Origin of the sequence: Streptomyces sp. NPDC057963 (assembly GCF_042887155.1) — a bacterium.
Taxonomy (GTDB): Bacteria; Actinomycetota; Actinomycetes; order Streptomycetales; family Streptomycetaceae; genus Streptomyces.
Genome location: NZ_JBHVPX010000005.1, coordinates 225,463 through 338,689 on the forward strand (window position 1 = coordinate 225,463; position 113,227 = coordinate 338,689).

Consider the following 113,227-nt stretch of genomic DNA (forward strand, 5'->3'; position numbering starts at 1 on the left):
ACAGCGTCAGCGCCGTCTTGGTGACGGTGGCGCCCGCCTTGGTGGCGGTCACCGCGGTGACCCGGCCCGCCCGGTCGTAGGTGCGGTTCTCCGTCTCGGTGTTGGGCAGGGCCGACGTGAGCAGATTTCCCGCCGGGTCCCAGGTGTACGTGGTGGTCTTGCCGTCGGCCGCCGTCGTCGCGGTGCGGCCGTCGGCGTCGTACGTGTACGTGATCGTGTTGCCGTCGGAGTACTTGCGGGTGAGTATCTGCCCGGCGGCGTCATACGTGTAGGCGAAGCCACGCGTCTTGGTCGGATTGCCGACCGCGTCGTAGACGAAGTCCTCGGAGATCTTGGAGTTCGCGCGGGCGGTCAGCTGCCCGGCGTCGTCGTAGCCGAAGGTCGCGTCGGGGGTGGCGTCCGAGTAGTCGATCTTGGTGAGCAGACCGCGCGGGTCGTACGTGTACCCGGTGGTGCCACGGGGGGTGGTCTTCCCGGTGACGTTGCCCTCCCCGTCGTACGCGTAGGCCGTCTTCCGCTCCAGCGGGTCGGTGACCGAGGTGAGGCGGTGCACCGCGTCGTAGCCGTATGCGGTGACGTGGCCGTTGGCATCGGTGCGCTCGGTGAGGTTGCCGAGCTTGTCGTGCCCGTAGGCGGTGACTGCGCCGCCGGGAGCGGTGACCTTGGCCGGTTGGTCCAGGTCGTCGTAGCCGTAGGAAGTGGTGCGTCCGTCGGCGTCCTTGCGCTCGACGACCTTGCCGACGGCGTCGTAGGCGGTGGTGGTCACCCCGGCGAGCGGGTCGGTGACCTTGGTGGGATGGCCCGCAGGGTCGTAGCCGTACGTCGTCGTGTACTGGGCGGGGTCGGCGCCGGTGGCGTTGCCGCGCGGATCGACCGCGGTGGCCTGGCGGCCGTCGCCGTCGTAGGTCCAGCTCGACTTGTGGCCGAGCGGGGAGGTGCGGCTGAGCAGGTTGCCGTCGGTGTCGTAGGCGTACGTCGTGGTCTTGCTCAGCTGGTCGGTGCTGCTGCCGAGGCGGTTGTTCTTGTCGTAGACGGCGGTGGTCGTCCTGCCTGAGGCGTCGGTGGTCTTGGTGACGTTGTTGCCGGCGTCGTAGGTGTAGCCGGTGGTGTGACCCAGCGGGTCGGTGACGACGAGCGGCCGGTTGATCGCGTCATAGGTCGTCTTGGTCGTCGCGCCGGTGGGACCGGTGGTCTCGGTGAGGTTGCCGGCCGCGTCGTACACGTAGGACGTGGTGTAGGCGGCCGGGTCGGCACCGGAGACGTTCCCGCGCGGCGAGACGCTGCTGAGCAGCCGGCCGACCTTGTCGTACGTGTAGGTGGTTCGGCCGCCGGCCGCGTCGGTCTCGGAGGCGAGTCGTCCGCTCGCGTCGTAGGTGCGGGTGAGGGACTTGCCTGCCTGGTCGGTGGTCCGGGTCAGGTTCCCCGCGTCGTCGTAGCCGAGCGTGGCGGTGTCGCCCGCCGGGTTGCGCACCGACGACAACTGCTCGGCGCCGTTGTACTCGTAGGTCGTCGTACGGCCCAGGGCGTCCGTGGCCGAGCCGAGCAGACCGCGGCCGTCGTAGGTGTACTTCGTGGTGTACGCGGCCGGGTCGGCACCGGAGGCGTTCCCACGCGGGTCCGTCCTGGTCAGGACGCGGCCCGCCTTGTCGTACGTGAACGTCGTCTTCTCACCCAGCGGCGTGGTGACCGATGTCCGGTTGCCCGCGGTGTCGTACCCGTACGTGGCGACCTTGCCGCGCGGACTCGTCACGGTCTCCAGCGAGCCGAGTGCGGTGTACGTGTAGACGGTCTTGCCACCCGTCGGGTCCGTCGCCGACGTCAGCCGGTTCGCGGTATACGCGTACGTCGTCTTGTTGCCGCGGCCGTCGGTGTGGCTGGTGAGGTTGCCCGCACTGTCGTAGCCCCAGCTCTCCTTGTAGCCCAGCGCGGACGGCGAGGCGCGGGTGAGCATCCGCCCCTCGGTGTCGTACGTCATCTCCGTGGTGTTGCCCCGCTGGTCGGTGATGGCGGCGGGGCGCAGCCGACGGTCGTAGTCGTAGGTGATGCTCTTGCCGTACGGGTCGATCGTCTCCATCAGGACGTTGCCTGCGTAGACGTCGGTCCACACGCCGCCGTCGGGCGCGGTGGTGTGCGACTCGCTCTTGCCGTCCCAGGTGAACGTGGTGGTCTTGCCGTTCTGGTCGGTCTGGGACTTGATTCGGCCCGCGGTGTCGTAGACGTTGCCGACCTTGCCGCCCGCCGGGTCGGTGTAGGACGACAGCCGCTTGTTCGTGTCGTACGCGTACGAGGACGTCCTGTCGGCCGGGTCCGTGACCGAGGTCAGCAAGCCGCCGGTGAAGCCGTACGAGACCGAAGTGCCGTCCGGCAGGCCCACCTTGGACAGCAGTCCGTCCGCGCCCACGGTGAACGCGGTGGCGCGGCCGGCGGCGTCCTTGACGGAGGCGAGCTTGCCCGAGGCGTATGTCAGGCTCAGCCCCTTGCCCGCCGCGCCGACCACGGAGGCCAGCAGACCGGCGCTGTCGAAGGTCCGCACAGTGTGGTCCGGAGTGGTGACCGTGTACGTGTTCGTCCCCTTGACCAGCTTGGCCGTCGTGCCCGCCGGGGCGGTGTAGGTGCCGTCGCTCGCCTGCGTGAACACGAACGACGCACCGTCGCCCGTCCGGTACGTCGCCTTCCCCGTCGCGAGGGTCAGCCGGGCGTCGAACGGTGTCGCCCAGCCGCTCCCCAGTAGACCGGTGGCGGTCGAGTCCGACCGATAGGTGCGCTCCAGGGTCATCGGCACACCCGGGCCCGTCAGGGAAGCGTCGGTGAGCTGCTCGTAGAACATGCCGGTCGCCGTGTTGACCGGGTCGGCGCGGTGGGCCTGGGCGTAACAGGTGCAGATGCCCGCCGCCGCGCCGGGGATGCCGGGCGTGTAGAAAGCCTCCACCAGCGGCGAGGTGGTGCCGCCCGGGCTCGACGAGCCGTCGGCGCTGTTCAGGAAGACCCAGGCGTAGTACTTCTTGCCGTCCGCCAGGATTCCGCCCAGCTCACTGCCGGCCCACCAGAAGCACTGGTCGGTGGGGTAGGAGTTGCTCGGCCACCAGTCGTAGCACCAGGCACCGGTGTCCGGGGTGTCCCCGCTGGGGTCGTCGGTGGACTTCTTGATCTCCTGCTGGACGACGGGGGAGCCCGCCTCGTCCAGGACGTACAGCCACACCCCGGTGTACGTCGATCCCCGCTTCGGCAGCTTCACCTGCCCGCCGATCGAAAGCATGCCGGGGTACGCGGTCGCCCAGGACGACACCGAGGTCGGGTTCTCGGGCGCCGCGGCGAGGCGCTGCGCGGCCGCGCCCGTCTCGGCGGCGGGACCGCGCTCGATGCGCTCCGTGTCCGGCCGGCCGTGCGGCGTGCCCTTGGCTTTCCGCTCCGGCGCGTTCATGTAGCCCCGCATGGGCGACAGTTCGTGCCGGTCCTTCGCGACCTGCTTGCGGCGCTCGGCCAGCGTCATCGCCTTGGGTGGTTCGGGCAGGTCCTCGGCCGTACGGGCCTTGACCTGGGCGATGCCCGCCGCGGCACCGCCCGGCCGGTCCCGGGGCGCCGCCCAGGACGGGGCGGCGGCCGCTGCCGCAACGAGAATGAAGGCCAGGAAGGCCATGACGAGTCTTCGCGCTTGTATGCGCATGGTGAATCACCTGTGAAGCAGCAGTGAGCAGAGACTCGGTGATGTTGATCCACAAAGCATCCGCAGTAACGCGCGGTACGAAATACGGCTGGATTGCGATGGCAGGGCTGAAGTGACGAGAGGTGAAGCGTCCTGGTCACAGGAACGAGCGAGGGCGGGCGGGTGCTCAAGTTGGCGTGGACGCGTCGATGCGTGCGAACCGGTGTACGTGAACGCGCCATGGCCGGCGGAGGACTGGGCGGAGGACAACCCTTTGACGGACGTGGCGGCCCTCGGGCGCGAGGCCGCCACGGATGACGCTGCGAGGCCGGCCCGGGGTCGGACACAGGCAGGTCGAGCGCGCACCGGACGGCCTCGAAGCGACCCGTCCGATGAACGCGGAACAGCGGACTGAGCCACCCCGTCCCCCAGGGCACAAACGGGCAGAACTTCCCGTCTCCCCCTGAGACGGCTGCCGCATGGTTCGCAGTAGGTCGTTCAGCCGCTTCCAACGGGTGCCCATGAGACAGGAGGGGAACTGAGACATGCGAAGGGTTCCAAGGGCGGCAACAGGGACTACGGGACAGCCCTCAGGACAAGACAAACCTGAGCGTGGCTGCCAAGCGGCCGGCCTCCGACTCACTTCCTTCGGGACGAAGAGGTCGCGGCTTCAAATCCCGCCACCACGACAGAGTGAGCCAGGTCAAGGGCCTGATCCTCAATGAGGATCAGGCCCTTGACCGCGTCTCGCTGATCGTTCGAGAGAAATCCGGGAGAAGAACGCCCGCCGCGGCGCCCCGCACGGCTCCGGCCCGGGCAAGACCTGCCGGATCGTCGAGCACACCGCGACCCGGCTTCACCAGTTCACAGGTCTGTGCATCCGCTACGAGATACGCACCGATCTCCACCAGGGACTCCTCGAACTCGCCCGCACCATCATCTACTTGAGGCGGCTACCCACCGTGTCCTGAAACGATCAGTGGCCCACCCCTCACAGCGCACAGTCGCCAACGTTTGGCAAGCACTCCGGCAACTATGGCTCAATACATCGCTCAATGATCTTTCACACGTTTTCCCGCAGTTATGGGCAACAAGTAGTAGGACTGAAAGGGCAAGTTCCCTAGTCGAGGAGTCATCGATGGCCAAGGTTCCCGCAGCACCCAAGAGCGAGTCCCACTCGGCCCGCCGGCCGAAGAGGATCGGATTCTCCGTGGAGACGGTGAAGACGGCCCAGGTCAAGAGCGTGCCGAACCTCGAAGTCGACCAGAAGGACGTGTAAGGACAGGGGGCAAGTCACTGTCCTGACCCGCCCGGTGGCTCCTGGAGCCACCGGGCACTCCCCTTAGACCTGTGAGGAATGGCGTGTTCGATCTGGAATCCCTGCTTGACCCAATGCCTCTCGATCAATTCCTTCGCGAGAACTGGACAATCCGGGGCGTCGTCTTACGCGGGCAGGATCGGGACCGTTTCCGTCCGCTCTTCTCATGGGATCAGCTCAACCACCTTCTCAATTTCCATCGTCTCCGGTTCGGCGAAGAAATCCGCCTGGCAGCAATAGGCAGAAAGATCTTCGACAAGCCCGAGACCCCCGAAGAGTGGATCAAGCACTGCCAGGACGGCTACACCCTCATCATCAACCAGTTGCAGGCGCGGCTGCCCGCTGTCGCCGAACTGGCAACGGGGATCGAGCGTGCGACCGGCCACCGGAGCCAGGTCAACATGTACTGCTCCTGGCCTGAGCAGCAGGGGTTCGACCAACACCACGACGACCATGAGGTCTTCATCCTGCAGATCGAGGGGACGAAGCGCTGGGTCGTCTCCGAGGAGACGTACAAATACCCGCTCGACAAATACAACAACGTCTCCGCCGACACGGGCCAACCCAAGGGGCCCCCGTACATCGAGACCGAACTCTGTCCGGGGGATGTGCTCTACATTCCACGGGGCCACTGGCACTACGCGGTGGCCGGTGACGAACCCTCCTTGCACCTGACGCTGGGGGTGACGTGCCGCACCGGCGTCTACTGGCTGAAGTGGCTTGCGGACGAGCTGATGGACGAGGAGGAGTGGCGGCGCAATCTCCCGCCCGTCGTCGGAGGCGATACGGCCCAGCTCGCCGACCACGTCCGCGGACTGATGGGCAGGCTCGCCGCGCGGGCCGACGACGAGCAGTTGGTGAAGGCGTACCTCGCCCATCATCTGACAACCCAGGACAGCCGTCACCGGGAGGTCAGCCTCCCGAGCCAGTCCGGGTTCCATCCCCTCTCCACGAATGGCGACACACGTCTGCGGCAAGCACAATTCAACCCTGTCAAGGTTGATTACGATGCCGAGGCCGAACAGCACCGTATCCAGTTCGGGGCGAGGAAGATCACGCTCGACGGCGCTCCCGCAGAGCTCATCGACAATCTTTTCCGCCGCACGTCGTTCACTCTTGCGGAAGCCGGCGGCTGGGCCCCCGAATTCGACCTGGCCGAAGACATCGCTCCACTGCTACGGCTGCTGGTCGAGGAAGGAATCCTTCTGGAGGAGAATCCTCCGCCGGCGTGAGCGCCGCCAGGAATCCCGACCCGGCCTGCGGCATGACGGGCAGGCGGTCCATGTCCGACGGGCCTGTACCACGGGGTCGGTTCCTCTCAAAGGTGCAGACCCCGCAGAGCGCTCATCACTGACGGAGACAACTCGATGAAGATCGGCCTGATCGAGCTCAGCGCACACAGCGAGGTCCTCGACAGTCTCATACGGCAAGCCGTCGATATCGGGGCGAGCCCTACCGTCTACACCAATTCGTTCTGTGCCGAATCCTCGGAGGCCGCCGAATCCGCGGAAGTCGAGTGGAAGGTGTGTCCCCGGGATCTGCCGTACACGGAATTCCTGGAGAAGCACACGTCCTCGATCGCCTCTCAGGACCACCTGTTCATCATCACCCCGGTCGATTCCCTGTGCGGCCTGCTCTCCGATGCGAGCGCGAGGACACCCGCCTGGCACTGCCTGGTGCACAACCTCAACACGTTCACCTCGTCAGACGGCAACCGGCCGAGCGCTGCCGTCGCGAAGCTCGTTCTCGACGGCGCGGCGGATGTCCTTCTCCCGGATCTCCGGCTCAGGAGGACCGGCGATCCTCTGCGGAGCCACGCCATCAACATCGCCTACCCGCAGCATCCGCCTACGGAGTTCGTGAGGGACGAGGTGCGGTGCTGTATTCCGGGGAGAATCTATTCTGGCAGGGACCACGCCGAGGTTCTGTCCGCACTGGAAATCGCCTCCCCTCGGCTGACGAAGCGGCTGCGAGTCGATTTTCTGGGAGAGCACTCCGCTGAGGACACCGATGCTGCCGTGGAAGCCGCGAGGAAGGCGGTCGCTCCCTCGGTCGAACTGCGAGATCACCCGGGTTACGTCCCTCAGGAGGAGTTCGACCGGACCCTGGCAGGGGCGGACTTCCTCATTCTTCCGGTCTCCGAGCACCTCACGCGCAACGGCATCATCGAGACGCGCGGCCAGACCTGTGTCACGGGCAACATCAACGACATGGTCCGGTTCGGCCTTCCCTCGCTCATGCCCGCCTTCTATCCGCTGAGCGGTCATGCCGAAGGGATGACGGCGCGGTACGGCGGCATTCCATCCCTGGCGGACCTGATCGTCACCTGGGTGAACACCGGCGAGTTCAACCGCAGGAAGCGGGCGGCGGCACCGGGACTGGAGGCCTACCGGGCCGAGTGCCTGTCGGCCATGCGCGAGCAACTGGGTTGCCGTTACTGACCTGGAACCTGTCCCGGAGAAGCAGGCATCCGAACCCGATTCGAAGGAAAGCGACACGTGCCACCAGGAGAGCAACAGCGCCCCCCAGAGGCGCATATGACGACCGATGTGTTTCGTGGCCCGGTACGTTTCCTGACGATCGCCAGTTTCGTCACCACCGTCGGCAGCGGGCTCTATCTTGCCGGAAGCATGCTGTTCTTCACCCGCGTCGTCGGGCTGAGTGTGTCGGGCGTGGGCACCGGCCTTGCCATCGCGACGGTCGTCGGCATCCTGTCGGGCCTCCCCCTCGGTGCTGTGGCCGATCGCGTCGGGCCCCGGGGACTGTACGTCGCCACCCAGGGTGTCCAGGCGACGGCGATGTTCCTGTTCCCGATGACACACTCCTTCGCCGTCTTCCTCGTGCTGGTCACCGTCGCCGCCATCGGCCAACGCGGTGCCCAGGCCGTCGGCGGCGCCCTGATCGCACGGATCAGCGAGCCCGGCGAACGTACCCGCGTCCGAAGCCATCTCCGAGCGGTGACCAACCTCGGGATGGGCATCGGCGCCGCTGCGGCCGGCGTCGCGCTCCAGCTCGACTCGACGGCGGGCTACACCCTGCTGATCCTGGCGAACGGACTGAGCTTCCTCGCAGCGGCAGGACTGCTGCTCAAGATCCCGTCCGTGGAGCCGGTGCCACGCCCGCCGGGCGCGCGGCGCATGGAGGCCATGCGGGACGGACCGTACCTCGCCCTGGCGCTGCTGTGCGGGGTCATCGCGTTCCAGTACGACGTGGTGTCCCTGGTCCTGCCGCTCTGGCTGGTGTCGCACACCGCGGCGCCCCGATGGTGGCTTTCCACACTTCTTGTGGTGAATACGGCAGTGGTCGTGCTGTTCCAGGTCAAGGCAACCCGGTGGGTGAGGGGCCCGCTGCCCGCTTCCACCGCTCTCCGCGGAGCAGGGTTTCTGTCCCTCGCGGGCTGTACTGTGCTCGCCCTCGCCTCAGGGGTTTCCGCCCCCATTGCCGCGGCCCTGCTGCTCGTCGGCGTGCTCCTGCTGTCATCGGGTGAACTCGGCCTGGCCGCAGGGGCATTCGAAATCAGCTTCGTACTGGCCCCGGAACACGCCCAAGGCCAGTACCAGGGGGCCTTCAACCTGGCCGATGGCGTGGTACGCGCAGCGTCACCGGTCGTGCTCACCGCTCTCTGCCTCCAATGGGGCAGGCCCGGCTGGGTGGTGCTGGGCGTCGTCCTCGCGCTCTGCGGGCTGGCCACCCGGCCGCTCACCCGATGGGCACTGCGCACCCGGACGCTTCCGGCGACGAAAGGACCCGTCCCCGTTGGCTGAGGTCTCCAGCGTTGCGACAACTCCGATATCAGCGATATGTGCGATACCAGCGGCATCAGGAGCGGAGTGCTCCTCGGCCCGGGACTTCGTCGGCCGCCACGTCGACAGAAGCGCGACCGGTGGACTACGGCGTGGCGTTTCGGGCGGACGTTGGTCGGCTGTGCCGTCAAGGACCTGGGCGAGGTCGACTTGCTCTCGAGTGTTCCTGTGCGCCGCTTCACTTGGCGTACCTGTCAGTGGCATCGTCCCGGCCTTGGATATCTGGTCAGTACCGACCGTCGCCATGGCTTCGAGAGCTTCGAGGAGGAACTCCTCCCTCTGGCCGCAGACCGATGAAGAACACGATCAAGGGGTGGGCCTCGCACGCCTCTGCGCGCGGGAGAGGCGACACGCCGACGCCGCAGAGGAGCACCGGCACGTCGGCCTGCTGTACCGACGTGATCGGCTGCCGTGGTTGCTCACCTCAGTCGTGAGGAACGACGGCGACGGGGCAGCGCGCGTGATGAATGGCGGCTTGGGCCACGGGGCCCAGGTGAGGCGCCAGGGCGGGGCGGTGCTTGCGTCGGCCGACAACCAGCAGCCCGGTGCCATGGGCGGCCCCTACGACAGCCTTGGCGGGGCTTTCGAGAGCGATGCCTTCGCTCACCTCCACGAGCGGGAACTTGTCACGCCAGGGGCGGAGGATCTGGTTGAGGTGCTTCTGCGCGTCCTTGGTGATTTCTTCCGTCACGTCGTGATCCACGCCCCAGGGCGCGTATGCGCTCAGCGGCAGGCTTTGGCCATGGACGGCTCTAAGGGGCACGCCTCGCGCCGCGGCGGTAGCGAAAGCGAATTCGAGTAGGTCGTCGCAGGGGCCGTGCAGTTTCAGTGCTACCACGACGCCGCCTTCCACAGCTGGAGCGGGTTGTGGCCCTTGTCCGCTCGTTTCGGCGCGTACCAGGACCACCGGCCCGTCGGCCCGTGCCACGACGGGCATGCTGATGTCTCCGAGGAAATAGCTCTCGACGGGCACCAGCCCGCGCGAACCGAGCACGGTCATCTCGGACTCCGATGCCGCCCGCAGCAGCGCGTGCTGGGCGTCGTCGGCCACCAGGTTGCCGACAATGGGAAGGCCCGGGTGGTGTGCCTGGAGCTCCGCCCGCACCTTGTGCACGATCCGCCTCGCCCAGTAGTTCTGATCCATCTCCGCAGGGACGTGGGTCGGTTCCGGCACCAGCAGAGGCCACGCGTGCAGCAGACGTAGCGTGAGCTTGCGCCGCTCGGCTTCGTCGGCGGCCCAATGGGCAGCGGCAAGGCTCTCGGGTGAGCCGTCGAGGCCCACGGTGACGACTGGCTCCATGGCGACTGCCTCCGTCTCGTAAAGGTTGGATGACGGCGGGCGAGTCCGCCTGCCCAGCCTTCTGCCGTCCCAATGCCCTTTGTCTGTACCAGCCAGACGAGGGTGAGAGGCAATCGATGGTGTGAATATCCGCGCCGACGCACCGAACGCGGTTTCTCCTCATTTGAGAAGTACCGCAAATCTCCTGGTGACGCATGCGGACCCTGATGCGGCGGGACTCGTAGGGGCACAGAATCCGCACAAGGAGGGAAAGCGATGGTCATTCCCCCTGGTAGTTGGGCATCGGCGGGTTGCGGGGCGCTCACTGGAAGGGCGGAACGGGCTGCTGGCAAGGCAATCCGGCACGAAGAGGTGCTCCTCCTCGCGGGCCTGCTCCGGGCTCGGTCAGCCTTGCCGTGGGCCCGTGCAGACTGCCCTGCCGTTGCCGTGCCCGGTGAGGCGGGTTACAAGGGCCCGAATGTCTCACGTGCCGGCGCGGGAAGTCTGGATGTCGTCGGTCCGGTAGGCGACACGCTCAGCGACGGAGACCACACCGTCAACACTCCGGCACAGCCGTTCGATGATGGGGATCAGGCTCTTGAACTCGACGGATCCGTCGAGGGCGACCTGTCCCTCGCGTACTTCGACCGTCACCTCCGAGGGGGCCAGACCCATCGTCCGCTGTAGGACGTCCCGGTTGATTTCCTCGTAGATGGCGTCGTCACGACGCAGGAAGACCCGCAGCAGGTCACTACGGCTGACGATGCCCAGCAACTTGTCCGTCTCGTCCACGACGGGCAGTCGTTTGACGTTCTGCACTTCCATGAGGCGGGCCGCCTCGACCACGGTCCACTCCGGACGCGCACACACCGCGGGAGCCGACATCAGTTCCTCGGCCCTGGCCCCCTCGGCCTTGGCCCGTTCCCACGCCTCCAGATGCGGAATCGGCGTCAGGCCGGACGGATCGGCCTGGTCGGAAGACTTGCGCAGCAGGTCGGCCTCGGACACGACACCCATGGGGCGATCCAGTTCATCGACCACGGGTACCGCTGTGACATCGTTCTCCGCCAGGAGCTTGACAATCTCTTTAAACGGCAGGTCACGCCGTGCCCGGACGACGTCTCTGGTCATGAGCTCTGCGACCGATCGGTGATGCATGCGGCTTCTCCTTCGAGGTGTGACGGTCAGTAATGTTTAGTCGTCGCGCGTCTTGAGGACCACCGCCCGCGAGTCGCGCGGTGAGTCGGCCAGGCTCGCCGATGGACCAAGTGGGCCCGGTACCAGCCCGCTCGACCCCGTGGAATCACTGTTTCTCATCCCGTGCGGCGACATGCCACGCGTGGCACATTGGGTACAGCAACATGATGAGGAATTGGCGGCGATCATGCGAGCTCACCTCGGCGATCAACTTGTTGTCGAAAGCCCGGCCGCCGGCGCCAGCAGGCGCGCCGGCGAGATTGTCGGACTGCACCACGAGGACGGAACCCCTCCCTACGACGTGCACTGGTCGGATACCGGCCAGGTGACGCTCGTGTTCCCCGGGCCCGACGCCCATATCCGTCACCTTGAGCACAGGCCCGACAGATCCCGCGAGCCAGCCCGGCCGGGCATGGCCGAGGCCGGTGGCGAGTCCGCCAGGGTCAGGCTCGATGGCGCGCCCAACCCCGGCGACATCGGCCGACGCGTGGCCATGGAGCGCGAGCGGCAGGGGCTCAGCCGCGCGGAAACAGCCCGCCGCGCCAGAATGGCGCCGGACTACCTGGCATACCTCGAACAACAGCCGGCCGACCCGAGTCTGGCCAGTCTCATCAGCCTGGCCGACGCACTGGGCACCACCGTCGCAGCCCTGCGCGGAGGCGGCATCGATCTGCCACCCGGCCAGGGCCAGGCGCTCCTGCACCCCCAGCTGCAGGACCTCAACCCCGACGAATGCCGCACCCGGCTCTCCACACACGGCGTAGGACGCATCGCGGTGTCAACACCCGATGGCCCGGCAATCCTTCCGGTGAACTACGAGGTCATCGATGACACGATTGCTTTCCGGACCGCACCTGACTCAGTGCCCGCGATGGCCGGGGGAACGGATGTCGCTTTCGAGGTCGACCACGTGGACGAGGCCATGAGCCAGGGCTGGAGCGTGCTTGCCGTGGGCCCTGCGCGGATTGTTACAGAGCCCGACGCACTGCGGCGGCTTGCCGATCGCGCCCATACCACGCCCTGGGCAGGAGGCGAACGCGAGACGTGGGTATCGATCCGACCCACGCGCCTCACAGGGCGGCGCATCAGTCCGGCCGATCAGTGACCGACAGCGGACTGCCGCGACGCCCGGCGGGCATTCCACGACCACGATCCAGCCCTGACCGCACAGCGACCGCGACCAATGGGTCCGCCGACTCGCACAGGGAGGCTTTGGCGATCCAGGACCCTGCTCGCCGACGAACACAACGCTGGCCTATGGCGCGTAGCCGTGGCTCTTTGTCTGCCTCCAGGGCAGCCTTGACTTTCATGTGCTGCTGATTTCGACCGAGTCAGGCCGTACGCCGAACTCGACACCCGTTCCGGCGGTCTCAGGGGCACGCTCACCCGGTGCACGGCCGCGCTGAGCGCCGCCGCCGTACGCGGGGTGATGTCGTCCACCGCGGCACCGGTCGCTTCGGCGAGCGCCTCCGCGAGGGCCTCTTCGCGCCGGTCGTGCGGTACTGAAGGACGATCCGTGCCGGCCTGCCCTCTGGCCCGCCCATCCGCAGGGACGGCTGGAAGCCCAGGGTCCGTGCGGCCTGCTCGACCACGGTCGCCGTCCAACTACGCAGCCCCTGGCCGACTCGGCCCGAGTCACGGACATGGAGGCCGAAGACGGTGGACCGAATGATCTTGCTGGTCTCGTCCAGATCATCCACCGCACGCAGCAGCCGCTCGCTCGCCTTCAGCTGCTCCGCGAGCCGCACCACGCTCTTGCAGCGCCGTCCCCATGGCGAACAGCCGCTGAAGAAACCAGGTCGTGCAGATCTCATTGACCGGTCGGACACCCACCCGATGCGCTGCGAAGAGACCGCTGTACATCAATGCGGGCCGAGCGGCCCAGTCCAGAGCGACAGCGGTGTTGCCGCCGTGGACACTGATATGGGGATACACCTCAAGGAGCTTTCGTGGCTGCGTTCAGGGACTTCCTGATGCGGTTCCGTCCGGCCGGCTCGCCGGGTCGGGCAGCGCCTATGGGCGTGCCCGCAGATCGTTCGGCTGACCTCTCAGCCGAACTGGTCCCAGTGCTCTCTCGCCTGGAGCAGGCCGAGACCGAGGCACAGCGGATCCGCGAGGAGGCCGCTCAACAGGCGGAACAGAACCGACGGGCCACTGCCGACAAGGCCGAGAAGATGGTGCGTCGAGCACGCCGTACCGGGTCCGCGCAGCGAAGCCCGTTCGGCGCTGACGCTTGACATCGAGCATCGTCTCCCCCATAACGTCATCCCCATGTGGGACGGGAAAGGCTCGGGCGAGCCCGGAAAGCTGCCGCGCTCGCTGTACGAGCGGGAGCTGTACCGGCTCCAGACCGAGCTCGTGAAGCTCCAGGAGTGGGTACGCGCCGAAGGCGCACGGCTCGTCGTGGTGTTCGAGGGACGTGACGCGGCGGGCAAGGGGAGCACGATCAAACGCGTCACCGAACACCTCAATCCTCGGGTAGCACGCATCGTCGCTCTGCCGCGGCCCACCGAGCGCGAGCGCGGCCAGTGGTATTTCCAGCGCTACGCCGAGCACCTTCCAACCGCAGGGGAAGTGGTTCTGTTCGACCGGAGCTGGTACAACCGCGCAGGCGTCGAACGCGTCATGGGGTATTGCACCGCGGAGGAAAACCAGCGATTCCTTCGCCAGTGCCCGATCTTCGAGCGGATGCTGGTGGAGGACGGCATTCTGTTGCGAAAGTACTGGTTCTCGGTGAGTGACGCGGTGCAGGAGGAGCGGTTCCGGCGCCGACTGCAGGACCCCACCCGCCGGTGGAAGCTCTCGCCGATGGACCTGGAATCGATCACCCGCTGGGAGGCCTATTCGCGGGCGAAGGACGAGATGTTCGTCCATACCGACATCTCGGAGGCTCCGTGGTACGTCGTCGAGAGCGACGACAAGCGCCGGGCTCGGCTGAACATGATCGCCCATCTGCTGTCGACCGTGCCGTACGAGGCAGTCGCTCCGCCGGTGATCGAACTGCCTCGGCGGCCTCCGGCCACCGGGTACCAACGGCCGCCGAGGGGCCTTCAGACGTACGTCCCCGACCACGCGTCGCAACTCAGGAAGTGAGGCGAGGGGTCTCACTCGACATGACCGCCAGAGGTACAACGGCCACCGGGCAATCGGCGTGGTGGAGCAGGGTATGGGCAACTCGACCGAGTTGGAGTCCGAGGTGGCCGCGGCGGCGATGCGCTCCGACAACGATCAGGTCCACAGCAGCCGAGCGCTGGACCAGCACTTGTGCGGCCGTTCCCTCGACCGCCGTCGAGTGCAGCCGGACCGTCGGGTGATCGCGTACGGACTCGGCCACCGCTTCATCGATCAGGGTTGCCGCACGTTCCTTGTGGTAAAGGTGCTCACTGGCAGTACGCCGGGGGTCGGCACGGTTGTGCGCGGGACAGCGCCAGGCATGTACGGCATCCAGGTCGCAGCCCCTTGCCCCAGCTTCTTGGAAGGCGAACCGGACCGCCGCCGCTCCCCTCTCCGGCTCCCCGACACAGACGAGGATCCGCCCGTGCACGCCTTCGATCCCGGCCCTGTCACCGCGCACGACGATGACGGGACACGGGGCCCGCGCGGCCACGGCCAGGCTGACCGAGCCGAGCAGAAGTCCGGTGAGCCCCCCACGGCCACGCGCCCCGGTGATCAGCGCCTGGGCATTGCGCCCCTCGCGCAGAAGGGCAATCACCGCGTCCTCGGGCGTCATCTCGACTGAGACGTCGACGTCCGGATGGCGGCGGCGGGCACGCTCAGCGGCAGTTCCGACGATGCTGTCGGCGAGCGCCTGCTCCGAAGGGCGGCCCAGGCTGAGCGCCAGCGCGGCGCCCTCGTACTGTTCCCACCTTGACGCGTACACCAGCCGTAGCGGCCACTCATGGAGAGCCGCCTCATCGACGGCCCAGTCGACCGCCCTCAGGCCGGTTTCCGATCCGTCCACACCCGAGACCAGGGGCACCTTCATCATTTCCACCGCCTTCCACTCGACCGGGCAAGAAGTACCCGCCCTCACAGTTGCACCGGAGCGGGCCGTTCGTGAAGACCGGTTCGGCCCGCATACGGAACGTCCGGCCCCCCTTCGTGGTCCGGCCGGCCCGCACGCACGACGTGCTCTTTGGCAGCGGCAGGAGCGACTCGGCAGTGCTGGTTGCCGCCCTGGCGTCTGGCTGGCCCACGAGACGCAGGCGGCCGATAGTGGAGAGAGGAGTGCAGGGTAGTGCGGCGCGCGGGGGCGAGCGGCGGTCCCGGACGGGATGACGCGACGGGGAGGAAGGTACCGCCGATGTCGAATGCCACGAGCACCGACCTCTACGAGGTCACGATGGCTCAGTCGTATCTGAGCGAAGGCACGACACGTTCGGCGACGTTCAGTCTGTTCGTGCGCGATCTGCCACCGAACCGAGGCTTCCTTGTCTGTGCCGGGTTGGGTTCGGTCCTCGATTTCCTCTCCGCCTATCGTGTCGACGCAGATGACGTGGACGTCTTCGCCTCCGTCGCTGGGACGACGGCCCGAGGAACTGGCACCGCTGCTTGGCCTGGAATTCCAAGGTGAGGTCCGGGCAGTACCCGAAGGGCGCATCGTGCAGGCCGGAGAACCCCTACTGGAAGTCATCGCACCCCTCCCGCAGGCCCAGCTCGTTGAAACCTACGTACTCAACCAGCTCAACCACCAGACCTCCGTCGCCTCCAAATGCGCCCGGTGTGTCCTGGCCGCCGCCGGACATCCGGTCGTGGACTTCTCCCCGCGCCGCACCCATGGCATCGAAGCCGGACACCAGGCCGCCCGGCTGGGCGCCCTGGTCGGCTTCGCCGGAACCAGCAATGTGGCGGCGGCCCACTCCGAGGGCCTGACCGGAGTCGGCACGATGGCCCACTCATATGTCGAGGCCTTCGGTACCGAGGAGGACGCGTTCCGGGCATTCGCCGGTTGGGTCCCTCGCGGACGATGCTGGTCTGCGCGGACATGTAGAACACCCGTCGCAGGCGGCGGCTGTAGCGCTTGGGCCGGTGGAGGTTGCCGGTGCGGCGGCCCGAGTCGCGTGGCACGGGCACGAGCCCGGCCGCCGAGGCCAGGTGGCCGGCGTCGGCGTAGGCCGACAGGTCGCCGGCGGCGACGAACTCGGCGCCGAGTATCGGCCCGATGCCGGGCATGGAATCGATGATCTCCGCCTGCGGATGGCTGCGGAAGGTGTCGCGGATCTGCCTGTCGACCTGCTTCAGCCGGTCGTCCAGGGCCAGGATCTGCACGGCCGGGTCCGCCACGATCTGGCCCGCGGCGTCCTCGCCGGGCAGCGCGGTCTGCTGGGCCTCGGCGGCCTGCAGCGCGGTGGCGGCGACCGTGTCGGCGCCCCGGACGCCGCGGTTGGAAAGCCAGGCCGTCAGCCTCGCCCGGCCGCGGCGCCGGATGGCGGCCGGGATCTGATAGCCGGTCGGCAACACCAACGCACCTTTGTGGGCCGAGTAGTCGAAGGCCCGCTCCAGCGCAGGGAAGACGCCGGTGAGTACGTCTCCCAACCGGTTGATCATCCGTACCCGGTCGGCGACGAGGTCGGATCGGTGGGCGGTCAGCAGCGCGAGGTCGGCGGCCGGCTGCGCGGGCACGTCGATGGTGGTGAAGTCCTGCCGCTGCCTGGACGTTTCGGCGATGACGTAGGCGTCGCGGGCGTCGGTCTTGGCCTCGCCGCGGTAGGCACCGGACATGCGGTTGACCGTCCGCCCCGGGACGTAGACAGCCTTCTGGCCGTGGGCGGCAAGCAGGGCCGGCAGCAGCGCGGAGGACGTCCCCGAGATGTCCACCGCCCAGCTGACCCTGTCCGCCAGGCCCAGGATCTCGCCGAGTGCGGTCAGGATCGCCGCCTCGTCGTTCTCGATCTTCTTCGACCACAGGGTGGCACCGGTCTCGTCGACCACGGCGGCCCAGTGATGACCCTTGCCCGCGCCGATGCCGGCCCAGAGCCGGGCTCGTCGCTCGTTCATCTGCCCCTCCTCGTTCCGCACGGCTTGCCGTCGGCCCGAGGGACACCCCGCTGTCATCTCCGTAATCAGCGACCGCAAGAAGCGCGCGCATCTCAATCAGCAGCCAGGGCGCCCAAGAGAGCCGGGCGGCCACTCCTGGCAAGCCACTGAAGGCAAGACCCCATCAGCCGCACCCGGCCCTCCCGGGCCGACTAACTGATCGTTTCAGAATGAGGTTCGGAGTCGTCTCAAGCAGATGATGCTGCAGGCGAGTTGGAGGAGTCCCAGATGGAGATCGGCTCGTATCTCGTAGCGGATCCGGAGCCGTTTGAACTGGTGGAGCCATGCGAAGGTCCGCTCGACGACCCAGCGGGTCCTGCCCAGGCCGGAGCCATGGGCTGTGCCCTTGCGGGCGATCTTCGGTGTGATGCCGCGGGCCCGGAGGAGGCGGCGGTACTTGTCGTAGTCGTAGCCGCGGTCGGCGAACAGCCGGCCCGGCCGGTGCCTCGGCCGCCCGCGCGTCCCGCGGATGCGGGGTATCGCGTCCAGCAGTGGCATCAGCTGAGTGACGTCGTGGCGGTTTCCGCTGGTCAGCGAGACGGACAAGGGGGTGCCGTGCCGGTCGACGATCAGGTGGTGCTTGCTGCCCGGACGCGCGCGGCCGACCGGCGAAGGTCCGGTGTGAGCCCCCCTTTGAGGGCCCGGACATGAGAGCCGTCCACTGCCGCGTCGTTCATGTCCAACAGTCCCGCGGCCCGCAGCTCGGCCAGCAGTACCTCGTGCAGCTGCGGCCAGACACCGGCCTCGGTCCAGTCCCGCAGACGGCGCCAGGCCGTCACACCGCTGCAGCCGATCTGTTCCGCCGGAACACCCCAACAGCTCACGCTCTTGCACAGCACGTAAACGATGCCCCGCAACGCAGCCCGGTCATCCGCCGGCAACCGCCCGGGATACCGATGCCGCCAAGGCGGACGAGCAGGCAGCAGCGGGGCCACACGCTCCCACAGGCCATCGGGCACAAGATCAGCAGACACCCAACAAATCTTGCCGACACAACCAACAACTGCCAAGCCCCACAACGAGATTCATTCTGAAACGATCAGTTACTCGGCCTGGTCATGGTCGCAACCGATCTGGTTCGATCTTCACGTCGCGGACCAGATCATTGGAGAATGGGCGGGCGACATGGCGCAAGGTGAATGGGCATCAAAGTCATAGCACCCTGCGGTGCTTCTCCTTGCCATAGTAGGGCTGCCCCCGGGCGCGCGGCTTCATATCCGCCGCACGGGAACGCTCCGCCCCGTGGCCGATCACCTACCGGGCGTCCAGTTCGAGGGTCCAGAGAACCAACCCATCCCGACGGTAGACGGCGACCTTCGATGGCGGCTGCTTCCCGGCGGTGACGAAGTGGTCCCTGATCTTGGCGGCCGTGTCGGGTAGTCCCGCCTCGGTACTGTCCGGGATCGGCCCCGTCGGCTGCCAGTACATGGTCAGCTCCCAGTGACGGCCCCTGCCGCTGCCGCGTGGTGCAGTGGGCTCGGCCTCAAGGTTCAGCCCGTCGAGGAGGTCGAGGATGACGTTCATGTCGCGGCCGTCTATACGCGCGAAGTTCTCTTCCACCAGGATCTCATTCATGCATGCTCCCTACCCCCATGCGCGAACCGACCAACCCGTGACAGGTACGGTCGCAACGCGGTGGGGCGGGGCGCTCATATCCGCTGCTACCGGACCAGATCATCTGAGATAGCTGGAGGGAACTATCCCAACGGACCGGATCGATTGAGAACAGCGTCAAGTAGTGGTCTCAATCCATCTGGTCGCCCCAGCTCACAGTCCAGTGGCCGGACCAGATCAATTGCGACGGGACAGCAGACCGGGCATCACTCCTGGGCGGAGGCGGTCAACTCCATCATCGCCTGGGCGTAGGTTGCGCCGTCAATCTCCTCGTCGTCGTACTGGCGCATCAGCTCGTCGATCTTGGCCTGTAGCTCTGTCCGGTCCATCGTTATCTCCCAACATGTCAGTGCTGCAAGGTGGGGACAGTAGCGCGACACGTACCGCACGGACGGCGCTTTCCCCAGATCGAGGGCACCTTGCCCTTCCACTTTCGAACTGGTCGCGCGCCTGCTGTCCACCTTCGATGAGACGGACCAGCATCTGTCCATCCTCAGTGAGACACGACCCAACTCCGATGAGACAGGTCAGTCGGCGATCGCTCTGCCCGGACATGGCGCGGGACTGCAACGCGCGGCGCAACACCGGCTCCGCGGACCTCTATCCGGTGCATCACCGCAGGTCGGGGGCGAAACGCGCGGCGGTGTTGCACTGGCTGCGTTGCAGCGCCTGGAGCCATCTGCCTCAGAAGTACGGCAACTGGCGAGGGGTCTACAACCGGCTGCGGATGTGGGCCGTCGACGGCACTTGGGAGCGGGTGTTCACCGCGTTGATGGCCCAGGCGGAAGCCGATGAGGACCTGGGCTGGGCGGTCTCGGTGGACTCCACGATCGTGCGCGCGCACCAGCACGCGGCCGGGGCCCGCAAAAAGGGGCCCCGGCCGACGAACCGGACCACCATGCCATCGGCCGGTCCCGGGGCGGACTGACCACAAAGATCCACCTCCCTGCGGACGGCAACTGCCGGCCTCTGGCGTTCGTGCTGACCGCCGGCCAAGCCGGCGACGCTCCTGCCTTCACCGACGTCATGGCTCACCTGCGGGTCCCCCGCCCCCGAGGACGGCCAGGCACCAGACCGGACGTGGTCCTGGCGGACAAGGCGTACTTCTCCCGCGTGATCCGCGAGCACCTGCGCAAGCGCGGCATCCGGGCAGTGATCCCCGTTCCGGCGGACCAGCGCGGACACCGGCTGCGACGGGGCGGCCAGGGTGGCCGGCCACCGGCCTTCGACCGGGAGGCATACAAGCAGCGCAACACCGTCGAGCGGTGCATCAACCGCCTGAAGCAGTGGCGCGGCATCGCGACCCGCTACGAAAAGACCGCCACCATCTATCTGGCCGGACTCCACATCGCAGGCATCTTCCTCTGGTCCGCCCGATGATCCAAACGAAACTGCCTAGCGCGGGACGCGGACGCTGTTGCCGAACTCGAAGACGCCATCTTTGCCTGGCGCAACCGTGCCCTCGGGGTAGCCGCTGCAGTCGGAGGAGCCGTAAACGGTAACGGTGACGTTGGTCTGGTTGTTGACGAAGAGCGGGATGAACTTCCCGGTGTAGCAACCTGCCGGAGGATTCTTGAACGTGTTGCCACTGACCCCGAGCGTGCCGGTGGCGGCACTCGCGTTGGTGGCGGTGGTCAGGCACAGCGATGTCGCGGCAACGGCGATGCCGACGGCGTGAAGCAGACGCTTCAAGGGATTCTCCTTCGGTGAGCTGGACCCCTTGAGCATCTATTCCCATGGGCTCTGGCCGCTTAGCGACCTGTTCGAGTGGTGCGGTCGAGGTTGTTGCGGCACTGTCGGCTCACGGCAGGGACCATCGTCCCCTTCAAGCTGGACTTACAACTTACGGAGCACCCCATGGCTGCATTCCAATACACCGTCAGCGACGTCATGACCCACACCGCTGTGGCCATCGGCCGCGATGCCTCGTACAAGGAGATCGTCGAGCTGATGCATCAGTGGAAGGTCAGCGCCGTGCCGGTCCTCGAAGGCGAGGGCCGCGTCGTCGGGGTCGTCTCCGAGGCGGACCTGCTGCCAAAGGAGGAGTTCCGGCAGGACGACCCGAAGCTGCCCGGCCAACTGGAGGAGGCGTCCAAGGCCGACGCTGTGGTGGCCGAGGGGCTGATGTCGAGTCCGGCCGTCACCGTCCACCCCGATGCCACGCTCGCCGAGGCCGCCCGCATCATGGCGCGCAAGGGAGTGAAACGACTGCCCGTCGTGAACGGTCTCGGCATGCTGGAGGGCGTCGTGAGCCGCAGCGACCTGTTGAAGGTGTTCCTGCGCCCGGACGAGGAGATCGCCGAGGAGATCCGATCCGCTGTTGTTGCGGAACTCTCTCCCCCGGACCGGGTGGAATTCTCTGTGCTGGATGGTGTCGTCACCCTGCGGGGGCCTTTCCCTCACCGTTCCCTTGTCCCGCTTCTGGCTCGGGCCATTCGCGCGGTCGAGGGAGTCGTGGACGTGCGCATGGAACTTGGCTGAAGGTCCCTTCAGGCACTGCGTCCCACAGCAGCAGGTGCGGGTCCGCCATTCGGGCGGTCGCGACCCGGCAGGAATCGACCGGGTGAAGTTCCTCCGGCGAAGTGGACACTCCTCTTCTACGCTACGGGGCCGTGTCGTGACTGGGCTGCTGCTGAAACCCGGCCGGGCCGCACCAGTCTCCTTGATCAAGCCGACTGTCGCCGCAGTCGTAAGCCATGCTCCGTGAACGCCGCAACGTGGAGAACCGGGCGAGCTGAAACGCGGCGACTGCGCGAAGGGCTTGGCCCGCGACATTCCGAGTGGCTCGTCCCCCTTGTGTCGGAAACACTGGGACGGTTTCTAGGAGTGCAGCCGATGGGGGGCCGTGTCCAGGAGGACTCAGATGGCCACAAGGCGACAATTCATCAAGGCCGGCCTCGTCGGCGGAACCTGCCTCTTCATCCCGGCAGGATCGGCCTCCGCGCGGACCTGGCAGGGGATCCCCAGCCGCGTCCTGGACGCGACGCGTATCGACAAGTACGTCACCGAGCTCGCTGTCCCGCCGGTCATGCCCTGGGCGGAGAAGGACGAGGCAGGGCGCGTCGACCACTACACGATCGGTGTTCGGCAGTTGCGGCAGCAGATCCTGCCAGCCGGTATGCCCGCCACAACGGTGTGGGGGTACGGATCGACCCGGCATCCGGGAAGCTTCTCCTATCCGTCATGCACCGTCGAGGCGACCTTCGGCCGGGCCATACGGGTCACATGGGTGAACCAGCTGCTCGACCGCCACGGCAACCATCTGCCGCACCTGCTGCCGGTGGACCCCACACTGCACTGGGCCAACCCCCAAGGCGGCATTTCACGCCGTGATGCACGGTCGGCCTTCACCTCGACACCCGGCCCCTATACCGGACCCGTGCCGATCGTGACCCACCTGCACGGGGGACACAACACGCAGGAGAGCGACGGCTACCCCGAGGCGTGGTATCTGCCCCGCGCTTCCGACATTCCCGGCGGATACGCACGGGTGGGCACCTTCTACGAACGGTTCAGGACGCTGTTCGAGAACCAGTTCGATGCCGTTTGGGAGCCTGGAGCCGCCGTATTCCAGTACGCCAACCAGGAGCGTGCCGCCACCTCCTGGTTCCATGACCATGCCCTGGGGGTCACTCGGCTGAACGTCTATGCAGGGTTGGCGGGCTTCTACCTCCTGCGTGGCGGGCCGGCCGACCTCCCGGACGGTGTGCTTCCGGGGCCGGCGCCGAAACTGGGTGACCCCCCGGGAAGGCACTACTACGAGATCCCGGTCGTCATCCAGGACCGTTCGTTCTCGACCGACGGCAGCCTGTTCTACCCGGCGAGCCGCGCATCCTTCGACCACTTCACCGGACCCTACATCCCCGGCAGTGACATCTCCCCGATCTGGAACCCGGAGTTCTTCGGCAACACGATGGTGACCAACGGCCGTACCTGGCCTGCTCTCTCCGTCGAGCCGCGCCGCTACCGCCTGCGGTTTCTGAACGGCTGCAACGCGCGCTTCCTGATCCTGAAGATCGTCACCGATCCGATGGCCCCTCGTCCCGCGAACCCGGTGCTCCCCTTCTGGCAGATCGGTTCGGAGGGAGGCTTCCTGCCCGCCCCCGTGCAGCGCGACCAGCTGCTCACCGCCCCCGCCGAACGCGCCGACGTCGTCGTCGACTTCACCTCGATCCCGGTCGGCACTGATCTGTACCTCATCAACGAGGGCCCCGACGAGCCGTTCAGGGGCGGGAGGGCGGGCACGGACTTCCGGCCGGCGGCCCCCGGGACCACTGGACAGGTCATGAAATTCACGGTTGCACGACCGCTCGCCACGCCGGACAGGACCGTACCCCCAGCCCACCTCACCCTTCCGCCGTTCGAACCGCTGGGTCCAGCGAGCCACACGCGGCAGGTCTCCCTGCAGGAGCAGAACTCCGCGGTCCTGCGGGGCGTGGGCCCCCGCGTGGTGATGCTCGGCACCGTGGACCGGCACGGAAACCCGACCCCCATGGGATGGGGCGATCCCCTCACGGAGAACCCGGCACTCGGGGCGACCGAGATCTGGGAAATACACAACTCCACCAAAGATGCCCACCCGATCCACATCCACGAGGTTCAGTTCCAGGTCGTCGACCGGCAGAGCGCCGGGCACAGCGCAAGACCTCCAGAGCCCGGGGAGAGTGGTTTCAAGGACACGGTGATCGCCTATCCGCACGCCATCACCCGGGTCAAGGCCACCTTCGACCGGGCGGGACAGTACGTGTGGCACTGCCACATGCTGGAACACGAGGACAACGAGATGATGCGGCCATACCGTGTCGGCCCTCGCTGAACACCAAGGCACCTCGCTCCACGCTCCCGCCCAACGCGGAGCGGGTGAAGATCCTGCGTGCCCTGGTCAAGGAGACCCTGAGCCGTGAGCAGATCGAGCGCCTGACCCAGGACATCGCCGACGCGTGTGGCACCTTGGACCACAAAGGTGCGACCACCGACGCCGAGCGGGCCCAAGTCAAGCGCGGCACCGGCTACTGACGCCCCCAACCGGCATGTGACGGAGCATTGATTTTCAGGCCGGTTGGCCGTTCTGGTCTGACCTCCTGTCTTTTCGTTGGGATTTTGGAGCCAGGGGTGCGGTCTGGTTCGGGGGTGATGGGCGTGGTTTTCTGGCGTGTTTGGTTTGGTTGTTCGGGTGGTTGGCCTGCGGTCCGGTAGTTGTGTGGGAATGATCTTGGGTTTCCCGTTGATGTAGTGGTGCGTCTATAGGCGGCTGCGCTCTCTCCGGGCTTTGGAGTCGGGTTTGTGCTGGTCAGTGGCGTGTGTGGGTGAGGAAGACGTGGAGCGGGTCGTGCGCGCGGGGGGGCAGGCGGGCGAGGTTCAACCGGTGGGCGATGAGGCTGAGGGCGTCGTCGGTGGTGTGGTGTGGTGTGGCCGGTTCGAGAGGGTGGTGAGTGTGATGGGGATCTCTGAATTCGGCCAAGACTGCTCTTCGCTCCACTCGGTGCGCCGTTCAACGGAGTGAGGAGTTTCAGCGAGCACCGCGCGTGTTTCCGGCCGGGGTCATGTGCTCGGGGCAGCCGTCTACGCTCTCGGCATGCAGCACAGTGATGTCATGCGGGACGACGGCACGTGGATAGGCCTGTCCCTGGATGTACAGGACCGCCAAAAGCCGGGGCTGTGCGTGTTCAGTGCCGGGCCGCAACTGCTGGTCTCCCAGCTGTCGCGACCTGTGCTGCTCGCCGTCGTCGACGAGCATCTTCAGGGTCTGGACTTCTGGCGCACCAACGAGTACCGCTCGTTCGTCCCGCCATTGCGCGCCGATGTGGGGCGCGCCCTGGCGGGAAGCCCGGAACGATGGGCTCACCGTTTCGCGCAGTACCTCATCGACTCGCCGGACAGCCCGCTGCACGAGGGCCGATGGCTGCTCTCGTGCGACAGTCTGCTCCGGCGCTGGCGCCCCGCTGACGCTTCGCATGCCGAGTACTGGGGCTCGATGATCGTCGACGGCCATCCGGCCGGATACCTCGACTGGTTCTTCCACTCCCATTCGTGGGAGGTCCTACCGCTACGGCCGATGCCCGATGCCGACGACAGCCGGGTCAAGGCGTACCGCAAGCAGGCCCGGGAAGGGACGCTCCCACCCGTCCTGTTGTGGTGGGTCAGCGGCCTGGACAGCCATCTGATCCTGGACGGTCACGCGCGGCTCGCCGCGGCGATCGCCGAGTCCATCGACCCTCCGCTGCTGCAATTGCACCGCGCGGTGCCGCGAGACGACCTGGTCGCGCGAACCGATGAGGCCGTGGGCTTCTACGAGGACGAACTGGCACGCTTCGCCGAACTCCGCGCCGCCCACGGCCCCACCATCCCGGACGGTACCGCCACCGCCGGCCCGCAGCTCGTCCGCATCCTCCACGACCTGAACACCACCCAACAACCCACCTGGGCCTGGCCCCTGCCCGGCGGGGAGGCCCAATGGCGTCGCATCGCACTCGAGGTGACCGCCGACCAGGACTGGCCCCGCACCTGAACCCTGCCGAACCCCTCCCGTTAGCGGTCACGTCCAGTACCGCCAGTTGTGGACCCCGCCGGGTCAGGGGTGGGGTGGGGTGGGGTGGGGTGGGGGGCGTTGTCAGGTTGAGTGGTGGCCTTCTCGGGCGGCGTGATCATCCGTCTGGTCGAATCGCTGGAGGGGCTGTCCGTGGTGACGCCGTCGTACCGGGGTTTCCGCTTCCGTCCGGAGGTCATCTCCCACTGCGTGTGGCTGTATCACCGCTTCAACCTGAGCCTGCGCGACATCGAGGAGCTGATGCTCGAGCGCGGCATCGAGGTCAGCCACGAGACAGTCCACCGGTGGACGCGCCGGTTCGGCCCGGCTTATGCCGCTGCTCTACGTCGGCGCCGTCCGGGGCCTGGTGACAAGTGGCACTTGGACGAGGTGTTCGTCAAAATCAACGGCGTGCAGCGGTACCTGTGGCGGGCCGTGGACCAGTACGGGAACGTGTTCGACATCCTGCTGCAGAACCGGCGGGACGCGGCCGCGGCCAGGCGTTTCTTCCGGAAGCTGATGAAGAAGACCCGGTCGGTGCCCCGGGTGATCGTCACCGACAAGCTCCCCTCCTACCGCGCCGCCCACCGCCACGAGATGCCGTCGGTCGAACACCGCTCGCACAAGGGCCTGAACAACCGGGCCGAGAACTCCCACCAGCCGGGGTCCCAGTAGTTCTCGCCGAAAAAACAACGCTAAGGATTGAGCCCCAGGTCAGGCTGTGGGCTCCAGAGTGGCTGTGACTGTCTGCTAGTCGTGTTCGCGCAGCATGCGCATGACGGTGGCCGGGGCTGGGTGCTGGCCGCGCTTCTTGCCGGTGCGGATGACGAGGCGGGAGGCGATCTCGCGCAGGGACAGGTGTTCCTGGTCGCGCAGTCGGAGGGCGGTGGCAAGCATGTCGTCGTCGGAGACCTTGACGCCACCGATGGCCTTGCCGTTCTTGCGGGCGGTCTCCTGCCCCTCGAGGGTCTTGTCGCGGATGTAGTCGCGTTCAGACTCGGCCATGGCGGCGAAGAAGGCGAACAGGGCGGCCCCGTGGCCGGACGGGTCGTGCTTCCCGGCGAGGGGGCCGGTGAGGAACTCCAGCTCGATCTCCGCGTCCCGCAGTTCCTCGGCGACCTTCAGCAGTTCCAGGGCGCCACGGCCCAGGCGCTTCATCTCGTGCACCACGAGGGTGACCTTCGCTCCCAGCGAGCGGTACTCGCGGGCCGCCGCCAGGGCTGCCTTCATTTCGGGGCGCTCACGGACCCGAGTGCTGATCTGTTCCTGGAACAGCCGGTGTACGCCGGAGGCTTCGAGGGCGTCGACCTGGGACTGGATTTCCTGCGTCCGGGTCGAGATGCGGGCGTACGCGAGCCGGACTTCCATCGGCACGGCCGGCGCCGCGAGCTTCTGCACCGGCAGGGCCGTCCAGACGGAGCCGGGATGGCGTACAGCCGGGGTGGCGACGTGCAGCTCGGAGCAGAGCGCGGGGACGAGCTGGAAGCGCGCGGTGTGGTACTTGAGCGCGACCTTGCCGGAGGTGGTGCGGCAGGGCGAGCCCACCGGAGCCTGGCAGGTGGACATCGGACAGGCGTGCGACTCGACGAGCCGGTACGGATCGGTGATCACGCCGGGATCGTTTCAGGAATGCGTTTCACCGGTCAAGAGGAAGGAAACGACCGGTGAAACAAATCGACCTGCGGCGATGCCGTCGGCGCCCGGTGTCGAAACGGGGACCACCTATGAAGCGCCGCCGCATCTCACCGGGCACCGGATGCAGTCCCTGCGGCCCACTCCCTGGTGAATGCGGCCAGGCCCCCGTCCGCCGGCGCCCGGTCTCCGGACTGCCCCCGAGCCGCCGCACTGCCCGATCAGCGCTGCGGCCCGGGCAGGCCGACCGTCAGGATTCCTCGCCCTGCGCAGGGCGGGTGAACGCTCCGGCGGCGGCGGCCAGGGTTGCTGTGGTGGCGGCGTGAGCGGGCAGCTGCGGATCAGGAGCGGTCCGCAGGAGTACTAGCTGGTGGTAGAGCGGTGCGGTGGCGGCGATCAGCAGACGCCGCGCGTCCGTGTGCGGCGGGAGTTCACCGCGTTCGACGGCGCGCTCGACGAGGACCTCGCAGCGCGCGTACCGGTCCTCCCACAGCTGCTGCTGGGCGTGGGCGGCTTGCGCGGAGCGGAACGAGGCGGCCATCAGGGCTTCGGGGATCGACGGTTGTGCGACCAATGACTCCTGGATCTCGTCGTTGAGGGCTGTCAGATCGCCGTGCAGGGAGCCGGTGTTCGGGGGCTGCCAGTCGTCCTCGCCGGCGGCGTCGAGGACGTCGGCGAGCAAGCCACCGACGTCCTGCCAGCGCCGGTAGACCGTGGCGCGGTGCACGCCGGCGCGGGCCGCGACGCCCTCCATCGTGAGCCCCTCGTAACCGTTTTCACCGAGTTCGGCGCGCACCGCGTCGAGTACTTGGGCGCGGATGCGGGCGGTGCGGCCGCCCGGTCGGCGGTCGGGCGGTGCGGTGGGGCGGGCGCGTTCCGGCGGGTTGTCCGGTGGGTCTGTCATCGGGAATCCGGTTGCTTAGCGGGACGGGACCATGGCAGCATCTTAAAGTAACAGTTGTCGCACTAGTGGAGTTGTCGATGCTCTTCCGAAGCGTTCTTCCGGCCTTGCGGTCCCAGGCGACCGTTCCGTCCCCGACAGCTTCGGAGTTGCTCGTATGTCCACACAGATCACCGCGCTCGCAGTCAGCAAGTCCTTCGACGGCAGGTCCGTTCTCGACTCGGTGACCTTTTCGCTCGCGAAGGGTGAGTGCACCGGGATCGTCGGCGAGAACGGGTCCGGCAAGACCACCCTGCTGCGGCTGCTCGCCAAGCGGGAGCGCCCCGACCAGGGGGAGATCATCCTGCAGGCCGACGGTGGCGTCGGCTACCTCGCCCAGGACGGGGGTCTGCCAGCGGATGTGACGGCCCAGCAGGTCATCGACCGGGCACTGGGCGATCTTCGTGCGATCGAAGCGCGGATGCGCCGCCTGGAGGCAGCGATGGCCGACGGTGACGAGTCGGCGCTCGACGCGTACGGCGAGGCCGTCTCGGCCTTCGAGCTGCGCGGTGGCTACGACGCCGATGCCCGGCTGGAACGCGCCCTGCACGGCCTCGGCCTGAGACAGGTGGGCCGTGACGCGACCATGGGCAGTCTCTCCGGCGGCGAACAGGTCCGGCTGCGTCTGGCGGCGGTGCTGGCAGCTGCCCCGGAGGTGCTGCTGCTGGACGAGCCGACCAACCATCTGGACGAGGCCGCCCTGGCATGGCTGGAGGAGCACCTGCGCAGCCGACGGGGCACCACAGTGGTTGTCTCCCACGATCGCGGCTTCCTCGAACACGTCGCGACAAGCCTGCTGGAGGTGGACGGGGACCGACGCAGCGTCGTCCGGTACGGCAACGGCTACGCCGGCTACCTCGCGGAGAAGGCGGCGGCGCGGCGGCGCTGGGCCCAGCACCACGACCGGTGGCGTGCCGAGGTCGACCGGGTGCGCGACTCGGCTTCGGGTACCGCCCGCCGGGTGGCCCCCGGTCGGGCGATGAAGGACGGCAACAAACTCGCCTACAACCAGGCCGGCGCCCGCGTGCAGCAGTCCCTGGCCAGCCGCGTCCGCAACGCCGAGGAACGGCTGCGCCGCCTGCTGGCCGACCCGGTCCCGGCCCCGCCGGAGCCTCTGAACTTCTCGCCTGTGCTGCGCGCCGGACAGCTGCACGGCGCCGTCCTCGACGCCGTCGGGGTCGCCGTCGCAGGCAGACTCGACCCGATCGATCTGACAGTCCGGGCGGGCGAGCACCTGCTGATCACGGGCGAGAACGGCGCGGGCAAGAGCACCCTGCTGCACGTCCTGGCCGGCGACCTGGCCCCCGACCGCGGCAACGTCAACAGGCGCGGCCGGATCGGGTACCTCCCGCAGGACCCGGACCCTGGTTCGGCGGACGAGACCCTCCTGGCCGCCTACGCCCGTGGGCGGGCGGGGGAAGCCGACGACCACGCCGAACGGCTCCTGGCCCTCGGGCTGTTCGACCGTGCCCGGCTGGCGGTGCCGGTCACGCGGCTCTCCACCGGCCAGCGGCAGCGGCTTGCCCTGGCGCGGCTGGTCAGCCGGCCGGCGGACGTCCTGCTGCTCGACGAGCCCACCAACCACCTGTCTCCAGCCCTTGCCGAGGAACTGGAGACCGCCTTGGCCGGTTTCGCCGGCACCGTCGTCCTCGTCAGCCACGACCGGATGCTTCGGCGGCGCTGGAGAGGAACCCACCTGGCTCTGCGCGCCGCCCGAGTGCCCGCGATCAGAGGCTGAGGTTCCTGTCCGACCCCTACGCCCGTTCCAGAGAGGAATCGACTCATGATGCCGACTGCTCCCGCCGACCCCACCGTCCTGCACCCGATGCCCGAACAACAGCGGGTGGTGCTGCTCAAGCCGCTGGTGAAGTCCCCGCTGATCGAAGTCGGCGAGTACTCCTACTACGACGACCCGAACGACCCGACTGCGTTCGAGACGCGCAACGTCCTCTACCACTACGGCCCCGAGAAGCTTGTCATCGGTAAATTCTGCGCGCTGGGCACCGGAACACGGTTCATCATGAACGGCGCCAACCACCGTATGGACGGCCCCTCGACCTTCCCCTTCCCCACCATGGGCGGCTCCTGGGCCGACCACTTCGACCTGCTCACCAACCTGCCCGGCCGGGGCGACACCGTCGTCGGCAACGACGTCTGGTTCGGCCACAGCGCGACGGTCATGCCCGGCGTTCGGATCGGCCACGGCGCGATCATCGCCTCCGGCGCCGTGGTCACAGGCGACGTACCCGACTACGGCATCGTCGGCGGCAACCCTGCCCGGCTCATCCGCACCCGCTACGACGCCAAGGACGTCGCCCGCCTCCTCACCGTCGCCTGGTGGGATTGGCCCGCGGACCACATCACCGAGCACGTACGGACGATCATGTCGGGATCGGTCGCCGAGCTGGCGGCAGCCGCCCCGCGCACGCGTCATCCGTGACACCGACGGATGCACCTCTATCCCGCCCATACCCACCCCACACCCGAAACGAGCGATCGCCCATGTCCCCTCGCCGTGCCCACATCGCGATGGTCGGCATCCCCGCCATCAGCCACGTCCTGCCAAGCCTTGAAATCATTCGCGAGCTGGTGGCCCGCGGCCACCGGGTCACCTACGCCAACGACCCAGCCGTGGCCGACCGGATCGCGGCAACCGGAGCCGAACTCGTCCCCTGCACCTCCGTGCTGCCGGTTGCCGACAACAACTGGCCCGACGACCCCATCGCCGCGGCGAACCTTTTCCTCGACGACGCCGTCCAGGCACTCCCTCAGCTGCGCGCCGCCTACGACCACGACCCGGCGGACCTGTATCTGTACGACATCGGTGCCTACGCCGCGCGGGCCCTCGCCGAATCGCAGGGCCGGCCCCTCATGCAGCTGTCCCCGACGTTCGTAGCCTGGGACGGCTATGAAGAGGAGATCGCGGCGCACCTGCGGAAGTTGCCGGGTGCCGACGCGTACCGGGCGAGGTTCGCACACTGGCTCGCCGACTGCGGGGCAACCACCACAGACGTGGACGCCTTCTCCGGTCCCCCCACACGTGCCCTGGCCCTGATCCCCAGGGCGATGCAGCCGTACGCCGATAAGGTCGACACCGACTCGGTGACCTTTGTCGGGCCGTGCTTTGACGCACGTGCGGACGCGGACGCGGACAGTTGGACACGGCCGGCGGACGCGGAGAACGTACTGTTGATCTCCCTGGGCTCGGCGTACACACGCCAACCGGAGTTCTACCGACAGTGCGTCGCGGCGTACGGAAACCTGCCCAACTGGCACATCGTGCTCCAGATCGGCAAGTACACCAACCTGCACGAAATCGGCGACATCCCACCCAACGTCGAGGTGCATTCCTGGGTCCCGCAGAGGGCGATCCTGGAGCAGGCGGACGCCTTCGTCACCCACGCCGGAATGGGCGGCTGCGGCGAAGGACTCCTTGCGGGCGTCCCAATGATCGCCGTGCCGCAGGGCGCCGAACAGTTCATGAACGCGGACCGGCTCGTGGAGCTGGGCGTTGCCCGCCGGATCGACACCCAGGACGCCACTGCCGAGACCCTGGGAGCGGCCCTGAACGAACTGGTCACCGACACGGACGTCGCCCGCCGATCGGCACAGTTGCGCGCCGACGCACGGGCCGAGGGCGGCACCCCGCGCGCCGCCAACCTCATCGAGAACATGCTGGCCATCGCTGACGGACCGGCGGGCTGACGGGTGCTGTAGCTGCGAGCAGGGGCCGACTGCTGTTCTACAGCCCGGCTCCGGGGTCGTCCGTGTCCACGGTCCGCAGCGGCCGGTGTCCCCGGTCGTCGAGCTGGGCGAGTTCGCGCTCGTAGTCGACGGTGATCGAGCCGTAGTAGTTGACCACCGAGCTACGGGCCGGGGAAATGTGCGCCAGCACCTCGGCGTCCACCTCGCGGCCGGCAGTACGGAGTTCATCGACGGCCAGGCCCATGTACTCGGTGTGCCAGCAGACCACGCTGTTGGTCACGACGGTCAGGCACCACGCCTGCTCGTTCTGCTGCTCGGGCTGGCGCCGAGCGACCTTGCCCTCGCGGGCGTAGTGGAGCTGACGGCGCAGGGCGTGCAGGGACTCGCCCTTGTTGAGCTGGCGCGCGATCTTGCGGCGGTAGCCCTCGTCCGACAGGTACTTCGCCGCATAGATCGTTCTGCGGATCGCCCCGTACTCCTTCAACGCGGCGGCCAGCACGTTCTGCCGGGAGGACGCGGACAGCTTGCCGACGATCAGGGAGGCGGTGGCGTGCCCGTACTTCAGCGAGCCCGCCAGACGGAGCAGGTCGTCCCAGTGGTCGGCGACCAGGTCCAGGTTGGCCTTCTTGGTCAGCAGCGGCCCGGCGGTCGGGAAGCGGTCCTCGTAGTCGGCCTTCGCGCCCAACCGGTACAGGGTGATCTCGCCCAGGTCGCGGATGCGGGGCGAGAGCTGCTTGCCGACCAGGTCGAAGAGCCCGAAGTTGACCAGGGTCACGCCGTGCGTATCGGTCGCGTGCTCGCTGATCGGCAGGTCGGTGGCGTTGCCCAGGATCTCGTCCAGCACGTAATGGGCCTCACGGTGAGTGGCCACGATGACCTTCGTGCCGAAGGTGGAGTGCTGGTCGGAGACGTGGGTGTAGGTGGAGATGCCCTCCGAGACGAAGTACTTGTTCAGATGCCGGGCGCTGATCGACTTGCCCCGTGTCGGGAACCGCTGCCCGTCGGAGGACGACAGCGTGCCGGACCCGAACATGGTCGTCATCGGCAGCCTGTGGTGGTAGTTGACCAGGCAGATGTTCGCCTCACGCAGCGTCTCCTCCCGGATGTACCACTCCGCGGTCCACGCCAGCACGTCGTACGGGATGCCGCAGGACGCGACCATCCCGTGCAGTCCGAGGTTGGTGGAGAGCCCGATCAGGCAGGCGATCAGGTTCCGTTTCAACTGCGGGGAACGGGCCTGCTTGCCGCCAGCGTGGGTGAAGCAGTCCAGGAACCCGGTGTGCCGGTCCATCTCCACCAGTAGCGAGGCGATCGGCACGTTCGGCAGCATCTTCTCCAGCTCGCCGTGCAGTTCCTCGGCCTCGGACGGGATGTCCTCAGCCGTCAGCGGCGAGATGACCAGCTCACCGGCGTCGTTGAGCCGCACTGGCCCGTCTCCGCGTCTGAGGACTCCCTCCAGGTCGGTGAGGGCCTCGTCCAGCTCGTCCATCACCAGGGGCAGGGCCTCGGAGAAGTCGGGGCTCTTGCCGACCAGGCGGCAGAACTCGGCCCGGTGCGTCTCCCACTGGGCGGGCTTGAAACAGGTAGGCGGCCGGGTTGTCGTAGCGGCGGGAGCCCGGCACGTACACGTCCCCGCTCCGCAGGCCGTCGCGCAGTGCAAGCAGCGTGCACAGCTCCCAGTAGTGCCGGTAGGCGGTCGCATCGCCCTTCGCTGCGGCCTCGTCGAGGTAGCCCTGCCACCGGGTCGGCACGAACAGCGTGGGGGCGCTGTCGGGGACGTTGCGGGCGCCGGTGGCGTTCAGCTCCCGCAGGATCTCCAGGGCCTCGATCAGCGGCTTCGCCTCGGTGCCGCCCTTGAACCGCACCGTTTCCAGGACCTTCGGGGCGAACTGTCGGATGTAGGTGTAGGAGCCGTCCAGCAGCGCCAGGTGCCCGTGGTCGCGCGGCAGCCGCACGGTGGCCCCGGCGTGCGCGGCCCGCAACCGGCTCATACCGATCTTCCCGCGCAGCAGCGTCCCGACCTCCTCGTCCGGGATATCCGTGTCCGCGAGGACGGGCAGGATCTCGTCCAGCAGGGCGAGCCGGTCCTCTGACAGCTTGGCCCGCTCGGCGAGCACCTCGCGCAGCTTGATTTTCGCCCGCGACTCCGAGCCCGACAGGGTCTGGTCGAAGAGCTGCACCACCGAGTCCAGGACATCGACCGCGGACTGCGCCAGCAGCGTGAGCAGGATCGGGTGACGCCGGTTGGGCTCGCGCCGCACCAGGGCCTGCGCCGTCAGACGGCGGCCGATCTGGGCCAGGTAGCGGCGGCGTTCGGCGGGCAGCGCGGACAGATCCAGTGCGTCGGCGCCCAGTCCCCGCAGGAACGTCAGCTTCTCGACCTCGCCCTTCACGCTCGTCGGCGACCCCTGCACCGGTCCCGTCACCATCCAGTGCAGCCGCATCGAGCCCAGCGTCGGCTCGACCACCAGCAACCCGTCCAGCCCCCGCACCTGCTCGCCGGTGAGCAGGTGGGCCACCCGGCCGTGGGTCTCCTTCTCCGCGGCCTGGCGCGCGGTGGCGACCTTCTCCAGCAGCGAGACGACACCCGGCCGGATCACCTTCGCCGAGCGCAGGTACTCACACCCCAGCCGGAACAGCAGGCTCGGGGAGTCGTGTTCCATCGCGCGGGCCAGCAGGAACTCGTCCAGCTCTTTGAACTCGATTGCTTTCGCGGGCTTCCACGACAGGTACTCGGCAATCTCCCGCAAGTGATCCGTGCGGGCCTGCCCGCGCTCTCCGTAACCCGCCAAGTCGGCGACGGCGACCCCGAGCTGCCTTGCCAGACGCCCCACTGCGGCAGGCGGCGCGGAAGGGACGTTGTCGGGAACGAACCCCAGCCAGGGCAGAGCCGAGAGCTGGACGGCGGCGCCGAGTACGTTCTGGGCCCGGCGGAACTTGCCGAGGAACGCTTGATCGGCCGAGGTGAGCGTGAAGTAGCGGATCAGCTCGTCCTTGCCGATCGCGGGGAAGGACCGTAAGCCCTCCAGCTCCTCATCAGAAAACACCCGCGTGGCCATCGGCTTCTCCCGCCCCATTCGATCAGCACAGTCGGGCACCACCGATACCCGGCCGGGAGGCGCGGGCAGACGAAAACCCCCGAACTGGTGGCGCCAGGGCGGGGGTTGCTCTAATCTCCCGCGCTCGTGACACGAACTGGTCCCTCATCGCACAGGTTCACCATGGTCGGGTCGGCCTGATCTGGCTTCGAGCTCCGCACCGCACCGAGCACCGCGGCCAGCAGCTCATCCGGCTACTCTGCGGACTCCAATCAGGCCAGATCAGGAGCCGCTGCACGGCATAGCGTTGTTTTTTCGGCGAGAACTACTGGGACCCCCAGACCTCCGCGAGTTCATGGAAACTGAAGGGTTCTTAGGAGGAACACGCGGGTCCGTCCTCGTGCTTCTCGGGGACGGGCCCGTGGGTTCGGTGCTGACTCGCGGTGTTGCTGGTGGTTGGCTCGCTGCCCCAAGCGAGTTCTTCTTCGGTCACCTCGTCGAGGAACCGCCGGAGGAGGGGAAGGGGCACTTCACCTTCGGAGAAGGTCATTTGACTGGGAGAGACGGGTCTTCGTCGGGGACGGTGGCGGTGATCACATGGCGGGCCGTGTCGGCGGCCTATGTCAGTTCGAGGCGAATAAACCCAGGCCCTGAAAGGCGGTCCATGCGCCAGGATGGCCGAATGACCTGGTACCTCGCGATCCGCTCGGACTCCCGTTACAGCGAGAGCATCCCCACTTCCGCTCTGACCGAGTACCTGGACTCCATACCTGAGCTTTGCCGGACGGACTTGTCCAGCTATACGGCGGAGGGCGGGCTGCTCGGCTGGGTCCATCTGGTCATCGCCTCCTGCGGTCCGACCGGTAACTACGCCACTCATCCGAGCCGGCTGCCGCAGGACATCAACCAGGTACAGCTGATCTGTTCGTCGTCCCTCGGAAGTAACTACGAGGCCCAGAAGGCTCTCGCGAGACGGATCGCAGTCCGACTCGGCTGGGAGATGGTGGACGACGAGACCGACGAGATCCTGCACGCGAGAGGCGAAGCCGACTGGATGATCGATTCCAAGGGATACCCGCGGACATGAAGCGAGGGAGGCCAATGTCGTTGTGTGAACACTGACTTGGACTCTCTCGACTCGGTCGGCATCATGAGATCAAGGCATCCAGCGGTGGTCAGGACCTGGGGTTTTCCCGGTGCTCGGCGGCAGTCTCCAGGAGTTGGCGGGCGGAGTTCGCGTAGCGGATCGCGGTCTTCTCGTCCAGGCCGAAGACCGCGGCGAGGTGGAGCGGGTCCGGGCCGTGGACGAGGGCTTCTTCGAGCTGCCGGTCGACGCGGAGCTGTTCCAGGGTGGCGGCCTGGCCGCGAAGCGGTGCGGTGAGGGAGACCTGGCTGACCGGTCCGGTTCCCAGGGCGGTGATCTTGTTGATCAGCAGGTGCGGGTTGGCGGTGTCGGGCCAGCGGCGCCGCCGGAACTCCAGCCACTCGCGGGCGACATGCAGTGTGAGGTCGTCCAGCTGTCGGGAACGGCCGTCGATGGTGAGCTTCCGGTTGCCGATGTCGAGGTCGTCGAGCTGGAGGCGGCGGATGGCGCCGGACCGTGCCGCGTGCACCGCGGCGAGGGCGAGGACCAGGCGGTCTGCCGGCTTGGTGACCGCCGCGACCGAGTTGTCGATGTGCTCGGGATCCAAGGGCTGGATGATGCTGCTCTCGCGCTGGCCGACGCGGATGCGGCCGGTCGGGTTCTTGAAGATGGTGCCGCTCTTCTTGGCCCGACCGAACAAGGACCGCAGCACGATGAGGGTGTGCTGACGCTGACTGCCGTGCAGGGCGTCGAGCTGGGCGAGGACATCGTCTCGGGTCACCTCGCGCAAGTGGTCGTAGCGGCTGGACCAGTCGATCAGCACGGGCCGGATGCGGTTGAGGTAGTTCCAGACCGTGGCCTCGTCCCGGGGTTGGGATCGAGGGCTGCCGTCGTGCAGGAGCCGGATCCAGTGCTCGACGTCGCGGCGGATGCCGGGGGCGATGCCGTCGAGCTTGCGCTGGAGCCAGTACTCGAACGACGGTGTCCGGTCGTCGAGGAAGACGCCGACGTGATTGAGGACCTCGATGGTCAGCTCCATGTTCAGCCGACGTGGCCGCAGGGCTGGATAGAGCTCGGAATGGCGCACGACATCGCCGCCGATGTGCCGGGACATCAGGATGATCAGGGCTCGGTCGACGCTGAAGCGGACCTTGCGGGGCCAGCCGCGGACCTCGCCGAGGCGGTGGGCGGTGTGCCTCGCCCAGGCGAGCCACGGGTTATCCGGGCCCGTGTGCTGGTCGGGTTCGATGCGGGTGAAGTCGCGACAGACATCGAACAGAGCGGGCTGGAGCCAGCCGCCGGGCGGTGACGCCGGAGGGGGATCAGGCCTGCGGGGGCGTCCCCGCCGCTCGTACTTCGGCTGCCGGGGCCGCGGGACCCGCTCCCACAACGGGGCCATGTGCGCGAAGAACAGCTGGTGATGCCGCAGTTCCGGCAGCAACGACTCCGCCCTGGCCCCGGCGGCCGCGGCATCCGTACGCGCCTGGCACCAGCACAGCCAGCAGTACCCCTTCCGCAGCGGGCCATATCCAGTGCAACCGACGCACCGGCCATCCGAACCGGGACGGGCGAAGGAGGAGCACCCTCCGCAGCGCCGCATGAACAGCAGTCCCCAGCCCAGACAGTGCGGACAACTCTTCGGCTCCAGCATGGAGTTACCGCCCTCGCACCAACCACATCGTCACTGCGGCGGCAACGACCGGCCGTCCCGCCGCCGCGGGACCACCGCCGGGGCGGGGGCGCCGACAGCGGCAGCCTGCTGGCCGGCCTCCTCGCCAGGGCGGGCAACCTTGCCCGGCTCGGGGATCAACAGGTCGCCGATCTCGCAGCCGAGGACGACACAGATGACGTCCAGGTCCTCCAGCTTGAGGGAGACCGGCTGGCCGGACCACAGCCCGGACATCTTCCCCGCCGAGATCACCAACCCGTGCTCAGCCAGGCCGCGTTGGAGCTCAGACGCCTTCCAGATACCCCTGTTCGCGGCGGTCAGCCGCAGGTTCCACCTCATCGGATCAGCCCTTCCAGCCGCTTCGCGGCCCGCTCGGTCCCGGCGGCCCAGGCGTCCTCGGCCCGGGTCTGCTGGACGTGGACGTACCGCATCGTCGTGGCGATCCAGGAATGTCCCAAAACCTCCTGAATTGCCAGTAGGTCCAGCCCGTTCTCATAGAGCTGGGACGCGCAAAAGTGCCGCAGGACATGCGGCGCCAGCCGCTCGCCCCAGCCCGGCAGATGTGCCTTGGCCGCGTTCTTGAGCCCGCTCCGCAGGGCATCGTCGCCCACTCGGTGGGCCGTTCCGTCTGTGTTCCTGCGCTCAGAAGGGAACAGCGGGGCGCCGGGCCGTGTGTGGTCGTCGCCGAACTGGCCCCACACGTCCTCGATGAACCACCGCAGGGTCCGGTCGGCACCGTTGATCAGCGGCACCATCCGCTCGCGCGGCCCCGAGCCGCGGGCGCCCTTGCCGTGGCGGACGTGGAGCTTGCCGAAACGGCCCAGGTCCCACTTGATGTCGTCCGGCGGTGTAGTTCCGGGCGGTCGGGGCGAACTTCCGGCAGGTCGCCAGCTCGCCGCCCCAGCCCGTGAACAGCGCCCTGACCTCCGGCTCGGTCGGCGGGATCCGCAACTGAGCGTCCTTGGCCCCGCGCGGCCGGTTCATCTCGTCGATCGGGCACTCGACCACCCGGCCGGTCATCCGGTGGATCTCGACCTTGTGCCGCAGCTCCAGGAACATGAAGTACGTGCTCAGGGCCTGCGACCGGCCCAGCCGAGTCCCGCTGGGCGAGTGCCGCAGCACCTTCCCGAAGTACACGTCAGCGTCGGCGGGCTCCATGTCCCACAGCGGCCGGCCGAACCAGGTCCTGATCTGATCCAGGTGACCGACGTCCCCGCGGATAGTGCCGTCCGCCAGCCCTGCCGAGGCCCGGGCCAGGACGAATCCGGACAGCACGTCGGTCTCGAACTGCTCCAGCTCCTCCGCCGACGCGGGCGCCCAGTGCTCACGCAGGTCTCGTACGACTGCCAGCGCCGTCAACCCGAGCCTCCTCACCTTCGACCCGACTGCGAACCGGTCGGACGAGATGAGAACGCTTCAAGAATCCCGAAGTTACGTCACAAGCCAGCAGAGCACACGAAGGAGGAAGAACCCCCTGGCCACGGGCCCAGGGACTCAGCGGAGCTCAGGGGAACTCACGGGATGTCGCACAGCCGACGAGGCAACGCGAGCGCGCGATGAAAGGCTTCCGATCGGTGGGTGCCGCACAACGGTTCCTGGCCGCGTTCAGCGGCATCTCACCCCACTTCCGACCCCGCCGTCACCTCCTCACCGCCCCGAACTACCGCGCCGAGATGATCACCCGCTTCGCGATCTGGGACCAGAACACCGGCACGTCGCCAGCCTGCCCGCCGTAGCCTGAGCGGCTGTCACCACCGAAGCCGAAACGCGTCGAACCGGCTCACGCCCTCAAGCACTCGCTCAACCTGACAAAGCCCTATACGACATTGGGATGCTGAACCACATCTTCACACCCACGAGCTGTGTTGATCATGGTGCCAACTATGCCCCTTTTGTGCCAACTAAAAATCCTCGTCACATGCGCTCAGCGCCGTACCCGCGGCATCCCCAGGCCGATCCACGAGATGATCTCCCGTTGGATCTCGTTGTTGCCGCCGCCGAAGGTGAAGATGACGGCGGACCGGTATCCGCGTTCGAGTTCGCCGTGCAGCACGGCGCCCGCCGACCCTTCCTTGAGCGGTCCGGCCGAGCCGACGACCTCCATCAGCCAGGCGTAGGCGTCGCGGCGCGCCTCGGAGCCGTAGACCTTGACGGCGGAAGCGTCCTGCGGGGTGAGGGTTGCGTTCTGGACCGCGGACACCATCTGCCAGTTGAGGAGCTTCATGGCATCGAGCCTGGCGTGGGTGCGGGCGAGGAGGGCGCGTACCCAGCCGAGGTCGATGACGCGGCGGCCGTCGGCGAGCCGGGTGTCCGCCGCCCAGCGCTGGACGTCGTGGAGGGCGCGGACGGCCATGGTGCCGTGGGCGGCGAGGGTGACGCGTTCGTGGTTGAGCTGATTGGTGATCAGCCGCCAGCCCTTGTTCTCGTCGCCGACGCGGTGGGAGACCGGGACGCGGACGTTCTCGTAGTAGCTGGCGGTGGTGTCGTGGGAGGCGAGGGTGTTGATGACGGTGCAGGAGTAGCCGGGGTCGCTCGTGGGGACGAGCAGCATGGTGATGCCCTTGTGCGGGGGCGCGTCCGGGTCGGTGCGGACGGCGAGCCAGACCCAGTCCGCGGTGTCGCCGTTGGTGGTCCAGATCTTCTGCCCGTTGACGAGGTAGGCGTCGCCGTCGCGGACGGCACGGGTCTTGAGCGCGGCGAGGTCCGTGCCCGCGTCGGGTTCGCTGTAGCCGATCGCGAAGTCGATCTCACCGGCGAGGATCTTCGGCAGGAAGAAGGCCTTCTGTTCGTCGGTGCCGAACTGCATGATCGTCGGGCCGACGGTGTTGAGGGCCATCAGCGGCAGCGGCACACCCGCCTGGGCGGCCTCGTCGAAGAAGATGAACTGCTCCATCGGCGACAGGCCGCGTCCGCCGTACTGCGTCGGCCAGCCGACACCCAGCCACCCGTCGGTGCCCAGGCGCCGGATCGTCTCCCGGTAGAAGGCCTTCTGCGCGGCCGGGGCCGCATAGCGCGCGTAGGCGTTGTCGGGGACCAGTCCGGCGAAGTACGTACGCAGCTCGGCGCGCAACTGCTGCTGTTCAGGCGTGTATTCGAGGTGCACGGCCCCTCCAGGAGTCTCGCGGTCGCGTCGCCCGTGTGCGGCGGCGCACACAGTAGAACGTGTTGCAAGAATCCGGAAGGGCCGCGGCGCCCCGGCGGTGTCAGCGCTTGACGGCGCGCAGGACGACGAACTTCGGGTCGCCCGCGACCGTGGTGCAGTTGCCGAAGGTCCGGCGCAGCTGCGTGTGGTAGCCGAGGTGCCGGTTTCCGACGACCCACAGCTCACCTCCCGGCCGCAGCGCGGTGCGCGCCCCGTGGAACATCGCGCGGGCCGTCGCGTCGGTGGTGGCCTGGTGGGAGTGGAACGGCGGGTTGTTGAGGACCAGGTCCGCACTGGCGGGCGCCAGCCCTGCCGGCCCGTCGCCGACCACGAACTCGGCCGTGACGTCCGGGCCGGTGTTGGCCCGGAAGGTCTCCTCGGCAGAGGCGACCGCCTGGTAGGACTCGTCGATGAACGTGACCGTCGCTTCGGGGTTGGCGAGCGCGGCGGAGAGTCCGACCACACCGTTTCCGCAGCCGAGGTCGACGACCCGGTCCGGGCCGCTGCGCTCGGGGAGATGGCCGAGGAAGAAGCGGGTACCGATGTCGAGGCGCTCGGCACAGAAGATCCCGGCGTGGTTGGTGACGGTCCGGCCGGAGACCGGACCGACGTCCTCGGGCAGCTCGTAGCGGTACGGCCAGGGGCTGGGCGTACGGGGCAGCGCCGGGTCCGGGGTGCAGAAGATGAGCCGGGCCTTCTTGACCGCGAGCGAGGTACGGGTCGGGCCGATGATCCGCTCGAAGAGCTTGAGAGTGGAGGTGTGGATCTCCTTGACCATGCCGGTGCCGATGACGACGGTGCCCGCGTGGACGGCCGGCGCGAGCCGGTGCAGCTGGTCCTCCAGGAGCGCGAGGCTCTTGGGGACGCGTACCAGCAGGACGTCGATCCGGTCCGGCGGTGTGTCCCTGGCCGACAGAAGGCGCACGGCGTCCGCGGCCGCGCCGTTGCGCTCCAGGTTCGCCAGGGTGGCGCGCTGCGCCAGGTAGGAGTCGGTGATCTGTACGGGGCGGTGCCCGGCCAGCACCGTACTCAAGGCACCCCAGCGGTCGCCCACCACGACCACGGCGCCCGACAGGTCGACCGGCTCCGCCTCCTCGGTCCCCTCCAGCCGCCGCAGCAGGTACTCATCGGCAGCGTCCCATGCGCGGAACGGGTCGCGCGGATCCTCGGGGAAGCGGGCGAGGTCGCACCCGGCCCCTGACGTCGTCAAACGGTTCATTGTGCACCCAGGCTAGCCGAGCCGCGGGGAGTGCCCACACACTCCCCGCACCACCCGGGCCGCCGGGCTGCGGACCCACGGATTACGACGGACTACGGCAGCGTCTTGTCGATCGCCGACCGGCCCTCCCGGGCGAGCCTGCGCTCCGCCCACTGAAGATTCTTCGGGGTCAGGTCCCGCCCGGAGGCGAGCACCAGGTCCTCTGCCGACGGATTGTCGCTCCCGCCGGTGTGCAAGAGGCTGTCGGGAGTCACGCCCCGCAGTGCGGGAGTGACCACCGGGGCTGCGGATACGGATTCGGGCTCGTCACTCATGCCGCCTCCTCGTCCTTTCGGTCATTCTCGCCCCGCGCCCGGCCCGCCGCATCCGATGCCTTCACGGCCCCCTCCCGACCCCGCAGAAGCACCCTCACTTGACCTGCACATGATAGGTACGCAGCGTTCACACCAGGGTCACGGTGCGTGTGGAAGGCTCCCGCTGACCACATACCACACGACCACCGCGGCGCCGCCCCCCACCATGTGACGGTTTCGTGGTGCCCGCTTCTTTTCGGAGAGGACACCCCCACATGTCCCGTCGTCACCTGCCCTGCCGGCGCCCCCTGCTGGCGACCCTCGCCGCGTTCGCGGTACTCGCCGGCACCGCGGCCGCCGCCCCGGCCGCCACCCCCCGGGCCACCGCCCCCGCGGCTGCGCCGATCGCCACGACGCCGCTCGGCGTCCTCGACGACACGTACTACGCGGACGCACTCGGCAAGTCGGGAACCGCGCTCAAGAGCGCGCTGCACACGATCATCAGCAACCAGACCAAGATCTCCTACAGCCAGGTCTGGAACGCCCTCAAGGACACGGACGAGGACCCCGCCAACCCCTCGAACGTGATCCTCCTCTACTCCGGACGCTCCGAGCCCAAGAGCGACAACGGCGGCTCGGTCGGCCAGTGGAACCGCGAGCACGTCTGGGCCAAGTCCCACGGAGACTTCGGCACCGCCACCGGTCCCGGCACCGACATCCACCACCTGCGCCCGGAGGACGTCACCGTCAACTCCATCCGCGGCAACAAGGACTTCGACAACGGTGGCAGCGCGGTCAGCGGCGCCCCGGGCAACTTCACCGACAGCGACTCCTTCGAACCGCGCGACGCGGTCAAGGGCGACGTGGCCCGCATGATCCTCTACATGGCGGTGCGCTACGAGGGCGACGACGCCTTCCCCGACCTCGAACCCAACGACAAGGTGTCCAACGGTTCCGCTCCGAACATCGGCCGCCTCTCGGTGCTGAAGGCATGGAGCCAGGAGGACCCGCCGGACAACTTCGAGAAGCGGCGCAACGACGTCATATTCGATCAGTACCAGCACAACCGGAACCCGTTCATCGACCACCCGGAATGGGTCGAGTCCATCTGGTAGACGGGCCCGGCCACGAGCGGGTCCCTCCCCCGGTTCAGCCGGCCGGGCCGCTCGCGCACCAGGCCGCGGCCTCCTCGCGGGAGGCGAACGGCCGGACCGCCGGGTGTCCGCCCTGCTCCGCCGTGCCGGGGAGCAGGGCGAGACGGTCCGCCGGGTCGGCCACGGCGGTGCGCACACCGTCCGCCGCGAGCCGGCCGAGCCCGCTGCGCAGCATCGCACGGGCCACCGTGTCGACTGCGGTGACCCGCCGCAGGTCCAGCACCACGGCCCCGGTCTCCCGCGGCCGCGCCTCGTCCAGCGCGTACAGCACCCGCTCGGCCGCCGTGAAGTCGAGGGCGCCCTGGGCGGCGACGGCGGCGACCCGTTCGCGCCCGGCGCTCCCCCGGGCCCCCGCCGGGGCTGCGGACGGCTCGTCGGCGGTGGCGACCAGGGTGACGGTGGAACCGGCCAGCGCCGGATTGTGCATCAGGTGCAGACCGAGCCGTTCCGACAGGGCGCCGAGCGCGGCGCGCCCGCGTACGGAGGTGCCGGTCGGGTCCAGCAGCGGGCTGTACGTCGCCAGACCGAACCTGGCGGGGCCGGCGGCGATCAGCCCGCCCGACACCCCGCTCTTCGCCGGCAGCCCGACCCGTAGCAGCCAGTCGCCCGAGGTGTCGTACATGCCGCAGGTCGCCATCACGGCCAGCACCTGGGCGGCGACCGGCTCGGGGACCACCGCGTCGCCGGTGAGCGGATGGACGCCGCCGTGCGCGAGGGTCGCGGCCATCGCGGCGAGGTCCAGTGTGGTGACCCGTACCGCGCACTGCCTGAAGTAGGTCTCCACCGCGGCCACCGGGTCGACGGGGAGCGGGCCGGCGCTGCGGATCAGATAGGCGAGGGCCCGGTTGCGGTCGCCGGTGAGGGCCTCGGAGGCGTACACCTGCTCGTCGACGTCCAGCCGCCGTCCGGCGGAGCGGCTCAGGCAGTCGAGGATGCGGCCGAACCGGGGGGCGTCCGGGGTGTCCGGGATCAGCGCGGTGGTGACGATGGCGCCCGCGTTGACCATGGCGTTGTCGGGCCGCCCCGTGACCGGTTCGAGGCTGATGGCGTTGAACGCCTCGCCGCTGGGCTCGGCGTTCACCCAGCGGCCCACCTCGTCGAGCCCGAGCACCGACAGGGCGAGGGCGTAGACGAACGGTTTCGACACGGACTGCAGGGTGAACAGCGCGTCGGCGTCGCCGGCGCTGTAGCGGTGGCCGTCCATGCTGATCAGCGCCAGTCCGAACGCACCCGGATCGGCCAGCGCCAACGGCGGGATGTAGTCGGCCAGTTGACCGTCCCGCAGCCCGGCGAACCGCCTGTGCAGTTCGCGCAGGGCATCGGTGACGGCTTCGGCGGCGCCCACCGGAACCGGCCGTCAGCCGCGCTCGGCCTGGGCGATCCGGGGGAACGTCTTGACTCCGGCCGCCTTGCGGCTGTTGGCGTGCTGGCTGACGGTCCGGCCGGGCGGGACGTCCGCGAAGCCGAGCACCACGGAGTCGAGCACCTTCCCGGCGGAGTCGGCGAACTCCACCTTCACGGCGTAGAAGGCGGACTTGTCCGTACGGTTGGTGACCCGCACGAGGGCACTGCGGAACTGCTCGGACTTCGCGACCGCCAGCCCCGTCACCGAGACGTCCTTGACCGCGTTGCCGCGGCCCTGGACACCTTCGAGCTGCTTGACGGCCCGCTGCCGGTCGCGTTCGGCGGCAGCCGCGGCCGAGGCGGCGAACTCCTGCTGGGTACGCGGGGTGGGGCTCGGGGACCGCGTCATGGCCGGTTCCGGGGACACCGTACGGGTGCTCCTGGCCGTGCCCGGCGAAGTGGTGCCGGAGCCGCCGCAGGCGGCGGTTCCGGCGACGATCACCGCGGCGAGCACGGCGAGGGCCGGGTTGCGGGCTGCGCGGCCGCCGAAGGCGTGACGCGAGGGACTGGTCGGTTTCACGGACGCTCCGTCTGCTCGGAAGGACGTATCGGAAGGGCGCAAGGGGGACAGGGGGCGGAACGAGGAGCCGCCGCACCCCTGCCAGGACCACTAACCAACAACTCGCCCATATTAGGATCAAACGGTATGAATTAACTCGTTGAATTCGCCCGCTTCACTCAGGAGCGGATACCAGCCCCTGGGAGTGATCGATGGACACGGACGCCCTGACCGCCGGCCTGTTGAGGGAGCTGCGGGCGGCCAAGCCCTATCCGGCCCTGTCCCTGACCATGCCGACCCACCGCCGCGCTCCGGACAATGCCCAGGACGCCGTACGGCTGCGCAACCTGGTGGCCGAGGCCGTCAGCCGGCTGGAAGCGGACCCTGCCGTCACCCGCGAGTCCGGAAACGCCCTGAAGGAGCAGCTCGACCGGGCGGTCACCGAGGTGGACCCGCGCCGGGCCCTGGACGCCCTGATCGTCCTCGTCACCGCCGACGAGCACCAGATCTGGCAGCTTCCCCGCACCGCGCCCGAACGGGTGGTGCTCAGCGACACGTATCTGACCCGCAACCTGGTCGCCGCCAAGGCCCAGGCCCAGCCGTTCTGGGCGCTCACCGTGTCGGCCGGGCACGCCGCCCTGTGGAGCGGCACCCAGGACGTCCTGAACGAGGAGCGGGCCGACGGGTTCCCGCTGGCGGCGCCGCAGGAGGCGCCCGACCCGCAGCGCGAGGAGCAGATCGGCGACACCCCGAGCACCTTCACCGACGAGGAGACGCGCAACTTCCTGCGCACCGTCGACGAGAAGCTGCGCGCGGTACTGGCCGCGGACCCGCGCCCGCTGTATCTGGTCGGCCTCGCTCCCGCGCTCGCCCTTCTCGACGAGGTCGGGGAGGGCGCCGGGGCGGCGGTGGGCCGGATCACCAAGGGGGCACCGGCCGGCATGACGCCGGGCGACCTGCTCAAGGATCTCCGGCCCGCGCTCGACGACCGGCGGCGGCGGATCGCCGCGGAGATCGACGGCAAGCTGGACGAGGCGCGCGGCCGGCGCGCCTTCGCCGGTGGTCTCGACGAGGTCTGGGCCGCCGTACGGGAGGGACGCGCCGGACTGGTGGCGGTGGAGGAGAACTTCCAGGAGACGGTACGGGTGACGGACGAGCACCTCGAACCGGTGAGCGGTGAAGCCGCGGACCTGACGGACGGCACGGTCCGTGAGGACATCGTCGACGAGCTCGTCGAAGCGGCCCTGGACAACGGAGCCGACGTGGTCTTCCTCGCCGACGACTCGCTCGCGGAGCACGGACGGATCGCCGCGGCCCTGCGCTACTGAGCGTGCCCGGGACACCGTGCGCCGCCCCGGGCACGCGGCAGGCGTGCGGGTCCCCGGGGCCGCTGGGACACTGGAGAGAACGCCCGACCGGGCCCCGGGCCGAGACCCGGGGCAGGTCCCTGGGAAGGGAGTGACAGCACCATGCCCATGCCACGCGGATCCAATGCCAAACGGGAACGGCAGTACGAACACATCAAGGAAAGCGCCCAGGAGCGCGGGGTCGGTGAGGACCGGGCCGAGGAGATCGCGGCCCGTACGGTCAACAAGGCACGCGCCCGCGCCGGTGAGTCGAGGATCGCGAGCCGTACGTCCATCGAGGACATGTCGTCCCGCCGCGGCGGGCTGCGCTCCCACAGCGGCGCCGGGGGGCCGACTCGCGAACAGCTCTACGAAGAGGCGAAGAAGAAGAACGTCCACGGACGTTCGCACATGACGAAGGCCGAGCTGGAGCGGGCGCTCGGCCGCTGAGCCCGGCGTCGCCGGAACAGGACGGACGTCGCGCCACCCCGGACGGCCGCCGGCACCGGGCGGTGCCGGCGGCCGTCCAGCTGTTGTCCGCCGCCCCGGCGTTGTCCGCCGCTCCGGATTCAGCCGCTCCAGGTCCAGTCGGCCACCTCGGGAAGGTCCGTGCCGTGTTCACGGATCCAGTCGTGGTGGCGGGTGCGGACATCCGCCATCGCCTGGCGTACCGCGACGGCGCGGACGCCCAGGCCGGGCACCCGGTCGATGACGTCCATGACGAGCCGGTAGCGGTCCAGGTCGTTGCGGACCACCATGTCGAAGGGTGTGGTGGTGGTGCCCTCCTCCTTGTAGCCCCGCACATGCAACTGGGCGTGGCCGGCCCGCCGGTAGGCCAGCCGGTGGATCAGCCACGGGTAGCCGTGGTAGGCGAAGATCACCGGGGCGTTGCAGGTGAACAGCGCGTCGTACTCGGAGTCCGGCATTCCGTGCGGGTGCTCCTCACGGGTCAGCAGCCTCGCCATGTCGACCACGTTGACCACCCGCACGGCCAGTTCCGGCAGATGCCTGCGCAGCAGATCGGCTGCCGCGACGGTCTCCAGCGTGGGTACGTCACCGGCGCAGGCGAGTACCACGTCGGGTTCACGGCTGCCGTCCTCCGTGCCGGCCCACTCCCAGACGCCGGCTCCGCGGGCGCAGTGCGTGCGGGCCTGGTCCAGGGTGAGCCAGTCGAAGCCCGGCTGCTTTCCGGCCACGATCACATTGACGTAGTCGCGGCTGCGGAGCGCGTGGTCGGCGACGGAGAGCAGGGTGTTGGTGTCCGGCGGCAGATAGACCCGTACGACTTCGGGGCTCTTGTTGAGGACGTGGTCGACGAAGCCGGGGTCCTGGTGGGAGAACCCGTTGTGGTCCTGGCGCCAGACGTGCGAGGTGAGCAGGTAGTTGAGCGAGGCGATGGGGCGGCGCCAGGCCAGCCGACGGGATGTCCTGAGCCATTTGATGTGCTGGTTGACCATCGAGTCGACGATGTGGGCGAACGCCTCGTAGCAGGAGAAGAGACCGTGCCGGCCCGTGAGGAGGTATCCCTCCAGCCAGCCCTGGCACAGATGCTCCGAGAGCACCTCCATGACGCGTCCGTCGCGGGAGAGGTGCTCGTCGGTCGGCAGGATCCGCTCCTGCCATGCCTTGCCGGTGGCCCCGTAGAGGGCGTCGAGCCGGTTCGACGTGGTTTCGTCGGGGCCCATGACCCGGAAGTCGCGGCGCTCGGCGGTGGCGGCCATGACGGCCTCCAGCAGTCCGCCGAGGACCCGGGTCGGTTCGTGCAGGACGGTGCCGGGCTTGTCGACCGCGACGGCGTGGTCGTCCAGCGGCGGGATGGGCAGGTCGCGCAGGAACAGGCCGCCGTTGGCGTACGGGGTCGCGCCGAGCCGGTCGGTGCCCCCGGGCACGCAGTCGAGCACCCGGGCGGTGGGGCGCCCCGCCGTGTCGAAGAGTTCCTCCGGCCGGTAGGAGCGCATCCACGCCTCCAGTTGCCGCAGGTGCTCCGGGTTCTCCCGGACACCGGGCAGCGGCACCTGGTGGGCGCGCCAGGTGCCTTCGACGGGCACGCCGTCGACCTCGGCCGGGCCGGTCCAGCCCTTGGGGGTGCGCAGCACGATCATCGGCCAGTGCGGACGCTCGGTGGTACCGCCGGTGCGGGCGGCGGCCTGGAGTTCCCGGATCCGGTCGACGGCCCGGTCCGTCGCGGCGGCCATCGCCCGGTGGACGGTGAGGGGGTCGTCGCCGCCGACGTACAGGGGGTCGTGTCCGTAGCCGCGCAGCAGGGCGTCGAGTTCCGTCTCCGGCAGGCGGGCGAGCACCGTCGGGTTGGCGATCTTGTAGCCGTTGAGGTGGAGGATCGGGAGGACGGCCCCGTCGTGCACGGGGTCGAGGAATTTGTTGGAGTGCCAGGACGCGGCGAGCGGTCCGGTCTCCGCCTCGCCGTCCCCGATGACACAGGTGACGAGCAGGTCCGGGTGGTCGAGGGCGGCACCGTAGGCGTGGGTGAGGGCGTAGCCGAGTTCGCCGCCCTCGTGGATGGAGCCGGGGGTCTCCGGTGCCACATGGCTGGGTACCCCGCCGGGGAAGGAGAACTGCCTGAACAGCAGTTCCATCCCCTGGGCGTCCCGGCTGACGTCGGGGTACGTCTCCGAGTAGCTGCCCTCCAGCCAGGAGTTGGCGAGGACGGCGGGTCCGCCGTGACCGGGGCCCCAGACGCACAGGGCCTGGACGGAGCGGGACTTGATGACGCGGTTGAGATGGGTGTGGACCAGGTTCAGTCCGGGTGACGTGCCCCAGTGGCCGAGCAGGCGCGGCTTGATGTGGTCCGGGGTGAGCGGCTGGGTCAGGAGCGGGTTGGCCATGAGGTAGATCTGGCCGACGGTCAGGTAGTTGGCGGCCCGCCAGTGCGCGTCGAGCGCGGCGATCTCCTCGTCGGAGGGGCCGGGTGTCGCTGCCGGGTGGGCGGCGTGACTCATCCGTGCCTGCCTTTCAGGGCTCCTGGGACGTGGCGCCGACGGGCTCGGGGCCGTACCAGACCGTCGTCGCGTTGCAGAATTCGCGGATGCCGTGGCCGGCGAGTTCGCGTCCGTAGCCGGAGCGCTTCACGCCGCCGAAGGGCAGCGCGGGATGGGACGCCGTCATGCCGTTGAAGAAGACGCCGCCCGCCTCCAGATCGCGCACACAGCGGCGGGCCTCGTCGGCGTCACGGGTCCATACGTTGGAGCTGAGGCCGAAGGGGCTGTCGTTGGCGAGTTCCACGGCTTCGTCGAGTCCGTCGACGCGGTAGAGCGTGGCGACGGGGCCGAAGGTCTCCTCGCGGTGGATGCGCATGGCGGGGGTGATCCCGGTGAGGACGGTCGGGGCGTAGAACCAGCCCCGCTCCAGCTCCGGTCCCAGGCCGTCGGGGCGGCCTCCGCCGCACAGCGCGGTCGCACCCTGCCGTACCGCGTCGTCCACCAGCTCCTCCAGGTCCGTGCGGCCCTGTTCGCTGGAGAGGGGCCCGACGTCGGTGGACTCCTGGAGCGGGTCGCCGACCGTAAGGTCGCGCATGCCCACGGTGAACCGCTCGGCGAACTCGTCGTACACCTCCGTGTGCACGATGAACCGTTTGGCGGCGATGCAGGACTGGCCGTTGTTCTGCACCCGGGCGGTCACGGCCGTACGGGCGGCCCTGGCGACGTCCGCCGACGGCAGGACGAGGAACGGGTCGCTGCCGCCCAGTTCCATGACGGTGTGCTTCACCTCGTCGCCGGCGATCGACGCAACCGAGCGTCCGGCCGGTTCGCTGCCGGTGAGGGTGGCGGCGGCGACCCGGCGGTCGCGCAGGACCGACTCGACCGCCCCGGCTCCGACCAGCAGGGTCTGGAAGCAGCCCGCCGGGTATCCGGCCCGGCGGAACAGGCCCTCCAGGTACATGGCCGTCTGCGGGACGTTGGAGGCGTGCTTGAGCAGCCCGACGTTCCCGGCCATCAGCGCGGGGGCGGCGAACCGTACGACCTGCCAGAGCGGGAAGTTCCACGGCATCACGGCGAGCACAACGCCCAGCGGGCGGTAGTGGACGAAGGCCCGCGACGCGCCGGAGTCCCGCACATCGGCCGCCGACGGGTGCTCGTCGGCGAGGAGTTCCTCGGCGTGGGCCGCGTACCAGCGCATCGCCTTCACGCACTTGGCGGCCTCCGCGCGGGCCGCCGTGACGGGTTTGCCCATCTCGGTGGTCATGGTGCGGGCGATGTCGTGCCGGTCCTCTTCGAGGAGGCCGGCGGCGGCGTCGAGCAGACGGGCCCGTTCGTCGAACCCGGTGGTGCGGTACTGCCGGAACGCGGTGTCGGCGGCGTCGAGCCTCTGCTCGATCTCCGCCTCTCCGAGCGCGTCGAACGTTCTCAGGGTCTCGCCGTTCGCGGGGTTGACCGTCGCGATGGGCATGACTGTGCTCTCCTTGCCTCGGTACTTCGACCGTGCCGCGCCATGCGCCGTACCGCAACGCGGGCCCTGCCTGAGGACACCCTCCCGGCGCGGACCATGCGTGCGGTGTGCACGCCGTCCGCGCCGGGAGGGTGAGGCGTTCAGCGGGTACGGGGGCCGGCAGTACCGGGCCCGGTGGCCCGCCTCAGACGAGAGCGGGGGTGATGCCGGAGGCCGCGGTGGTTTCGGGCACGGGCTCCGGAACGGCGGCCGGCGGGCGGCGGAACTCGCGCACACCGGGCAGCGGCGCCGACGGCACCAGTTCGACGGTGTGCGGCTCCTTCGCGTACCGGGTGAACCAGACCACTTTGCCTTCGGCCGTACGGCAGGTGCCCCAGCTGTCGCTCAGGGCCATGACACGGCTGAGACCACCGCCGCCGTTGCTGAGCAGCCGCGGCATCTCGGCGCCGTTGTCGGCGACGGAGACCGTGAGATGCCGCCCCGACCAGCGGAGTTCGACGACGCAGTTGTTGTCGTCACCGACATGCCGGTGGACATTGGTCAGCAGCTCCTCCACACCCCGGCACACGGGCCGGATGTGGAGTTCGAGACTCCAGTGACGCAGATGCGCGGCGATTATTCGCCGCAGCTGGTACACACGCTCTGCCGAAACCTGGAGTTCGACCGAGTAGTGCCGGTCGAGTTGAACGGTCATCGTCGAGGCTCCTCACATCGAGGCCCACTGACTTCGCCCCGTTGAACCAACGACTCCCGAATGCGAAGAGTGAGCAGATGCCACTTCTGGGTCACTCCACAGGGTGACCCGGCAGAGCCGGGTGCGCAACACAAGGAACGCCCGATCGGCCGTATGGAGGAGGTCCGCCCAGGTCAGAGCAGGTATGGCAGCAGTGTGTCCGGGGTGATCGGAAGGCTGCGCACCCGGACGCCGGTGGCGTGCCGTACCGCGTTGCCGACGGCCGCCGCAGCGCCGACGATGCCGATCTCACCAATGCCCTTGCTGCCCATCGGGTTGAGATGCGGGTCTTCCTCCTCGATCCAGTGCACCTCGATGTCCGGCACGTCGGCGCAGACCGGCACATGGTAGGAAGCGAGATCGCTCTCGGTGAAGTCACCGAAGAAGGGGTCCATGGTGCTGGACTCGGTCAGGGCCATGCCGATCCCCATCGTCATGCCGCCGATGAACTGGGAGCGCGCGGTACGGGAGTTGAGGATGTGTCCGGCGGCGAAGACGCCGAGCATCCGGCGCACCCGCACCTCTCCGGTACGGGAGTCGACGGCGACCTCGGCGAAATGCGCACCGAACGCGTGCCGGGCGTAGGGGGATTCCGCGGACGTCTCCTGCTCGGTGTCCGCGAAGGCCGTCATCCCCTCGGCGGGCAGCGGGCCGCTCCGCTCGCGCAGTTGCCGCAGGAGGGCGGTGGACGCCTTGTGCACGGACCAGCCCCAGGAGGCCGTGCCCGAGGAACCGCCGGCCAGCGGGGCGTCGGGCAGGTCACTGTTGCCGATGTCGATCCGGACGTTCTCCACCGGGGTCCCCAGTACCGAGGCGGCGATCTGCGCGAGTACGGTGCGGGTGCCGGTGCCGATGTCGGTGGCGTTGACCCGGATGTGGTACGAGCCGTCGGGTGCCGCGTGCGCCGTGGCGCTGGAGGCGGCGATGTACACGGGGTACGTGGCGGAGGCGACGCCCGTCCCGAGCAGCAGCGGCCCCTCTTCGCGGGCCGCGGGGCGCGGATCGCGCTCGTACCAGCCGAAGCGCGCGGCGCCCGTCTCCAGGCAGGCGGCGAGGCCGCGGCTGCTGAACGGGCGGCCGGAGTCGGGCTCGTTCGCCGGGTCGTTGCGCAGGCGCAGCTCGACAGGGTCCATGCCGAGGGCGGCGGCGAGTTCGTCCATGGCGGACTCCAGTGCGTACAGTCCCGGGGCCTCGCCCGGTGCGCGCATCCAGGACGGGCTCGGTACGTCCAGGGCAGCCACACGATGGGCGGTACGGCTGTGTTCGGATCCGTACATGACACGGGTCGGTACGGCTGCCTGCTCCACGAACTCCTTGACGGTGGAGGTGTGGGTGATGACCTCGTGGGCGACCGAGGTGAGGGTGCCGTCGAGTGCGGCGCCGAGCCGGACGCGCTGCACGGTGGGGGCGCGGTGGCCGACCACGGCGGGCATCTGGCGCCGGGGCAGAACGACCTTGACGGGTCGCCCGGTGTGGCGTGCGGCCATGGCGGCCAGGACGGTCTGCGGGCGCGGGGTGCCCTTGGAGCCGAAGCCGCCGCCGACGTGTTCGGAGACCACGGTGATCTGCTGCGGGCGCAGCCCGAACGCGGTGGCGAGGCTGTCGCGGACCCTGGTGGAGCCCTGGCTGGAGTCGTGGACGGTCAGCCGGCCGTCCTCGGTCCATCGTGCGGTGGAGGCGTGCGGCTCCATGGGGTGGTTGTGCAGGGCGCCGACGGTGTAGGTGGCGTCGACCTGTACGGGCGCGTCGGCGAGGGCCCGGTCGGTGTCGCCGCGTTCACGGACGGCCGGGAATTCGCCGTTGACGGTCTCCGGGGTGTACAGCCCGGGGTGGTCCTCGGTCAGCAGGACGTCGTGCCGGGTCTCCTCGTAGGCGATCCGCAGCGCCCCGGCCCCGGCGCGGGCCTGTTCGAACGTGTCGGCAACGACGACCGCGACGTGCCAGCCCCGGTGCGGGACCCGGTCGTCCTGCAGGACGGCGAGGATCGGGTCGTCGGGCTGCTTCAGCGTCGGGGCGTTGTCGTGGGTGAGGACGGCGCGCACGCCCGGCAGGGCCAGTGCCTCGTCGGTGTGGATGGCGCTGACGCGGCCGCGGGCGATGGTGGCGGGGACGGGCCAGCCGTACAGGCAGCCCGGCGGGGTGTGTTCGGCGGCGTAGCGGGCGGTGCCCGTGACCTTGTCCCGGCCCTCGCGGCGGACGACGGGACTGCCCAGTGGTGGAGGGGCCTGGCTCATGACGGGATCCTCACGTCTGCGGGTCTGCTTGTCTGCGGTTGCTCAGCTGTCGGCGGCGAGTTCGGCCAGTGCTTCGACGGCCAGACTGCGGGCGAGACCCACCTTGAACGCGTTGTCGCGCAGCGGCCGGGCCGCGGCGAGTTCGGCGTCCGCGGCCCGTGCGAAGGTCTCGTCGGTGGCCGGGGCGCCCCGGAGCACGTCTTCCGCGGCGTGTGCCCGCCAGGGCCGGTGGGCGAGCCCGCCGAAGGCCAGTGCCGCATGCGCGATCCGGCCGTCGCGGACGCTCAGCACCGCGGCGACGGACGCGAGGGCGAAGGCGAACGAGGCGCGGTCGCGGGCCTTGCGGTAGAGGGAGCCGGCACCGTCCGGGCGCGGCGGGAGCACCACCGCGGTGATGAGTTCGCCCGCCCGGATCTCGGTGTCCCGGTGGGGGGTGTCGCCCGGCAGGCGGTGGAATGCGCAGGCGGGTACGGTCCGTTCGCCGTCGGGTCCGTGCAGGTGGACGGTGGCGTCGAGGGCGGACAGGGCGACGGCCATGTCGGACGGCTGGGTGGCGACGCAGTGCTCGGAGTGGCCGAGTACGGCGAGGTCGCGGTGGGCGCCTTCGCGGGCGGGGCAGCCGGTGCCGGGTTCCCGCTTGTTGCAGGGTTTGGAAGTGTCCTGGAAGTACGGACAACGGGTGCGCTGCAGCAGGTTGCCGCCGGTCGTGGCGGTGTTGCGGAGCTGTCCGGAGGCTCCGGACAGCAGCGCCTGCGACAGGACGGGGTAGCGGGTGCGCACGGCGGGATGGGCGGCCAGGTCGCTGTTGCGTACGGTCGCGCCGATGCGCAGCCCGCCGTCGTCGGTGTCGGCCACCCGGTCCAGCGGCAGCCGGCTGATGTCGATGAGCAGGTCGGGGGTTTCCACCCCGAGCTTCATCAGGTCGACGAGGTTGGTGCCGCCGCCGAGGAATCCGGCGCCGGGGTGGGCGGAGCTCGCGCGGACCGCTTCGTCGGTGGACCGGGCGCGGAGGTAGGCGAAGGGTTTCACGGCGCCACGTCCTCGATCGCCTCGACGATACGGGGGTAGGCGCCGCAGCGGCACAGGTTGCCGCTCATCCGCTCGCGGATCTCGGGGACGTCGAGTGGAGCCGGTGCGGACACGGCCGCGGCGCGTGCGGTGACATGGGACGGGAAGCCGTCCGCCGCCTCGCCGAGCATGCCGATGACCGAGCAGATCTGGCCGGGTGTGCAGTAGCCGCACTGCAGGGCGTCGCGGTCCAGGAAGGCTTCCTGGACGGGGTGGAGCCGGTCGCCGTCGGCGAGGCCCTCGACGGTGGTGATGCGGGCGCCGTCGTGGGCCACGGCGAACAGCAGGCAGCTGTTGGCACGCCGCCCGTCGACGAGGACGGTGCACGCCCCGCACTGCCCGTGGTCGCAGCCCTTCTTCGCACCGGTGAGGTCGAGGTGTTCGCGCAGGGCGTCCAGGACCGTGGTGCGGTGATCGAGCGTCAGGGTCCGCTCGGTTCCGTTGATGTGCAGTGTCAGGGTGGAACGGTCGCCGGTTGCTTCCGGCTGTCGCGCACCGTCGTCCCGCCCGCGAGAGGGGTCCACTCACTCGCACCTTTCAGGGGTGGCCTTTTGTTCGCTTTCTACCAGAAACACCCTGCCTTCCCGCTTCATTGCTCCGTCGCCGGGCGGCGGCCTGTCGGCCTACCGGCCCGGGTGGCTCCGGTGGGTCTCCAGGCGCAGGCGCACCTCTTCCTCCTGGTCCCCGGAGACCGTCCCGACGACGCGTACGTCGAAGGCGTGCGCCAGGCTCCGCCGGAGCCGTTCGACCGCCCAGTAGCCGCCCTGCACATCGATCTTCACGGGCGCGCCGAGAGCGACCGGTCCCGAGATCACCCTCTCCTCGGTGACGTCCACGGTCGCCACCCATGCGGTGGGCCGCCTCTCCGCGAGTTTCCTGGGTACGTCGACCGAGGCCCGGTCGGTGGTGAAAGCGGCCCGCAGCGCGTCGAAGACCATCCGCGCGTCACCCGTGTCGCACCCGCTGATGACGACCGAGACCTCCTGGCCGTGCACGCTCTCGTCCGGCTGTCGCTCCTTGATGCTGTTCACCGCGATTCCTTCCGCTCGGCGCCGTGTGGTGCGTCCCCGCGCCGGAGACCGGGGGCCTGGACGGGGCCGGGTGGGTCCGGCACTTCCCTCGCCCACCCCCGGCGGTTCGAGGATCCCCTCCAGGCTCACCCCGCTGCCGGACGACGGCGACACGAGGCCGCCGGCAGACGGACGGCGCAAGGCACCGCCCCTGGCCTCCTGGGCACCCCGACCCCGACCCCGAAACACTTTTAGGTTCATATCCACTTAAAACATGAATTCAGCGCTATTGACCGAGTGACGCCTGCCCCTCGGGGTATCCGGGAGGCATGGACGTATCGAACGGAGACCTCAGGTCGCTGGCCCTCACTCTCGCCGACGGGCGCGGCGCGGTCGGCGCGGTGATGGGCATTGTCGGAGTGGCGCTGGTGGCCATGCTGATCGGCGGCTTCTGGCTGGGCAAGCGGCGCCGGGCCCAGGAGCCGCCTCCGCCCCGGCCCGAGGACCAGCCGCCCCGGCCGGACCACCGGACCCACATCGAACGACCCGATGCCCAGCTCGACGAGAGCTTCCCGCCCAACGGCCGGGGACTGTCCCCCTACGAGCTCGGCGACCGCGGGAACGAGCCCATCCGCCACGACAGCGACGAGCAGCGTGACTGACCTCCCGGAGGCCGGAAGGACAGCTGTCGTACCGCGCCGCGGAGGACCGCGCCGCGTCGCCGCGTGTTGCGGGAGGGACCGCCCGCGGTGAGGCTGGTGAGGCTCCGACGGCCGTCGGCACGCGCAGGCCGCAGAACCGATGAAGGCAGGAGGACCATGACCGGAAGCCCTCCCGGGGCGGCGTCGATGCCCGCGCCGCTGACCGGGTCCGCAGCACCCTGCTGGGTCAACCTCATGACCCGCGACCTTGCATCGGCGCAGGAGTTCTACGGAGCGGTGCTGGGCTGGAGCTTCCGGTCGGCCAAGCTGGGGCAGGAGTTCTCCGTCGCACGCCGCAGGGACGTGCCGGTCGCCGGCATCGGCGCGGTGGCGACCGCCTACCGGGTGGCGGTGGCCTGGACGCCCTACTTCGCCGTCCCCGACGCCGACGCGGCGGCCTCACGCATCCGCGAGCGCAGCGGCACGGTCGCGGTGGGGCCGCTCGCGCTCGGCAAGGGACGCGGGGCACTGGCGGCCGATCTCGACGGCGCGGTGTTCGGCATCTGGGAACGGACCGAGCCCGCGACCTCGCCCCCCGTGCCGGACGACCACTCGCACGCCTGGCTGCGACTGCACACCAGGAACGCGTTCGATGCGGCGATCTTCTACGGCGGAGTGCTCGACTGGGCGAGCGGGCGCCCCGGAAGCTGCGAGGTGTCGTACGAGAAGGACGAGGTCATCGTCGACTGCAACGGGCGCCGGCTCGCCCGGATCAGCTCCGGCGCGGTGGAGGCGGCGCCCGATCCGCTGGTCCGCCCGCACTGGCAGGTCCTCTTCCCCGTCACCGACGTGGCGGCCACCGTCGAGGCGGCGCGGCAAAATGGCGGCAGCCTGGTCGAGCGGCGTCCACTGGGGCCGGGCGAGGAGGCGACTCTGCTGGACCCGGACGGTGGGCTCTTCACGGTCACGGACGTCCGGGACCCCACGGCAGGCGACGCAAACTGATCCGGCCGCTCCGTTCGGCGGTCATTTCCCCCGCTCGCGCGAGGAGCGGGCCAGCGCCCGGACCGGGACCACGAACCAGCAGCCCAGGAACCACAGCGCCATGCCGCCCACCAGCCACAGGGCGAGGGAGTTGTGCAGGGCCACCCGCAGAATGAGCAGCAGTGCGCAACACATGGTGCACAGCAGCAGGACCAGTCCGAGCACGGTCAGCCGTGACGCCCAGGTGACCGTCTGCGGCTTGAGCCGCCTTCCGCTGACCAGACGGTGGTACGACACGGGCCCGATCAGGGCGGCGGCGGTGGCGGAACCCAGCATCACGGTGACCACGTAGATGGCGCGGTCGGTGTCCGACAACTCGGCGAAGCGCGGCTGGAAGACGACGGCGAGCAGGAAGCCGAACAGGATCTGCACGCCGGTCTGGGCGACCCGCAGTTCCTGGAGCAGTTCCCCCCACCGCCGGTCCGCCCGCTCCTCGGGCGTCTCGTGACGGCCGGTCTTCGGCCCCCGGCTGCCTGCGCCGCGGGGTTTCGAGGTCACCGTGAGCCTCCGTCCGGATGCGCGGCGTACATCAGCCACCGCTCCTCCCCACCGTAGACCTCTCAACGATCACACCGGGCCCTCGACGAGCCGCCCGGCCGCGTCTAGGCTTTTGAGTACGGCATCGCGCGCCGGTCACCGGCCGGGTGAGGCGTGGAGGTGCCCGTGAGATGCCTGTTGGAGGCATTCCACAGTGTCAGTCGAGTTGAATCACACCATCATTCACGCCCGGGACAACCAGGAGTCCGCCGAGTTCCTCGCGGACATACTGGGCCTGGAAGTCGGCGCGGAATGGGGCCCGTTCGTCCCGGTCGCCACCGCAAACGGCGTCACCCTGGACTTCGCGACCGTTCCCGAGGCGTCGATCACCCTGCAGCACTACGCCTTCCTCGTCTCGGAACCGGAGTTCGACAGGGCGTACACCCGCATCAAGGAGCTCGGGCTCACGTACTACGCGGATCCGCATCGGAAGCATCCTGGCGAGATCAACCACAACGACGGCGGCCGAGGTGTGTACTTCCTCGATCCCGCCGGTCACGCCATGGAGATCATCACGCGTCCGTACGGGGGCTTCCCCTCCTGACACGGCGCACGGCCAAGGGGCCGGCCGGAAACCGCGTACGGGTTCCGGCCGGCCCCTTCCGTACCGGGTCAGGCGACCGGCAACTCCAGTTCGGGCCGGTCCCACATCACGGCGGGCGGATTGGCCGCCAGGGTGCCGGTGCGCCGGGCACCCACACTCAGGTAGAAGCCCTCGGCGGGCGGATGCGAGACGATACGGACACCGGTCAGACCGGCCGCCCGCGCCTCGTCGCGCAGATGCGCGACGAGCAACCGCCCGATGCCGAGGCCCTGCACATCATCGGCGACGAACATGAGGTCGAGCTCCGGCGGAACGAGGATCAGTGCGTAGAAGCCGAGGATCCGGTCGGTGGCGGCCTCGACGGCCGCGAAGACCCGGTGGGCCTCGATGTAGTCGGGGCCCACCTGATAGTCGGCGACCATCGCGGCGTAGTGGCCCTCGTACGCGCGGGAGGACCTGACCAGCCGGGTGAGCCGCCGGCCGTCCCGCGCGGTAGCGCGCCTGATCCGTACGTCCTCGCGGCGCGCACCCTCGTTCGGATGCGTAATGCTCGATGTCATGGTGAGAGTATTACGCATCCGGTTGCGTGCCCGCGGGGCGCCCGCTTCCGGGCGCTCGGGTCCCGGGCTACGACGGACGCCGGGCCGCGCGCCACTCCTCGACGACGGCGTCGATGTCGAACGGCTTGCGGTTCAGCAGCGGCCCGGGCGGCGGCCGCCGAATGACCGCCCGGATCTTCTCGTTGACCTCGGCCAGCATCCGCCGCACCTCGGCCTCCGTCGGCGCCTCGGACACGGCTTCGCGCACATCCTCGGCCTCTTTGCGCAGCGCCAGTACCGGCGGGAGCACCGACACCCCCTCCCGCTGCATCTTCTGCTTGATCCACCAGGTCTCGTCGTAGGGGGCGTCGAGAGCGTCGAGGGGTTTGCCGTAGCCCGGCAACTGCGAGAAATCGCCGCGCTGCTCCGACTCGCGTATCTGCTTGTCGACAAATGATTCGAAGCTGACGCCTGCGGGTTTACGTTCGGTCAACGTACGCCCCTCTCGGAGGATTCGTATTCCGGACCGTCCACTATACCCGGGACCACGAAGGCGCCCGCTGCGCCCATGGGTCCACGCCACCGCCAATTGCCCGCCACCCGCGCCCTGTTCAGGGTGTGCGCCCGGTTCGGTGCGCGTGCCCGGCGGGTGCCCCGGACCCGTTCTCCCGGGGACCGGGGGCATCCTGCCCCGATGCCGGCACGCGGACGGTGAAGGCCGCCGTGCGGACCTTCCCGTCGTGCCGGAAGTCGAGGAAGAGCCGGTACGTACCCGCGCTGGGCGCCGTCGCCGTGAAGGACACCACGGGTCCGGGACCGCCCTCGTTCGGGTGGACGTGCAGATAGGCCAGGTCGCCCGAGCGGAGGGCGACCAGATGCCCGTACGCGCCGAGGTAGGGCTGCAGATCGGTCACGGGGCGGCCGCTCCTGCTCACGGTCAGCCTCAGCTCGCCGCTCCGGCCGGCGCGGAGTTCGCCGTCGAGGGCAACGCGGTAGCCGTCCGTCTCGGCAGTGGCGCGCGGGGCCGGCAGAGGAGCGGGACGGTAGGCGCCGGAGACGGCCAGATCCGCGCCCAGCGTGAGGTTCTCGGCGCCCTCGACCGCGGGGGTGAAGTCGGCGAACGCCCGGTACCCGCCGGCCCTGGGCAGGTCGACCGGGGTCGACCAGGTTCCGTCGGCCGCGCGGACCGGGTGCAGGTGCCGGAATTCGGTGAGGTCGGTCGAGGCAAGGATGAAATGCAGTTCCTTGCCGTGCTCCCGTCGATAGGCGGTGATCTTGCGGCCGGTGCCGTCCTTGACGGCAAACCTGATTTCGGCCCGGGACCCGGCTCGTATCGTGGGCGTTTCGAGGGCCAGCGTGTAACCGCGGTCGGAGACCTGCAGCCCGCCTGCCGCTCCGGCCGCCGCCTTCGCCCCGCCCCCCTTCCCCTCGCCATGACCGGTGTGCGGCTGCGCGGGGCGGCCTTCCGCGGCCACCAGCGGGTCGACGCCCCTTCCCACGCCGTACGCGGTCCCGAAGGTCGCGGCGAGCGCGGCCGCGAAGACGGTGATCCTCAGCGCGTTGTTCATGACGGTTCCCCTCCATCGGATCAACCGGAAGGCGGCGCCTTCCGACGGTTCACAACATACCCCCTGGGGGTATCAAGTCAACCTGGGGGTACGCCAACGTCCGCCACGGTCATGACGATCCGGCCGACGGCGCCGGAGAGGAGCGGCGCCTCGGCGCGCGACTCAGGCGGACACCACGAGCCCAGTGCGCAGCCGGTCCACCGCCGCCTGCGGAATCCTCAGCCCGTCGCGCACGTACCCGTCGAGCCCGCCCCACCGCTCGTCCATCGCGTCCAGCGCCATGTCGAGATAGCGGGGACGGACCTCGATGATCGCGGACGCGATCTCCGGGTCACCGCCCGCGTCCAGGAAGCCCTGTACGTACGGGGCGTAGGCAGCCCGAACGACCGGATTCACCGCGAGGACCTCGTCCCGCACCACGTCCCGTGAGGCACCGAGCAGCATCAGGAGCAGCGCCGTGGCCCATCCGGTGCGGTCCTTGCCGGCCGTGCAGTGGAAGAGCACCGGGCGGGCGCGGTCGTCGGCGGCCGTCTCGACGAAGGCCCGGTAGGCGGCCGCGGCCCCCGGCAGGAGCACCATCTGACGGTAGGTCTCGGCGAACATCTCCTCGGCCTTCCCACTGCCCAGCAACTGCTCCGCCTCGACCGGGTCGGCGAGCAGCGCACGCAGCCGGGCAGGGGCCACACCCGGGTTGTCGCCGAGCACATCGGCGACGAAGAGCCGCGCGCCCGGGGGCAGCCGGTCGGGCGCCGCCGCGCGCTCGTCGGCGGTCCGCAGATCGACGACGGTCCGGATGCCGAGCGCCGCCACCGCCGCGTCCCGCGCGGTGTCCAGCTCGCTGAGCTGACCGGAGCGCAGCACGGCACCCGGTCGGACCCGATGGCCGGAACCCAGAGCGATGCCGCCCAGATCGCGCAGATTGACGACGGTGGAGGCCGGGACGGCCCTGGCGGTCTGCACGATGAACTTCCCCTTTTCCCGGCATGTATCCGAATTGTTCCGATCTGCCGGATCAAACGTCGCACGCGGCCGGGAATTCGACAAAGTAAAACGCCGTACGGGAGCCGTCGGAGGACAGCGAAAGAGATAAAGGAAATGTGAAATCGGCATCGCTTCCCTCCAGGTCGGAAGCGCGGGCCATTCGACCTGTCGCGTTTCCCCGGCATACCGTGCGACCGGAAACGATTGGCGGCACGTCATGGGGCGGCGGCCCTCGGGGTCCCGGCTGCGTGATTCCCGGCGATTCGGCCACCGGGCGACGACAGGCGGCCCGGCCGCCTTCGCGCCGGTCCGCACGGCCGCCCCCTCGGCGAGACCCCACCCGGTCGCCGCTCGGCCGTCGCTTCGGGGGCGACCTCGGCCACCAGGCCCGGAACCTCCCCGCACCGGAGCACGCGGCCCTCGTCGAGCACGCGTATCCGATCGCCCGTATCAATCCTCGCAATTGCTACCCTTCCGGTTGATCCGTGGAGCACATACCGAACCTGCCGGAGGGAGTGCCAACCCCTGGATCCACGCCGGTTACGCGACCGTGCGTGAAGGATCAAGCGCGTTCGGAGAGTGCAAGGTCACAGGCGGAGCCTCTGCTGCCCGTCCGGGACCTGACCTAGCATCTGGGCATGACGGTCCTGCCTGCCGACGGGCTTTCGTTGGCCGCCGAATTCCCTCACCCCACCCATGAGCAGTGGCAGAGCCTGGTCGAAGGCGTGCTGCGCAAGTCGGGCAAGGATGTTGCGGGTCCGGCCGCCGAGGAAGCGCTGTCCACCACGGTGGAGGACGGGCTCATCACCCGTCCCCTCTACACCACGCGCGACAGCGCGCCCGATGCCGGATACCCGGGATTCGCCCCTTTCACCCGCGGCGGCAAGGCCGAGGGCAACGCGGCGGGCGGCTGGGACGTACGGCAGCGGCACGCCCTGCCGGATGCCGCCAGGCTGAACGAGGCGGTGCTCGCCGATCTGGAGAACGGCGTCACCTCTCTGTGGCTGACCGTGGGCGGCCCCGGTGGCGTTCCGGTGGCCGCTCTGGCGGCGGCGCTGGACGGCGTCTATCTGGATCTGGCCCCTGTGGTGCTCGACGCCGGCGGTGAACTCGATTCCGCAGCAGCCGAGTTGCTCCGTCTGTACGCGGAGCGGGGGGTCGACGCGCAGGCCGCCCGCGGCAATCTCGGCGCCGACCCGCTCGGGCAGGCCGCCCGCAGCGGCGCCACATCCGATCCGGCGGCGGCGGTCCACTGGGCCGAACGGTGCACCCGTGAGTATCCGGGGCTGCGGGCGCTGACCGTCGACGCCTTGCCGTACCACGAGGCCGGCGGCTCGGCCGCCGAGGAGCTGGGCGCTTCGCTGGCCACCGGAGTCGCCTATCTGCGGGCGCTGACGGAGGCCGGACTCACGGTCGAAGAGGCGTGCGGGCAGCTGGAGTTCCGGTACGCGGCGACGGCCGATCAGTTCCTGACCATCGCGAAGCTGCGCGCCGCGCGGCGGCTGTGGGCCCGGGTCGCCGAGGTGTGCGGGGCCGCCGGAGCCGGGGCGCAGCGACAGCACGCGGTGACGTCCTCGGTGATGATGACGCGGCGCGACCCCTGGGTGAACATGCTGCGGACGACACTGGCGTGTCTGGGCGCGGGTGTCGGCGGGGCCGACTCCGTCACCGTGCTGCCGTTCGATCACGCCCTGGGGCTGCCGGACGCATTCGCCCGGCGCATCGCCCGCAATACGTCGACGATCCTGTTGGAGGAGTCGCATCTGGCCCGGGTGATCGACCCGGCGGGCGGTTCCTGGTACGTGGAGCGCCTCACCGCCGAACTGGCCGGCTCCGCCTGGGCGTTCTTCCAGGAGATCGAGCGGTCGGGCGGTCAGGCGGCCGCCCTGCGCTCGGGAATGATCGGTGAGCGTCTCGCGGCCACCTGGGCGGCGCGCGGCAAGGATCTGGCGCGGCGCAAGGAGCCGGTCACCGGGGTCAGCGAGTTCCCGCAGCTGGCGGAGCGCCCCGTGGAGCGCGAGGCGGCCCCCGCAGAGGTTTCCGGCGCGGCATCGGGCGGTCTGCCCAGGGTCCGTCGTGACGAGGCGTTCGAGGAGCTGCGCGCCCGGTCGGACGCCCATCTCGCGGCGACCGGGCAGCGGCCGCGGGTGTTCCTGGCCGCGCTGGGCCCGGCCTCGGCCCACACCGCGCGGGCGTCGTTCGCGTCGAACCTGTTCCAGGCGGGCGGCATCGAACCGGTCCACGACCCGGTCGCGGTCGACGCAACAACGGCCGCCGGTGCGTTCGCGTCCAGCGGGGCCGCGGTGGCGTGCCTCTGCTCCAGCGACACGCTCTACGCCGAGCAGGCCGGGGCGGTCGCCGAGGCACTGGGCTCGGCCGGAGCGCAGCGGGTGTTCCTCGCGGGCCGACCCGGCGAGTACACCGGTGTCGACGAGTACGTCTTCGCGGGCTCCGATGTGGTGGCCGTGCTCTCTTCCCTTCTCGACCGTATGGGTGTGGCGTAATGCGTATCCCTGACTTCTCCGGCATCGAGCTCGGACCGGGCGGCGCCGCCGAGGTGTCCGAGGACCAGTGGCGCGCCTCGGTGAAGGAGTCCTCCGGCAGTTCCGACGGCGATCTGCTGTGGGAGACACCGGAAGGCATCACCGTCAAGCCGCTGTACACCGGGCGTGACCTGGAGGAGCTCGACTTCCTCGGTACGTATCCGGGCATCGCCCCGTATCTGCGGGGCCCGTATCCGACGATGTACGTCAACCAGCCCTGGACGATCCGGCAGTACGCCGGGTTCTCCACCGCGGAGGAGTCCAACGCCTTCTACCGCCGCAACCTCGCGGCCGGGCAGAAGGGCCTCTCCGTCGCCTTCGACCTGCCGACCCACCGCGGCTACGACAGCGACCACCCGCGGGTGACCGGCGACGTCGGCATGGCGGGGGTGGCGATCGACTCCATCTACGACATGCGCCGGCTCTTCGACGGCATCCCGCTGGACCGGATGTCGGTGTCGATGACGATGAACGGCGCGGTGCTCCCCGTGCTCGCGCTGTACATCGTGGCCGCCGAGGAACAGGGCGTCGGGCCCGAGAAGCTGGCCGGGACCATCCAGAACGACATTCTGAAGGAGTTCATGGTCCGCAACACGTACATCTATCCGCCGAAGCCCTCGATGCGGATCATCTCCGACATCTTCGCGTACACCTCGCAGAAGATGCCGCGCTACAACTCGATCTCCATCTCCGGCTATCACATCCAGGAGGCGGGTGCGACCGCCGATCTGGAACTGGCGTACACCCTGGCGGACGGAGTGGAGTACCTGCGGGCGGGGCGGGCGGCCGGGCTCGACGTCGACGCGTTCGCACCGCGGCTGTCGTTCTTCTGGGCGATCGGCATGAACTTCTTCATGGAGATCGCGAAGTTGCGTGCGGCCCGGCTGCTGTGGGCCAAACTGGTCGGGGAGTTCGAGCCGAAGAACGCCAAGTCGCTTTCCCTGCGCACCCATTCGCAGACGTCGGGGTGGTCGCTGACCGCGCAGGACGTGTTCAACAACGTCACCCGGACCTGCGTGGAGGCGATGGCCGCCACCCAGGGGCACACCCAGTCGCTGCACACCAACGCGCTCGACGAGGCCCTCGCCCTGCCGACGGACTTCTCGGCGCGGATCGCCCGGAACACCCAGCTGCTGCTCCAGCAGGAGTCGGGCACCGGCCGGGTGATCGACCCGTGGGGCGGCAGCGCGTACGTGGAACGGCTGACGTACGACCTGGCGGACCGGGCCTGGCAGCACATCCAGGAGGTCGAAGCGGCGGGCGGCATGGCGCAGGCCATCGACGCGGGCATCCCCAAGCTCCGGGTGGAGGAGGCCGCGGCCCGTACCCAGGCGCGGATCGACTCCGGGCGCCAGCCGGTGATCGGGGTCAACAAGTACCGGGTGGAGACCGACGAGCAGATCGATGTGCTCAAGGTCGACAACTCCTCGGTGCGCACCCAGCAGGTCGAGAAGCTGCGCCGGCTGCGCGAGGAGCGCGACGAGCCGGTGTGCCAGGCGGCTCTGCGCGCGCTGACCGCGGCGGCCGGGCGGGCCCCCGGACCCGGCCTCGAAGGCAATCTGCTGGCACTCGCCGTCGATGCGGCACGCGCGATGGCGACCGTGGGCGAGATCTCGGACGCCCTGGAGAAGGTGTACGGGAGGCATGCGGGCCAGATCCGTACGATCTCCGGTGTGTACCGCAACGAAGCAGGTGAATCCCCTTCCGTGGACCGTACCCGGGCGCTGGTGGACCGGTTCGGGAAGGCCGAGGGGCGCCGTCCGCGCATCCTGGTCGCCAAGATGGGGCAGGACGGCCACGACCGGGGCCAGAAGGTGATCTCGACGGCCTTCGCCGACCTGGGCTTCGACGTCGACGTCGGCCCGCTGTTCCAGACGCCGGCCGAGGTGGCGCGGCAGGCGGTGGAGGCGGACGTGCACATCGTGGGCGTCTCCTCGCTGGCCGCGGGGCACCTCACCCTCGTCCCGGCGCTCCGCGAGGAGCTGGCCGCCGAGGGCCGCGACGACATCATGATCGTGGTGGGCGGGGTGATTCCGCCGCAGGACGTCGAGGCGCTGCACGAGGCGGGGGCAGCAGCCGTGTTCCCGCCCGGCACGGTGATTCCGGATGCCGCGTACGACCTGGTGGCGCGGCTCGGTGCCGCGCTCGGCCACGAGCTGTGAGCCGCTGACCCGATGGCTCCGACGATCGACATCGACAGCTACGCGAAGGGCGTGCTCGACGGAAGGCGGGCGTACATCGCGCGCGCCATCACTCTCGTCGAGTCCACCCGCCCCGATCACCGGGCGCTGGCCCAGCAGTTGCTGCGCGAGCTGCTCCCGCACTCCGGAAACGCCCGGCGCATCGGCATCAGCGGCGTGCCGGGGGTCGGGAAGTCCACGTTCATCGACGCGCTCGGCACGATGCTCACCGGGCTGGGCCACCGGGTCGCGGTGCTGGCCGTCGACCCCTCCTCCAGCCGTACCGGCGGCTCCATCCTGGGCGACAAGACCCGGATGGAGCGCCTCGCGGTGGACCCCGCGGCGTTCGTGCGCCCCTCCCCCACCGCCGGGACGCTCGGCGGGGTGGCCAAGGCGACCCGGGAGTCCATTGTGGTGATGGAGGCCGCGGGCTACGACGTGGTGCTGGTGGAGACGGTCGGGGTCGGCCAGTCGGAGACGGCGGTGGCCAATATGGTCGACACGTTCCTGCTGCTGACGCTGGCCCGTACCGGCGATCAGCTCCAGGGCATCAAGAAGGGCGTCCTGGAGCTGGCGGACGCCATCGCGGTCAACAAGGCGGACGGCCCGCACGAGCGTGACGCCCGCGCGGCCGCGCGCGAACTGGCGGGCGCACTGCGGCTGATGCATCCCGTGGACGCGGCCTGGACGCCCCCGGTCCTCACCTGCAGCGCCCGTGAGTCGAGCGGCCTCGACACGCTGTGGGAGCGTCTGGAGCAGCACCGTACGCTGCTCGAATCGTCCGGGCGGCTCGCGGCGAAGCGGCGTGACCAGCAGGTCGACTGGACCTGGACGATGGTGCGGGACGAACTGCTGGAGCGTCTGCGCGCCCATCCGGAGGTACGCGCGCTCACTCCGGCGCTGGAACAGCTCGTAAGAGACGGCGAGTTGACCGCTACGCTGGCGGCCGAGCAGATCCTGGAGGCGTTCCGGGGCACGCACCCGGTGGCGGGTCGCGCCGACGGGTGAGGCAGCGGTGCCGTCCGGTGGACCGGGCCCCGCCCCGGTCCACCAGGGACTGCGGGACAACCCTCAGAGGTCGAGCTGGTACTGGAGCGACTTGTGCGTCGGCTCGTATCCCAGCGCGTCATTGACGCCGCGCATGTGCGTATTGCTGTCCGCGGTGTCCGTCAGCAGCCCGCCGAGGCCCGGATGGAGCTCGCGTGCCCGCAGAATGGACCGCGCCTTCATCCACCGCGCGAGGCCGTGCCCCCGGTGTTCGGGGAGGACCCCGGTGCCGTAGTGCAGGCCGTCGCCCTTCCCGTCGCCCGGGACGACCAGTTCGGTGAAGCCCACGATCGTGGACCCGGACGCGTCGACCGCGGCGACGGTGTGGAGCAGCTCGCCGCGTGCCGCGACGGCCGCCGCCGCGGCCCGGACCCGGTCCACGTCCCAGACGACCGTGCCGTAGTCGGTGTCGTCCATCGGCATGTCGTCCATGGCGCGGCGCGACGCGGCGAACGTCGCGGCGAGGTCTTCGGGGACGGTGCCGTCCCAGGACAGCAGGCGGTAGCCCTGGTGCGGCCGCCCGGCGATTCCGCGGAGGGCGTCGGTGTCGGCCTTCTCCAGCGGGAGGCGGGCGTACGTCAGGGTCAGGACCTTGCGCAGCCCCTTGGCCCGCAGGAAGTGATCACCGGAGGATCCGGCCTCGGCCTGCGCGACGACGCTGCGTCGGCCCTCCTCACGGGCGGCCGCGACCGCCGCGTCGAGCAGCTGTGAACCGATGCCGCCCCGGCGCTCCGCCGGGTGGACGCGGAGGTCCAGTTCGGCCAGGTGGTTCTGGCCCTCGCGGGTGAAGACGCGCAGGAACGCGGAGCCCACGGGGTTGCCCTCGGGGTCGGACGCCAGCCACACCAGCCGGTGACTCGTGCCGGAACGGTCGGGGTCGGTCAGTGCGGTGATGCGTATGGACACTCTGTCTCCTCCGCGCCGAGGGCGCCGGTCAGGACGGGTGAGCGGGCCGACGGGCCCGGAGTACCACATCACTCCGCGAACGCCACGGCAACCGGATATTCCGTCCGTTGCCGCCCCGGTGGGCACGCACCGTGGTACGGTGCACCTGGTACATGTGTCCGCCCCGGTTCGGGGTGCCGGTACCGATTCACTCTCACAGAGCTGCCGCCCCCGTCCTTTCGCGACCGGCGATCCAGCTTTTCCGCACTCCTTTCCAGTCCGGTTCGGGCTTTCTCCGTCCGGGCTTTCCCGCCCGTCGTCCGGGGCGTGATGTCTTCCGCCCCCGTGCCGTCCGGGCCCCTTCGTTCGCCATGTCCGCGAAAGGACCACTCACATGACCAGCACTCTCGAACACCCCCTCGCCCAGCGGGAATTGCCCGCCGAGACCGCAGCCGGTCTCCTCGACATCACACACCAGGGGCACGGCACACTGCGCATCCGGGCCGACCACCCCTCCCCCGACGACGTGCGGGTCCCCGCCGCGCTGATCCGCCGCCACGACCTGCGCAAGGGCGATGTCGTCGAGGGCTCCTGCGACCGGCCCCGCGCCCTGTCCGAGGTCGTACGGGTCAACGGCCGCTCCCCGCAGGCGCTGCGCGGCCGGCCCCACTTCCGTGACCTGACCCCGCTCCACCCCCGGCAGCGGCTGCGCCTGGAAACGCCCTCCGGCGGCCCGGCGACCCGCCTCGTCGACCTGGTCGCCCCGATCGGCAAGGGGCAACGCGGACTCGTCGTCGCACCTCCCAGGACGGGCAAGACGGTGCTGTTGCAGCAGATCGCCGCGGCGATCGCCGTCAACCACCCCGAGTGCCGTCTGATGGTGGTGCTGCTCGACGAACGCCCCGAGGAGGTCACGGACATGCGCCGGTCCGTGCGGGGCGAGGTGCTCGCCTCGACGTTCGACCGGCCCGCGAAGGAACACATCGCGCTCGCCGAACTCGCGGTCGAACGCGCCAAGCGCCTGGTCGAACAGGGCCAGGACGTCGTCGTCCTGCTGGACTCCCTCACCCGGCTGTGCCGCGCCCACAACAACGCGTCCGCCGCGGGCGGACGCACCCTGAGCGGCGGCGTCGACGCAACCGCCCTGCTCGGCCCCAAGCGGCTCTTCGGTGCCGCACGCCTCGCCGAGGAGGGCGGCTCCCTCACCATCCTGGCCACCGCACTGGTGGAGACCGGCTCACGCGCCGACGACTACTTCTTCGAAGAGCTGAAGAGCACCGGCAACATGGAACTACGGCTCGATCGCACGCTGGCCGACAGGCGCACCTACCCGGCCGTCAACATCCCGGCGTCGGGCACCCGGCGCGATGAACTCCTGCTTCCGGAGGAAGAGTTGCGTACGGTTCGCGGGCTGCGCCGCGTGCTGCACCCGCGGGATCCGCAGACGGCTCTCGAAACGCTGCTGGACCGGATCCGGCGCACTCCCGACAACGCGGCCTTCCTCCGTACGGTCCACCGCACCGTTCCGGATGCCTGAGCCTGTCCGAGGGCAGCCGGACGGAGCAATAGCATGGGTCGCCCCCGCACGATCCGTCCCTCACGAGCACAGGGAGAGCAGGCCCATGGAGTTCCGCCGTCTCGGCCGCAGCGGTCTGACCATCAGTGAGATCGCTTACGGAAATTGGCTCACCCACGGCTCCCAGGTGGAGGAGGACGCGGCCGTCGCCTGCATCCGGGCCGCGCTCGATGCCGGGATCACCACCTTCGACACGGCGGACGTCTATGCGGAGACGCGGGCCGAAGCCGTCCTGGGCCGGGCGCTCAGGAACGAGCGCCGCGAAGGCCTAGAGGTGTTCACCAAGGTGTACTTCCCGACCGGTCCGGGGCACAACGACCGGGGCCTCGGCCGCAAGCACATCATGGAGTCCATCGACAACTCGCTGCGCCGTCTGCAGACGGACTACGTGGACCTGTACCAGGCGCACCGCTACGACCACTCGACTCCGCTGGAAGAGACCATGGAGGCATTCGCCGACGTCGTCCGCTCCGGCAAGGCCCTGTACATCGGCGTCTCGGAATGGACTGCCGACCAGCTCCGCGCCGGACACGGACTGGCCCGCGAACTGCACGTCCCGCTGATCTCCAACCAGCCTCAGTACTCGGCGCTGTGGCGGGTCATCGAGACCGAGGTGGTACCCGCGTCGGAGGAGCTGGGCATCGGTCAGATCGTCTGGTCACCGGTGGCCCAGGGCGCCCTGACGGGCAAGTACAAGCCCGGTGCGCCGCTCCCGGCGGGCTCCCGGGCGACGGACGACAAGGGCGGTGCGAGCATGGTCGCCGGCTGGCTCCGCGACGACGTGCTGGAGCGCGTCCAGCAGTTGCGGCCGCTCGCCGACCAGGCCGGTCTGAGTCTCGCCCGGCTCGCGGTCGCCTGGGTGCTGCAGAACCCCAACGTCTCCGCCGCGATCATCGGCGCCTCCCGGCCCGAACAAGTGACGGAGAACGCCGGGGCGGCGGGTGTGACCCTCGACGCGGAGCTGCTGAAGAGCATCGACGACATCCTGGAACCGGTGATGGAACGCGACCCGGGCCTGACCGCCGGGCACGAGGGCAACAGCTGATCCCGACCGGCCGCGAAGTGCGGGCGCGCAACGGCCCGGATTCACCGGCGTTCCCCCGGCACGTCGCGGTGGACAGGGTCTTCCTCCAGGCCGTACGCCGCATCCCTGTCCGGGCGGAACGCGGTCAGGTGCCGGTGTGCAGCGAGGTGGTGTGCTCGCGGACCTGTGCCGGGGTGAGATAGGAGTCCGTGTGCTCGAAGTCGCGCAGCTTGGCCGGATAGCGGTCCTGGAATCCGGTGCGTACGAAGTCGTCGCCCGCGATGGCGTTGAGCATCCAGTTGGTCATGACCCGTGCCTTGGCCACATTGGTGCGCAGCGCCGACCAGTGGTAGCCGCGGGCGACGGCCTGCGCGGCGATTCCGTGCATCTCGATGCCGATCGGCTTGGAGACCGCGTCCTTCCCGCCGAGGTCCACGACGAGGCCGAGGTCCTTGTGGACGTACGGCTTCAGCGGCTGGTGGCGCAGTGTGGCGATGAGGTTGGCGGCGAGCCTGCGCCCCTGGCGCATGGCGTGCTGCGCGGTGGGCGGGCAGACCGCCCCGCCTCCCTTGCTCAGGTCCGGTACGGCCGCCGCGTCCCCGAGGGCGAAGATGCCGTCGAAGCCGGGCAGGACCATCTCGGGCGTCACCGCCAGCCGGCCGCGCACCGTCTCCGCGTCGAAGGTGGCGACCAGGGGACTCGCGGTGACTCCCGCCGTCCAGATCAGAGTGCGGCAGGGCACCACCCGGCCGTCGGTGAAGGTGACCTTCTCCGGTCCGGCCTCGGCGACGGAGACGCCGAGCGACACCTCGATACCTCGTGCGCGCAGCACCTCCAGGGCGCTCCGGCCGAGCTTGTCCCCCAGTTCGGGCATCAGCTTCGGGGCGATGTCGATGAGATGCCACTTGATCAGCCTGGGGTCGAGCCGCGGGTAGTGCCTGAGCGCGTTGGTGGTGACGCGCTGCAGACAGGCGGCCGTCTCGGTGCCCGCGTATCCGCCGCCGACCACCACGAACTGCAGGCGTGAAGCCCGCTCGTTCTCGTCGTGGCTGGCGTCCGCGAGGTCGAGCTGAGCGATCACGTGGTCACGTACGGAGGCCGCCTCGGCCAGGGTCTTCATACCCCGGGCGTTGTCCAGCAGACCGGGGATGTCGAAGGTACGGGTGACGCTCCCGGGGCTGAGCACGATGTAGTCGTAGGGCTCGTAGACAACCTCGTCGGTGATCTTGCGAATGACACAGACCTTCGCCTTGGGGTCCACTCCGATGGCTCCGCCCGGGATGATCCGGGTGCGGTGCCTGCGACTGCGGCGCAGCGACACCGCGACCGACTGCGGAGTGAGCACGCCTGCCGCCACTTGGGGCAGCAGGGGCAGATAGAGCTGGTACGAGAACGGTGCGACGAGCGCGATCTGCGCCTCGCCCGGGATGAGCCAGCGCTCCAGACGGCGTACGCATTCCACCCCGGCGAATCCGGCGCCGACAACAAGAATCCTGGGTCGTGCCACGGTGTTCGTCCCTTCTCGGGCCTGCACGGTCGTCCGTTCGCCTGCCCCGTCGCACGCGCCCGTCCTCCCCCCATCCTTACGAGCCGCGTCCGAGTCCGCCTGCTGAGGACGGCGGACGGACCACCCGGCCCGGTCAGCGGACCAGGAGAGTGACCGCCGTACAGGTGCCGCCGACCGCACCGACGAGCACGACACCGGCGGCCACGCAGCGCGCCCTCAGCCGGCGGTAGCGTGCGTCGTATTCACCGCGCAGCTCGGTGGCGCGGGCGCAGACGCGGCGGAACATGGTCCGCGACGCGGCGATCCGGTCCGCGGTGTAGGCCCGCCGCACGTCCTCGCGCTGTGCCGTGGTGAGCCAGGGCAGCGCGTCGGTGAAGCGGTCCGCCTGTCGTCGCGCCTCCTCGACCTCGGCGTTCCACAGCAGATAGCCCTCCAGCTGTGCCAGACCGCGGGCGGTGTCCTTGTCCGGGTCCACGAGCTCCTCCTCTCCCGGTGCCGCTGTACTCACGCCTACCGGTCCCCGGGGGCCGGTGTCGTCCCGGTACCGGGGCTGCTGAGTGCTTCTTCGAGGCTGCGTACCGACGGATGGTGCAGGTCGAACGCCGGGGATTCGGAACGGATCCGCGGCAGGGTGAGGAAGTTGTGCCGCGGCGGGGGGCAGGAGGTCGCCCACTCCAGCGAACGGCCGTAGCCCCACGGGTCGTCGACCCCGACGTCGCTGCCGTATCTGGCGGTCTTCCACACGTTGTAGAGGAACGGCAGCATCGACAGGCCGAGCAGGAACGAGGAGATCGTCGAGATCGTGTTCAGCGCGGTGAAGCCGTCGACGGCGAGGTAGTCCGCGTAACGACGCGGCATGCCCTCGGCACCCAGCCAGTGCTGCACCAGGAACGTGCCGTGGAAGCCCACGAACAGCGTCCAGAAGGTGATCTTGCCGAGCCGCTCGTCCAGCATCTTCCCGGTGAACTTCGGCCACCAGAAGTGGAATCCCGCGAACATCGCGAAGACCACGGTGCCGAAGACGACGTAGTGGAAGTGCGCGACGACGAAGTACGAGTCCGAGACGTGGAAGTCCAGCGGGGGCGACGCCAGGATCACACCGGTCAGACCGCCGAAGAGGAAGGTGACGAGGAAGCCGACCGACCAGAGCATCGGTGTCTCGAAGGACAGCGATCCCTTCCACATCGTGCCGATCCAGTTGAAGAACTTCACCCCGGTCGGTACCGCGATGAGGAAGGTCATGAACGAGAAGAACGGCAGCAGCACACCGCCGGTGACGTACATGTGGTGCGCCCACACGGTCGCCGAGAGGCCCGCGATCGCGATCGTGGCACTGATCAGGCCGATGTAGCCGAAGATCGGTTTGCGGCTGAAGACCGGAATGATCTCACTGACGATCCCGAAGAACGGCAGGGCGATGATGTACACCTCCGGGTGGCCGAAGAACCAGAAGAGGTGCTGCCAGAGCAGCGCGCCGCCGTTGGCCGGGTCGAAGACGTGCGCACCGAACTTCCGGTCCGCCTCCAGCACCAGGAGGGCCGCCGCGAGGACCGGGAAGGCCAGCAGGACGAGCACGGCGGTCAGCAGGACGTTCCAGACGAAGATCGGCATGCGGAACATCGTCATGCCGGGGGCGCGCAGGCAGATGATCGTGGTGATGAAGTTGACCGAGCCGAGGATCGTGCCGAAGCCGGAGAAGGCCAGACCCATGATCCACAAGTCGCTGCCGATGCCCGGCGAGCGGACCGCGTCGGTCAGCGGGGAGTAGGCGAACCAGCCGAAGTCGGCAGCGCCCTGCGGGGTGAGGAAGCCGGCCACGACGATCAGCGAGCCGAAGAGGTACAGCCAGTAGGCGAACATGTTCAGCCGCGGGAACGCCACATCGGGTGCGCCGATCTGCAACGGCATGATCCAGTTCGTGAAGCCGGCGAACAGCGGCGTCGCGAACATCAGCAGCATGATCGTGCCGTGGATCGTGAACGCCTGATTGAACTGCTCGGGCGAGACGATCTGGATCCCCGGTCGCGCCAGCTCGGCCCGCATGACCAGGGCCAGCACACCGCCGACGAGAAAGAAGGCGAACGACGTGACCAGGTAGAGCGAGCCGATCGTCTTGTGGTCCGTGGTCGTCAGCCACTTGATGACGACGTTGCCCGGCTCCTTGGCGTGTACCGGAAGCTCGTTCGCGTACGCCTCCTCCTCGTCGGCTGCCCCTGGTGTGCCCGTCGTCGTCACTGGGACGCTCCTTCGATTGTCATTCGCGGGCGGACTGCGCACCCGGCAGGGGCGCCGCCTCAGCGGGGTGGCCGACCGGCCGGCCCCGCGCGCGTCACGCCAGATTCCAGGTGCAGCAAATCAGCCGCGGGGCCACTCTGCGCGGCCCTGCGCCCGCCGTCGCGCGACTTTCACCCGTCAGGGCGTCCTCGGGTCCGGAGCCGTGCCCGCCCGCACCCGGCCGATGACCGCGCGGTGTTCCGCGGCGGATGACGGACGGCGACGGTGTCCGCGGCGCGGGGTACGGAGGTCCTGCCCGCTCAACCGGCCACGAGCGCACACCGGTTCACGCCGCCGGTTCGCGACGGCGTCTCGGGGCAGCCCAACTCCCGTGCCGGGCGGCGCCGTTGCCGGACGGACGGTGGGCGTCCGGATCGGCGGCCGGCCCGGCCGCCCCAGCCGTCCGTCAGGCGAGTCCGCCCGTCGCGCGCACGTTCTGGCCGGTGATCCAACGGCCGTCGTGGCCGGCCAGGAAGGCAACCACATCGGCCACATCGGCGGGTTCGCCCAATCGGCCGAGCGGAGTCATGCCGACGACGGCGTCGAGCGCCTCCGGCGGGTTGGCGCCGCGCAGCAGTTCGGTGTCGGTCGCGCCGGGCGAGACGGTGTTGACGGTGATCCCGCGCCCTCCGAGTTCACGGGCGGCGATGGCGGTGAGCTGCTCGACCGCCCCCTTGCTGGCCGCGTACGCGGAGATGCCGGGGCCCGGCCGCACGGTGTTCGCCGTGGAGATGTTCACGATGCGGCCGCCGTCGCGCATCCGCTCCGCCGCATGGCGGATCGTCAGGAAGACCGCTCTCGTGTTGACCGCCATCACCTTGTCGAACACCTCCGGGGCGGTGTCCACGATGAGTGAGGGGGTGAAGCACAGCGCGGCGTTGTTCACCAGGATGTCGAGTCCGCCCAGGCGCTCCTCGGCGGCTTCCATCAACTGCTGGGCCCCGTCCGGGGCTGCGAGGTCGAGACGGACGGCCGAGGCCTCTCCGCCCTTGTCCCGCACGGTGCGGACGACGTCCTCGGCCGCCTCGTCGCTGGTGGCGTAGTTGAAGACCACATGTGCCCCGTCACGGCACAGACGCTCGACAATGGCGCGGCCGATGCCCCGCGACCCCCCGGTGACCACGGCGTTCTTGCCCGTCAGCACGGTCCCTCCTCCTCGAAGAGCAGTCGATCGGATCGTCCGAACATACCGTCGCGAGGGCTCGTTGTACGCGATTGTGCGGAGAACGTCCGGCGTCGGGCGAGCGGGCCGCGACGATTCCGTCGCGGGACACGCGACCGCCCCGGCCGGGCATGATGCCGGCCGGGGCGGGAGGGGCGCCGGGATGCGCCCGGAGACGGCGGTCTCGTCAGCCCAGGCTCGCGATGGCCTGCGTGAACGTCGCCGACGGACGCATGACGGCTGCGGCCTTGGCCGGGTCGGGCTGGTAGTAGCCGCCGATGTCGGCCGGCGAGCCCTGCACCGCGATGAGCTCGTCGACGATGGTGCGCTCCTGCTCCTCCAGCGTCTTCGCGAGCCCGGCGAACGCCTGCGCGAGCTCCGCGTCGTCGGTCTGCCGCGCCAGCTCCTGGGCCCAGTAGAGGGCCAGGTAGAAGTGGCTGCCGCGGTTGTCGATGCCGCCCAGCTTGCGGCTCGGCGACTTGTCCTCGTTGAGGAAGGTGCCGGTCGCGCGGTCGAGCGTGTCCGCGAGAACCTGGGCACGCGCGTTGCCCGTGGTCTTCGCCAGGTGCTCGAAGCTGGCAGCGAGCGCGAAGAACTCGCCCAGGCTGTCCCAGCGCAGGTAGTTCTCCTTGACGAGCTGCTGGACGTGCTTGGGCGCGGAGCCGCCGGCGCCGGTCTCGAACAGTCCGCCGCCGTTCATGAGCGGGACGACGGAGAGCATCTTCGCGCTCGTGCCCAGCTCCAGGATCGGGAACAGGTCGGTCAGGTAGTCACGCAGGACGTTGCCGGTGACCGAGATGGTGTCCTCGCCGCGGCGGATGCGCTCCAGCGAGAAGGCGGTCGCCTTCACCGGCGACATGATCTCGATCTGCAGGCCGTCGGTGTCGTGGTCGGCGAGGTACGTCTTGACCTTGGCGATCAGCTGCGCGTCGTGGGCCCGGTCCTCGTCGAGCCAGAACACGGCCGGGGCGCCCGTGGCGCGCGCGCGGGTGACGGCGAGCTTGACCCAGTCCTGGATCGGCAGGTCCTTGGCCTGGCACATGCGGAAGATGTCGCCCGCGCCCACGGCCTGCTCCAGCACGACGTTGCCGCTGCCGTCGACGACCCGCACCGTACCGGTGGTGGGGACCTCGAAGGTCTTGTCGTGGCTGCCGTACTCCTCGGCCTTCTGCGCCATCAGGCCGACGTTCGGCACGGAGCCCATGGTCGACGGGTCGAAGGCGCCGTTGGCGCGGCAGTCGTCGATGACGACCTGGTAGACACCCGCGTAACTGCTGTCGGGGAGCACCGCGAGGGTGTCGGCCTCCTGGCCGTCCGGCCCCCACATGTGACCGGAGGTGCGGATCATGGCCGGCATGGAGGCGTCGACGATGACATCGCTCGGCACGTGCAGGTTGGTGATGCCCTTGTCGGAGTCGACCATGGCCAGGGCGGGGCCTTCGGCGAGCTCGGCCTCGAAGGCCGCCTTGATCTCGGCGCCCACGTGCGGCACCGAGTCCAGGCCGTTGAGGATGGCGCCGAGGCCGTCGTTCGGGGAGAGGCCGGCCGCGACGAGCACGTCGCCGTACTTGGCGAACGTGTTCGGGAAGAAGGCGCGGACCACGTGGCCGAAGATGATCGGGTCGGAGACCTTCATCATGGTGGCCTTGAGGTGGACGGAGAACAGCACGCCCTCGGCCTTGGCGCGGGCGACCTGCGCGGTGAAGAACTCGCGCAGGGCCGCGACGCGCATGACCGCCGCGTCGATGACCTCGCCCGCGAGCACCGGCACCGACTCACGCAGCACGGTGGTGCTGCCGTCGTCCCCGGCGAGCTCGATGCGCAGCGTGCCGGCCTCGGCGACGACCGTGGACTTCTCGGTGGAGCGGAAGTCGTCGACGCCCATGGTGGCGACGTTCGTCTTCGAGTCGGCCGACCACGCGCCCATGCGGTGCGGGTGCGTCTTGGCGTAGTTCTTGACCGAGGCGGGGGCCCGGCGGTCGGAGTTGCCCTCGCGCAGCACCGGGTTCACGGCGCTGCCCTTGACCTTGTCGTAGCGCGCGCGGACGTCCTTGTCCTCATCGGTCTGCGGGTCGTCCGGGTAGTCCGGCAGCGCGTAGCCCTGCGCCTGGAGCTCGGCGATGGCAGCCTTCAACTGCGGGATCGACGCCGAGATGTTCGGCAGCTTGATGATGTTGGCCTCGGGCGTCCTGGCCAGCGCACCGAGCTCGGCCAGCGCGTCGTCGATGCGCTGGCTCTCCTGGAGACGCTCGGGGAAGCCGGCGATGATGCGCCCGGCCAGAGAGATGTCACGGCTCTCGACATTGACCCCGGCCGTCGAGGCGTACGCCTGGACGACGGGCAAGAACGAATACGTCGCCAGGGCCGGGGCCTCGTCGGTGTGTGTATAGATGATGGTCGAGTCAGTCACCCTCTGCTCCGCTCCACGTCTGCAACATTGCTTGACATCAAGATATCTCGTGGTCGCCGACGGCTCGACAGTGCCCTGCCCCCGCTCCGACGGGAGCCGTCGGAGCGGTCCGGTTCAGGGACGCCCCGACGGCGGGACCTCCTCGCCGGGCGGCACCGGCCCCGGCTCGGTGCCGTCCCCGAACGGGCGTCCGCCCAGCTCTTCCCGGTGGTGCGGGGTCAGCCAGCCCGACAGGTCGGGGCCGACGGGCACAATGCCGGTGGGGTTGATGCCGGTGTGGACCCGGTAGTAGTGCTGCTTGATGTGGTGGAAGTCGACCGTGTCACCGAATCCGGGCGTCTGGTACAGGTCCCTGGCGTACGCCCACAGGACCCGGTCCTCGGACAGCTTCGTACGGTTGCACTTGAAGTGTCCGTGGTAGACGGCGTCGAAGCGCACCAGCGTGGTGAACAGCCTGATGTCGGCCTCGGTGAGGGATGCGCCGACGAGGTAGCGCCGGTCCGCGAGACGTTCGGACACCAGGTCCAGGCGCCGGAACACGTCCTCGTACGCGGCTTCGTACTCGGACTGCCCCGCCGCGAACCCCGCGCGGTACACGCCGTTGTTCACATCGCGGTAGATGCCCTCCATGACGTCGTCGATCTCGTCACGCAGGCCTTCGGGGTACAGGTCGGGCGCGCCCTTCCGGTGCAGCGCGGTCCACTCCGTCGCGAAGTCCAGGGTGATCTGCTGGAAGTCGTTGGTGACGAGTCTGCCGCTGGGCACGTCGACGATCGCCGGCACACTGACCCCGCCCGGGTAGTCCTGCTCCCTCGCGTTGTACGCCTCGCCGAGGTAGCGGATCCCGAGCACCGGGTCCCGGCCTCCCTCGTCCAGGGTGAAGCGCCAGCTGCGGTCGTCCTGGATCGGATCGGCGACGGCCAGCGAGAGCGCCTCCTCCAGCCCGAGGAGCCGCCGGGAGACGAGTGCGCGGCTCGCCCACGGGCAGGCGCGGCTGACGACCAGCCGGTAGCGGCCGGCCTCGACGGGCCAGCCGTCGCGGCCGTCGGCGGTGATGCGGTCGGCGAAGTGGCTCTTGGAGCGTTTGAAGGCCTTGTGCCCGTACGTCTCGTTGCCGTCGGGCCTGCCGTTGGTCTCTGTGCCGGTGGTCCCGCTCATCTCGCTCTCCCTCATGACGCTCTTCCTACGGTTGGACTTCGGACGGGTCGTTGTGCACGGCTCCTGTCACGGCGCTCCCCGAACACGTCGGCCATCCCGATGAGCAGCGCGGCCAGGATGAAGGCGCCCGCGACCACGAGGCCGTGGTCGTACGCGGTGGCCCACCCGTCGCCGCCCAGTTGGGCGAAGAACACCGAGCCGACTGCCGCGATCCCGATCGCCGATCCGACGCGCTGGCCGGTCTGGAGGGTTCCGCCTGCGCTCCCCGCCGTCGCCACCGGCACTTCGGAGAGAGTCAGCGCCTGGTTCGGGGAGATGACCAGCCCACTGCCCAGCCCGGCCAGCAGCAGCGGGGCCGCCATCACCCAGCCCGCACCCCGCCCCGGCACCAGGTGCACGGCAAACGCGGTGCCCGCCAGCCCCACGGTCACCGTGATCAGCCCGGCCACGACGAGGGGGCGGCCCAAGCGGCCGACCAGCCGGCCACCGGGGCCCGCCGCGACGGCCGAGCCCACCGCGAAGGGCGTGATGGCGATTCCCGCCTGCAGGGCGGAGTAGTGCAGGCCGTTCTGCAGGTAGAGCGTGGTGAGGAAGAAGATCGAGGTGAATCCGCAGAAGTACAGGAGGATCAGCAGACAGCCGAGCCAGTAGGAGCGGACCCGGAAGAGCGACAGGTCGACGACGGGTTGCGTGCCGCGCCTGCCGCATCGGGACTCCCAGCCGACGAAGGCGACGAGGAGCGCCGCGGCCACCGGGACCAGCAGCCATTTCCGGTCGCCCGGCCACTGCTGCGCCTGGACGAACGGGAGCAGCAGCGCCAGCACGCCCGCGCCGAGCAGCAGGACCCCGAGGGGGTCCAGGTCGCGCAGGCGCACCGGGCCGGCCGAGGGGGTGTCCGGGAGCAGGCGCCGGGCGAGCAGGAGGCAGACGGCGCCGAGCGGCAGATTGACGTAGAACACCCAGCGCCAGCCCTCGTGGGCCCCGGCCGCCTGGATCAGCAGCCCACCCGTCAGCGGGCCGACGGCGGTGGAGATGCCGACCACCGTGCCGAACATGCCGAAGGCCCGGCCGCGTTCGTCGCCGGAGAACATCTGCTGGATCAACGCGGAGATCTGGGGCGAGATCATGCCTCCGGCGAGGCCCTGGACCAGTCGGGCGATGACCAGCCACAGGCTGGACTGGGAGGCTCCGCAGGCCGCCGACGCCAGGGTGAACAGGGCCAGTCCGGCCATGAACACCACGCGGCGCCCCCGCGCGTCACCGAGCCGTCCGGCGGGGATCAGGAACAGACCGAAGGCGAGCGCGTAGCCGGAGAGGATCCATTGAAGATCGGACTCCGGAGTGCGGAGTCCTTCCCTGATCGACGGCAGGGCGACATTGACGATGGACACGTCCAGCAGGGTCATGAACCCCGCGATCAGGCACACCGCGAGCGCCTGCCATCGACGCGGGTCGGGGGTGCCGAGGTCGGAGGCAGAGTGATCGCCCCACCTCGCAGCACCCCGGTGAGCTGCACTCTCTGCCATGGCTCGCACCCTAGGACGAAGCGGCCCGATACTCGTCCCGGCAGGGCCGCGACGGCGTTTTTCCGGCATCGGACGGCGGCCTCTCCGGCGGCGGACGGCAGCTCTTGCGGCGACGGACGTCGCGGTGGACGGTCGGCGCCGGGTGGCGGCGGCCGGCGGCCGCTCCGTCTCTGCCCCGCTCGGTCCTTACCCCGATGCGGCACGGCCGGCCCTGGAAGGCTTCGACGATGCGTCCGGGCCTACGACGTGGCGCGAAAGTGCCGCTCAGCCGTTCCGATGAGTGAGGGGCGGTCGCCCCGATGAGTGAGGGGGCGGTCGCTCGTCCCACCGGCCGTCGACCGTCGCAGGGGCCGTCGACCGTCGGATGGCGTCGCGGGGCGGCCCTGCGGGCTCGCCACGGCCGCGTGACCGGGCACGCCGAACCCGTGGGCTCACGGCGGCCGGGTGGTCCCCGGGCCCGGCCGTTCCTCGGGCGTGCTCTCGCCGCGCCGCTGCCTGGCGCTGTGCCTGCGCAGGTCCTCGACCTGCTGAACCACGCGGTCGACGCGGTCGGCGAGGTCGCGGCGGTCCCCCAGGTGGGGGCGCGCGTCGGAGAGCGGCCCGAGGAGACGGGCGGGGTCGTCGGCGCCGAGGGCCTCGTTGAGCTCGTCGACGGCTGCACGGGACCGCGCGGGAAGGCCGGTGAGGGAGGTGATCCGGCCGGCGAGCCGGCGCAGGTCCGCCGCATTGTCCCGCGCCCAGGCGTCGACCGTGCGGTTCGCGGCCCGGTTGTCGCGAATGGCCTGCACCCGCTGTTCACCGGTAGTGCCCAGCGGACCCGTGCGCAGGCGCAGGTAGCGGCGTTCGGCGGCCTGGCGGCTGGTGACGCCGAGCGGGTGGGCGATCTCGGCCCAGCTGGCTCCGGCCTCGCGGGCGAGCTCGATGAGGGACGGCTCCCAGGCCGCGAGCCGTCGGCGTACGTCCCGCAGCAGAAGGAGGGCGTCCAGCGCCTCTCCCGGCTCGGGAACGGCGCCCGCGCGCTCCGTGCCGTCGGGGGTGCAGGCCTGCCGCACGATCGCGTCGACCCTGCTCAGCGCGGTGGTGGCGGCGGGGAGCGAGGCCGGTACACCGCCGGTGCCGGGGATCTCCGCGGTGGCGTGCACGTCATCGACTTCGACTTCGGTCACGACACAACCCTCTCGGGCGAAATGCATGTCATCGTTCACATGACATCGCATTTGTCATCCTTTGGACGACATATTACAACCGAGTCGAAGAGCATGCCGAGAATGTCCGGACTCGTCCTGGAGGAGACCTTCCAGGAGCGCGGCGCCTGTCCCACGGCGCCGGAAGCGGAACGGGCCGCTCGTGTGGTCGTGGCGCTACTCGGGGCACGCCCGGTCGGCGAGGAGCGGAGCGAGCCGGCCGCCCGGCTCCCCAAAGGCGCTCGCGCCGTTCCCGCTGGACCCGCCGCAGGCCGCCGAACCACGCGAGGCGGCCCCCGGCGACCACGGCTGCACATGCCTTTTCCGGGGTCCCCGAACCTTTTCCGAGGTCACCCGAAGGAACCCGGCCGGTCCCCTCGGCCTGTGGCCCCGCGGTGGACCACCGAGTCCGGTCACTGACACGGCACGCCGGAGTACTCGACCGCCGGAGTCGCTCCGGTGACTCCTCTTGGAGCACGCCCACAATTGGTATGACAATCAGTCGAAGAGGCCGACGTTGTGTCAGCATCGGACCGCCGGGCTGCGTAGCACGGCATCGGGCCCGACCCCCGGCGTCGTCATCGCCGTCCGGTCGAGACCGAACCATCGCGCGCATCCGTCCCGACCAGGAAAACGCAGGCCGCCGGTTCCACCGCCCGTCTCACCAGGAGGTACACGTGAGGATGCTGATCAACGTCCCCGAAACCGTTGTCGCGGACGCGCTGCGCGGTATGGCCGCCGCCCATCCCGAGCTCACCGTGGATGTCGAGAATCGTGTCGTCGTACGGCGCGACGCGCCCGCGGCCGGGAAGGTGGCGCTGGTCTCCGGGGGCGGATCCGGGCACGAGCCGTTGCACGCCGGGTTCGTCGGCCCCGGGATGCTGTCCGCGGCGTGTCCGGGAGAGGTGTTCACCTCCCCGGTACCGGATCAGATGGTGCGGGCCGCCGCCGCGGTCGACAGCGGGGCGGGGGTGCTGTTCGTCGTCAAGAACTACACCGGTGACGTGCTGAACTTCGAGATGGCCGCCGAGCTCGCCGAGGACGAGGGGATTCAGGTCACCCAGGTGCTCGTCAACGACGACGTGGCGGTGACCGACAGTCTGTTCACAGCAGGGCGGCGGGGTACGGGCGCGACCCTGCTCGTCGAGAAGATCGCCGGTGCGGCTGCCGACGAGGGTGCGCCGCTGGAGCAGGTGGCGGCCGTCGCCCGGCGGGTGAACGAGGCGTCGCGGAGTTTCGGGGTGGCGCTCAGCGCCGTCACCACACCCGCCAAGGGGTCCCCCACCTTCGATCTGCCGCCGGGCGAACTGGAGCTGGGCATCGGGATCCATGGCGAACCCGGCCGGGAGCGGCGCCCGATGATGACGTCGGGGGAGATCGCGGACTTCGCGGTGGACGCGGTGCTGGAGGACCTCCGGCCGAGCGGACCCGTGATCGTGCTGGTGAACGGGATGGGCGCGACCCCGCTGCTGGAGCTGTACGGGTTCAATGCCGAAGTGCAGCGAGTGCTGTCCGAGCGGGGTGTCGTGACGGCTCGTACGCTCGTGGGGAACTATGTGACCTCGCTCGACATGGCGGGCTGTTCGGTGACGCTCTGCCAGGTGGACGAGGAGTTGCTGCGCCTCTGGGACGCGCCGGTGGAGACACCGGCGCTGCGCTGGGGCCGTTGACCCGCCCGACAAGGAGATCATGTGCTCGACGCCGAATTCTTCCACCGTTGGATGACCGCCGCCGCGGCTGCCGTGGATCGCGAGGCGGACCACCTCACCGAGCTCGACTCGGCGATCGGGGACGCCGATCACGGCAGCAACATGCAGCGCGGGTTCGCCGCGGTGACCGAAGTCCTGGGCAAGGAACTGCCGCAGACCCCGGGTGCCGTGCTGATCCTCGCCGGACGGCAGTTGATCTCGAAGGTCGGCGGGGCTTCGGGACCGTTGTACGGGACGCTGCTGCGGCGGACAGGAAAGGCTCTGGGCGACGCGCCCGCCGTGACACCGCAGCAGTTGGCGGAGGCGCTCGGGGTGGGCGTCGCGGCCGTGGCCCAACTCGGCGGGGCGCAGGCCGGGGACAAGACCATGCTCGACGCGCTGCTGCCGGCCGCCGAGGCGCTCGGGACGTCGTTCGGGGCGGCCCGGGAAGCGGCGGAGGCGGGAGCCCTGGCCACGGTACCGCTGAAGGCCCGCAAGGGCAGGGCGAGCTATCTGGGTGAGCGCAGTATCGGGCACCAGGATCCGGGGGCGACGTCCTCCGCCCTGCTGATCGCCGCGCTGGCCGAGACCGGCGGTACGCGTGGGGGTGAGGCATGAGCGGCGGGAAGCAGGTCGGGATCGTGCTGGTCTCGCACAGCGGCCCGGTGGCCGAGTCCGTCGCCGAGCTGGCCAGGGGCCTCGCCGCCGGTGGATCGACGGCCCCGGTCGCCGCGGCCGGTGGTACGCCGGCGGGTGGGCTCGGGACCAGTGCGGAGCTGATCGCCGAGGCCGCCAGATCGGTGGACGGCGGCGCGGGAGTGGCGTTACTGGTCGATCTGGGCAGCGCGGTGCTCACGGTCAAGACGATGCTGGCCGAGGGCGACGAACTGCCGAACGGCTCGCGGCTGGTGGACGCGCCGTTCCTGGAGGGTGCGGTGGCCGCCGTGGTCACCGCGTCGGCAGGTGGCGACATCGCGGCGGTGGAGGCCGCGGCGTCGGAGGCGTACGAGTACCGCAAGGTGTAGGCAGGTGGAATTCCCGCTGCCCGTGCGGCGGTCCCGCACCCGGTGTCCTGCGGGTGCGGGACCGCCTCTTGCCCGTCCGGCCGCGATTCCTCCGAGCGGCCCCCGGCCGATCGCGCCGCGAACCGCCGGACAGGCTCTCGACCCGTCAGGCCGCACTCCTGCCCGGCCGCCGCCCCTCCCAGCGGCCCCCGGCCGATCGCGCCGCGAACCGCCGGACGGGTTTCGGCACGCCGTACCGCGAACCGCCGGACCGTCCTCGGCCCGTCAAGCCGCGAACCGCCGGACGGGATCTCGGCCCGTCAGGCCGCCGACGCGGTCCCGGCCGCCTCGATCCTGATCCGGGTCCTCTGCGTCGTGCCGTTGACCGTCACGGCGAGGGTGATCGTGCCCGGCCGAAGCGCGGTGAGGGTGCCGGTCGACGGATCGAGGACCGCCGTGTGGCGGTGGCGGGCGCCGTCCCGGTCGCCGATGTGGACGTTCGGTGATCCGGTCCAGTCGGCGGCCAGCGGGAAGCCGACCGGAACGCTGCGGGCGCCCTGGGTGACCGTCGCGGTGACCCGCGTACGGCTGCCGGCGCCCAGTACCGGGGGCGCCTCGATCTCCAGGGCGTCGACATGCGCACGGGTCTGCACGGAGACCCAGTCGGGCCCGCCCCGCCACGGCCGCTGCCGCGCGGCGGCCTGTTCACCGGAGGCGATGTGGTCGGCGCCGACCAGCGACCAGCCGGTGAAACCGCCCTCGTCCGCCGGTCCGGCCGGTGCCTTGCCGGAGTTGCCGTTGATCAGGTAGGGAACCCCGTCGACGTGCGAGGCGTGGAAGACCCCGACATGGCTGCCGATGAACGCCGCGCCCTTGCCCGTCGTACGGCGGAAGTCGGCGAGCCACTGCTCGACGAGGGCCGCCTCCTTGCGGTCGCCGAGCTGGCTGCCCTTCTGAACGGTCGGGTCGCGCGGCGGCACGTGCTCGATCAGCATGACCGATTCGACGGTCCGGTCCTTCGCCGCCGCGTCCAGCTGGGCGCGGAGCTGCGCGATCTGGGCGAAGCCCCCGCCACGCAGGCTGAGGCTGGAGGTGTCGAGCGTCACGAAGCGGGTGCCCTTGTGGTCGAACGTCCGCTGGGCGGGCCCGAACTCGGTGACGAAGTTGTCGATCTTTCCGCCCATCACCTCATGGTTGCCCGGTACGTAGTACCAGGGCAGCGAGTCGCCGAGCTCCTCGGTGAGGATCCGGTGGGCGAAGGCCAGGTCGGCGGGCGAGCCCTCGTCGACGAGATCGCCGTTGATCACGAGGAGGTCCGGGTGGGCCGCCTTGATCTCGCGCAGGGTGCGCCGTGCCTGGGTGACGATGTCGCTGTCCGGGTCCCGGGCGACGAACTGGGCATCGGACATCACCGCGAACTGCCAGTCCCTGCGCCCGGTCACGGCGGCCGGATCGATCAACGGGTCGGCGGGGGACGCCTGTTCGGGAAGGTCGACGGTGGGCGGCACCTGGGCGGTGAGTTCGTCGATGACGATCTCGCCGGTGTACTGCTTGGCGGCCGCGGTCTCCGCGAGGTAGAAGCGGGACACGGAGAGCGGCATGGCGGCTCCCGGCGGTACGGCGAAGGTGATCTGCCGCCAGCCGGTCCAGGTGACGTACGGTCCGCGCAGCAGTTGGTCGGAGCCCGCGGCGTCCTTGAGGTGCAGGGTCGGCCAGGCGCCCTTCCCGTCGCCCTTGATCCACAACTTGAACGACTGGGGCTGGCCCGACACGGTGACCGGCTGGGGCGGGGCCGCGTAGGCGGCGCGGGTCGCGGTGGACTGGGTGAAGTCGTAGGTGAGCCGCAGACCGGTGCCGGTGCGGCCGTCGGGCGTGGCGGCGAGCGACCCGCTCGCCCGGGCCTGGCTGAACTTCCAGGATCCGGCGTCGTCGAAGGAGGAGACGGCCTGCTCGGTCAGGCCGACGCTGACGGCGAGGACGGTGGTGGTGCCCGCGACGGTCGCCCTGATCTGTCCGGCGCCGCCGCCGGTGCGTGAGGAGACGGTGAAGGAGCCCTGGCCGTCGTCGCGGATGTCGAAGAGGGCGCGGTCGTAGTCGAGGGCGACGTCGCGCGGTTCGACGGGGGCGCTGGTGCCGTGGGCGTCGAGTCCCACGATGCCGAACGTGCCGGTGGCCCCGGCGTCGGCGAGGCCCACACGCCGGGTCGTCGGCTCGATCCGGGCCAGCTTGTCGAGGACGGTCAGGGAAGTGCTGCCGCGGGCCGGACCGTGTGCGGCGCGTACCTCGGTGGTGCCGCTGTGGCGCGCGGTGAAGAGACCGCTGCTGTCGACGGCGCCGACGGAGCCCCGCACCGTCTGCCAGTGCGGGTTGCCGTCGGCGGGGCCGTACGTCTCGTCGTATCCGGTCGCGGTGAGGCGCCGGGTGAGTCCGGGGAAGACGCGGTCGGGGTGGCCGCCCTTGACGGGGTCGACGCCCGGTGCGGAACCGGCGGGGGTACGGGGCTGGACCCAGAAGCCCTTGAGCCGGCCGCTGCCGTCCGGGGCGGTGAGGGCGAGGCCGTTGGGTACGGTGCGTTCGCTGCCGTCGGAAGGGCTGTTCTCCACTCGGAGCGCGTCACTGCCGGGCTCGCGCGCGACGAGGGTCGACGAGCCGCCGCCGTCCAGGTTGAGTGCGCTGTACGAGCCGGCACGGCGCATCATCAGCCCGAGTTCGGTGAGGGTGACGCCGCCGCTGTCGGCCTGCCGCCCGTCGACGGTGAGGATCTGCATGGTCCGGCCGTCTCTGGAGAAGCCGACCGCGGTGCGGGGCGCGGCGGTGTTGTTGCCCTCCCCGTCGTGGTTCTGCGCGACTCCGTCGACGACGAGGAGTTCCCGGCCACCGACCGCGGTGCGCGGCACGGCTCCGCTGTCGGTGCGTGCCCGGTAGGTCAGGGACACCGGGTCGCCGGGCTTCAGGGCATCGAGTGCGGCGGCTCCGGTCTCGCGGCCGACCAGGACGGTGGTGTCGTCGGGGACGGCTCCGGATCCGGGGGCGTGCGAGACGGAGACGACCTTGCCGTCCCGTACGACCGCTTCTGCGACGGGGGTCGCGTCGTCCACGGTCAGGGCGCGGTCGGCGGTTCCCCACGCGGAGGTGTACGCGCCGACTCCCCCGGTCGGCACGTTGGCGGCGTTGTACGCGTCGAGCGGCCGCTGCCCGGCGGGCAGGGTGAGCGTCCCCTCGAAGTAGAGGTCGAGTATGCGGCCCGCGCTGCCGGGGCCGATGCCGACAGCCCGGTTGATTCCCGGGGCGGGCGACTGGACAGTGGCTCCGTCCTTGATGCCGATGCCCTCCGGCGCGCCGGTCTGGTTGATGTCGAAGAAGTCGGCGTTGATCGCGGCGACGGTGCGGCGGCCGCGGCCCGCGTCGTGTCCGGCGGCGAGTTCGGAAACCGTGTGCCGCTCGGAGACCTTGCCGGAGGAGAGGTAGTCGGCGTGTACGCCGCTGCCGGCGAGGTCGACGGAGAGGGAGTCGACCCTCAGCCATGCGGCGGATTCGAGCCGGTCGTACGAGTCGAGGCGGATGCCCGGGGCGATCGGGCGGGAGGTGCGTGCGGTCTCGATGCCGTCGCCGTCCGCGATGGACCGGGGCTCCCCTGCCGGGTTGCTCGCGGGTGGCGGGGCGACCGGTCTCAGGACTTCGGCGGAGGTACGGGGACGGGGGTCGGGGGTCGAATCGGCGAGCGCGGGCGAGATCGCGCCGACCGTCATCGCGGACACCGTCGCGAGCAGTACCAGCGGTCGCGCCACCGCTGCGTACCCTCGCGCCGCCCTCACGGGCGTTCCGGCCGTCCTGCCGACTGTGCCAAGGGCCACGAATCCTCCTGGAGTACCTATGGTTGCCCGGCCCGGCCCGCGGGCCGAGAGCGCTGTCGGCGGACAGCATGGCCGCGCGCACAGCCACGCACCAGGGGGCATCGGGAACCTCACGGGAAACAGCGCGAGTCGGCTCGATGACGGAAATGATCAACGGGGCAGAGGTGTCGTCCGTGACGACGTGCGGTACCGGCCCGCAGAATTGAGGGCATGTCATCCCAGAAGCGCACCACACGCAGTGCGGGTCTCCTCCTGTTCCGCAGGCCGGCCCGGGGCGCGGACGGCGGCGCCGGCTTCGAAGTGCTCATCGGGCACATGGGCGGCCCGTTCTGGGCGGGCCGCGAGAGCGCGGCGTGGTCGATCCCCAAGGGTGAGTACGGTCCCGCCGAGGAGCCCGCGGCCGCGGCCCGCCGTGAGTTCGCAGAGGAGTTCGGCCGTCCGGCGCCGGACGGTGAGTGGGTGGCGCTGGGTGAGGCCCGTCAGTCCGGCGGGAAGACCGTGACGGTGTGGGCGATGGAGGCGGATCTCGATGCCGCGACGGCCGTTCCGGGGACGTTCACCATGGAGTGGCCGAGGGGATCCGGGATGCTGCGGGAGTTTCCCGAGGTCGACCGGTTCGCCTGGTGCACGCCCCTGGAAGCGGCGGAGCGGCTCGTCGCGGGGCAGCGGGTCTTCCTCGACCGGCTGCGGGATCACGTACGGGACGGACGGGTCACGCCCGCTCAGGACGGGCCCTGAGCGGGCTGTTCGCCCTCGCTTCCCCGGCCGCCGGCGGTTGCGGACGGCCCGCGGTCGCGCGGCGGACCGTGGGCCTTCCGGCCGTCTCCGCGGCCGGATCAGACGAGGCGCACCGGGAAGGTGCCGAAACCGCACGCGATGAAGGAATCCAGGGGACCGGCCGGTGCCGACGCGTCGTCCGGGCGCAGACCGGGGAAGCGGGCGAACAGGGCGGGCAGGGCGATCGACGCCTCCAGCCGGGCCAGCGGCGCGCCGATGCAGAAGTGGACGCCGTGGCCGAAGGAGAGGTGCTCCTTGTCGGCACGGGAGAGGTCGAAGACGTCCGCGTCCGCGCCGTGCCGCCGGGGGTCCCGGCCGGCCGCGGCGTAGGTGGCGAGGATGGCCTCGCCGCGTGCGAGGGTGGCGCCGTCGGGGAGTTCGATGTCCTCGACGGCGTAGCGCAGCGGCAGGTTGGCGATCGGTGGGGCCCAGCGGAGGGTCTCCTCGACGACCTCGCTCCAGGGGACCGCGCCGTCGCGCACCAGGGCGAGCTGTCCGGGGTGGGTGAGCAAGGCGTGGACGGCGTTGCCGATCAGGTTGACGGTGGTCTCGTGGCCCGCGCTGAGGACCAGGAGGAGGGTGCCGACGAGTTCGCTCTCGGTGAGGCTGGAGCCTTCCTCGTCGCGGGCGGCGATCAGCGCGCTGGTGAGGTCGTCGGCGGGCTGCTCACGCTTGGCGGCGACCAGACCGGCGAGGAGCTCGTGGGCCTCCTTCAGCGTGGCGAGGGCCTGTTCCGCCGACGCGGTGGTGTCGAAGAACGCGCTGACGATCCGAGCGCTGTCCGTCCGCCGGTCCTCGGGGACGCCGAAGAGTTCGCAGATGACTCTTGTCGGCAGCGGATGGGCGAAGGCGGTTCGCAGGTCGGCCCGGCCGTCGGGGGAGGCGGCCATCCGGTCGAGCAGCGTCGCGGTGATCTCTTCGATCCGGGGCCGGAGCGCGTCCGTCCGCCGTTTCGTGAAGGCGGGCGAGACGAGCTTGCGCAGCCGGCGGTGTTCCGTGCCGTACGCGGTGAACATGTTGGTCACACCCACCCAGGTGTTGATCCAGCTCTCCCTGAACCGGCCGTCCCTCCAGGCCGGCCAGTGCTGGTTCGGGTCCTTGGACACCCGGTCGTCGGCGAGGAGTCGCTTGAGCACCTCGTGCCCGGTGGGCGCCCATGCCCTGATTCCGCCGGGGAGCTCGACAGGGGCGACCGAGCCGTGCGGACGGAGCGATTCCGCCTCGCCGTGGATGTCGCGCCCCGCGGGGTCGATGACGATCGGCTGCTGCTCCATGGAGATCTCCTGTCTGCGCCACGGCGCACCCCGAACGGGCCTCGGCAGTCCAGGAGTTCATGGTCGGGGTAGCGCGACGGAGCGCGAAAGGGCGCACAACGGTTCGAAGGAGCTCGAAGGAGTCCGAACGGTCAGTGCTGCGCGCCCTCGCCCTGAGCTGCCTCGATGCTGCTGTGCAGATCGCTCGTCGCGTCGAGCGCGGCGGCCCCGGAGACGACCAGGCAGGCCAGCAGCGCCGCGGCGGCCGCCCTGCCGACGCGGCGCCGTGGCGAGCTCCGGCCCAGCAGTGCGGCGACGCGGCGCGGTACGGGGCCGGCCGCCGCGGCGAGCGCCGTCCGGGGGCGGGGCTGCGGGGTGCCTTCCGCGGCGCGCGCGGCGAGGGCGGCGCGGCCGATGGCGCGGGCGGCGATCCGCCGGTCGCCGACGGCGGAGGCGGCCGCCTCGTCGGCGCAGCGCTCCAGGGCGTAGCCCATGGGGGCGCGCAGGGAACGCAGTGCGGGGTGGCAGAGTGCCGCCATTTCGGCGGCGGCGCTGAAGAGGTGGTGCCGGCCCCTGAGATGGGCGCGTTCGTGTGCCAGCAGGGCGTCGCGCTCGGCGGCGTCGAGGGCGCGCAGCATTCCCGTGGTGACGACGATCCGACCGGGTGTGCCGGGGCGGCCGGGCAGCGCGTATGCGTCGGGGCGGCTGTCGCGCAGGACGGTCAGCTCCCCGGCTGCGTACGCGGGCGGTTGCGCGGACCGGTGCAGCTCCGCCCAGTGGCGGTGGGCGGCGCGGGCCACTGCGGCGGCGCAGCCCGCGAGGAGGGCCAGGGCGGCGGCCGCGAGGGGTACGGCGACGGCGGGAGCGGCGTCGGAGAGCGGTCTGACGAGTTCACCGAGGGCAAAGACGGCGGGGAACCGCGTCGCGCCGGGCACCACCAGCAGGGCCAGGGCGAGGAGGCTGCACAGGGCGAGGCCGAGACCCGTCGAGGCGAGCAGCCGAGCGGCACGCACCGGCGACAGGGCATCCGCCAGGCGGCGGGCCGCGGGTACCGCGACGAAGGGCATCAGCAGCGGAACCCACACGGCGTAGATCATCGGGCTTCTCCGTCGAGCAGGTCCCGGAGCAGTTGCTCGTCCTCGTCCGTGAGCTGTGACACGAAGCGTGCCAGCACTGTGCCGCGGTCCTCTTCCTTCCGCAGTTCGCTGTGCATCCGGCGGGCGGTCAGCCCAGGGGCGTCCTCGGTGGGGGTGTACGCGAATCCGCGGCCGGCCCGGGTGCGGGTGACCGTACCCTTTTCATGGAGCCGCGACAGGATCGTCGTGACGGTGGTCCGGGCGAGTGCCGCCCCGATCGCCCGCTGCACCTGGCCGGGCGTGAGCGGCCCTTCGGCCGCCCACAGGGCCGCCAGGACGGTGGACTCCAGCTCGCCGGACGGGCGCCGGTCCGATGCGGGGTGGAGCGGCGACGGCCGCTCCGGAACGGCTTCGGGTGCCGGCCGGGAGGCCGGTTCGCCGTACGGGTGGGGGCCGGGTTCTCCGCTCGATATCCCCTTCACCTGGGACATGGGAACTCTCCTCCCCCTTCGGGCGTCTACAGTGATGTAGACCGTCTACATCACTGTAGTCAGTCCGGGCGTTCCGCGAGGTCGCCCGCTCACCATTATGGGAGACCCTCCACTGTGTCCGTATTCTCACTGGCGGCCGCGCCCCAGGCGGTGAACCTGCTGGACGCCGGTTCACTGCTCGGGGCGTTCGGTGCGCTCGGCATCGCCGTCGTGCTCTTCGCCGAGACGGGACTGCTCGTCGGCTTCTTCCTGCCCGGCGACTCCCTGCTGTTCACGGCGGGTCTTCTCTGCGTGCCGGGCGCCCACGGGCCGGTCGAGCTGTCGTTGCCCCAGGTGCTGATCGCGGCGGTGGCCGGTGCGCTGCTCGGTGCGCAGGCGGGCTACTGGATCGGCCGCCGCGGCGGCCGGGCCCTGCTCGCCCGCCGCAGCGCCGGACGGCTGCGCGAGGGCGCCGCCCGCGCCGAGGAGCTGCTCGCCCGGTACGGCCATGCGCGGGCGATCGTGCTGGCCCGCTTCGTACCTGTCGTACGCACGGTGCTCAACCCGCTGGCCGGAGCGCTCGACGTCCCCGCCCGGCTGTTCACGCTGTGGCAGGTCGTCGGCGGGGCGGTCTGGACCGTGGGGCTGGTCCTCGCCGGTTACGCGCTGGGTTCCTCGGTGCCGAACGTCGACCGCTACCTCCTGCCGATCGTCGCCGTGGTGGTCGCGGTCTCCCTCGTCCCGCTCGCCGCCGAGCTGCTCCGCGCCCGCGGCCGACGCACCGCCGAAGGAGACAACAGCTGATGCCTCTCGCCTCCACCGCCACCTCGATCGACGGCGGCCTGTACACCTGGATCACCGAGCTGGCCCAGCGCTCCCCCGCCGCTCTGGACTCCGCCGTCCGCCTCTGGTCCGACTACGGCCTGGCCCTGTTCGCCCTGCTGATGCTCGCGTCCTGGTGGCGCTCCCGCTCCGCGGGCCCCGCCCGTACCGCCATGGCGCTCTGTACCCCGCTCGTCGTGGTGGCCGCGTACATCGTCAACGACATGGTGAAATCCGCCTTCCATGAACAGCGGCCGTGCCAGACCCTGCATGTCGTGACGGTGGAGGCGTGTCCCGCGCTCGGCGACTGGTCCTTCCCCAGCAACCATGCCGCCATCGCGGCGGCCGCGGCGATGGCGGTCTGGCTGACCGACCGCAGGCTCGGAGCGATCGCCGTACCCGCCGCCCTGCTCATGGCGGCCTCGCGGGTGTGGATCGGTGTGCACTACCCGCACGATGTGCTGACCGGGCTGGTCGTGGGCGCGTTCGTCGCCTGGCCGTTGACGATCGCGGCGCGACGCTGCGCCCCGGTGGTGGTCCGGCTGCGCGAAAGCCCGCTGCGTCCCCTGGTGGCGACGCGGTGACCGGCGCCGCGCCGCCGGTGACACGCACCGGGCCCACGCGCCGCCGGGTCCACCGCCCCGGACACCCCGTCGGGTGGCCGCAGCGAAGCGTTCCCGGACACGGGGCGGTGCTCACCGGCTGAGCGGGGGCGTGGCACCCGCCGACTGCGGACTCGGCGCCGCGGCCGTGGCCGCTCCGCGTCAGAGCCTGCGCCTGCGTGTCAGGACTTGTGCCCGGGTACGCGGATGACGGCGAGGCCGCCGTCGAGGTCGACGGTGGACCGGTGGGGCGGGGCGCCGTCCTCCTCGTCGTCGCGCAGCAGCAGGGCGCTCCGGCGCTCCTTGAGTTCGCTCTGCTTGCCGGGCGAGAAGGTCGCGTGCAATTGCTCGAACCCGGTCGCCGAGACCTGGCCCTGGCGGGCGCTGTTGCGCCACGGCAGCAGTCCCGCCCGTCCTGCGCGCAGCATCAGTTGATCGAGAAAGGCCACGGCGGTCAGCCCGATCACCAGTCCGGGCAGCGTCATCAGAGCGACGAATTCCATCCGCTCAGTCTCACCGGTGTGCGGTGCGCCGCACATCGGCCGTGAGAATGACCGTGCGGGCCGTCGCACTGCGCGACGGCCCGCACGTTCCCGACAGGTCGGGTCCCGGACGGTCAGCCGTTGGGGAGGATGACCGCGCGGCCGTTGATCTTGCCGTGGTGCAGCCGCTCGTACGCGAGCGGCGCCTCGTCCAGCGTGTAGGTCTCGACGTGGACCTCGACCGATCCGGCGCGGGCCAGGTCGAGCACCTCGGCGAGCTCGGAGCGCGAACCCCAGTACGGTGAGCTCACCGTCGTGTTGTACGGCAGGGAGCCGAAGCCCACCGGCAGCGCACCGCCGCCGAGGCCGACGATCGTGACATCCGAGTCGACGGCGGCCGCGGCCCCGGCCGTGACGACCGTCGGAGGTGCTCCGACGAAGTCGAGGACGACCTGCGCGCCGACACCGCCGGTCAGCTCCCGGACCTTCGCCGCGGCGTGCTCGTCGGAGAGCACGGTCTCATGGGCGCCGACGGCACGGGCCAGGGCGAGCTTGTCCTCGGCGACGTCCAGGGCGACCACCCGGACGGCCGTCATGGCACGAAGCAGCTGGATCGCGACATGACCGAGGCCGCCGGTGCCGATGACGACGGCGGTGGCACCGGGCACCAGCTTGGGCAGGGACCGCTTGATCGCGTGGTACGGAGTCAGGCCCGCGTCGGTGAGCGGTACGGCCTGGACCGGGTCGAGGCCGCCCAGCGGCACCAGGTGGCGGGGGTCGTCGACGATCATGTACTCGGCCATGGCGCCGGGCGAACCCAGTCCGGGCGGGGCGATGCCGAGCTCCTTGGCGCGCAGGCAGTAGTTCTCCTTGCCCTCGGCGCACTTGACGCACGTACCACAGCCCCAGGGTCCGTAGACCGCGACGGGCTCGCCGATCGGGAGACCGCTCACCCCGTCGCCCAGCGCGGCGACGGTGCCGACGCCCTCGTGGCCGAGGGTGAGCGGAAGCGGGAAGGGTATCTGCCCCGCGGGCCGGCTCATCACGGCGATGTCGGAGTGGCAGACACCGGCGGCGGTGACCTTCAGCAGCACCTGGCCGGGGCCGGGCTCCGGGTCGGGCACGGTGACGACCTCGGGTGCCGCGCCGGCGGTGCGGTACTGAACGGCCTTCATGGGGTTCTCCTCACTCTTTGTTCTCTCACTTCGCCCCCGTTCCCCCCGTCCGCCGCTCAGGAGGCGGAGTAGCCGCCGTCCACCAGGTGGTAGCTGCCGTGGATGAAGGAGGCGCGGTCGGAGAGCAGGAAGGCGGCGAGTTCGGCGACTTCCTCCGCCGTGCCGAGGCGGCCGGCCGGGTGCAGCGATATCAGGTGGTCGCGGGCCGGGCCGTCCGTGTTGCGCAGCAGCGGCGTGTCGATGAAGCCGGGGCCGACGGCGTTGACCCGGACGTTCTGTGCCGCGTATTCGAGGGCGGCGGTCTTGGTGAGGCCGACGACACCGTGCTTGGCGGCCACGTAGGCGGGCGATCCGGCGAAGCCGTTGGTGCCGAGGATCGACGACATGTTGACGACGGCGCCGCCACCCGCCTCGACGATCGCGGGGAGCTCGTAGCGCATCGAGTAAAAGACACCGCTGAGGTTGGTGGCGACGACCCGGTTCCAGTCCTCGACCGCGTACTCACCGGTGGGGCCGCTCGGACCGCCGATGCCCGCGTTGTTGACGGCGAGGTGCAGGGCGCCGAAGGTCTCGACGGTGAAGCGCACGCCCGCTTCGACGGATGCGGGGTCGGTCACGTCCATGGCGACCGCGGCGGCCTTGGCGCCGGCGCTCTCCAGTGCGGCGGCCGCCTTGCGGGCGCCGGCCCCGTCGTAGTCGGCGACGACGACGGACGCGCCGCCTGCGGCCAGCCGGTGGGCCAGGGCCAGTCCGATGCCGGACGCGCCGCCGGTGACGAGGGCGGTCCTGCCGGCGAACTCCTGGTCGGCGGGGGTGAGGGGGCTGCTCATGACGGTTCGTTTCCTTCCGTGGTGCTGTGCGGCGCCGACCCGGCGGGAAGCTGCGCGAGCAGTTCTCCGGAGAGGGCGTCGAAGGCCTGCCCGACCAGTTGGGGCAGGTCGGCCGGTTGTCCGCCGCGTACCCACGCGGCCTGGGCGGCGAGGAGTGCCCCGGCGCCCGCTGCGACCGTGACGGCGGGGCGGATGTCCAGCCGCGGGTCGACTCCGAGCCGGTCCGCGACGATGACGATCGAGTCCTCCTGCGCGTCCACCCGGATGTGGTGGAAGGCGGCGTAGAGGGTCGGTTCCTGCTCGGCGAGGACCAGCAGGTCGAAGATCCGGGCGCGGCGGTGCCAGGCTTGCGCCCCGGGATCGCCGAGCCAGTCGAGGACGGCGTGCCGGTAGGCGGTGAGCGGGGGCTCGTCGGCGGGGCGTGCGCGCAGGGCGTCGTTGATCCGGCCGCCGTCGCCCCGGATCGAGTCCAGGACGGCTTCTTCCTTGCTGGTGAAGTACCGGCTGAAGGTCCGCCGGTCGACGTCCGCGCGTTCCGCGATCTCCTCGACCGTCACATTCTTCAGGCCCCGGTCGAGTACGAGCTCGAACGCGGCCTGCGCCAGTGTGTCCCGGGTCCTGCGGGCCTTGCGGCTCCGTCGCTCCGGGCTCTTCCGTTCCGGATTCATAACTGCACCGTACACCCAAAAATGTCCCACTGCGACAGACGTCCCGACGGGACATGGGATCATCATCAGGACCGCCTTCCCTGTCCCTCTACCGGTGGCTGAAGGCCGCTGCGGACCGGCGGGCGCCGTGGCCGGCCGGAAGGGGACGGGAGCGGCTCCCGGCCGGTGCCCGGCGCAGGGCCAGTACGGCGATGTCGTCGCGTCGCACGCCTCCGGAGAATGACTCCAGATCGGTGTGGAGTGCGTCCAGTACCTCGCGCGGCCCCCGCTGCGCCCATCGGCCCAGCCGGGCGTCGAGCGGGTAGAAGGCGCCCGATGCGTCGCGGGCCTCGGTGACTCCGTCGGTGCAGAGCAGGAGCGTGGCACCCGGCGGGAAGTCCAGCCGTTCCGCGACCCGCGCCTCCCCGCTGAGCTCCGCCATGCCCAGCGGAACGGAAATGCGGTGCAGCGGGACCGGGTACGCCACGCCGTCGTGCAGCAGCCGGGGCGGCAGATGACCGCAGTTGACGGCTTCCACCCGGTCCTCCCCGTCGAAGCCGAGCACCAGGGCGGTGACGAAGCGTTCGATCTCCCCGGTCTGGGCGGAGAAGATGTTGTGCCGGGCGACCGCGTCCTCCAGCGCGTCGACCACACCGGTCAGAGTGGGCTCGCGAATGGCCGCTTCCCGGAACGCGCCGAGCACGGCGAAGCCCGCCCCGATCGCGGCGAGCCCCTTGCCCTGGACGTCCCCGATGATCACCCGGGTTCCGTAGGGCGACTGGACGACCTCGTAGATGTCACCGCCGACCAGGCGGTCCTCCTCGATCGGCGTGTAGATGCCGTGGGTGAGGAGCTGGTCGGTCAGGATCGGCAGCGGGCGCAGAATCTGCCGCTGGAGCGCGACCGCGGCGGAGCGCAGCCTGGCTATCTCGGCGGCGTGACGGAGCCGCAGGGCGCAGGAGCCGACCCCCAGGAAGCAGGCCAGCACGGTGAAGGCGACGCTGCTGGTGACGTCCCAGAAGGTTCCCCCGGACATCAGCCGTGAGCAGACGACGACGGTCATGACCCAGGAGGCCACGCCCACGGTCTGCCGGATCGTTCCGAAGACCGAGACGAGCGCGGGCACGACCACCATCAGGGGTACGAGGCGCATCTCGTCGCCGGTACGGATGTCGAGGGCGCCGACCAGGGCGGTCAGCAGTGCCAGCCCGCCGAACAGTGCGCCGTTCCCGACCCGGGGCGCGAAGACGGCCGCCTCCCCCGCGTCCGTGGCCGGGAGTGTCGCTCCTCGCGTCGCCGTCCTGTACCGGCGCCCGATCGTCACGGCCCGTTCCTCCCGGTGTCTGCCGGCCTCGCGCCGGCGCTCGTTCCCAGTCCATCGGGATCACGGGGGTCGGCGCACGAGGCTTACGGCCTCTTGGAGTTCGCCGAAGGTCCCGCGACGGGAGGCGTCCGGCGACCTTCGGCCCGGAGGTCACGGGCCGAAGGTCCTGTGCCGCGGGTCAGTGCGCGGCTGCCGTACGGACGCCGCCGGGCCCCGGCAGGCGGGTCGGCGGGTGTTCCGGCACGAGGGCCGAGAGGAAGGACGTCCGGCGGCGGAGCACGAATCCCAGCGACTCGTAGAGCCGGACCGCGTTGGTGTTGTCGGCGGCGGCGTGCAGGAACGGCGTTTCACCGCGCTCCCTGATCTCGTGGGCGACGGCCAGGACGAGTCCGGTGCCGAGCCCCTGACCGCGCACGGACTCGTCCGTACAGACGCCGCTGATCTCGCTCCAGCCGGGCGGGTGCAGGCGCTCGCCCGCCATCGCGACGAGCACCCCTTCACGCCGGACGCCGAGGTAGGTGCCGAGCTCGACCGTACGGGGCAGGAACGGACCCGGCCGGGTGCGGGCGACCAGGTCGAGCATCTCGGGCACATCGGCGGGTCCGAGCCGTACGGCCTGCGGAAACGGAGCCGCCGCGATCCCGGCGTCGACGAGCTGGACACCTTCGGCGTGGAAGGTGACCTCCCAGCCGTCCGGCGGCGGCTCGCGGAACGCGGTGATGGTGACGGCGCCACCGGGTCCGGCGAGGGCCGCGGCGTCGGCCCAGTCCGCGGCCTCGGGCGCGTCCGGGACCGCGACCCAGGGGGTCACGTCCGCCGGGTAGCGCAGGACGCGACCGAGGCGCTCGGCGAAGTGGGCGTGCGGGCCGGTCAGCGCGGCGCGGACCGGGTTGTCCAGCGGATGCGCGTCACCGGCAGCGGCATGCGGCACGCTCACGCGGCCACCTCGATCACGGTCTTCCCACGCGCGTGTCCGCTCTCCACGGAGCGCAGTGCTTCTCCCGCCCCGGAGAGCGGGAAGGCCGCGGTCACATGCGTCCGCAGGGCTCCGGTGACGACGAGGGCCGCCACCTCGTCGAGGACCGCCGCGGTGCGGGCGCGGGCGACGGCCGCCCCGCCGAGCTCCACCGCCAGTGGCTTGCCCCCGGCGCTGATCAGCGCCGTCCGATCCGCCAGCAGCGGGGCCACGCTCCTGAGAGTGTCGCCACCGACCAGGTCGAAGATCGCGTCGATGCCGTCGGGGGCCGCCGCCCGCACCCGGTCGGCCAGACCGGAGCCGGATGTGACGTGCACCGCGCCGAGCGATTCCACGAGGTCCTTCTTGGCCGCGCTCGCGACGCCGACGACCTGGGCGCCCGCGTGGCGGGCGAGCTGGACCGCCGCCGTTCCGACACCACCGCCGGCCCCGGTGATCAGCAGGGTCGAGCCGGGGGCGAGACCGAGCTGGTGCACGCCGTCGAACGCGGTCGCCGCCGCGACCGGCAGCACGGCCGCGTCGGCGAACGACAGACCGGCCGGCTTGTGCGCGGTCACGGCGACGGGAAGCAGCGTGTACTCGGCGTACCCGCCGGTCACCGGATTGCCGAAGACCTCGTCCCCGACCGCGAAACCCTCGACGCCCGGACCCACGCCCTCGACGACTCCGGCGGCCTCACTGCCGAAGACGGTGGGGAACGGCTGCGGCTCACTGCCGGGCCTGATGTACCCCGTCCGCAGCTTCCAGTCGACCGGGTTGACCCCCGCCGCCCGGACGGCGACGAGCAGCTCGCCGGGGCCGGGCACCGGCACCTCCTGTTCGACGAGGGCCTCCACCTCCGGCCCGCCGTTGCGGGTGAACACGTACGCCTTGGGCATGAGCTCCCTCTCTCCTGTTCCCTCGCGGCGACCGTTCACGGCACCCGGGGCCGACCCGGTCACCGCTCGCCACAACAGCGGGAAGGCCCCTCCCCGCACGCGTATTCCCGGATCGGCGCGATGTTCATCGGGCCGCAATGATCGACGCGAGAACCGACGCCGCGTTTCCCGCGGCCTCTGCGCGGTGGTTCAGCGGACTCCGCCCGTGGCCGGGTCCACGACCTCGTTCACCAGGAGTTCGAGAAGCCGCCGGTCGTCGCCCGCGGTGCCGCGCTCGGCCGGCGTGTCCGGGTTGACGTCGAGCAGCACATGGGTGGCGCCCAGCTCGCCGAGTTCCGCCAGATCGGCCCGGATCCGGTCGACCGTGCCATGTCCGGCCGGGCGTTCACCGCCGAGGAGGGCGTCGGTGACACGGATCTGCAGCCGCGGCACGAGCGCGGGGACGGGGCGGTGGACCCGTCCGGCCTCCTCGGCGATCACCGGCAGCCCGGCCCGGATCACCTCCAGCGGCAGCCGGTACGGGTGCCAGCCCTCGCCGAGCCGGGCGGCGCGGCGCTGGGCGGCGGCCGAGTTGCCGCCGACCCAGACCGGCAGACAGGGAGTGGATGCCGGCGCGGGCGCGGTCCGTACGCCTTCGTAGGAGACGTATTCGCCCCGGAACGTCGCGGGATCCTCGGCCCAGGCGGCCCGGATCGCGGCCAGGTACTCGTCGGTGATGCGTCCGCGCTCGGCGAAGGGCACGCCCAGCGCGTCGTACTCGGCCCCGGACCAGCCGATCCCCGCGCCGAGGATGAACCCGTCGGCGTTCAGGTTGTCGACATTGGCGGCGAGCCGGGCGGTCTGCAGCGGATGGCGGTACGGGATCACGGTGACGGTCGTGCCCAGCGTCAGGCCGGGTACCCGCCCCGCGATGTGCGCGGCGAGCACGAACTGGTCGTAGAACGGGGCCGGATACGTCTCGTGCACATCAGGGGTGACCGCGATGTGGTCGGAGATCATCGCGAAGGAGAACCCCAACTCACGTGCGTCCAGGGCCTGTTGGAGAAGACCTGCCTGAGTGGTACCGACACCGAAATTGAGTATGTTCACGCCGAATCTCACCGGCGGAGCCTAACAACCCGGACATGCGCGGGTCTCGCGGCGGGGAGGCCGGGAAAGCGGCCAGGGCGGGAGACAGGGCAGTGCGGCAGCTGCCGGCTCCCCTCCGCGCCGGGCGGGCCGGGCGGGGCGGGGCCGGCCGAAGATGACCCGGCGATCAGTCGGCCACGTCGTGGCGATGGCGGGCGGCTTCGATGTCCTGGAGGTACTGGCGGGTCCAGTCGCACAGACCGTTCACCTGGGAGCGCAGCGCCCGCCCCGCCTCCGTAAGAAGATCTCGCCCGCCGGCGCCTGCGCCCGCGCCACCTGCGCGCCGTCCGGCCCGTCGCCGGTCCGCCCTCCGCCCGCCGGGACTGCGGCACCCGTCGCCTCCGATTCGGTCGCACGCGCCGGATCCGGTTCCGTCGTACGCGCCGCCTCGGGATCCGCCGTACGCGTCGTCTCGGAGTCCGTCGCACGCGCCGCCTCGGGCGGTACGCGGCCGGGCTGCTCGGTACGCGCGGCACGCGGGCGGAGCCGAGATCGAGTACGTCGAGTGGGCCCCCGAGCTGGTCCGGCGGATCGTCACCGGGTGGGGCCCGTACAGCGGTTGGAGAACGATGTCCCGCACCCGAGGGGGCAAAAGGGCATCGGCCCGTGGTCGGCTCACCGTCGATTTCGACTCAACTACCGCTGGATATAGGCCGGTCGGCCCCGATACGCCGTCGGCTGTGGCAGTCTGGAAGCGACCGCCCCACCGGGCTCCCCCGTACCGGTGGGGCGGTTCTGCCGTCCGGCCGCCTCGCCCGCACCGACAGGACGGGGAATCACGACGATTCCCGGCCATTGATGCCGTGTGATCTGATCGACTTCCCCCTTTCCGCATGGGATCCGCCTGCGGGGGCAGACGCCTACACCTCACCTACGACCAGGGGAGCGTGACGAGATGACGGCGCACACTGCGCGGACCGCCGGTACGGAGCGAGCGGAGAGTGCAGGGGCGACACCGACGGGTGTGCCGGTCGACACCGGCGACCTGCCATGGATCGAGGACGCGGGGAAGGTCGCTCCGGCGGACGCACGGGATCTGTCCCGGCTGTTCTTCGACCGGCTCCAGGTCCTGGAGGAGGGAACTCCTGCCCATCAGTACGCGCGCAACACCCTCATTGAGATGAACCTCTCCCTCGTCCGGTTCGCCGCGGGACGGTTCCGGAACCGGGGCAGCGGTGACACGGAGGACATCGTCCAGGTCGGCACCATCGGGCTGATCAAGGCCATCGACCGGTTCGACCTCTCCCGCGAGGTCGAGTTCACCTCCTTCGCGGTCCCTTACATCACCGGTGAGATCAAACGGTTCTTCCGCGACACCAGCTGGGCGGTGCACGTCCCGCGCCGGCTCCAGGAGTTGCGGGTCGACATCGCCCGGACCAAGGAGTCCCTGGCCACGGCGCTCGACCGCGACCCCACCGTGCCGGAGCTCGCCGAACAGCTGGGGATCAGCGAGGGCGAGGTCACGGAGGGCATCGTGGCGGCCAACGGGTACACGGCTGGTTCACTGGACATGCCGGCCGATCCGGCGGGCGCGGGACGGCGCAACTCCCCGGGGCGCACTTTCGCCGACATCCTGGGCGAACCGGACCCCGCCATGGAGGCGGTCGAGAATCTGCACGCGCTCGCGCCGCTGCTGGGGGATCTCGACGACCGGGAGCGTCGCATCATCGACATGCGTTTCGGCCAGGAGATGACCCAGTCGCAGATCGGCGCGGAGCTCGGCATCTCGCAGATGCATGTGTCGCGGCTGATCAGCAGGATCCTGCGGAAGCTCCGCAGCGGGATGTTCGTCGAGGAGTGACCCGCCCGGACGGCATCTCCGCCTGAGGCCCGGTCTCCGGCCGGGGTTCCACCCGAGGCCCGGTCTCCGGCCGGGGTTCCACCCGAGGCCCGGTCTCCGGCCGGGGTTCCGTCCGAGACCGGCTCTCCGGCCGAGTCGCGGTCTGCCCGGCGCCCGTGCGCGTACATTGCGGTCGAATGAAATCGGGGGCCCTCACCGGGCTGCTCGGCGGCCCGTCCCCGCAGCTCCTCGCACGGCTGCTCGGGAGACGCGTCCGCGCAGGTCGGAAGCGGAACGGAGGGGCCACGGCCACTCTCGTGACCGGTGGCCGAACCGGTCGCGAAACGCCGTGCGGCCGTCCGGAAGAGCGGTTGACGGCCGCCGGGGCCGCTGACACGCTCACGCCATGCCCGCGACTCCGGTACTCGTCTCGCGGCGCCATGTCGACCTGGGGCGCCTCTCGTCCGCGGCGTGTCGCCGGGACCTCCGCCGCGGTCCGCTCCGCTGAGCAGCTGAGCCGCACCGACGCCGCCGCGCCGACGATCCTCCTGACCCCGCCGGGGCGCCGGAGGCGCCGCAGCCCCTGAGCGCGAGGCCGTCCTCCTTCTCCGGTTCTCCGGCCACGCGCACCTGGGCCGAAGGAGCGACGAGGCGTTCGGCCGGCCGCTCGGTACCCGGCCCGCCCATGCCCCCTCCCCTTCCGCCGCACCGCGCAGAGGTGCGGCGGCCCGGACTCCCCACCCGGAAGCGGCAGACCGTGCTTCCGCCGACGTACCACCGTGCGAGGAAACATCATGAGCCAGCCCGTCGACTCCGTCACCGCAGGCCACACCCCCGAGGACCGCGACCTGCGGGACGCCGGGGCCGCCTGGTCCTTCGAGACCAGGCAGATCCACTCCGGAGCCGTCCCCGACCCGACGACCGGGGCCCGTGCGGTGCCGATCTATCAGACGTCGTCCTACGTCTTCCGTGACACTCGGCACGCCGCCGATGTGTTCTCGCTGGCCGAGCCCGGAAACATCTACACCCGGATCCACAACCCCACCCAGGACGTCCTGGAGCAGCGGATCGCCGCCCTGGAAGGCGGAGTCGCCGCGGTGGCGCTCGCCTCCGGGCAGGCCGCGGAGACTCTCGCCCTCCTGACCCTGGCCGGAGCGGGGGACCACATCGTGTCCGCCGCCTCGCTGTACGGCGGCACGTACAACCTGCTGCGGCACACTCTCCCCCGGTTCGGGGTCGAGGTGTCGTTCGTCGACGACCCCGACGACATCGACGCGTGGACGGCGGCGATCCGCCCGAACACCAAGGCACTGTTCGCGGAGACACTGGGCAATCCGCGCGGCAACGTCCTCGACATCCGGGCGGTCGCCGATGCCGCGCACGCGGCCGGTGTGCCGCTGATCGTCGACAACACCGTGCCCACCCCGTACCTGCTGCGTCCGATCGAGCACGGCGCCGACGTCGTCGTCCACTCGGCGACGAAGTTCCTCGGCGGGCACGGCACCACCATCGGCGGTGTGGTGGTGGACGGCGGTACGTTCGACTTCGGTGCCCACGCCGGGCGGTTCCCGGACTTCAGCTCCCCCGATCCCAGCTACCACGGACTGCGCTACTGGCCGGATCTGGGTCCCGGCGCCTTCGCGGTGAAGCTCCGGGTCCAGCTGCTGCGCGACCTGGGGCCCGCGCTCTCCCCGCACTCCGCGTTCCTGCTGCTGCAGGGCGTGGAGACGCTGAGTCTCCGGGTGGAGCGGCACACGTCCAACGCCCTGGTCCTGGCCGACTGGCTGGAGCGGCGCGACGAGGTGTCGGCCGTGCACTACGCGGGACTCGAGTCGAGCCGGTGGTACGAGGCGGGGCGCCGCTATCTGCCGCGCGGTGCCGGGGCCGTGCTCGCCTTCGAGCTGCGGGACGGGGTGGAGGCGGGGAAGCGGTTCGTGGACGCGGTCGAGCTGTTCAGCCACCTCGCCAACATCGGAGACGTACGGAGCCTGATCATCCACCCGGCGTCCACCACGCACAGCCAGCTGACCGAGGAGCAGCTGACCGCCACCGGGGCCACCGCGGGGCTGGTGCGGCTCTCGGTGGGGCTGGAGAACGTGGACGACCTCAAGGCCGACCTGGAGGCCGGGTTCCGGGCCGCGAAGGCGGCGTCCTGAACCCGGCGGCCCCCTCCCCCGCACTCCCCCTCCCGCCGGCCACCGGAGGCCGGCGGGAGGGGGATCCGCCGGGCCGCCTCGCCTGGGCGGCGCTGGACCGGCCGCTGCCGCTGGAGTCCGGCGGCGTGCTGCCGGAGGTGCGGCTGGCGTACGAGACATGGGGGCGGCGGGCACCCGACGGATCCAACGCGGTTCTGGTGCTGCACGCCCTGACCGGTGACAGCCATGTCGCCGGGCCCGCGGAGCCCGGCCATCCCACGGCCGGCTGGTGGGACGCGCTGGTCGGCCCCGGCAGGGCGCTGGACACCGACCGCTGGTTCGTCGTCGCGCCGAATGTGCTCGGTGGCTGCCGGGGCAGCACCGGCCCGTCGTCGCACCGTCCTGAAGGGCCTCGCTGGGGCGGCGATTTCCCGTACCTGACGGTCCGTGACCAGGTGGCGGCCGAGGCGGTGCTGGCCGACGCGCTGTCCATCGGCCGGTGGGCGGCGGTGATCGGCGGTTCGATGGGCGGCATGCGGGCGCTGGAATGGGCGGTGAGCCGGCCGGAGCGCACCGGGTCGCTGCTGGTGCTCGCGGCATCCGCGGCGGCCTCGGCGGAGCAGATCGCCTGGGGCGCCCTGCAGATATCGGCGATCCGTTCCGATCCGGGATGGCGGGACGGCCACTACCACGACGCGCCGCCCGGCGGTGGTCCGCACCGGGGCCTCGGGCTGGCACGCCGGATCGCCCATGTGACGTACCGGAGCGAGCCCGAACTCGCCTCCCGGTTCGGCGGCAGGGAGCAGGCGGGCGAACACCCTTGGCGCGGCGGGCGGTACCAGGTGGAGTCGTATCTCGACCATCACGCGGCCAAGTTGGTGCACCGCTTCGACGCGGGCAGCTACGTGACGCTCACCGAGGCGATGAACGGGCACGACGTCGGGCGCGGGCGCGGTGGCGCGGCGCGGGCGTTGCGCCGCGCGCGGATGCCCGCGCTGATCGCGGGCGTCGACTCCGACCGGCTCTACCCGCCTTCGCAGCAGGCCGAATTGGCTTCGCTGCTGCCGGGCGCGGACCGGTTCAGGACCGTGGAGTCGCCCCATGGGCACGACGGGTTCCTGATCGAGACGGATCAGGTCGGGGAGCTGGTACGGGAATTGCTGCCCGGCGGGCCGGGCGGGGGGCCGGCCCGCTGATCCACCATCACCGTCCCCAGCCTCCGTCCTCCGTTTCCCGTGCTCCGTTCCCCGTGCTCTGTCCTCCGCCGTGGTACGGCACGAGGTGCGGCTCGTCCGACGGCCCTGCCGGGCACGGCGGTGCCGGAACGGATCGTCCCGGCATCCGGGCCGGCCGATGGACTCAGCCGCCGTCCTTCTCCGGGGCACGGCCCGCGTAGTAGGTGGCGATCATGTCCTCGCCGCCGTGCCCCGCCGCTTCGGCGCGCGCGAATCGGTCGGCCGAGGCGGCGACCAGGTCCAGCCGCACCCCCGACTTCTCCGCCGCGTCCAGGATGAGACGGGTGTCCTTGAGCGCCGTGGACAGGGCGAAGCTGGGGGTGAGGTCACCCGAGAGTACGGCGGCGGACTTGCCCTGGAGATACGGGGAGTCCAGTGGGCCGCCCTTCATGGCATCGAGGAACGTCTGCGGGTCGATCTCCAGTCCCTCGGCGAGGTTGAGGCACTCCGCGATGTTGTTGACCATGGTGATCACCCAGGTGTTGACCACGAGCTTCAGCCGCGAGGCCGCTCCGGGGACCTCGGCGACCCAGACCGTGCGCTGCCCGATCGCGTCCAGCACGGGGTCCACCGTCGCCCGGACGGCGGAGGGTCCGGAGACGAAGACCGTCAACGCGCCCTGTTCCGCGGGCTGTCTGGTACCGGAGACCGGGGCGTCGAGATAGACCAGGCCCAGGTCCGCCGCGCGCCGGGCGAGATCGGCGGTGGCCTCGAACCCGACGGTCGAGCTCTGGAGGAGCACCTGGTCGGTGTGCAGCCCCGGCGACGCGGCGGTGAGGGCGGCGACGACGGAGGGGCCGTCGTTGAGCATGGTGAGGACGACATCGGCGCCGCGTACCGCTTCCTCCGCCGTCTCCAGGACCGTGGCGCCGTCGGCGGCCAGCGGGGCCGCCTTGGAACGCGTTCGGTTCCAGGCACGGACGTCGAGTCCGGCCCGCAGCAGACTCCGGGCCATTCCGGATCCCATGATCCCGGTTCCGAGGACGGCGACGGTCGGAGGCTTCGAGGTGGCGTCGGCAGCGCTTGAGGACATGAGGAACTCCCTTGGTCGGCCGCGCCCCGGTCGGCTCGCGGCGCGGTGAGTTCTCAGGATTGCCGCAGCGCGCCTTCGAGGACGGCAGCGTGCACGGCTCTGGCGAGTCGCCCGCCCCAGCGGGAGCGCGGTCCCGCGAAGGGTTCGCCGGCGCCGGGTTCCGGCGAGGGGGCGGCGATGCAGACGGCGTCGGTGGGAGTTCCCGAGCAGTCGAGACCCGCGTCCAGGAGTGCCTGGACCTTGGCCTCGGTGGCCGTGGCGACCGCGTTGACGAGTGCGGCGTCGGAGAGGGCCGTCGGCAGGACGACGACGATGTTGACGGTGCCGGGCCGCGGCGGTTCCCCGGTGTCCTCCGCCGGAGCGGCGGCCCAGCCGCGTACGCCGAGACCGCAGGTGGCGGTCGCCGTCACTCCCTCGTCGGCGGCGACCGTGTACGCGGTGACATCGGCGGCCGTCATCAGCCCGGCGCCGGGCCCGGTGAGGCGTTCCGCGGCGGCGATCTCCGCGAGGTGGCGGTCGGGATCCAGCCGCGGATAGCCGCCGGGCACCTGGGCGTTCAGGATCCAGGCGCGCGGGCCGATGCCTCCGCCGAGCACGGCGCTGCTGCACCCCCGCCATCCAGGTCCGAGCCGCCATACCAGGTGGTGGAGGTCCAGACCGTCCTCGTGCCGGGCCAGGAGTTCACCGCGCTGTTCGGGCAGCCGGACGCGTACGGAACGGATGGGGCACCCCCGGTGGCGCGGGACGTCGGAACGGTGATCGGTGGTCGGTCCGGCGATCATATGCGCCGCGGTTCTTCAACCCGCGGCCGGTGCGGTGCCGGGCCGGAGCCGTACCGGGAGCGTCCCGGTGCTGTTGCCGACGAAACCCGCGTGCCGGGGCAGCCCGGCCCGCGGGACGGCGACGTCCAGTTCCGGGAAGCGGTTGAAGAGCTGTTCCAGGGCGATCGTGGCTTCCATCCGGGCGAGCGGCGCGCCCAGGCAGTAGTGCGGTCCGTGGCCGAGCGAGAGATGGCGGGCGGCGGTGTCCCGGCCCGGTCGGGTCACGTCGAACCGGTCGGCGTCGGGCCCGTGCGCGGCCTTGTCGCGGCCGGCGGCCGAGTATCCGGCGAGCACGGGTGTGCCCCGCGGTATGACGGTGCCGTCGAGGGTGAGGTCGCGGGTCGGATAGCGGAACGGGAAGTAGCTGACCGGGCTGTCCCAGCGCAGCGTCTCCTCCACCGCGTCCGCCCAGCTCGCCCGGCCGGATCTGACCAGGCCGAGCTGGTCGGGGTGGGCGCACAGGGCCCGTACGGCGTTGGTGATGAGGTTCAGTGTGGTCTCGTGCCCCGCGACGATCAGGAGGAGCAGGGTGCCGATGAGTTCGTGCCGGCCGAGCCGGCCGCCGCCCTCGTCGCGGGCGGCGATCAGGGCGCTGGTCAGATCGTCGCCCGGTTGCTCCGCGCGGGCCGCGGCGACCGTTTCGAGCAGGGACACCAGCTCCCGGTTGGCGGCCACGGCCTCCTCGGGGCCGGTATCGGTCGCGACCACCCGGCTGGAGAGGCGGTGCAGCCGGTCCTGGTGCCGGTCCTCGACCCCGAGGAGTTCGCAGATGACGCCCATCGGCAGCGGCAGGGCGAACCGGGCGCGCAGGTCGACGGTGCCGTCGCCCTCGGTGGCGGCCCGCTCGACTCCGTCGAGCAGTCCGGCCGTGACGGTCTCGATCCTCGGCCGCAGCGCTGCCACCCGCCGTGCGGTGAAGGCCGAGGCGACCAGTGAGCGCAGCCGCCGGTGGTCGTCGCCGTCGGCCGTGGTCATGCCCCGCACGGTGGCGAAGGTCCTCAGCGGCCAGCCGTCGGGGATGCGTCCCTCGGCCAGCTCGGTGAAGTGGCACGCGTCCTTGGCCACGTCGGGGTGGGCGAGGAACTCCTTGAGCGCGTCGTGCCCGAGCACCGCCATCCCGGCGACGCCGCCCGGGAGCACGACGGATGCCACGGCGCCCCGGGCGAGCAGCCCGGCGTTGTCCGCGTGCGGGCAGCCGCCGGCCGGGTCCATGGGGTGCGGGGTGCTGGTCAACGGGGCTCTCCTGACGGTCGGCGGCACCGGTGCGCCCGACGGGCCTCGGGGCGGCAACCTGTTCGAGCATGCCGATCCTACGGTCGGCGGCGTCGGCGAGAAGGCGTGTTGCCGGAGTTCACAGGGCCTTCCGCACGATCAGGAGTTCATGCAGATACCGCTTGGTGATGCTTCCTCCGTACTGCTCGTCGATCAGGGCCCGGATGCAGGCGAGCATGCCGTGCCGCGCGGCCGGGGCGAGAGCCCGGTGGCCGGAGTAGGTCATCAGCAGGTCCAGGTACTCCGCCGGCGTGTACGTGATCTCGCGCGGGTGGCGGTGCACCTGGACCGGCCCGTCCCACGGGGGGTGTGCGAGTTCCTCGAAGACCGTTTCCGTCGACGCTTCGTTCGGCAGCACGATGTCCGGAGGGGTGGCGGGGTCCCAGCGCTCGTAGCACCGTTGCACCCGCGCGAAGAACTCGACGCTGCCGCCCGCCACATGATGGGTGGTGACGAGCGCCAGTGTCCCGCCGGGACGCAGCGCCTGCGCTGCTCTCGTGAAGCGCTGTGCGGGGTCGATCCAGTGGATGGCGGTCGCGCACACCACCAGGTCGAAGGGGTCCGGCAAAGGCGCCCACTCCTCGAACGGCGACACCTCGACGCGGGCGCGGGGGAAGCCGCGCAGATTGCGTCGCGCCACGGCCGCCAGCGAGGGGCCCAGCTCGACGGCCGTCACCTCACACCCCAGCGCCGCGAGCGGAACCGTCAACTGCCCTGTCCCCGGCCCGACTTCCAGCACTCTGCTCCGATCGTTGAGGCCGGCCAGGGCCGCCAGTTCCGTGACCAGGCCCACCGGATAGCGCGGGCGTATCCGGTCGTAGAGCTCCGCGTCCTCGTCGAATCTGCCGCGCAACGTGTTCATGCCCGGATACAACGCCGGGCGGTTCCCGCCGGTTTCCCGGTGCGGCAGAAAACGCGGGAACCGCCCGGCGCTGTATACGGCCGGTGGCACGTCGACATGCTCGCACCGGAGCCCTCGGTCCGCTGTTCGAGGAGGCGCAGCAGGTCCGTACACGGCGGAGCCGCCGGTACGGTGCGCGGTCACTGTCCGGAGTCCGCCGGCACGGCCTGTCCGACCGCGGCGGACTCCACCGGGGGCGGCGTCTCCCGTCTCGTGCTCCTCAATGTCATTGACGGGGCGGTTTGGCGATTCCGCGGTGCTGTGCCCTTCGGCCGCCCAGCCCCGGTCCCGGGTCCGGATTCCGGGCCCACCCCTCTCACGCCTCACTCGATTGGCCTAACGAAAGGGTGGCCTGCCCACCGCCGTGACAGGCGGCCAACGCCGAAGCACCGCGCATGTGACGGCCGCCCCGCACGAGTGGGGAGGTTGCAGCGTCCATCCGGGTGAGGCGCGATGGATATCGGACGCGCCTCCCCTGATGGATCCAGCCACAGGACGCGCCCGGGCGAGGAGGAATCGGTCATGGGAGCCCCTGACGGATTCACGGATTCCGGAGAGCTCGACGGCCTGACGGTGTACGACACCGCAGGCGAGAAGATCGGCAGTGTGGGCCGGGTGTATGTCGACGACAACACCGGCCGCCCGGACTGGATCACGGTGAAGACCGGCCTGTTCGGCATGAAGGAGAGTTTCGTTCCACTCGCCGGAGCCCGTCGCGTGGGCTCCGACCTGCACATCACCCATCCGAAGGACCGCGTCAAGGAAGCCCCCAGGGTGGACGCGGACGCGCATCTTTCCGTAGCGGAGGAGGAGGAGCTCTACCGCCATTACGGCCTTGCCAGGAACACCACCGCCCGGCTCGGCGGGCAGTCGGGCACCGGCACCACGGGCGCGGCGGGAGCCGCCGGAACCGGAGCCATGGGTGCGGCCGGCACCGGACGCACCACCGGCACCGGCAGGCCGTCCGCGGCCGGCACCTCCGCCTCCGGTGCGGACACCTCCCGCACCACCACATCACGGACGACCGGCGCAGCCGGCGCCGGTACGGGTCCGGGCAGGCACCGCGACACCGAGGCGACCGGCACGGCCCGGCCCCTCGTCGGCGCGGGGGCAGGTTCCGAGCGTGCCGCCGCGGACCTGGGCGGCAAGGAGGAGTTGATCCGCTCCGAGGAGCAACTGCACATCGGCACCGAGGAGTACGAGAGCGGCAGGGCCCGCCTGCACAAGTACGTCGTCACCGAGAACGTGACCAGGACGGTGCCGGTGACGCACGAAGAGGTACGGGTGATCCGTGAACCGCTGCGGCCCGGCGACAGGGCGGCGGGGCCCGCGGACATCCGTGAGCAGGACGTCGAGGTCACCCTGCACGCCGAGCGCGCCACCACGCGCAAGGAGACGGTGCCGGTCGAGCGGGTGCGCATGGAGACCAAGAGGGTGACCGAGCAGAAGGAGGTCTCCGCCGAACTCCGCAAGGAGCAGATCGACTACGCGGACGGCAAGAGCGTCGAAGGCGTCGAAGGCGTCGACCGCGGAGGCAGGCGAATCCGGGGCGGAGACACCGGAGGCAAGGACGTGGGCGGCGAGTTCGGCCGGGGCCGCCGCCGCTGACCCCCGCACACAGCGGCAGCCGGGGCAGCCGGCCGCACCGAGAGCACGAATGAGAGGCGGGCCCGTGTCGTGCCAGGGTCCGCCCTCAGGGGCGGCGCGTGGATGGCGGACTCGGGTTCCTTCGGACCGCGTGGATGGCGGACTCGGGTTCCTTCGGACGGGACGCCTTCCCAGGACCCTCGAAAGCCCAGGCCCCTCGAAAGAGGTCCCGGTGGCCGTGGCCCCGCCCGTCCCCCTCACCGCTGTGCGTCGCTTCCGGACTCTCACCGGATCCCCTGACCCCTGCGTGGAGTTTGACCGGCCCCGGCAAGCCATCGCGTGCCTCTGCGCAACTCACGGGCGGTGTGGCCGGTGGTACGCCGGGCTTGTGCGCCCGTCGCACCACCTGCCAGATGCCTACGGACGCTGTAGAGCGATCACGGCGTTGTGTCCGCCGAAGCCGAAGGAGTGGCTGACGGCGCGCCGGATAGGCAGCCGCAGCGGTTCTTTGGTGACGCAGTTGATGTCGAACTCGGGCGCAGGGGCGTCCAGGTTCGCGATCGGCGGTACGACTCCGCGCTGGAGCGTCAGGACGGTCAGTCCGGCCTCGATCGCCCCGGCCGCCCCCATGCAGTGCCCCAGCACGCCTTTCGGGGCGGTGACGGGCGGCCGGTGGGGGTAGACCCTGCCGATGAGGGCGGCTTCGGTGGCGTCGTTGATCGGTGTCGCCGTGCCGTGCGCGTTGATGTGCTCGACGTCCTCGGCCGCCCAGCCCGCGTCGCGCAGCGCGGCCTCGACCGCTGCCTGCGCGACCGCGCCGGACGGGTGCGGACTGGTGGGGTGGTGGGCGTCGGTGGTGGCGCCGGTGCCCGCGAGCAACGCCCGCGCTCCGGCGCCCCGGGCGGTGGCGTCGTCCGCCCGTTCCAGCACCATGACGGCGGCGCCCTCGCCCATGACCAGCCCGGCGCGGTCTGCCGCGAAGGGCCGGCACCGCCTGGCCGGGTCGCCGTCCGCCCGTGCCGCGGCCCCGGACCGGGCGAAGCCGGCCATGGCGGCCGGGTAGACGATCGACTCGGTGGCCCCGGCGATCGCGATGTCGCACTGCCCGGTGACCAGGAGGTCCCGGGCGACGGACAGGGCTGTGGCGCCGGACGAGC

At 70.4% G+C, this 113,227-nt stretch carries 98 protein-coding genes, 6 pseudogenes and 1 riboswitch (2 of these 105 running past the window's edge); of the genes and pseudogenes, 41 read left to right on the plus strand and 63 right to left on the minus strand.

Going from position 1 to position 113,227, the window contains the following annotated elements; all coding sequences use genetic code 11:
• Window positions 1–3,490 carry the 5' portion of a DUF6531 domain-containing protein gene (locus ACFVT1_RS14120; protein WP_389795471.1) on the minus strand. Its footprint begins 1,685 nt before the window's first position, so only the first 3,490 of its 5,175 coding nucleotides appear in the window; the start codon lies at window positions 3,488–3,490; its stop codon lies off the left edge, out of view.
• Window positions 3,491–4,404: 914 nt separating this feature from the next.
• Here ACFVT1_RS14120 and ACFVT1_RS14125 point away from each other — a divergent pair.
• From ACFVT1_RS14125 to ACFVT1_RS14145, 5 genes and pseudogenes are all read left to right on the plus strand, one after another.
• Window positions 4,405–4,614: pseudogene (locus ACFVT1_RS14125) on the plus strand (IS5/IS1182 family transposase); the annotation flags it as partial.
• Window positions 4,615–4,781: 167 nt separating this feature from the next.
• A complete protein-coding gene (locus ACFVT1_RS14130; RefSeq protein ID WP_362198735.1) occupies window positions 4,782–4,922 on the plus strand; it encodes a hypothetical protein in 141 nt (46 codons plus the stop codon).
• Window positions 4,923–5,005: 83 nt separating this feature from the next.
• Window positions 5,006–6,193: a cupin domain-containing protein gene (locus ACFVT1_RS14135; RefSeq protein WP_389794957.1), complete on the plus strand. Its 1,188-nt coding sequence runs from the start codon at window positions 5,006–5,008 to the stop codon at window positions 6,191–6,193.
• A 135-nt stretch (window positions 6,194–6,328) separates the two neighbouring features.
• Complete coding sequence (locus ACFVT1_RS14140) at window positions 6,329–7,402, plus strand: hypothetical protein (protein ID WP_389794958.1); 1,074 nt, start codon at window positions 6,329–6,331, stop codon at window positions 7,400–7,402.
• 96 nt (window positions 7,403–7,498) lie between these two features.
• Entirely contained in the window at window positions 7,499–8,725 is a 1,227-nt protein-coding gene (locus ACFVT1_RS14145; protein ID WP_389794960.1) for an MFS transporter, read from the plus strand.
• A 463-nt stretch (window positions 8,726–9,188) separates the two neighbouring features.
• Here ACFVT1_RS14145 and ACFVT1_RS14150 read toward each other — a convergent pair whose 3' ends face one another.
• Both ACFVT1_RS14150 and ACFVT1_RS14155 read right to left on the minus strand, forming a co-directional pair.
• On the minus strand, window positions 9,189–10,064 hold the full coding sequence (locus tag ACFVT1_RS14150; RefSeq protein WP_389794962.1) for a universal stress protein: 876 nt from the start codon (window positions 10,062–10,064) through the stop codon (window positions 9,189–9,191).
• A gap of 462 nt (window positions 10,065–10,526) precedes the next feature.
• Window positions 10,527–11,201: a CBS domain-containing protein gene (locus ACFVT1_RS14155; RefSeq protein WP_389794964.1), complete on the minus strand. Its 675-nt coding sequence runs from the start codon at window positions 11,199–11,201 to the stop codon at window positions 10,527–10,529.
• A gap of 226 nt (window positions 11,202–11,427) precedes the next feature.
• Between ACFVT1_RS14155 and ACFVT1_RS14160 the strand changes: the two genes are divergently transcribed.
• Window positions 11,428–12,345 (plus strand): pyridoxamine 5'-phosphate oxidase family protein, encoded by a 918-nt coding sequence (locus ACFVT1_RS14160; protein WP_389795473.1) that lies wholly within the window; start codon window positions 11,428–11,430, stop codon window positions 12,343–12,345.
• A 277-nt stretch (window positions 12,346–12,622) separates the two neighbouring features.
• Here the strand turns inward: ACFVT1_RS14160 and ACFVT1_RS14165 are convergent, their stop codons facing one another.
• Window positions 12,623–12,991, minus strand: coding sequence for a hypothetical protein (locus ACFVT1_RS14165; protein WP_389794966.1), 369 nt, complete (start codon window positions 12,989–12,991; stop codon window positions 12,623–12,625).
• A gap of 297 nt (window positions 12,992–13,288) precedes the next feature.
• Complete coding sequence (locus ACFVT1_RS14170; RefSeq protein ID WP_389794968.1) at window positions 13,289–13,480, minus strand: hypothetical protein; 192 nt, start codon at window positions 13,478–13,480, stop codon at window positions 13,289–13,291.
• A gap of 31 nt (window positions 13,481–13,511) precedes the next feature.
• Here ACFVT1_RS14170 and ppk2 point away from each other — a divergent pair, with 31 nt between their 5' ends.
• The gene (ppk2, locus tag ACFVT1_RS14175; RefSeq protein WP_389794970.1) at window positions 13,512–14,333 is read left to right on the plus strand and encodes a polyphosphate kinase 2; all 822 of its coding nucleotides are present in this window, start codon (window positions 13,512–13,514) and stop codon (window positions 14,331–14,333) included.
• Here ppk2 and ACFVT1_RS14180 read toward each other — a convergent pair.
• A complete protein-coding gene (locus ACFVT1_RS14180; RefSeq protein WP_389795475.1) occupies window positions 14,323–15,225 on the minus strand; it encodes a universal stress protein in 903 nt (300 codons plus the stop codon). The genes ppk2 and ACFVT1_RS14180 overlap by 11 nt on opposite strands.
• A gap of 318 nt (window positions 15,226–15,543) precedes the next feature.
• Between ACFVT1_RS14180 and ACFVT1_RS14185 the strand changes: the two are divergent.
• Window positions 15,544–16,186: pseudogene (locus ACFVT1_RS14185) on the plus strand (nicotinate phosphoribosyltransferase); the annotation flags it as partial.
• On the opposite strand, the pseudogene ACFVT1_RS14190 reads toward ACFVT1_RS14185, so the two are convergent.
• The 4 genes and pseudogenes from ACFVT1_RS14190 to ACFVT1_RS14205 all read right to left on the minus strand — a co-directional run.
• Window positions 16,185–17,237: pseudogene (locus ACFVT1_RS14190) on the minus strand (IS110 family transposase); the annotation flags it as partial. The pseudogenes ACFVT1_RS14185 and ACFVT1_RS14190 overlap by 2 nt on opposite strands.
• Before the next feature lie 204 nt (window positions 17,238–17,441).
• A protein-coding gene (locus ACFVT1_RS14195) for an IS5 family transposase (RefSeq protein WP_389794972.1) occupies window positions 17,442–18,250 on the minus strand; the annotation gives its coding sequence in 2 pieces (ribosomal slippage) (window positions 17,442–17,911 and window positions 17,911–18,250; 810 coding nt in all).
• Between the two features lie 280 nt (window positions 18,251–18,530).
• A complete protein-coding gene (locus tag ACFVT1_RS14200; RefSeq protein WP_389794974.1) occupies window positions 18,531–18,851 on the minus strand; it encodes a hypothetical protein in 321 nt (106 codons plus the stop codon).
• Window positions 18,852–19,096: 245 nt separating this feature from the next.
• On the minus strand, window positions 19,097–19,219 hold the full coding sequence (locus ACFVT1_RS14205) for a hypothetical protein (RefSeq protein ID WP_389794976.1): 123 nt from the start codon (window positions 19,217–19,219) through the stop codon (window positions 19,097–19,099).
• 224 nt (window positions 19,220–19,443) lie between these two features.
• Here ACFVT1_RS14205 and ACFVT1_RS14210 point away from each other — a divergent pair.
• Window positions 19,444–20,270 (plus strand): IS5 family transposase gene (locus ACFVT1_RS14210; protein ID WP_389795477.1). Its coding sequence is split into 2 segments (ribosomal slippage): window positions 19,444–19,759 and window positions 19,759–20,270, totalling 828 coding nucleotides; the frame shifts between segments, so codons are not numbered across the junction.
• 15 nt (window positions 20,271–20,285) lie between these two features.
• On the opposite strand, the gene ACFVT1_RS14215 is transcribed toward ACFVT1_RS14210, so the two are convergent.
• On the minus strand, window positions 20,286–20,582 hold the full coding sequence (locus ACFVT1_RS14215) for a hypothetical protein (protein ID WP_389794978.1): 297 nt from the start codon (window positions 20,580–20,582) through the stop codon (window positions 20,286–20,288).
• Between the two features lie 165 nt (window positions 20,583–20,747).
• Between ACFVT1_RS14215 and ACFVT1_RS14220 the strand changes: the two genes are divergently transcribed.
• From ACFVT1_RS14220 to ACFVT1_RS14230, 3 genes are all read left to right on the plus strand, one after another.
• The gene (locus tag ACFVT1_RS14220) at window positions 20,748–21,371 is read left to right on the plus strand and encodes a CBS domain-containing protein (protein ID WP_389794980.1); all 624 of its coding nucleotides are present in this window, start codon (window positions 20,748–20,750) and stop codon (window positions 21,369–21,371) included.
• A gap of 382 nt (window positions 21,372–21,753) precedes the next feature.
• Entirely contained in the window at window positions 21,754–23,706 is a 1,953-nt protein-coding gene (locus ACFVT1_RS14225; protein WP_389794982.1) for a multicopper oxidase family protein, read from the plus strand.
• Window positions 23,707–23,750: 44 nt separating this feature from the next.
• Window positions 23,751–23,906 (plus strand): hypothetical protein, encoded by a 156-nt coding sequence (locus tag ACFVT1_RS14230; protein WP_389794984.1) that lies wholly within the window; start codon window positions 23,751–23,753, stop codon window positions 23,904–23,906.
• A 274-nt stretch (window positions 23,907–24,180) separates the two neighbouring features.
• Here the strand turns inward: ACFVT1_RS14230 and ACFVT1_RS14235 are convergent, their stop codons facing one another.
• Window positions 24,181–24,351 carry a hypothetical protein gene (locus tag ACFVT1_RS14235; protein WP_389794986.1) on the minus strand — a complete coding sequence of 57 codons (171 nt, stop codon included), beginning with the start codon at window positions 24,349–24,351 and terminating at the stop codon, window positions 24,181–24,183.
• Between the two features lie 114 nt (window positions 24,352–24,465).
• Between ACFVT1_RS14235 and ACFVT1_RS14240 the strand changes: the two genes are divergently transcribed.
• Together ACFVT1_RS14240 and ACFVT1_RS14245 are read left to right on the plus strand one after the other, a co-directional pair.
• Window positions 24,466–25,398, plus strand: coding sequence for a hypothetical protein (locus tag ACFVT1_RS14240; RefSeq protein WP_389794988.1), 933 nt, complete (start codon window positions 24,466–24,468; stop codon window positions 25,396–25,398).
• A 144-nt stretch (window positions 25,399–25,542) separates the two neighbouring features.
• Window positions 25,543–26,079, plus strand: a pseudogene (locus tag ACFVT1_RS14245) (IS6 family transposase); the annotation flags it as partial.
• 87 nt (window positions 26,080–26,166) lie between these two features.
• On the opposite strand, the gene ACFVT1_RS14250 reads toward ACFVT1_RS14245, so the two are convergent.
• A complete protein-coding gene (locus ACFVT1_RS14250) occupies window positions 26,167–27,027 on the minus strand; it encodes a recombinase family protein (protein ID WP_389794990.1) in 861 nt (286 codons plus the stop codon).
• A 271-nt stretch (window positions 27,028–27,298) separates the two neighbouring features.
• A complete protein-coding gene (locus ACFVT1_RS14255) occupies window positions 27,299–27,952 on the minus strand; it encodes a TetR/AcrR family transcriptional regulator (RefSeq protein WP_389794992.1) in 654 nt (217 codons plus the stop codon).
• A gap of 154 nt (window positions 27,953–28,106) precedes the next feature.
• Here ACFVT1_RS14255 and abc-f point away from each other — a divergent pair, with 154 nt between their 5' ends.
• The 3 genes from abc-f (at window position 28,107) to ACFVT1_RS14270 (ending at window position 31,693) form a co-directional block, all read left to right on the plus strand.
• A complete protein-coding gene (gene abc-f / locus ACFVT1_RS14260) occupies window positions 28,107–29,726 on the plus strand; it encodes a ribosomal protection-like ABC-F family protein (RefSeq protein WP_389794994.1) in 1,620 nt (539 codons plus the stop codon).
• A 48-nt stretch (window positions 29,727–29,774) separates the two neighbouring features.
• Window positions 29,775–30,428, plus strand: a complete 654-nt coding sequence (locus tag ACFVT1_RS14265) for a CatB-related O-acetyltransferase (protein WP_389795479.1) — start codon at window positions 29,775–29,777, stop codon at window positions 30,426–30,428.
• A 62-nt stretch (window positions 30,429–30,490) separates the two neighbouring features.
• Entirely contained in the window at window positions 30,491–31,693 is a 1,203-nt protein-coding gene (locus ACFVT1_RS14270; protein WP_389794996.1) for a macrolide family glycosyltransferase, read from the plus strand.
• A 37-nt stretch (window positions 31,694–31,730) separates the two neighbouring features.
• Here the strand turns inward: ACFVT1_RS14270 and ACFVT1_RS14275 are convergent, their stop codons facing one another.
• A complete protein-coding gene (locus ACFVT1_RS14275) occupies window positions 31,731–33,395 on the minus strand; it encodes a Tn3 family transposase (protein WP_389794998.1) in 1,665 nt (554 codons plus the stop codon).
• Between the two features lie 868 nt (window positions 33,396–34,263).
• Window positions 34,264–34,770, minus strand: a pseudogene (locus ACFVT1_RS14280) (DUF4158 domain-containing protein); the annotation flags it as partial.
• 643 nt (window positions 34,771–35,413) lie between these two features.
• On the opposite strand from ACFVT1_RS14280, the gene ACFVT1_RS14285 reads away from it, so the two are divergent.
• Entirely contained in the window at window positions 35,414–35,818 is a 405-nt protein-coding gene (locus tag ACFVT1_RS14285; RefSeq protein WP_389795000.1) for a hypothetical protein, read from the plus strand.
• Between the two features lie 88 nt (window positions 35,819–35,906).
• Here the strand turns inward: ACFVT1_RS14285 and ACFVT1_RS14290 are convergent, their stop codons facing one another.
• The 4 genes from ACFVT1_RS14290 to ACFVT1_RS14305 are packed head-to-tail and all read right to left on the minus strand — an operon-like array spanning window position 35,907 to window position 38,843.
• Window positions 35,907–37,466 (minus strand): hypothetical protein, encoded by a 1,560-nt coding sequence (locus ACFVT1_RS14290; protein ID WP_389795002.1) that lies wholly within the window; start codon window positions 37,464–37,466, stop codon window positions 35,907–35,909.
• Window positions 37,467–37,496: 30 nt separating this feature from the next.
• Entirely contained in the window at window positions 37,497–37,823 is a 327-nt protein-coding gene (locus ACFVT1_RS14295) for a helix-turn-helix domain-containing protein (protein WP_389795004.1), read from the minus strand.
• On the minus strand, window positions 37,820–38,239 hold the full coding sequence (locus ACFVT1_RS14300) for a tyrosine-type recombinase/integrase (protein ID WP_389795006.1): 420 nt from the start codon (window positions 38,237–38,239) through the stop codon (window positions 37,820–37,822). Before ACFVT1_RS14300 ends, ACFVT1_RS14295 begins: the two co-directional genes overlap by 4 nt.
• Window positions 38,127–38,843 (minus strand): hypothetical protein, encoded by a 717-nt coding sequence (locus ACFVT1_RS14305; protein WP_389795507.1) that lies wholly within the window; start codon window positions 38,841–38,843, stop codon window positions 38,127–38,129. Before ACFVT1_RS14305 ends, ACFVT1_RS14300 begins: the two co-directional genes overlap by 113 nt.
• A gap of 170 nt (window positions 38,844–39,013) precedes the next feature.
• Here ACFVT1_RS14305 and ACFVT1_RS14310 point away from each other — a divergent pair.
• Window positions 39,014–39,220 (plus strand): annotated as a pseudogene (locus tag ACFVT1_RS14310) (IS6 family transposase); the annotation flags it as partial.
• A gap of 188 nt (window positions 39,221–39,408) precedes the next feature.
• Here ACFVT1_RS14310 and ACFVT1_RS14315 read toward each other — a convergent pair.
• The 3 genes from ACFVT1_RS14315 to ACFVT1_RS14325 form a co-directional block, all read right to left on the minus strand.
• The gene (locus ACFVT1_RS14315) at window positions 39,409–40,587 is read right to left on the minus strand and encodes an acyl-CoA dehydrogenase family protein (protein ID WP_389795008.1); all 1,179 of its coding nucleotides are present in this window, start codon (window positions 40,585–40,587) and stop codon (window positions 39,409–39,411) included.
• A gap of 100 nt (window positions 40,588–40,687) precedes the next feature.
• Complete coding sequence (locus ACFVT1_RS14320) at window positions 40,688–41,845, minus strand: methyltransferase (RefSeq protein ID WP_389795010.1); 1,158 nt, start codon at window positions 41,843–41,845, stop codon at window positions 40,688–40,690.
• Between the two features lie 92 nt (window positions 41,846–41,937).
• Window positions 41,938–42,159 carry a hypothetical protein gene (locus tag ACFVT1_RS14325; protein WP_362198718.1) on the minus strand — a complete coding sequence of 74 codons (222 nt, stop codon included), beginning with the start codon at window positions 42,157–42,159 and terminating at the stop codon, window positions 41,938–41,940.
• 254 nt (window positions 42,160–42,413) lie between these two features.
• On the opposite strand from ACFVT1_RS14325, the gene ACFVT1_RS14330 reads away from it, so the two are divergent.
• Window positions 42,414–43,253 carry an endonuclease I family protein gene (locus ACFVT1_RS14330; RefSeq protein WP_389795012.1) on the plus strand — a complete coding sequence of 280 codons (840 nt, stop codon included), beginning with the start codon at window positions 42,414–42,416 and terminating at the stop codon, window positions 43,251–43,253.
• Window positions 43,254–43,287: 34 nt separating this feature from the next.
• On the opposite strand, the gene glsA is transcribed toward ACFVT1_RS14330, so the two are convergent.
• Both glsA and ACFVT1_RS14340 read right to left on the minus strand, forming a co-directional pair.
• Window positions 43,288–44,637 carry a glutaminase A gene (glsA, locus tag ACFVT1_RS14335; protein WP_389795014.1) on the minus strand — a complete coding sequence of 450 codons (1,350 nt, stop codon included), beginning with the start codon at window positions 44,635–44,637 and terminating at the stop codon, window positions 43,288–43,290.
• A 12-nt stretch (window positions 44,638–44,649) separates the two neighbouring features.
• On the minus strand, window positions 44,650–45,216 hold the full coding sequence (locus ACFVT1_RS14340) for a hypothetical protein (protein WP_389795016.1): 567 nt from the start codon (window positions 45,214–45,216) through the stop codon (window positions 44,650–44,652).
• 191 nt (window positions 45,217–45,407) lie between these two features.
• Between ACFVT1_RS14340 and ACFVT1_RS14345 the strand changes: the two genes are divergently transcribed.
• Together ACFVT1_RS14345 and ACFVT1_RS14350 are read left to right on the plus strand one after the other, a co-directional pair.
• Complete coding sequence (locus ACFVT1_RS14345; protein WP_389795018.1) at window positions 45,408–46,523, plus strand: chemotaxis protein; 1,116 nt, start codon at window positions 45,408–45,410, stop codon at window positions 46,521–46,523.
• A 147-nt stretch (window positions 46,524–46,670) separates the two neighbouring features.
• On the plus strand, window positions 46,671–46,991 hold the full coding sequence (locus ACFVT1_RS14350; protein ID WP_389795481.1) for a plasmid stabilization protein: 321 nt from the start codon (window positions 46,671–46,673) through the stop codon (window positions 46,989–46,991).
• A 119-nt stretch (window positions 46,992–47,110) separates the two neighbouring features.
• On the opposite strand, the gene ACFVT1_RS14355 is transcribed toward ACFVT1_RS14350, so the two are convergent.
• From ACFVT1_RS14355 to ACFVT1_RS14385, 7 genes are all read right to left on the minus strand, one after another.
• Window positions 47,111–49,498 (minus strand): phosphoketolase, encoded by a 2,388-nt coding sequence (locus tag ACFVT1_RS14355; protein WP_389795020.1) that lies wholly within the window; start codon window positions 49,496–49,498, stop codon window positions 47,111–47,113.
• 13 nt (window positions 49,499–49,511) lie between these two features.
• Window positions 49,512–50,945: an NADP-dependent succinic semialdehyde dehydrogenase gene (locus ACFVT1_RS14360; protein WP_389795022.1), complete on the minus strand. Its 1,434-nt coding sequence runs from the start codon at window positions 50,943–50,945 to the stop codon at window positions 49,512–49,514.
• Window positions 50,946–51,129: 184 nt separating this feature from the next.
• Window positions 51,130–51,639, minus strand: coding sequence for an ATP-binding protein (locus ACFVT1_RS14365; RefSeq protein WP_389795024.1), 510 nt, complete (start codon window positions 51,637–51,639; stop codon window positions 51,130–51,132).
• Between the two features lie 173 nt (window positions 51,640–51,812).
• Window positions 51,813–53,912 carry a xanthine dehydrogenase family protein molybdopterin-binding subunit gene (locus ACFVT1_RS14370; protein ID WP_389795026.1) on the minus strand — a complete coding sequence of 700 codons (2,100 nt, stop codon included), beginning with the start codon at window positions 53,910–53,912 and terminating at the stop codon, window positions 51,813–51,815.
• 42 nt (window positions 53,913–53,954) lie between these two features.
• Window positions 53,955–54,941, minus strand: a complete 987-nt coding sequence (locus ACFVT1_RS14375; protein ID WP_389795028.1) for an FAD binding domain-containing protein — start codon at window positions 54,939–54,941, stop codon at window positions 53,955–53,957.
• Complete coding sequence (locus tag ACFVT1_RS14380) at window positions 54,938–55,504, minus strand: 2Fe-2S iron-sulfur cluster-binding protein (RefSeq protein ID WP_389795030.1); 567 nt, start codon at window positions 55,502–55,504, stop codon at window positions 54,938–54,940. The genes ACFVT1_RS14375 and ACFVT1_RS14380 overlap by 4 nt, the downstream gene beginning before the upstream one ends.
• Window positions 55,505–55,603: 99 nt before the next feature.
• Window positions 55,604–56,011, minus strand: a complete 408-nt coding sequence (locus ACFVT1_RS14385) for a hypothetical protein (RefSeq protein WP_389795032.1) — start codon at window positions 56,009–56,011, stop codon at window positions 55,604–55,606.
• Window positions 56,012–56,319: 308 nt separating this feature from the next.
• Here ACFVT1_RS14385 and ACFVT1_RS14390 point away from each other — a divergent pair, with 308 nt between their 5' ends.
• Both ACFVT1_RS14390 and ACFVT1_RS14395 read left to right on the plus strand, forming a co-directional pair.
• Window positions 56,320–56,652 (plus strand): DUF6479 family protein, encoded by a 333-nt coding sequence (locus tag ACFVT1_RS14390; protein ID WP_362198683.1) that lies wholly within the window; start codon window positions 56,320–56,322, stop codon window positions 56,650–56,652.
• A 156-nt stretch (window positions 56,653–56,808) separates the two neighbouring features.
• A complete protein-coding gene (locus tag ACFVT1_RS14395; protein ID WP_389795034.1) occupies window positions 56,809–57,636 on the plus strand; it encodes a VOC family protein in 828 nt (275 codons plus the stop codon).
• A 21-nt stretch (window positions 57,637–57,657) separates the two neighbouring features.
• On the opposite strand, the gene ACFVT1_RS14400 is transcribed toward ACFVT1_RS14395, so the two are convergent.
• Complete coding sequence (locus tag ACFVT1_RS14400) at window positions 57,658–58,173, minus strand: DUF6328 family protein (RefSeq protein WP_389795036.1); 516 nt, start codon at window positions 58,171–58,173, stop codon at window positions 57,658–57,660.
• 193 nt (window positions 58,174–58,366) lie between these two features.
• Here ACFVT1_RS14400 and ACFVT1_RS14405 point away from each other — a divergent pair, with 193 nt between their 5' ends.
• Window positions 58,367–58,756, plus strand: coding sequence for a VOC family protein (locus ACFVT1_RS14405; protein WP_389795037.1), 390 nt, complete (start codon window positions 58,367–58,369; stop codon window positions 58,754–58,756).
• Window positions 58,757–58,824: 68 nt separating this feature from the next.
• Here ACFVT1_RS14405 and ACFVT1_RS14410 read toward each other — a convergent pair whose 3' ends face one another.
• From ACFVT1_RS14410 to ACFVT1_RS14425, 4 genes are all read right to left on the minus strand, one after another.
• The gene (locus tag ACFVT1_RS14410; RefSeq protein ID WP_389795039.1) at window positions 58,825–59,316 is read right to left on the minus strand and encodes a GNAT family N-acetyltransferase; all 492 of its coding nucleotides are present in this window, start codon (window positions 59,314–59,316) and stop codon (window positions 58,825–58,827) included.
• 67 nt (window positions 59,317–59,383) lie between these two features.
• A complete protein-coding gene (locus ACFVT1_RS14415; RefSeq protein ID WP_389795041.1) occupies window positions 59,384–59,788 on the minus strand; it encodes a DUF1992 domain-containing protein in 405 nt (134 codons plus the stop codon).
• A gap of 118 nt (window positions 59,789–59,906) precedes the next feature.
• A complete protein-coding gene (locus ACFVT1_RS14420) occupies window positions 59,907–60,863 on the minus strand; it encodes a hypothetical protein (protein ID WP_389795043.1) in 957 nt (318 codons plus the stop codon).
• A 162-nt stretch (window positions 60,864–61,025) separates the two neighbouring features.
• Window positions 61,026–61,823 (minus strand): tyrosine-protein phosphatase, encoded by a 798-nt coding sequence (locus ACFVT1_RS14425; protein WP_389795045.1) that lies wholly within the window; start codon window positions 61,821–61,823, stop codon window positions 61,026–61,028.
• A 659-nt stretch (window positions 61,824–62,482) separates the two neighbouring features.
• On the opposite strand from ACFVT1_RS14425, the gene mutA reads away from it, so the two are divergent.
• From mutA to meaB, 3 genes are read left to right on the plus strand one after another with little or no spacing between them, the layout of a single operon-like run.
• Complete coding sequence (gene mutA / locus ACFVT1_RS14430) at window positions 62,483–64,348, plus strand: methylmalonyl-CoA mutase small subunit (RefSeq protein ID WP_389795047.1); 1,866 nt, start codon at window positions 62,483–62,485, stop codon at window positions 64,346–64,348.
• On the plus strand, window positions 64,348–66,549 hold the full coding sequence (gene scpA / locus ACFVT1_RS14435; RefSeq protein WP_389795049.1) for a methylmalonyl-CoA mutase: 2,202 nt from the start codon (window positions 64,348–64,350) through the stop codon (window positions 66,547–66,549). The genes mutA and scpA overlap by 1 nt, the downstream gene beginning before the upstream one ends.
• A gap of 12 nt (window positions 66,550–66,561) precedes the next feature.
• Window positions 66,562–67,575: a methylmalonyl Co-A mutase-associated GTPase MeaB gene (meaB, locus tag ACFVT1_RS14440; protein ID WP_389795051.1), complete on the plus strand. Its 1,014-nt coding sequence runs from the start codon at window positions 66,562–66,564 to the stop codon at window positions 67,573–67,575.
• A gap of 63 nt (window positions 67,576–67,638) precedes the next feature.
• Here the strand turns inward: meaB and ACFVT1_RS14445 are convergent, their stop codons facing one another.
• Complete coding sequence (locus ACFVT1_RS14445; RefSeq protein ID WP_389795053.1) at window positions 67,639–68,520, minus strand: GNAT family N-acetyltransferase; 882 nt, start codon at window positions 68,518–68,520, stop codon at window positions 67,639–67,641.
• A 373-nt stretch (window positions 68,521–68,893) separates the two neighbouring features.
• Here ACFVT1_RS14445 and rho point away from each other — a divergent pair, with 373 nt between their 5' ends.
• Together rho and ACFVT1_RS14455 are read left to right on the plus strand one after the other, a co-directional pair.
• Complete coding sequence (gene rho, locus ACFVT1_RS14450) at window positions 68,894–70,036, plus strand: transcription termination factor Rho (protein WP_389795055.1); 1,143 nt, start codon at window positions 68,894–68,896, stop codon at window positions 70,034–70,036.
• Window positions 70,037–70,121: 85 nt separating this feature from the next.
• Window positions 70,122–71,120, plus strand: a complete 999-nt coding sequence (locus ACFVT1_RS14455; RefSeq protein ID WP_362198644.1) for an aldo/keto reductase family protein — start codon at window positions 70,122–70,124, stop codon at window positions 71,118–71,120.
• A 124-nt stretch (window positions 71,121–71,244) separates the two neighbouring features.
• Here the strand turns inward: ACFVT1_RS14455 and ACFVT1_RS14460 are convergent, their stop codons facing one another.
• The 8 genes from ACFVT1_RS14460 to ACFVT1_RS14495 all read right to left on the minus strand — a co-directional run bounded on the left by ACFVT1_RS14460 (window position 71,245) and on the right by ACFVT1_RS14495 (window position 82,302).
• The gene (locus ACFVT1_RS14460) at window positions 71,245–72,606 is read right to left on the minus strand and encodes an NAD(P)/FAD-dependent oxidoreductase (RefSeq protein ID WP_389795057.1); all 1,362 of its coding nucleotides are present in this window, start codon (window positions 72,604–72,606) and stop codon (window positions 71,245–71,247) included.
• A 133-nt stretch (window positions 72,607–72,739) separates the two neighbouring features.
• On the minus strand, window positions 72,740–73,081 hold the full coding sequence (locus tag ACFVT1_RS14465) for a hypothetical protein (RefSeq protein WP_389795483.1): 342 nt from the start codon (window positions 73,079–73,081) through the stop codon (window positions 72,740–72,742).
• A gap of 35 nt (window positions 73,082–73,116) precedes the next feature.
• Window positions 73,117–74,841, minus strand: coding sequence for a cytochrome c oxidase subunit I (gene ctaD / locus ACFVT1_RS14470; protein WP_389795059.1), 1,725 nt, complete (start codon window positions 74,839–74,841; stop codon window positions 73,117–73,119).
• 445 nt (window positions 74,842–75,286) lie between these two features.
• Window positions 75,287–76,024, minus strand: a complete 738-nt coding sequence (locus tag ACFVT1_RS14475) for a glucose 1-dehydrogenase (protein WP_389795060.1) — start codon at window positions 76,022–76,024, stop codon at window positions 75,287–75,289.
• A gap of 205 nt (window positions 76,025–76,229) precedes the next feature.
• The gene (locus ACFVT1_RS14480) at window positions 76,230–78,452 is read right to left on the minus strand and encodes an NADP-dependent isocitrate dehydrogenase (protein WP_389795062.1); all 2,223 of its coding nucleotides are present in this window, start codon (window positions 78,450–78,452) and stop codon (window positions 76,230–76,232) included.
• A 114-nt stretch (window positions 78,453–78,566) separates the two neighbouring features.
• Window positions 78,567–79,610, minus strand: coding sequence for a glutathione S-transferase family protein (locus tag ACFVT1_RS14485; RefSeq protein ID WP_389795064.1), 1,044 nt, complete (start codon window positions 79,608–79,610; stop codon window positions 78,567–78,569).
• A gap of 11 nt (window positions 79,611–79,621) precedes the next feature.
• Window positions 79,622–81,136, minus strand: a complete 1,515-nt coding sequence (locus ACFVT1_RS14490) for an MFS transporter (protein ID WP_389795066.1) — start codon at window positions 81,134–81,136, stop codon at window positions 79,622–79,624.
• A 431-nt stretch (window positions 81,137–81,567) separates the two neighbouring features.
• Entirely contained in the window at window positions 81,568–82,302 is a 735-nt protein-coding gene (locus ACFVT1_RS14495; RefSeq protein WP_389795067.1) for a hypothetical protein, read from the minus strand.
• 701 nt (window positions 82,303–83,003) lie between these two features.
• Between ACFVT1_RS14495 and dhaK the strand changes: the two genes are divergently transcribed.
• From dhaK to ACFVT1_RS14510, 3 genes are read left to right on the plus strand one after another with little or no spacing between them, the layout of a single operon-like run.
• The gene (gene dhaK, locus ACFVT1_RS14500) at window positions 83,004–83,990 is read left to right on the plus strand and encodes a dihydroxyacetone kinase subunit DhaK (protein WP_389795485.1); all 987 of its coding nucleotides are present in this window, start codon (window positions 83,004–83,006) and stop codon (window positions 83,988–83,990) included.
• A 21-nt stretch (window positions 83,991–84,011) separates the two neighbouring features.
• The gene (gene dhaL / locus ACFVT1_RS14505; protein ID WP_389795069.1) at window positions 84,012–84,626 is read left to right on the plus strand and encodes a dihydroxyacetone kinase subunit DhaL; all 615 of its coding nucleotides are present in this window, start codon (window positions 84,012–84,014) and stop codon (window positions 84,624–84,626) included.
• The gene (locus tag ACFVT1_RS14510) at window positions 84,623–85,033 is read left to right on the plus strand and encodes a PTS-dependent dihydroxyacetone kinase phosphotransferase subunit DhaM (RefSeq protein ID WP_389795071.1); all 411 of its coding nucleotides are present in this window, start codon (window positions 84,623–84,625) and stop codon (window positions 85,031–85,033) included. The genes dhaL and ACFVT1_RS14510 overlap by 4 nt, the downstream gene beginning before the upstream one ends.
• A gap of 299 nt (window positions 85,034–85,332) precedes the next feature.
• Here the strand turns inward: ACFVT1_RS14510 and ACFVT1_RS14515 are convergent, their stop codons facing one another.
• Window positions 85,333–88,761, minus strand: coding sequence for a phosphodiester glycosidase family protein (locus ACFVT1_RS14515; RefSeq protein ID WP_389795487.1), 3,429 nt, complete (start codon window positions 88,759–88,761; stop codon window positions 85,333–85,335).
• Window positions 88,762–89,076: 315 nt separating this feature from the next.
• Here ACFVT1_RS14515 and ACFVT1_RS14520 point away from each other — a divergent pair, with 315 nt between their 5' ends.
• Window positions 89,077–89,604 (plus strand): NUDIX domain-containing protein, encoded by a 528-nt coding sequence (locus ACFVT1_RS14520; protein ID WP_389795073.1) that lies wholly within the window; start codon window positions 89,077–89,079, stop codon window positions 89,602–89,604.
• A 98-nt stretch (window positions 89,605–89,702) separates the two neighbouring features.
• Here the strand turns inward: ACFVT1_RS14520 and ACFVT1_RS14525 are convergent, their stop codons facing one another.
• The 3 genes from ACFVT1_RS14525 to ACFVT1_RS14535 all read right to left on the minus strand — a co-directional run bounded on the left by ACFVT1_RS14525 (window position 89,703) and on the right by ACFVT1_RS14535 (window position 92,322).
• Window positions 89,703–90,917 carry a cytochrome P450 gene (locus tag ACFVT1_RS14525; protein WP_389795075.1) on the minus strand — a complete coding sequence of 405 codons (1,215 nt, stop codon included), beginning with the start codon at window positions 90,915–90,917 and terminating at the stop codon, window positions 89,703–89,705.
• A 131-nt stretch (window positions 90,918–91,048) separates the two neighbouring features.
• On the minus strand, window positions 91,049–91,993 hold the full coding sequence (locus ACFVT1_RS14530; RefSeq protein WP_389795077.1) for a M56 family metallopeptidase: 945 nt from the start codon (window positions 91,991–91,993) through the stop codon (window positions 91,049–91,051).
• On the minus strand, window positions 91,990–92,322 hold the full coding sequence (locus ACFVT1_RS14535) for a BlaI/MecI/CopY family transcriptional regulator (RefSeq protein WP_389795488.1): 333 nt from the start codon (window positions 92,320–92,322) through the stop codon (window positions 91,990–91,992). Before ACFVT1_RS14535 ends, ACFVT1_RS14530 begins: the two co-directional genes overlap by 4 nt.
• A 255-nt stretch (window positions 92,323–92,577) precedes the next feature.
• On the opposite strand from ACFVT1_RS14535, the gene ACFVT1_RS14540 reads away from it, so the two are divergent.
• Complete coding sequence (locus ACFVT1_RS14540) at window positions 92,578–93,246, plus strand: DedA family protein (protein ID WP_389795079.1); 669 nt, start codon at window positions 92,578–92,580, stop codon at window positions 93,244–93,246.
• The gene (locus ACFVT1_RS14545; protein WP_389795081.1) at window positions 93,246–93,848 is read left to right on the plus strand and encodes a phosphatase PAP2 family protein; all 603 of its coding nucleotides are present in this window, start codon (window positions 93,246–93,248) and stop codon (window positions 93,846–93,848) included. The genes ACFVT1_RS14540 and ACFVT1_RS14545 overlap by 1 nt, the downstream gene beginning before the upstream one ends.
• Before the next feature lie 200 nt (window positions 93,849–94,048).
• On the opposite strand, the gene ACFVT1_RS14550 is transcribed toward ACFVT1_RS14545, so the two are convergent.
• From ACFVT1_RS14550 to ACFVT1_RS14585, 8 genes are all read right to left on the minus strand, one after another.
• Complete coding sequence (locus tag ACFVT1_RS14550; protein ID WP_389795083.1) at window positions 94,049–94,369, minus strand: DUF6191 domain-containing protein; 321 nt, start codon at window positions 94,367–94,369, stop codon at window positions 94,049–94,051.
• 113 nt (window positions 94,370–94,482) lie between these two features.
• Window positions 94,483–95,523 (minus strand): NAD(P)-dependent alcohol dehydrogenase, encoded by a 1,041-nt coding sequence (locus ACFVT1_RS14555; RefSeq protein WP_389795085.1) that lies wholly within the window; start codon window positions 95,521–95,523, stop codon window positions 94,483–94,485.
• Window positions 95,524–95,579: 56 nt separating this feature from the next.
• Window positions 95,580–96,353 (minus strand): SDR family NAD(P)-dependent oxidoreductase, encoded by a 774-nt coding sequence (locus tag ACFVT1_RS14560; RefSeq protein WP_389795087.1) that lies wholly within the window; start codon window positions 96,351–96,353, stop codon window positions 95,580–95,582.
• Window positions 96,350–97,021, minus strand: a complete 672-nt coding sequence (locus ACFVT1_RS14565; protein WP_389795089.1) for a TetR family transcriptional regulator — start codon at window positions 97,019–97,021, stop codon at window positions 96,350–96,352. The genes ACFVT1_RS14560 and ACFVT1_RS14565 overlap by 4 nt, the downstream gene beginning before the upstream one ends.
• 88 nt (window positions 97,022–97,109) lie before the next feature.
• Entirely contained in the window at window positions 97,110–98,324 is a 1,215-nt protein-coding gene (locus tag ACFVT1_RS14570; RefSeq protein ID WP_389795091.1) for a PP2C family protein-serine/threonine phosphatase, read from the minus strand.
• Window positions 98,325–98,502: 178 nt separating this feature from the next.
• Window positions 98,503–99,261 (minus strand): GNAT family N-acetyltransferase, encoded by a 759-nt coding sequence (locus ACFVT1_RS14575; RefSeq protein ID WP_389795093.1) that lies wholly within the window; start codon window positions 99,259–99,261, stop codon window positions 98,503–98,505.
• Window positions 99,258–100,178 (minus strand): NADP-dependent oxidoreductase, encoded by a 921-nt coding sequence (locus ACFVT1_RS14580; RefSeq protein ID WP_389795095.1) that lies wholly within the window; start codon window positions 100,176–100,178, stop codon window positions 99,258–99,260. The genes ACFVT1_RS14575 and ACFVT1_RS14580 overlap by 4 nt, the downstream gene beginning before the upstream one ends.
• Window positions 100,179–100,367: 189 nt before the next feature.
• Complete coding sequence (locus ACFVT1_RS14585) at window positions 100,368–101,267, minus strand: TIGR03619 family F420-dependent LLM class oxidoreductase (protein ID WP_389795097.1); 900 nt, start codon at window positions 101,265–101,267, stop codon at window positions 100,368–100,370.
• 934 nt (window positions 101,268–102,201) lie between these two features.
• Here ACFVT1_RS14585 and ACFVT1_RS14590 point away from each other — a divergent pair.
• From ACFVT1_RS14590 to ACFVT1_RS14605, 4 genes are all read left to right on the plus strand, one after another.
• Window positions 102,202–103,107, plus strand: coding sequence for an RNA polymerase sigma factor SigF (locus ACFVT1_RS14590; RefSeq protein WP_389795099.1), 906 nt, complete (start codon window positions 102,202–102,204; stop codon window positions 103,105–103,107).
• 385 nt (window positions 103,108–103,492) lie between these two features.
• The gene (locus tag ACFVT1_RS14595; RefSeq protein WP_389795101.1) at window positions 103,493–103,594 is read left to right on the plus strand and encodes a putative leader peptide; all 102 of its coding nucleotides are present in this window, start codon (window positions 103,493–103,495) and stop codon (window positions 103,592–103,594) included.
• A 286-nt stretch (window positions 103,595–103,880) separates the two neighbouring features.
• A complete protein-coding gene (locus tag ACFVT1_RS14600) occupies window positions 103,881–105,242 on the plus strand; it encodes a bifunctional o-acetylhomoserine/o-acetylserine sulfhydrylase (protein WP_389795103.1) in 1,362 nt (453 codons plus the stop codon).
• On the plus strand, window positions 105,239–106,417 hold the full coding sequence (locus ACFVT1_RS14605) for a homoserine O-acetyltransferase (RefSeq protein WP_389795490.1): 1,179 nt from the start codon (window positions 105,239–105,241) through the stop codon (window positions 106,415–106,417). The genes ACFVT1_RS14600 and ACFVT1_RS14605 overlap by 4 nt, the downstream gene beginning before the upstream one ends.
• A 163-nt stretch (window positions 106,418–106,580) precedes the next feature.
• Here ACFVT1_RS14605 and ACFVT1_RS14610 read toward each other — a convergent pair whose 3' ends face one another.
• From ACFVT1_RS14610 to ACFVT1_RS14625, 4 genes are all read right to left on the minus strand, one after another.
• Window positions 106,581–107,489, minus strand: a complete 909-nt coding sequence (locus tag ACFVT1_RS14610; protein ID WP_389795105.1) for an NAD(P)-dependent oxidoreductase — start codon at window positions 107,487–107,489, stop codon at window positions 106,581–106,583.
• Between the two features lie 53 nt (window positions 107,490–107,542).
• Window positions 107,543–108,271, minus strand: a complete 729-nt coding sequence (locus tag ACFVT1_RS14615; RefSeq protein WP_389795107.1) for an adenosylcobinamide amidohydrolase — start codon at window positions 108,269–108,271, stop codon at window positions 107,543–107,545.
• A gap of 15 nt (window positions 108,272–108,286) precedes the next feature.
• The gene (locus ACFVT1_RS14620; RefSeq protein WP_389795492.1) at window positions 108,287–109,522 is read right to left on the minus strand and encodes a cytochrome P450; all 1,236 of its coding nucleotides are present in this window, start codon (window positions 109,520–109,522) and stop codon (window positions 108,287–108,289) included.
• 139 nt (window positions 109,523–109,661) lie between these two features.
• Complete coding sequence (locus ACFVT1_RS14625; protein ID WP_389795109.1) at window positions 109,662–110,444, minus strand: class I SAM-dependent methyltransferase; 783 nt, start codon at window positions 110,442–110,444, stop codon at window positions 109,662–109,664.
• A 561-nt stretch (window positions 110,445–111,005) separates the two neighbouring features.
• Between ACFVT1_RS14625 and ACFVT1_RS14630 the strand changes: the two genes are divergently transcribed.
• A complete protein-coding gene (locus ACFVT1_RS14630; RefSeq protein WP_389795111.1) occupies window positions 111,006–112,091 on the plus strand; it encodes a PRC and DUF2382 domain-containing protein in 1,086 nt (361 codons plus the stop codon).
• A gap of 138 nt (window positions 112,092–112,229) precedes the next feature.
• Window positions 112,230–112,362: riboswitch (cobalamin riboswitch) on the minus strand.
• Window positions 112,363–112,487: 125 nt separating this feature from the next.
• Here the strand turns inward: ACFVT1_RS14630 and ACFVT1_RS14635 are convergent.
• Window positions 112,488–113,227, minus strand: partial view of a beta-ketoacyl-[acyl-carrier-protein] synthase family protein gene (locus ACFVT1_RS14635; protein ID WP_389795113.1) — the 3' portion only. Its footprint extends 484 nt past the window's final position; only the last 740 of its 1,224 coding nucleotides appear in the window; the start codon falls outside the window, past its right edge — the gene reads right to left on this strand; the stop codon is at window positions 112,488–112,490.

Coding starts and splice junctions, on each gene's coding strand:
- ACFVT1_RS14130 (WP_362198735.1), top strand. CDS start 4,782: ATGGCCAAGGTTCCCGCAGCACCCAAGAGCGAGTCCCACTCGGCCCGC.
- ACFVT1_RS14140 (WP_389794958.1), top strand. CDS start 6,329: ATGAAGATCGGCCTGATCGAGCTCAGCGCACACAGCGAGGTCCTCGAC.
- ACFVT1_RS14145 (WP_389794960.1), top strand. CDS start 7,499: ATGACGACCGATGTGTTTCGTGGCCCGGTACGTTTCCTGACGATCGCC.
- ACFVT1_RS14150 (WP_389794962.1), bottom strand. CDS start 10,064: ATGGAGCCAGTCGTCACCGTGGGCCTCGACGGCTCACCCGAGAGCCTT.
- ACFVT1_RS14155 (WP_389794964.1), bottom strand. CDS start 11,201: ATGCATCACCGATCGGTCGCAGAGCTCATGACCAGAGACGTCGTCCGG.
- ACFVT1_RS14160 (WP_389795473.1), top strand. CDS start 11,428: ATGCGAGCTCACCTCGGCGATCAACTTGTTGTCGAAAGCCCGGCCGCC.
- ACFVT1_RS14170 (WP_389794968.1), bottom strand. CDS start 13,480: ATGTCAAGCGTCAGCGCCGAACGGGCTTCGCTGCGCGGACCCGGTACG.
- ppk2 (WP_389794970.1), top strand. CDS start 13,512: ATGTGGGACGGGAAAGGCTCGGGCGAGCCCGGAAAGCTGCCGCGCTCG.
- ACFVT1_RS14180 (WP_389795475.1), bottom strand. CDS start 15,225: ATGAAGGTGCCCCTGGTCTCGGGTGTGGACGGATCGGAAACCGGCCTG.
- ACFVT1_RS14200 (WP_389794974.1), bottom strand. CDS start 18,851: ATGAATGAGATCCTGGTGGAAGAGAACTTCGCGCGTATAGACGGCCGC.
- ACFVT1_RS14205 (WP_389794976.1), bottom strand. CDS start 19,219: ATGGACCGGACAGAGCTACAGGCCAAGATCGACGAGCTGATGCGCCAG.
- ACFVT1_RS14220 (WP_389794980.1), top strand. CDS start 20,748: ATGGCTGCATTCCAATACACCGTCAGCGACGTCATGACCCACACCGCT.
- ACFVT1_RS14225 (WP_389794982.1), top strand. CDS start 21,754: ATGGCCACAAGGCGACAATTCATCAAGGCCGGCCTCGTCGGCGGAACC.
- ACFVT1_RS14240 (WP_389794988.1), top strand. CDS start 24,466: ATGCAGCACAGTGATGTCATGCGGGACGACGGCACGTGGATAGGCCTG.
- ACFVT1_RS14255 (WP_389794992.1), bottom strand. CDS start 27,952: ATGACAGACCCACCGGACAACCCGCCGGAACGCGCCCGCCCCACCGCA.
- abc-f (WP_389794994.1), top strand. CDS start 28,107: ATGTCCACACAGATCACCGCGCTCGCAGTCAGCAAGTCCTTCGACGGC.
- ACFVT1_RS14265 (WP_389795479.1), top strand. CDS start 29,775: ATGCCGACTGCTCCCGCCGACCCCACCGTCCTGCACCCGATGCCCGAA.
- ACFVT1_RS14270 (WP_389794996.1), top strand. CDS start 30,491: ATGTCCCCTCGCCGTGCCCACATCGCGATGGTCGGCATCCCCGCCATC.
- ACFVT1_RS14275 (WP_389794998.1), bottom strand. CDS start 33,395: ATGCGACCGCCTACCGGCACTACTGGGAGCTGTGCACGCTGCTTGCAC.
- ACFVT1_RS14285 (WP_389795000.1), top strand. CDS start 35,414: ATGACCTGGTACCTCGCGATCCGCTCGGACTCCCGTTACAGCGAGAGC.
- ACFVT1_RS14290 (WP_389795002.1), bottom strand. CDS start 37,466: ATGCTGGAGCCGAAGAGTTGTCCGCACTGTCTGGGCTGGGGACTGCTG.
- ACFVT1_RS14295 (WP_389795004.1), bottom strand. CDS start 37,823: ATGAGGTGGAACCTGCGGCTGACCGCCGCGAACAGGGGTATCTGGAAG.
- ACFVT1_RS14300 (WP_389795006.1), bottom strand. CDS start 38,239: ATGGTGCCGCTGATCAACGGTGCCGACCGGACCCTGCGGTGGTTCATC.
- ACFVT1_RS14320 (WP_389795010.1), bottom strand. CDS start 41,845: ATGAACCGTTTGACGACGTCAGGGGCCGGGTGCGACCTCGCCCGCTTC.
- ACFVT1_RS14325 (WP_362198718.1), bottom strand. CDS start 42,159: ATGAGTGACGAGCCCGAATCCGTATCCGCAGCCCCGGTGGTCACTCCC.
- ACFVT1_RS14330 (WP_389795012.1), top strand. CDS start 42,414: ATGTCCCGTCGTCACCTGCCCTGCCGGCGCCCCCTGCTGGCGACCCTC.
- ACFVT1_RS14345 (WP_389795018.1), top strand. CDS start 45,408: ATGGACACGGACGCCCTGACCGCCGGCCTGTTGAGGGAGCTGCGGGCG.
- ACFVT1_RS14350 (WP_389795481.1), top strand. CDS start 46,671: ATGCCACGCGGATCCAATGCCAAACGGGAACGGCAGTACGAACACATC.
- ACFVT1_RS14355 (WP_389795020.1), bottom strand. CDS start 49,498: ATGAGTCACGCCGCCCACCCGGCAGCGACACCCGGCCCCTCCGACGAG.
- ACFVT1_RS14360 (WP_389795022.1), bottom strand. CDS start 50,945: ATGCCCATCGCGACGGTCAACCCCGCGAACGGCGAGACCCTGAGAACG.
- ACFVT1_RS14365 (WP_389795024.1), bottom strand. CDS start 51,639: ATGACCGTTCAACTCGACCGGCACTACTCGGTCGAACTCCAGGTTTCG.
- ACFVT1_RS14370 (WP_389795026.1), bottom strand. CDS start 53,912: ATGAGCCAGGCCCCTCCACCACTGGGCAGTCCCGTCGTCCGCCGCGAG.
- ACFVT1_RS14390 (WP_362198683.1), top strand. CDS start 56,320: ATGGACGTATCGAACGGAGACCTCAGGTCGCTGGCCCTCACTCTCGCC.
- ACFVT1_RS14395 (WP_389795034.1), top strand. CDS start 56,809: ATGACCGGAAGCCCTCCCGGGGCGGCGTCGATGCCCGCGCCGCTGACC.
- ACFVT1_RS14410 (WP_389795039.1), bottom strand. CDS start 59,316: ATGACATCGAGCATTACGCATCCGAACGAGGGTGCGCGCCGCGAGGAC.
- ACFVT1_RS14420 (WP_389795043.1), bottom strand. CDS start 60,863: ATGAACAACGCGCTGAGGATCACCGTCTTCGCGGCCGCGCTCGCCGCG.
- mutA (WP_389795047.1), top strand. CDS start 62,483: ATGACGGTCCTGCCTGCCGACGGGCTTTCGTTGGCCGCCGAATTCCCT.
- scpA (WP_389795049.1), top strand. CDS start 64,348: ATGCGTATCCCTGACTTCTCCGGCATCGAGCTCGGACCGGGCGGCGCC.
- meaB (WP_389795051.1), top strand. CDS start 66,562: ATGGCTCCGACGATCGACATCGACAGCTACGCGAAGGGCGTGCTCGAC.
- rho (WP_389795055.1), top strand. CDS start 68,894: ATGACCAGCACTCTCGAACACCCCCTCGCCCAGCGGGAATTGCCCGCC.
- ACFVT1_RS14455 (WP_362198644.1), top strand. CDS start 70,122: ATGGAGTTCCGCCGTCTCGGCCGCAGCGGTCTGACCATCAGTGAGATC.
- ACFVT1_RS14485 (WP_389795064.1), bottom strand. CDS start 79,610: ATGAGCGGGACCACCGGCACAGAGACCAACGGCAGGCCCGACGGCAAC.
- ACFVT1_RS14490 (WP_389795066.1), bottom strand. CDS start 81,136: ATGGCAGAGAGTGCAGCTCACCGGGGTGCTGCGAGGTGGGGCGATCAC.
- dhaK (WP_389795485.1), top strand. CDS start 83,004: ATGCTGATCAACGTCCCCGAAACCGTTGTCGCGGACGCGCTGCGCGGT.
- ACFVT1_RS14510 (WP_389795071.1), top strand. CDS start 84,623: ATGAGCGGCGGGAAGCAGGTCGGGATCGTGCTGGTCTCGCACAGCGGC.
- ACFVT1_RS14515 (WP_389795487.1), bottom strand. CDS start 88,761: ATGACGGTCGGCGCGATCTCGCCCGCGCTCGCCGATTCGACCCCCGAC.
- ACFVT1_RS14520 (WP_389795073.1), top strand. CDS start 89,077: ATGTCATCCCAGAAGCGCACCACACGCAGTGCGGGTCTCCTCCTGTTC.
- ACFVT1_RS14525 (WP_389795075.1), bottom strand. CDS start 90,917: ATGGAGCAGCAGCCGATCGTCATCGACCCCGCGGGGCGCGACATCCAC.
- ACFVT1_RS14530 (WP_389795077.1), bottom strand. CDS start 91,993: ATGATCTACGCCGTGTGGGTTCCGCTGCTGATGCCCTTCGTCGCGGTA.
- ACFVT1_RS14545 (WP_389795081.1), top strand. CDS start 93,246: ATGCCTCTCGCCTCCACCGCCACCTCGATCGACGGCGGCCTGTACACC.
- ACFVT1_RS14550 (WP_389795083.1), bottom strand. CDS start 94,369: ATGGAATTCGTCGCTCTGATGACGCTGCCCGGACTGGTGATCGGGCTG.
- ACFVT1_RS14555 (WP_389795085.1), bottom strand. CDS start 95,523: ATGAAGGCCGTTCAGTACCGCACCGCCGGCGCGGCACCCGAGGTCGTC.
- ACFVT1_RS14560 (WP_389795087.1), bottom strand. CDS start 96,353: ATGAGCAGCCCCCTCACCCCCGCCGACCAGGAGTTCGCCGGCAGGACC.
- ACFVT1_RS14565 (WP_389795089.1), bottom strand. CDS start 97,021: ATGAATCCGGAACGGAAGAGCCCGGAGCGACGGAGCCGCAAGGCCCGC.
- ACFVT1_RS14580 (WP_389795095.1), bottom strand. CDS start 100,178: ATGCCCAAGGCGTACGTGTTCACCCGCAACGGCGGGCCGGAGGTGGAG.
- ACFVT1_RS14590 (WP_389795099.1), top strand. CDS start 102,202: ATGACGGCGCACACTGCGCGGACCGCCGGTACGGAGCGAGCGGAGAGT.
- ACFVT1_RS14595 (WP_389795101.1), top strand. CDS start 103,493: ATGCCCGCGACTCCGGTACTCGTCTCGCGGCGCCATGTCGACCTGGGG.
- ACFVT1_RS14600 (WP_389795103.1), top strand. CDS start 103,881: ATGAGCCAGCCCGTCGACTCCGTCACCGCAGGCCACACCCCCGAGGAC.
- ACFVT1_RS14610 (WP_389795105.1), bottom strand. CDS start 107,489: ATGTCCTCAAGCGCTGCCGACGCCACCTCGAAGCCTCCGACCGTCGCC.
- ACFVT1_RS14615 (WP_389795107.1), bottom strand. CDS start 108,271: ATGATCGCCGGACCGACCACCGATCACCGTTCCGACGTCCCGCGCCAC.
- ACFVT1_RS14620 (WP_389795492.1), bottom strand. CDS start 109,522: ATGGACCCGGCCGGCGGCTGCCCGCACGCGGACAACGCCGGGCTGCTC.
- ACFVT1_RS14625 (WP_389795109.1), bottom strand. CDS start 110,444: ATGAACACGTTGCGCGGCAGATTCGACGAGGACGCGGAGCTCTACGAC.
- ACFVT1_RS14630 (WP_389795111.1), top strand. CDS start 111,006: ATGGGAGCCCCTGACGGATTCACGGATTCCGGAGAGCTCGACGGCCTG.